We start from the raw sequence: 103,137 nt of genomic DNA on the forward strand, positions 1-103,137 counted from the left end.
ATCCAAGCCTTTGAGCGAACGTCGCACCCTACGGCTGTTTTCAGCCATCCGACAGGATCAGGCCAATCCCCGATTCGGTGCGCGAAGTCGCGTCATACCCGGGCACATCGGCGCTCTCTCCGGGTGTGGGGCGCGAACCCGGCCCTGCGACACGAACCGGAGATCCCGAAGTGAGGCCGCCATGCACCACCCCGTCATCGAGCGCGAGCTGGAACTCAAGCTGGTCCTGTCCCCCGAGCGCAGCGTCGCCGTCCCCGCCCGGCTGGTCTACCTGACGGACGACCCGTACGCCGTGCACGTCACCTTCCACACCGGCTCCAGCACCCCGGTCAACTGGACCTTCGCCCGCGAGCTGCTGGTCGAGGGGGTGTTCCGTCCGTGCGGCCACGGAGACGTCCGGATCTGGCCCACGAAGGTCGACAACAGGGCCGTCCTCTGCATGGCCCTGACCTCCCCCGACGGCGACGCACTGCTGGAGGCCCCGGCCGGCTCGGTGTCGGCCTGGCTGGAGCGCACGCTGCGCGTGGTCCCGCCCGGCACCGAGGCCGAGCGGCTGGGCCTGGACGATGCGCTGGCGGAGCTGCTCACGCCGACCCCGGCCGACGACCTGTGGATGCGGGACCCGTGGCCGTCGGACGAGTCGGCGGACGGCGACCTGTGATGCGGATCCGCCATCTCAGCCTCGTACGTTCCATACCCGGCGTACGGTCAGAAGAGCTTGCCGGGGTTGAGCAGGCCGAGTGGATCGAAGGCGTGCTTGACCGCGCGCTGCATTTCCAGCCCCACCGGCCCCAGTTCCCTCGCGAGCCACTCCTTCTTCAGGACCCCGACCCCGTGCTCGCCGGTGATGGTCCCGCCGAGCGCCAGTCCCAGCGCCATGATCTCGTCGAAGGACTCGCGGGCCCGGCGCGTCTCGTCCTCGTCGGCCGGGTCGAAGCAGACCACCGGGTGGGTGTTGCCGTCGCCGGCGTGCGCGCAGACCCCGATGAGCAGGTCGTACGTGCGGGCGATGACGGCCGTGCCGTCCAGCATCTCGGCGAGCCGCGAGCGCGGTACGCAGACGTCGTCGATCATCGTCGCCGGCCGCAGGGTGTCCAGGGCGGTCAGCGACATCCGGCGGGCCTGGAGCAGCAGTTCGGACTCCGCCTCGTCCTCGGCGGGGACGACGGCGGTCGCTCCGGCGGCCGTGCACAGCTTCCCCACGGCCGCGAGGTCGTCGGGCGCGTGCGGGGTGTCGAAGGCGGCGAGGAGCAGGGCCTCGGTGGTGTCCGGCAGGCCCATGTTGCCGAGTGCGTTGACGGCGCGGACGGTCGTACGGTCCATCAGTTCCAGCAGCGAGGGTGTGAGTCCGGCCTCCATGACGGCGCAGACGGCCGCGCAGGCGGCCGCGGCCGAGGGGAACTCGGCGGCCAGCGCGAGCTGCCGGGGCGGTGCGGGGCGCAGGGCGAGGACGGCCCGGACGACGACGCCGAGGCTGCCCTCGGAGCCGACGAAGAGCCGGGTGAGGTCGTATCCGGCGACGCCCTTGGCGGTACGCCGGCCCGTACGCAGCAGCCGCCCGTCGGCGAGGACCACGTCGAGGCCGAGCACGTACTCGGCGGTGACGCCGTACTTGACGCAGCACAGGCCGCCGGACGCGGTGCCGATGTTGCCGCCGATCGTGCACTGCTCCCAGCTGGAGGGGTCGGGCGGGTAGTACAGGCCCTGTGCGGCGACGGCCCGTGAGAGCACCGCGTTCACGACGCCGGGTTCGACGACGGCGATGCGGTCGACGGTGTTGATCTCGAGGATCCGGTCCATCTTGACGAGGGAGAGAAGGATGCAGCCGTCGGAGGCGTTGGCGGCGCCCGACAGACCCGTGCGGGCGCCCTGCGGGACGACGGGGACCCGTAGGGCGGTGGCGGTGCGCAGCACGTGCTGCACCTGTTCGACGGTGCGGGGCAGGACCACGGCCGCCGGGGTGCCGGCGGCGCAGAAGTTGGCCATGTCGGTGGCGTAGGAGGCGGTCACCTCGGGGTCGGTGAGGAGGGCCTCGGCGGGGAGCCCCTCCAGGAGGCTCGCGCGCAGACGTACGGAGAGATCGTCGTCCATGACATCCATGAGCCCAGCGTGACACCGGGGGCCATCGGTGTGAACACGGCCGCGACGGGCTTCGGACACCTCGGCGAACTCATCATATTGACGCACAGTGACCCCATGGACCGTATCGACCGAATCGCCCGAATCGACGAGGAAGCGCAGCAGCCCGCGCCACCCGTGACCTTCACCGGCCGCAAGACGCTCGTGGCGGCCGCGGTCGCGGTGGTCCTGATCGCCGGGGCCCTGCTGGTCCGGCCGGCCCGCCAGGGCGACGACGCGCGCCCGCCGGGGCCCACCGAGCGGGCCGCCTCGGCGGTCGGCATGGGCGCACCGGCGGCGGCCGTGGACCTGACGGCGCTGGTCGCGGACCGGGAGAAGTGGGTCGCGGGGCACGAGAAGGACGACGCGTCCTGGGCGGTGCTCGGGGCGGCGTACCTGGAGCAGGCGCGCCGGACGGCGGAGCCCGGCTGGTATCCGAAGGCCGAGAAGGCGCTGAAGCGGTCGCTGGAGATCCGCCCGGCCGAGAAGGGCAACTTCGACGCGATGACGGGCATGGGCACGCTGGCCAACGCCCGGGGCGACTTCGGGACCGGGAGGCAGTGGGGCGAGCTCGTACGGGCGCAGGCGCCGAAGCGGTGGACGGCGTACCCGGTGCTGGTGGACGCGTACACGGGCCTCGGCGACTACAAGGCCGCCGAGCGGTCGATGGAGCGGCTGGTGGACCTGCGGCCGGGGCTGGCGGCGTTCATCCGGGCCTCGCAGGTGTACCGGGACCGCGGCTGGCGCGAGGACGCGACGATGGCGATGGAGCACGCCGGAGGTGCGGCGAAGTCGCCGGCGGAGAAGGCGTACGTGCTGTTCCGGCTCGGGGAACTGGCCTGGGAGCGGGGGGACGCGAAGGAGGCGCTGCGCCAGTACGAGGGCGCGCTGCGGGCGGACCCGGCGCAGGCGGAGGCGCTGGGCGGCCGGGCCAGGGCGCTGGCCGGGCTGGGCCGGGGCGGGGAGGCCGTCCGGGACTACCGGCTGGCGCTGGGCCGGGCGCAGGAGCCGCGGCTGGCGCTGGAGCTGGGCGAGCTGCTGGATGCGCTGGGGCGGCGCGACGAGGCGAAGGCCCCGTACGAGATGCTGCGCGCGGCGGCTGCGCGGGGCGCGGCGGACGGGGTGAACGAGGCGGTGGTCCTCGGCCTGTTCGAGGCGGACCACGGGGATCCGGGGGTGGCCGTGCGGCGGCTGACGCAGGAGTGGTCGCGGCACAAGAACATGCAGGTGGCGGATGCGCTGGCGTGGGCGCTGCACAAGACGGGCGACGACGCGGGAGCACTGGAGTACGCGAAGAAGTCGACGGAGCGGGGAGCGCGGATCGCGGACTTCGCGTACCACCGGGCGATGATCGAGCGGAATCTGGGCGACGACGCGGGGGCCCGGCGCCACCTGCAGGAGGCGCTGCGCACGAACCCGCGGTTCTCCCCCGCCCGGGTCCCGCTGGCGAAGGAGGCCCTCGCCTCGATCGGCCAGCCGCCGCCGGGCGGCCCGGAGAACATGCAGCCGACCAGACCGTGGGTGGCCCCGGACCTCCCCAAGGCGGCCAAACCCAAGCCCCCGGCCGCGGCGGTGAAACCGAAGCCGAAGCCGAGCCCGTCGTCCCCGTCCCCCAAACCCGGCCCGGCCAAGGCCTGAGGCACCCGGCTCCGCCGGCGGCAAACGGCAGGGCCCCCGGCGCCGACGGACGGCGCCAGGGGCCCGGAACCCGCAACGCAACCTAGAGGTTGCCCCGCTTCTCCTGCTCCCGCTCGATCGCCTCGAACAGCGCCTTGAAGTTGCCCTTGCCGAAGCCCATCGAGCCGTGCCGCTCGATGATCTCGAAGAACACCGTCGGGCGGTCCTGCACCGGCTTGGTGAAGATCTGCAGCAGGTAGCCGTCCTCGTCCCGGTCGGCCAGGATCTTCAGCTCGCGCAGCTCGTCGATCGGCACCCGCGTGTCACCGACCCACTCGCCGAGCGTGTCGTAGTACGAGTCCGGGACCGACAGGAACTGCACGCCCGCCGCGCGCATCGTGCGCACGGTCGCCACGATGTCGTTCGAGGCCAGCGCGATGTGCTGGACGCCGGGGCCGCCGTAGAACTCCAGGTACTCGTCGATCTGCGACTTCTTCTTCGCGATCGCCGGCTCGTTGATCGGGAACTTGACCTTCTTCGTCCCGTCCGCGACCACCTTCGACATCAGCGCCGAGTACTCGGTCGCGATGTCGTCGCCCACGAACTCCTTCATGTTCGTGAAGCCCATGACCTTGTTGTAGAACGCGACCCACTCGTTCATCCGGCCGAGCTCGACGTTGCCCACGCAGTGGTCGATCGCCTGGAAGGTCCGCTTGGCGGGCGCCGCCACCATCGGCTCGACGGCGACGTAGCCCGGCAGGTACGGCCCGGTGTAGTCGACGCGCTCGACCAGCGTGTGGCGGGTCTGCCCGTACGTCGCGATGGCGGCCAGCACGACCGTGCCGTGCTCGTCCTTCATCTCGTACGGCTCGTCCAGCCCGCGCGCGCCCTGCTCGACGGCGTACGCGTACGCCGCGCGTGCGTCCGGAACCTCGATCGCGAGGTCGATGACGCCGTCGCCGTGCTCGGTGACGTGCTCGGCGAGGAAACGGCCGTGGTCCGTCGTCGGCTTGATCACCGAGGTCAGGACGAAGCGCGCGGAGCCGTTGGTCAGGACGTAGCTGGCCGTCTCGCGGGCGCCGTTCTCCGGTCCGGAGTAGGCGACGAGCTTCATGCCGAAGGCGGTGGAGTAGTAGTGCGCGGCCTGCTTGGCGTTGCCCACGGCGAAGACGACCGCGTCCATGCCCTTCACCGGGAAGGGGTCTGCCTCACGCGCGGTGTGCGGGGTGGTGTCGAGGGTCTCAGTCATGAGCGCAGAGTCCCGCCGATCCACAAGCTGCGCAATAGTTTCCTATTTGGCTGTACAGACTGACCAGCAGGGCCGGAGGATTGTTGAATGATCTGTGCAGTATGACCACCCATCGCACCCACCCCGGAGGAATCATGGGCATCGACGAACTCGACGGGCGGCTCATCGTCCTGCTCGCCCGCGAGCCCCGGATCGGGGTCCTGGAGGCATCGCGCCGGCTGGGCGTGGCCCGCGGCACGGTGCAGGCGCGCCTGGACCGGCTCCAGGCCAACGGGGTGATCCGCGGGTTCGGCCCCCAGGTGGACCCGGCGGCGCTCGGGTATCCGGTCACCGCGTTCGCCACGCTGGAGATCAAGCAGGGCCAGGGGTCGGACGTGCGGGCGCACCTGGACGGCGTACCGGAGGTGCTGGAGCTGCACACCACGACCGGGCACGGGGACATGCTGTGCCGGCTCGTGGCCCGGTCCAACGCCGATCTGCAGCGGGTGATCGACCGGGTCGTCGGGTTCGAGGGGATCGTGCGGGCCTCGACGGCGATCGTCATGGAGAACCCGGTACCACTGCGGGTCATCCCCCTGGTGGAGCAGGCGGCACACGAGGGCTGAGCCCTTCGGGTGGTTCCCCGAGGTTCCAAAGAAGACGTTGCAAAGAAACCCTTGCATAGGACTCTTTGCAACTCTACTGTTGAGCCATGCCCGAAGAGCCGGAAGCCCCGGAAACCCCGGAACCCCAGGTCCGCACGCTCGACGCCCGCTCCCTGCGCGGCCTCGCCCACCCGCTGCGCATCCGCATGCTGGCCACACTGCGCCACGACGGCCCGGCCACCGCGTCCCAGCTGGCGGAACGGCTCGGGGAGTCCAGCGGGTCCACCAGCTACCACCTGCGCCAGCTCGCCGCCCACGGCTTCGTCGAGGACGCGCCCGAGCACGGCAAGGGCCGCGAGCGCTGGTGGAAGGCCGCACACCAGGGCACGCAGTTCGACGAGTCGCTGCTGTACCACGAGGACCCGGAAACGCGCGGCGCCGCGGACCTGTTCCTGCACGAGATCGCGACGATCCACACGCAGGAGATGAGCACCTGGCTCGGCAATGCCCACAGCTGGTCCCAGGACTGGCGCCGGGCCTCGGACATCAGCGACTTCACGCTGCGCCTGACCGCCGAGCAGAGCCTCGAGCTCGTCCGCAAGGTGCACGACCTGATCGACGGCTACCGCGATCTGCCGCCCGCGGAGGGAATGGAAACCGTCCGCTTCCACACGCACGCCTTTCCGCGCGCCGGCGGGTAGCCACCCGGCGCCCCGCGCCCTTGCTCCCTTCGCCTTCTCGTTCCCCTGATTCCCCGCATAACCGCAGTCCCGCAGTCCCGCAGTCCCGCATTCTCTGCATTTTCTGCAGAAGGAGTCCTGCCATGCACGCCTTCACGCCCGCCGAGATCCACGCCGAGACGCACGCCGCCCGTACCGCCGAACTCGCCGCCGAGGCCGCCGCCTGGCACCTCGCCCGCGAAGCCGCTCCGGCGGCCGCCCCCGCCCTGCGCAACCTGCTCGGCGAGGCCCTGGTCGGCGCCGGGATCCGGCTGATGCAGCCGGCGCACGTCCACGCCCGGATCGCGCGCGCCGCGCACGCCCCGCACGCCGCATGAGCCGGCGCCCCTTCGCGGCCGTTCTGGCCGCCAACACCATCTCCATAGCCGGGAGTTCGCTCACCCTGATCGGCGTCCCGTGGTTCGTGCTGCAGACCACGGGCAGCGCCGGCCGGGCCGGGGTCGTCGCCTTCTGCGCCACCCTGCCCGTCGTCGTCGCCGCGCTCGTGGGCGGCCCCGTCATCGACCGGATCGGCCGCCGCCGGGTCTCGGCGGCCTCAGACCTCATCTGCGCCGTCTCGGTCGGCGCGATCCCGCTGCTGCACTACGCGGGCGCGCTGGAGTTCTGGATGCTGTGCGCGCTGATGGCCGTCGGGGGCCTCGTGCACACACCCGGCCTGACCGCCCGCGGCGTCCTGCTGCCGGACCTCGCCGAGCACGCCGGCACCACCGTGGCCCGGGCGGCGAGCCTGTACGACGCGGTCTCCCGCGGAGCCCGGATGATCGGGGCCGCGCTGGCCGGCGTACTGATCTCGGTCTTCGGGGCCGAGTCCGCCCTCCTGCTGGACGCGGCCACCTTCACCGTGTCGGCGCTGCTGGTCACCGCGTTCCTGCGCGGGGTACCGGCCGCCGAGCCGCAGCGGGCCCCCGGGAAGATCTCCTTCGCCGGCTACCGGGCCGAACTGGCCGAGGGCTGGACCTTCCTCACCCGCTCGCGGCTGCTGGCCGGCATCACCGTGATGGTGATGATGACCAACGGCCTGGACCAGGGCTGGTCCGCGGTCCTGCTGCCCGTGCACGGCCGCGAGGCGCTCGGCGGCGCCACCGCGGTCGGCCTGCTCGTCTCCCTCTTCGGCGGCTTCGCGCTGCTGGGCGCCCTGCTCTACGGGGTGTGGGGCGAGCGGTTCTCCCGCAGGGCCGTGTACACAACGGCCTTCCTGCTGTGCGGTGCACCCCGGTACGCGGTGGCAGCCTTCACCGACACCCCGCTGCCGCTCGCGGTGACGATGGCGCTGTCCGGGCTCGGCGCGGGCATGCTCAACCCGATCCTGACCACCGTGCTCTACGAGAGGGTCCCGGACGAGCTGCGCAGCCGCGTCTCGGGCGTGACCACCGCGGGCTGCGAGCTGACCATGCCGCTGGGCGGGCTCGCCGCGGGCCTGTTCGTCGACGGGCTCGGGGCGACGCCGGCACTGCTGCTGTTCGGCGGCGGGTACCTGCTGACCACGCTCGCGCCGCTGGTCTTCCCCGCCTGGCGCACGATGGAGCGCACACCGGAGCCGGCCGGCCCCGCCGAGATCAGCAGGACGGAACCGGCTCTCCCCGGGTCAGCGCACGCAGCGACTGCACCGCGTCCGTCAGCGAACTGACGGGGACCAGCCGGAGCCCCTCGGGGAGTTCGGACTGCGCGTCGGCGCACTCGGCCTCCGGTACGAGGAACACGCTCGCCCCGTCGCGCTGCGCGGCCTGGGTCTTCAGGGCCACGCCGCCGACCGCGCCGACCTTGCCGTCCGCACTGATGGTGCCCGTACCGGCGATGGTGCGGCCGCCGGTGAGATCTCCGCCGCTGCCGTCGCCGTCGAGCTTGTCGACGATGCCGAGGGAGAAGAGCAGGCCGGCGCTCGGGCCGCCCACATCGGCGAGGTTGAGCTGGACCTTCACGTCCTTCGGGTCCTTGTGGAGGTAGCCGAGGGCGGCCTGGGTGGCCGTCGACTGCGACGTGGCCATTTCCTCCAGGTTGTGCGCCTCGATCTCCTTGTCGCTTCCGCCCGAGGGGTAGACCGCCTCCTTGGGCATGACCGCCCGGCTGCTGTCGAACCAGTCGTCGACGAGCTCGGGCAGGGTCACGGTGGTGGAGGGACCGGTGGCCTGGATCGTGGTCATCCGGAGCTGGCCCGTGGTCTGCCGGGTCGGGGCGCCCGTCACCGTGATCACGGGCTTGCCGTCGCGGGCGCCGAGCACGTCGGCCGTGAGCCCCGGCTGGGCGATCACGAAGGGCAGCGGCGCGAAGGCCGCGGCGGCGAACAGCCCGAGCACGGGCAGGGCGCAAACGGCCAGGGCGGCGGGACGCGGCAGACGTGTGAGGCGAGAGAGCACCCGTCCAATCTATCGGGCGCCCCCCGATGCGCCCACGCCCCGCCATCCCCGCCACCCCCAGGGGGTCACCGACGCGCCTGCGCGCACGGCTTCGGCGCGCCACGGCTCAGGGGCGTCGGCGCAGGGCGTCAGCGCAGGGCGTCAGCGACCTCGCGGGCTGCGTCCACGACGCGCGGGCCGACCCGCTCGGGCACGGCGTCGGACAGCATCACGACGCCCACGCTGCCCTCCAGTCCCGTGATGCCCACGAGGGGCGCTGCAGCGCCGCTGGCGCCCGCTTCGAGCTCCCCGTGAGTCAGCGTGTAGCCGGGCTCGGTGAGCGTGCCCTGACGGGCCGCCAGAATCGCCCGCCCGGCCGCCCCGCGGTCCAGCGGGTGGCGGAAGCCGGGCCGGTAGGCCACGTGGTAGTCGGTCCAGGTCGGCTCGACGACGGCCACGGCGAGTGCCTCGGTGCCGTCGACGAGGGTCAGGTGCGCCGTGGCGCCTATGTCCTCGGCGAGGGACCGCAGCGCCGGCAGGGCCGCCTCACGCACGAGCGGGTGCACCTGCCGCCCGAGCCGCAGCACCCCGAGCCCGACGCGGGCCCGCCCGCCGAGGTCGCGGCGGACCAGGGCGTGCTGCTCGAGGGTGGCCAGCAGGCGGTAGACCACGGTGCGGTTGACACCGAGGCGGTTGGAGAGCTCGGTGACGGTCAGACCGTGGTCGGTGTCGGCGAGCAGTTTGAGGACTCTGAGCCCTCGGTCCAGAGTCTGGGAGGTTTCCGCGGTCACGACGCCTCTCCCTCTCTCGGTGAGCGGCGGTGACTCTCGGGGTGGAACGACGCCGGTCCCACGGCGACGCACGGAGAGGCCGCCGGTAGCGGCCATGGCACCGGCTGCGCTCCCGCGGCGGCGCTGCCACGGGGCGTTCGATGCGGGGACAGTAGCGAGCGGGTCCGCTCAGCGGAAGGCCTCGTCCAGAATCCGGGCGCCAACTACCCCTTTGTGCCGGTTCAGGAGCGCCCGCGGAGCGGATTCGTGACCTCGGCCCGCCGGCGGTGCCTGTGCGATCCCCCGACGCCGGTCCCGAGTCCGCGACCCCCGCAGCGCCGTACTCGGACCCGCGGACGGACACGGAACGTGACCGGGGCCCGTACGAATCTCCGCACGAACCCCGGGACACAGTCCGTAGGAACGGAAGGACGGAAGGACGGGACGACCGGAGAACGGGACCACCGGCGACGGGCTCACCGCATCCGCGTGGCCCACTCCTGCACCTTCTTGATCCGCTCCCGCAGCTGCCCCGCCGTCGCCTCCGCGCTCGGCGGCCCGCCGCACACGCGCCGCAGCTCGGTGTGGATCACCCCGTGCGGCTTGCCGCTCTGGTGGACGTACGCCCCCACCATCGTGTTCAGCGACTTCCGCAGCTCCAGCAGCTCCTTGTGCGAGACCACCGGCCGCCGGTCGGCCGGCAGCTCCAGCAGGTCCGCCTCCGTGTCCGGCTTGCGCCGGCTGTGCGCGATCTGCCGCGACTGCCGCTTCTGCAGCAGCATCTGCACCTGGTCCGGCTCCAGCAGTCCCGGGATGCCGAGGTAGTCCTGCTCCTCCTCGCTGCCCGGGTGCGCCTGCATGCCGAACTCGGCGCCGTCGTACAGCACCCGGTCGAAGACGGCGTCGGACTCCAGCGCCTCGAAGGACATCTGCTCGTCCTCGCCGGTGTCCTCGTCCTCCTGCCGGTTCGCCTCGTCCATCTCCTTCTCGGACTCGGCGTACGGGTCGTCCTCACCCTTCTTCTTCGGCTTGTCGAGGACGTGGTCGCGTTCGACCTCCATCTCGTTCGCGAAGCCCAGAAGATAAGGAATGGTCGGCAGGAACACGGAAGCCGTCTCGCCGCGCCGCCTCGAGCGCACGAAACGCCCGACGGCCTGCGCGAAGAACAGCGGCGTCGAGATCGTCGTGGCGTACACCCCGACCGCGAGGCGCGGTACGTCGACGCCCTCGGACACCATCCGGACCGCGACCATCCAGCGGTCGTCGTTCCCGCTGAAGGTGTCGATGTTCTTCGAGGCGCCGGTGTCGTCGGAGAGCACCAGGGTGGCCTTCGTCCCGGTGATCTCGCGGATCAGCTTGGCGTACGCGCGCGCCGAGTCCTGGTCGGAGGCGATGACCAGCCCGCCCGCGTCCGGGATGCCCTTGCGGACCTCGGTCAGCCGCTGGTCGGCGGCGCGCAGCACGTTCGGCATCCAGTCGCCGCGCGGATCCAGCGCGGTGCGCCAGGCCTGCGAGATGGCGTCCTTGGTCATCGGCTCGCCGAGGCGGGCGGCGATCTCGTCGCCCGCCTTGGTGCGCCAGCGCATGTTGCCGCTGTAGGAAAGGAAGATCACGGGCCGGACGACGCCGTCACCCAGGGCATTCCCGTACCCGTAGGTGTAGTCGGCGGACGACCGCCGAATCCCGTCGTTCCCCTCTTCGTAGGTGACGAAGGGAATGGGGTTGGTGTCGGACCGGAAGGGCGTACCGGTCAGCGCGAGGCGCCGGGTCGCCGGGTCGAAGGCCTCCAGGCAGGCCTCGCCCCAGGACTTCGAGTCACCGGCGTGGTGGATCTCGTCGAGGATGACGAGGGTCTTGCGCTGCTCGCAGCGGTTGCGGTGCAGCATCGGCCGCACGCCGACACCCGCGTACGTGACGGCGACCCCGTGGTAGTCCTTGCTCAGCGGCCCGGCGGAGTACTCCGGGTCCAGCCGGATGCCTATCCGGGCGGCGGCCTCGGCCCACTGCTTCTTCAGGTGCTCGGTCGGCGCGACGACGGTCACCTGCTGCACGACATGGTGGTGCAGCAGCCAGGACGCGAGCGTCAGGGCGAAGGTCGTCTTGCCTGCGCCGGGCGTCGCGACCGCGAGGAAGTCGCGGGGCTGGGTCTGGACGTACCGGTCCAGCGCACCCTGCTGCCAGGCGCGCAGCTTGCTGGCGGTACCCCAGGGGGCACGGCCGGGGAAGGCGGGTGAGAGGTGGTGGGAGGCGGTAGTAGTCACGGTCTCCGGTTCGGGCTCTCGGCGGCGGTGGCGGCGGTCGTACGTAGGACAACCGGGCCACCTTACCGGGGCCGGCCGGCCCCTCGCGGAGGGACAGGCCCGTGACCTCGGCGGGTGCGGTGAGCGTCACATCCGGCGCAACCGGTCGGCGATACGGGCCACATCGGCCTCGCCGCCGGCCGCGACATCGATGACCAGGGCGTACGCGGCGTCCTGGCGGCGTCGGCCAGGTCCATGCCGTTCACGGCGAGGAAGGCCGCGGCGGCGAGCCGGACGGCGCGCTCGACCGCGACCCCGTGCAGCAGCGCGGCCGCCTGCTCGTACGGGTCCTCGCAGGCCGGCGCACCGAACATCCGGGCCCGCGGCCGGTGCACGGCGGACTCCGGCAGCCCGGGCGCGGGCAGCTCGACGCCCTGCTCGTCGGCGAGACAGGCGACGCGGGCCACGTCCAGCACCTCGGCAAGGGTCAGATGCCGCACGCCGATCCCGATCCCGGCCCCGGTCCCGGTCACTGGCTGAGCCTGTTCAGCAGCACTTGATGCCGCTGCGCCAACCGCGCGGCCTCGCTCCCGGCCCGCGCCCGTTCCTGCTGCAGGTACTGGCGGACGGCTTCTTGCGCCACTTCCCCGGGCGAATCCAGCCCCGCCGGCGTTTGAGGCGCGGGGGCCTGAGGGGCAGAGCCCCCAGCGGCACGCGGCCCGCGGCGCAACCCGCCTACGCCTGCGCAGCCACCGGCCCCGGCCGGGGCCCATCGGCGTGCAGCCGGGTCGCGACCCAGGCCCCCACCAACGCCACGCAGGCCATCGGCAGGAACACGACCAGGAACGCCGCGGGGTGCGAGCCCGCCCCCTCGGCGGCCACGGCATGCGCCGCGCCCACCGCTCCCCCGCCCAGAGCGGCGAACGCCGCGCCCCCCGCCGCCAGCAGCACCACGTTGGCCAGCGCGTCCGAGATCTGCAGCGCAGCGGAATTGGCCCCCGCCTCCTCCGGCGCCGAAAGCTCCAGCAGCAGCACACTCGTGGAGCCGATCACCAGCCCCATCCCCAGGCACCCCACCGCCCACGCAGCGGCCAGCGTCCACACCGGAACGGACTCGATCAGCACGGCCGGGGCCGTGGCGATGGCCAAGGCCACGAGCACCATCCCGGCGACCATCAACCGCCCCCGGTACGGGGCCATCCGCCCCTTCGACTGCAGCCACGAGCCGCCCGCCCAGGTCACCCCGCCCGCCGCCAGCGAGAACCCGGCCAGCGTCGGGCTCAGCCCCCGCTGCGTGACCAGCATCAGCGGCACGAAGCTCTCCGCCGCGATGAACGACCCCGCGGCCACCCCGCGCAGCAGCACCACCGACGGCAGCCCCCGCCGCGCCAGGTAGGTCCCGCGCGGCAGCAGCCCCCGTACGGCGGGCACCAGCAGCGCCGTACCGGCCGCGGCCGGAAGCAGCGACAGCCACCGGAGGTCCTGCGCGGCGTACTGCAGGAGCCCCGCCCCGACGGAGATCCCGAGCGCCAGCCGGATCCGCCGCCGGTCGAGGGCGGCGGGCGGCGCGTCCGGATCCACCGGCCCGGACGCGGTCCGCCGTATCGCCGGCAGGGCCACCACCAGCGGGACGACGACCAGCGCCGGTATGCCGAGGAACACCCAGCGCCAGCCGAGGTGCTCGGTCACGGTCCCCGCGGCCAGGGGCCCGACGATCGACGGCACCACCCAGCTCGCGGCGAAGGCGGCCATGATCGCGGGCCGCAGCCGCTCCTCGTACGCCCGGCTCACCACGACGTAGAGGGCGACGATGACGAGCCCGCCACCGAACCCCTGCACGGCCCGCCCGAGGACGAACACCCACATGTCCCCGGCGGTCCCCGCGAGCACCAGCCCGGCGGCGAAGGCTCCGATACCGACGGTCAGCGGCCGCAGCGGCCCCTGCCGGTCGGCCCACTGCCCGGACAGCACCATCCCGAAGAGGCTGGTGGTGAAGTAGGCGGAGAACGCGAAGGCGTACAACCCGATCCCCTCCAGCTCCCGGGCGGCAACGGGCATGGCCGTCCCCACGGCGGTCGCCTCGAAGGCGATCAAAAAAATGACGGAGATGATCCCGATACTGAGCGTCCGGTACGCGGACCCCAGAATCCCGCCCTGGGGCTGGGGCGGGACCGGCACACTGCGCTGTGGCACGCGGGGTTCGAGGGCACTCATCGCCCCAGAGTAAGGCGCGTGCCCAGGTTGCGCCCCTGTCAATTCGGCGGATTCCGCGTTAGGCCGCGGGACCTAGGACCACGCAGACCGTGAACGCAGCATGGCAGTCGCATTGCAGCCCCCGCGCCCCCCTTCCCGCCCCTCGGGACCCCCCGTACGGTCGTACCCGTAACCACCCCACAGCCGTGTGCCCGAGTGGTTGAGGGACTCGCCTGCAAAGCGAGTTACGCCGGTTCGATTCCGGTCACGGCTTCTCCGAAGGCCGCTCAGGAGTGTTCTGAGCGGCCTTCTCTCTTCCGTCCCGCGGTGTCGGCTAGCGCGCGCACTGGGTCTGCTGCTTGCCCGCCTCGACGAACTTCGTCATGAGCCGGGTGAACAACGGGCGGGATCCGCCCTTCTCGACTTGGTCGGTAGATCCGCTGATCGACAGCTCGACCTGAAAGGGCTCGTCGCTCCCCTTGCAGACGAGGAGTACCCGAGCCCCCGTGTTGTACACGATGCCCTTGTCACCCAACGGCAGCGGATCCGCTGCCGGCTTGATCAGCTCGGTGTTCCAGAAGAAGCTCTGCTCCAGCGGCTGGCGCGTTGCCGAGGCCAGGAACCGGTCTTTGCCGTCCACGTCAACACTGCACGTGGCGCCCCGGCGCACCGCGGTCAGCTGCATGTCGACCGGTCCCGACTCCTTCACCTGCTCGCCGTTGCCCACCAAGGGCCCCAAGTCGGATCGGGAGAACACTCCGAAGCAGGTGCGCTCGGGCAGCTTCGAGGCAGCCGTTTCGGTCCCCTCGGAGCAGCCGGTCAGTACGGCCAGGGCTACGGGGGCGGCAGCCGCCAGCGCAAGGGCGGACCGATGGACAGGCATCAGGAACCTCCGTTAGACGTCGCGACCTGGCCTCGGCCGACGGCATGGGCGTTCGCCGTCTCGGTCGACGCGACTCCGGCGAGGGCGTCGATGGTCCGCTGGGTCATGCCGGTTCCCTCGGCGGCCTTCCGGACCGACTGCGCTGCCGACAACCCGGCCTCCGTCTGGGCGTCCGTGTAGTCGATCACCGCCTTGTGGTCGATCTCGCCGATCTTCTCGGCCTTGTCCTTCGTCGCCCGCTCGACCACGCCTTCCGTGATGTCCTCCTGGAGCCACTCCACGACGTCCCCGGCCAGGGGGACCATCTCCAGGTACTTGCCGCCTGCCGCACTGATGGCGCGGTTGACCCACTTGGCGTTGTCCTCGACGCCCTTTACGTACTCTTCCTTCGTGTGGGCGTTCTCGCCGAACGTGCCCTCGGCCCTGGCCTCGGACAGGATGCCCGCGATCTGACCGCCCGGGTGTACGGCACTCTTGATCGCCGCGTCGACATCTTCGTATTCACTGCGATGCGCGATGACGTCGTTGATGAGCGTGGTCGTGAAGGCCCGCTGGGAGGCAGTCATGGCGCCGTACGCGTCCGGGTCCCGGCCCACCGCTCCGATGAACGCCGCCATGTCGGCCTTGTGGAAGTCGGCCATCTCACCGTTGGCCTTGATCATCCCGCTGCCGTTCTCCGCCGAGGCCTGGATGTCGGGCATGTACTCGGCGGCCATCTGGCCGAAGTGGCCCGACAGCCCCTTCAACGGGTCGCTGCCGTCCTCGCCGGGCTTCCCGGTGACCAGTTCGGGCTTGTCCCCGATCTTCTCGACGACCCGTTCCATGACGGCCGCCATCTCCTTGGTGTGCGGCACGGGCTTCGCGTCCTCGTCGCCGGTCACACGGCCCGAGACAGCCGCTTCGAGGGCACTGCCGAGCGCTTCTTGAGCCGGGTGGAGGCTGCTGGTCCCCGACATGTCGAAGCCGTCCACGTACGGCTTCTTGTCGAGCATGTAGTCGACCACGCCCTGCGCCTTGCCGTGCTGCCCGCCGACCGCCTTGTCGTCCTTGGTGACGATGCCGTCGCCGTTGCTGTCCTCACGTACCGGCTCGTTGAAGAAGGCGGTCGCGGCCTCCGGGTTGTGGTTCAACGCCTCCATGAGACCTGTCAGCGGATAGAAGCCCCTGCCGCCCTCCGCCCCATGGTTGAGGGTCAGCTTCGGGTCGAACGGCGCGCCGTGCTCCCACGCCTTCGGATTCTGCCGATCCATGGCGATCATGTCGCGGCCGACCGACGTCAGGAACTCCTTGTCGTACGTCCCCTCGCGCAGCAGCGCCCCCAGCGCCTGATAGCCGTAGACGTTCGTCATCAGGCCGACGTCCATCTCCTTGCGGCCCGCCTTCATCAGCTGGGTCGTCCACGCGGCGTCAAGGTGGTTCGGGACGTCCTTGTGGGTCGCCAGACCCAGCATTGCACCGAGGTCGCTCTGGATGTTGCCGACCATGAGCGCGCGGTCCAGGCCGGCCGGGCCGAGGCCGGTCGCGTCCAGCGACATCTTCGAGTAGGCCTGGAGGGTGCCCTCGGGTCCCACCTGGCGGTAGAAGCCGGTCGCGAACTCGGGGTCGTTGCGGTTGTCGTCGAGCAGGTCCTCCAGCTCGCGCAGCGCCTCGGGGTTGCGGGCCGTGCCGCCTTCGCCGGTGACCTTCTTCATCAGATCGGCGGCGCGGTCGACCTGCTCGGCGTCGAGGGTGGTGTACTTCGGCGCGCTGAAGTCGTGGTCGTCCGAGACGTTGGCGCGCAGTGCGCGGGCCAGGGAATCGTCCGCGTCCGCGCAGTCCTCGACGAGCCGGTCCACCCTCGCCTGCCAGGCCTTGCGGTTCTCCTCCTGCTTGCGTTTGAACTCGGGGTAGTCCGGGTCGTGCCGAGCCGCGTACTCGGTCTTCGGGTCCATCGGAATCGCCGAGACCTTGCCGGCCGCGTCCACTCGGAACCCGGCGGCCGGGGCCTCCTCGTCGACGGCCTTCTTCAGCGCATCCCGGGCGGCCTTGATGGTGGTGTGGCTGTCGCTGAGGAGCTGGTGAACGCCCTTGGCCTCCTTGGCCGCGTCCTCGAACTCCTTGGCCGTCTTGTCGACGAACGCCCGCCCGACGCCCGCGGTGACCCCGCTCCACTCGGCCTTGTCGGACTTGGCCTTCATGCCGTTGCGAGCGGCCTCGGCCATCTCGTCCAGCTTGTCGGCCATGGCCTTCCAGTCCGTGACGGCAGTCTGGAGCTTGTCCAGGGGCGCATTCATCACGTTCTCGTACGTCAGCATGGGGCGCCGCCTACTTGAGGTACTTGTCGATCGCGGGCGTGGTGAGGTCGGCGTACAACTGCTGCTCGTCCTTGGCGTGGGACTTGAGCGAGTAGTTCAGGCCGTTCGAGATGTTCGCGCAGGCGGCCACGAGGGTCTTCACCTGGCTCTCCCACATGGTGCTGACCTTCAGCAGCGCCGCCCCGCTGACGAAGGCCTCCTTCGTCAGCGCCCCGGCGGCCTCGCTGGTGGCGGTTGCGGCGTGCTTGCCGTCCGTCTGGAGCCGCGAGTGCAGCTTGTACGCCTCGGTGCCGATGGCGCCGATGTGGTCCTGGTTGACGTCCAGGTCGCCGCCGCCACCGCCACCGGGCTCGACAGGTACGTGGTTGAGCCGCATGGAGACGTTGGCAGCGGCCGTGGCGCGCGCGGCGGACCATTCCTCGTCGAACGACATCGCGTGCTGTCTCCATCCTGTTCCGGCTCGTGAGCGCGCCTTCGGCCCGGGGTGCGGGGCGAGCGGACGACACCGTAGCCGACGTGTTCCGGCCACTCGACCCCCGCGCCGTGGCCGACACTCCGTCACACGGCCTCACGGCCTGGACTTGGCGACCGTGAGTGCACCGGCGGCTCCGCCGTGTGCGGCTATCCGTTCATCGGCGGCAGCGCATCGGCCCGGTCGGGGAGGGCGCCGTTGTCTGCACAGCCGAGCTCCTTGGCCATCGAGAGGGCGGCCGTGTGTATGAGCAGGAAGTAGTCCTTGTCCAGCACCGCTTCGTCGCCGTTGCCCTTGTCGAACTTGTTGAAGAAGGTGGCGGTGATGCGTAGCGGTACCTCGGCAGTGGAGCCGACGCGCGGGCTGACACAGTCGAATGCGACGCTCCGCTGACGGACGCGGCCTCCCACCTTGACGCCGCTGTCGGTGGCGCCGGGAACGTAGTCCGGGATTCCGGCGTTCTTGCTGAACGCCTTGAACCTCACCTGAGCCGACGGGTAGTGGCCGAACCCGTCGATCTCCTTGGGCTTTCCGGAGACATCGCAGTCTGGCATGGGCATGTTTCGAACCTTCTTCCCCGACCGGTAGGCCTCTTCCAGTTTTCTGGCCATGGCCGCTGTACTCAGGTCCACCTTGTCCTCGCGGATGACGAATTCCGTGGACTGCAGGACCCGCTCCAGGGCTTTGCCCGCCTCGGGTGTGAACAGCGTTCCCCCGCAGACCTGCGTCGCGGACACCGCTTTCGGCTCCTGCAACTGCGGATCGTCCGGCTCGGACGCAGTGCACCCTGCCGCCAGGACACCCAGACTCACCAGGCCGACGACCGCTGCCGACAACGGCCGCACCCCACCCTCCCTGTGCATCTACTTGTCCGGTTCCGAGGCATGCCCCTGCTGAACGGCACGGGAGTTCCCGACCTGGTATCCGTCGCGCATCGACTCGATGAAGTCATTGCCGAAGTTGCTCCGCGGATCGATGTGATGGCGTTCCATGAACTCCTTCATCGGTGCCTCGGCGCTGTGCTCACCTGCCTGGAACATCTGCTTGGTGGTGGCATGCGTCTGCTCTTCGGCCTTGTCCTTGTGCTTCTCCACGGCGTTGTCCGACCACTCTCCGACCACCTGCGAAGCCGCTTGTTCCACCACGCCACTGCCCAGGTCCACAGCCAGCGGAACGACGACCGCCGCTACGCCGGCCGCGACGGCGGTGGCCGGGAGGAAGGCGACACCGGCCGCCACGGCCGCGGTGGTGCCGAATTCGACCCACGCAGCCCGCTTCTCATGGGCCTTCTCGTACTCCTCGTGCTTCTTCTCCCCCTCTGCCTTGACCTGATCGGCTCGGGACTCGTCGAGCATGCCCTGGACCTCGGCGGTGGTCCGGATCGTCGACCGGGCGCGGCCTTCGTCGACCTGCCCGTCGTGCACGCCTTGAGTCTCCAGCACGCTTGCCGAGTAGACGCGTTCGGCCGTGGAGATGGTCGCGTAGGCATCAGGATGCTGCCCCAGCGCGCTGAGCAGGTCGCGCGCGCCCTCGCGGTCGAACCTCGCGTGTGCCTGCTTGTCTCCGGCCCCAGGGGCGAAGACGCTCTTGCCGCCGTTCTCCGCCATGTCGGTCTCGTCGTCGAGAGCGTGGTTGACGTCGTCGATGTATCCGGCGGTCATGTTGCCGAGGCTGTCCGCGAGCGACTCCTGCGCCTTGAGCAGGCCCGCGTCGCCTCCGTACTTCGCGACGGCCGCGTCCATGACCCGCGCCCCCGCTTCGGTCCGGTCGAGAGTGGGCCTCGGGTCGTCCCAGGCGTGGCCCAGGGTTGCCGCCTCCAGGGCGTGGCCGAGGGCGTCCGGCATGTACTGCTGGACTTTCTTCAGGTCGTCCGGGTTCGTGCCCTCCATGTCGATGGTGAAGTCGTACTTCGCGTTGCCGAAGAAGTCGAGGTGGTTCTTGATCGCCTTCTTGTCCGCGTCCTTGCCCAGGTCGGCGGGGCCGGACTTCTCCGTGCCGTCCTGGTTGTACGCGTGCGGGGGCCGATCGGGGTCGAAGAACTGGGCCGAAGCCTCCGGGCTGTGCCCCAGCGCCTCCAGGAAGCTGACCACCGGGTCGTAGCCGGCGCCGTTGACCCCGGAGGGGTTGAAGAGGTTCTTGCCGTAGCCGTTCAGCTGCCGGGCCCGGTTGAAGAAATCCGGATCCTTGGCATGGATCTGCGTGGCGTGTTCGGCGATCGGGACCAGGAACTTGGGGTCGTAGTTCCCGTACCGCATGATGCCGCCCAGCAGTTGGTACCCGTACGGCGGGTGCTGGTCGTACTGGGCAAGCGGGATGTGCTGGGAGCCCAGCTTGCGCAGGTCCTGCGCGAAGCTGTCGGGCAGGTGGGGCTCGCTCTTGGAGTTGGTGGCCGTGGCGAGGTTCAGTCCCAGGTTCCTCTGGAGCTCCTGGACGTCCTTGAGGCGCTGCTCGTCGAGCTTCGAGTAATCGTACGTGTCCGTGGACATGTACCCGAAGAACTGGAGCGCGCCCTTGGGGCCGAGTGCCTCGTAGAAGTCCTTGGAGAACTCCGGGACCTTGACGTTGTCCGCCAGCAGTTCGTTGAGCTCGACGAGCTCGGCGTGCGTCAGGGCCCGACCCTTCTTCGCCAGGTCTGCGGCATGGCCGGCCTGCTCGGCGTCGAGGCTGCCGTACTTGGGTCCGCTGAAGTCGTGGCCGTCGGTGACGTTGGCGGCGAGCAGGCGGGCCAGCGACCGGTCGACGTCGTCACAGTTGTCGATGAGGTCGTCGATCTTCTTCTGCCACAGCCCGCGGTTCTCCCGGATGGACTGCTGGTAGTCGGGATCGTGGCGCGCCGCGTTCCGCTCCCCCTCGGTGGCGAGCGGGGTGGGCGAGACCTTGCCGTCAGCGCTCACCTGGAAGCCGGCCGCGGGCGCCTCCTCGGTCGCGATCTTCGTTAACTGCTCCCTGGACGATGTGAAGACCCCGAGGCCCTCGGTCAGGGCGTTGTGGATGCCCCTGGCCTCCTTGACCGCGTCCTCGAACTCCTTGGCCGTCTTGTCGACGAACCCTCGCGCCACGCCGGCGGTGACACCGCTCCACTGGGCCTTGTCCGACTTGGCCTTCATCCCGTTGCGGGCCGACTCGGCCATTTCGTCGAGCTTGTCGGCCATCGCCTTCCAATCGGTGACGGCCGTCTGGAGCTTGTCGACGGGTGCGTTGAGCACGTTCTCGTACGTCAGCATCGCGGGCCTACTTGAGGTACTCGTCGATGGCGGAGGCGGTGAAGTCGGCTTGGAGCTGCTGCTCGTCCTTGGCGTGGGAGGAGAGCGAGTAGTTCAGTCCGTTGGAGACGTTCGCGCAGGCGGCCACCAGGGTCTTCACCTGGCTCTCCCATGCGGTGTTGGCCCTGGCCAGAGCGGCACCGCTGGCGAAGCCCTCCTTGGACAGCGCACCGGCCGCCTCGGCCGAGGATGCTGCGGCGTGCTTGCCGTCGGTCAGGAGCCGGGAGTGCAGCTTGTGGGCCTCGGTCCCGATGGCGCCGATGTGGTCCTGGTTGATCTCGAGATCACCGCTGCCGGCCCCGCCACCGCCGGGATCGGTGGGGACGTGGTTGAGCCGCATCGAGACGTTGGCCGCGGCGGTGGCGCGCGCGGTGGACCATTCCTCGTCGAACGACATCGCGTGCTTTTCTCCATGTGTCACATCAGCGTCTAACACGTTGAACTGTGCCTGTGGTTACGGCTCCGGCAATGAGCAGGCAGGCTCCCATCCCGAAGGCGGCCCGGGGAAGGACGCTGCGGGTGTCTGTCTGGTTCTGTACGCGGGGTGCGGATGCGGGGGCCGGTTCGCACCGGCCCGAGGACGGTGCGGCGGATGACGCGGCTGTCGCCCCGGCCGCTGCGGGTTCGGGCAGCGGGAACGTGTCCGGGGGACTGGGGTCGCCGGGGGGAGCGGACAGCTCGATGGGCGGGGCGTACGACTCCGCAGCCGACGTGGTCACTTGGTGGCTGGGGTCGGCGGGGTGCGCGGACCGCCGCAGGGCGGCGGGCGGGGCCCCCAGTCGCCGACCGAGGGGGAGATGAGCTCGCCCTTGTGTCCGGCGTTCCGGACGACGGCGTCGGGTTTCTCGCTCTGACCCGGCCCGTCTTTGGAGTCCGCCGCGAAGCGGATCGCCTCGGTGATCCGCTGATGGATGCGCCGGGTTCGCCGCCCCCTTCGGGGAGGCGGAAGGGCGGGTTTGGCCCCTGGGGCCCGGCCGCTAGCCGGTGCCCGCGCTCAGGGCGGCGATACCGGTGTCGTGGTCGTTGGGGAGTCGGCGCGCCCGTCGCCGTCGACCCGTGTGAGACGTCCCTGCCCAGGACCACCTGGCCCTCGAGTTCGGGGATCCGGCCGAGGTCGGTGTGCATGACGCCCTTGCCGGTGCCGGTCTTCCGGGCGTCGTCGGCCTTCACGGCAACGAGATGCCGCTGCTGGGGCCGGACCGTCTCCCGCCGGCAGGGGCCGACCCCGGCCTGCGGGAGACCCACCGAGGCCGAGGTCGTCCCGGCCTCCGCAGCGGGCGTCGTCAGGCGTTCCTGCGCCGGACCACGACCGCCGTGACGGCTCCGCCGATGAGGACACAGGCCCCCAGGCCGAGCCCGATCCAGAGAAGGCTGCTGCCGCCGTCCTTCTTGGCCTCTGCCTGGGGCGCACTGGACTCGGGCTTCTTGCCGTCGGCCGACGGGGCCGGCGAATTCTTCCCGTCCGCCCCAGCCAGGTCGGGGAGCGGGTAGACATCCGCCGGACCGGGGTCACCGGGCGTGGGGACGGCAATCCGGGGCCGGACGATGCCGTAGCCGATGTAGTCGTTGCGCGGAGCGCCGTCGGTCGGCTTGCCGGCGGTGTTCAGGAGGACGCGAAGGACCTGGTTGTTGGTCCAGTTCGGGTGCGCGGACCAGAGGAGGGCGGCGGAGGCGGAGGCGAGGCCCGACGCGTCACTGGTGCCGTGGGTCTTGCACAGCCCTGTCTTTCCGGTGCAAGCCATCACGATGTCTACGCCCGGGGCAGAGAGGTCTACTTGCGAGCCGTGCTGTGATTCCTTGGTCGGTTCACCCTTGGCATCCACTGCACCGACGCCCACCACTCCGGGCGTCGCAGCCGGGTATTCGACCCTGTTGAGGGTATCTCCGGAGTTGCCGACAGCGGCGAAGATCAGCTTGCCCTTCGAGAGCGCGTACTTCACCGCGTCCGCTCGCCCCCGATCACCCTCCGGCGTGCTGGTCCTGCCCAGGGAGATATTGATGACCTTGGCGTCCGAGTCCGCCGCGTATCGAATAGCCGCGACCAAAGACGGGGTGTTGTCGTCTTCCAGCAAATCGGGTACACGGATCGGGAGGATCTTGACGCCGGGTGCAAGTCCATAGGCGCCATCGCCACTCGGGTGCTTTCCGGTTCCGGCGATGACTGCAGCCATGCCAGTGCCGTGCCCGCTGTAATCGTTGTCTTTGTCTCCCTCGGCATCACCAACGGGAAAGACTGCGCCGGGAAGGACCTGCCCCTCAAGCTCCGGGATGCGATTCACTCCGGTGTCGATCACCGCGACGGTGATCCCCTTCCCGGTGCTGGTCTTCCAGATGTCGTCGGCCTTCATGCTGTCGAGATGCCATTGCTGCGAGCGAATGGTCTCCGCATGGGCCGGGGTCGCGGCGACCCCGGCCAGCAGCAGGCCTACCAGGGCCGCGGTCGCCTTGCGCATGTGCATCTCGTGCAACGTCCGTTCTGCTCAGTCGATCACCGGCGGTGCAACACGACGGTTGCCCTGCCAGGTCTCTTCGTCCTCGACCAGGTAATCGGGGCGTTCGCCGCCCTGGTCCTCACGCCGCCTGCCCGGAGCATGCGTACCCGCACCCGCGTGGCCCATGGCACCGCCGCTGTTGCGTACGAGACCCGAGCCGCCCTGGGTGAACGGCTGACCGCCGGTGGCCATGCGTCCGCCTGCCACAGCCTGGCGGCCGCCCACGATGCCACCCGGCTCCGAGGCCAGCCGGCGTGCCGCAGGGGAACCGCTCACGCCGCCGGCGTGGCCACCGCCGCCACCGTGCGGACCACCCATCATGCCGCGGCCGGTCTGCGTACCTTCGGTACCGATGACCGTGCCGCGCGGGATACCCGGGTTGGGGCCGCTGGTCGGCACCTGGCGGCCGCCCATGATGCCGGAATCCCGCGGGGGCAGCCCAGCGATCGGGTTGACCTTACTGAGGCCGTTACCGCCGGGACCGACGGTCGGCAGCGGTCCGGGACCGAGTCCGGGAATCGTCTTCCCGGTGATCGGCGGGAGCCCCACGGGCGGGAGGGGAGCGACGGGGCCCGGTCCGGGGCCCACCGGGAGGTTGGGGACCGGCGTGCCCGTCGTCGGGGGCAGGGTCGTCGTGGGCGGCGGCAGGGTCGCAACGTGGTCGAGGTCCACGTCCACGTTACGATCCGGGAGCCCGGGCAGCGGCGTGGGCACTGTCGTCTGGGGTGGGGTGGCGTCCGCCTTCGGCTGATGGCCCGGCACCCACCCCGGTTCGTTCTCAGAGCGGCTGCCACCAGGGTCAGACGGCCCGTATGTCGCGTGGGTCCCCGATCCCGAACTGCTCCCCGGACGAGCCATCTCCTCACCGCCAAAGCGGTCCTTTGGCACGAACGCCTCCGGCGGCGGCGGGAACGTAGGGATCTCCGCCTTGTTCATCTCGCCGTACGACAGCTCGTACGACTGCGCCAGGTTGTTCATCAACCTGATCGACTCGCGGTGGTCCGCGTCGAGCTTGCTCCGCTCCTGGCTGGCGATCTGCTGCGCGTCCGGGTCGTTGTGGGCCTTGCGGGCCGCTTCCAGGTTGTCGGCGGCCTTCGTGTCGTAGGCGGGCATGTCCCGCGCCTCGATCATCTTCTGGACGGTGTCGCCCATCCACTTCGCGCCCGTCGCGCTGTACTCGCTCAGCCGCAGCGTCGCGTTGCCCGCCCGGCCCACCCATTCCTGGAACTTCGTTGCCGCTTCGCCCTCCCAGCCGGTGACCCGGTGGTTCTTGAGCTTCTCCGCGATCTTCGCGATGTCCTCGGACGCCTTCTGCAGGCGGTCGGCGCGGTCCTTGACCGCCGTCGGGTCCAGCGAGGCCCGCATCTCACGCAGCTTCTGGTGCGAGTAGCCCTCGAAATTCGTTGCCATCAGTAGTTGCCCCCCGTCGCGTTGGTGTCAGGGTGCTTCGAAGCCGCCAGCTTGCGCTGCTCCTCGGGCCACGGGTCGCGCTCCGGCACGTACTCTGCCTCTGCTTGCTTGGCGATAGAGGCCATTCGACGCCTGGTGTCCTCGTCCACCCCGGCAAAGCCGTTACCCGCCGTCAAGATCGCGATCCCCAAAGCCTCGATCTGCCCCGCCAAGCCCTTCGAGAGCTTCTCCAGCTCCGAGACGACCGTCGTGTACGACTTGAAGAGGGCGTCGGCCTCCGGGAAGCCCGAGCCGAGCTTGGCTGCCGGCAGGGTGTTGGTCGCCAGCTTCTTGTGGTCCGCGGCCGAGCCCGTGAGGTCGTCCAGGAGGTCATCGACCATCTTCTGGTACTGCGACAGCGTGTCGTGCTCGATCTTCAGGTCGGCCGCGGCCTGCTGTGACGCCGCCTGCTTCCTGATCGCGTCCGCCAGGCCCGAACCGAGGCCGGTCAGCCCCGCCAGACCGTCCGGTGTCTTCTCCTCTGCCACGATGGCCTCCCCGACTCCCCGAAATCCCCGGGGTCGCGGCGTTTCCGCCGCGGCCCCTCCCCGTTCGCACCCGTTCAATCGCGCGCGTACTACGTCTTACCGATCACTCTAGCGACCGGTTCCGACAGTCCCAAGCTCGGGGTTGCACGTGCAATGGGGGTCACACGGTCATGAGTTGGGCGCCGCGACCGCCGCTGAGGGGCGGATCGGGAGCCTGTTGACCGGGCGGCCCGTGGCCGACCGTACCGCCGAGGCTACCGCCGCCGGGGCCGTCACCACAGGGATCGCGCTGGCCGCTTTCGCCCCGAACGGGGCCACCACGTCCCGCTCTTCGACCAGTTTGACGATGCGGACCACCGGGGCGTCCAGTGACGTCGGCAGCGCATAGCCCGTCAGGTCGGGGTGGCGGATCAGGCCCGAGGCCGAGCGGAGGTTCTCCGTCAGGGCCGCGCCCACGCCCTGCGTGACGCCCGCTTCGATACGGGCCTCCAGCTGGCGGGGGTTGAGGATGCGGCCCACGTCCTGGGCCACCGCCAGCTCCACCACCCGTACCGAGCCCAGCTCGATGTCCACGTCCACCACCGCGCGGATCGCGCAGAAGGCCAGGCCCACGAAGGCGTCGCCCTGGCCGTCGCCGTCCAGGGGTTCCGTCGGGTGGGGGCGGCACTGGGCCGTCGCCCAGAGTTCCTTGCCCGCCATGGCTTCCGAGACCGTCGTGGAGAAGGCTCCGTCGTACGAGGTGATCCGGCCGTCCTGGATCTGGAGGAGTTCCGTCGACATGCCCAGCTTGTGGGCCATCGGCTGGAGGAGCTGGGTGCGGACCATCTTGGCCGCCCGCTCGACCGCGCCTCCGCTCACCCAGGTGTGGCGGCCGTGCGCCGCCGGGCCTGCCGGCGGCTGGTCGGTGTCGACCGGGGCCGTCACCACCTCGTCCACGCCCAGCGTCTCCTGGACGATCTGGCGGGCGAGGGTGGAGAAGCCCTGGCCGGTGTCCACCGCCGCGCAAATGACCGTCGCCGACCCGTTGACGACCTTGACCGTCGCCGTCGAGACCTCGTCCGTGCCCTCCGCGCCGAGCATGTGGACCATGCCCACGCCGTACCCGACGCCGCGCCGCACCGCGCCCGGCTCGCCCGCGCCCTCCGGGCCGCCCGGCAGCAGCCACTCGTCCTCCGGGGTGTCCTTCGGGAGGGAGGGGAGCGGGAAGTCGCGTACCGCGCGCAGGAGTTCGGCCACGGGGGCCGGGCAGGTGACCGTCTGGCCCGTCGGGAGCAGGTCGCCCGTCGCCAGGACGTTGCGCAGGCGCAGTTCCGCGCCGTCGATGCCGAGCGCCGCGGCCAGTTTGTCCATCTGGCCCTCGTACGCGGCGCAGACCTGCATGGCGCCTTCGCCCCGTACGTGGCCCGACGGCGGGTTGTTCGTACGGACCGCCCAGCCCTCGACGAAGGCGTGCGGGACGACGTACGGGCCGCAGGCGAACGCCACCGCCGCGGCCAGCGACTCGGAGGACGAGTCCGCGTACGCGCCCGCGTCCATCAGGATCTGGGCCTCGACCTTGACCAGGCGGCCGTCCGCGTCCGCGTGGTGGCGGTAGCGCAGCAGCGTCGGGTGGCGGTGGGTGTGGCCGAGGAAGGACTCCTCGCGGGTGGCGGCCAGCTTCACCGGGTGGCCGGTACGCAGGGCGAGCAGGCCCAGCGGCAGCTGGAAGGCCGCGTCCTCACGGTCGGCGGTCGCGCCGGGGACGCCGGTCACCACGACCCGCACCCGGTCGGGTTCGAGGCCGAAGCACGCCGCCGCCAGGTCGCGGTCCAGGTGCGGGTCGGTGGAGGCGGTGTAGATCTCCACGCCGCCGTCGGGCCGCGGCACGGCCAGCCCGGCCTCGGCGCCGATGGGCGCGGGGTCCTGGCGGCCGATCAGGTACAGGCCCTCGACGACGACCTCGCCGGTGGCCTCCGGGTCGCCGTAGCGGAGCGGGATGTGCCGGATCAGGTTGCCGTCGGGGTGCAGGGCGGGGGCGCCGAAGGACTGCTCGGGGTCCGTCACCGCGTCGAGCAGCTCGTACTCGACGGCGATCGCGGCGGCGGCGAGGCGGGCGGTGTCCGGGTGGTCGGCGGCGACGGCGGCGATGGGCTCGCCGTGGTGGCGGACGACGTCGTGGGCGAAGACCGGCCGGTCGGCGATGCGGCGGCCGTGCGTGGTGGCGCCGGGGACGTCGGCGTGGGTGACGACGGCGCGCACGCCGGGCATGGCGGCGGCCGCGGAGGTGTCGACGGAGAGGATGCGGGCGTGGGCGTGCGGGGAGCGCAGCACGGCGGCCCAGAGCAGGCCCTCGGCCCACAGGTCGGCGGCGTACGGGAAGGTGCCCTCGCTCTTGGCGCGCGTGTCGGCGGCCGGTACGGAGGCTCCGATTCCGCGCGGTACCTCCTGCTCACCCGCCTCGGGCGGCGCGGCGGCCGAAGCGCTCGTGGAGACCGTTACCGTCGCCGTTGCCGTGGCCGCGTCGTGCCCGCTCACGCCATGCCTCCGTGGTGGTGGATCCCGCCCTCGCCGGGCGGCGCCTGGTGCGGGATGCGCGCCTCCGGGCCGTTCCCGGCGCCGTTCCCGAGCCCGGCCCCGTTCACGGCCCCGTTCCCGGGCGCAGCCGCCGGGGCGTCGGCCGCGGCCGTCGCCCCGCGCTCCGCGACGACCTCGCGGACGGCCTCGATGACGCCCTTGTAGCCGGAGCAGCGGCAGAGGTTCCCGCACAGGGCCTGCCTGGTCTCCAGCTCGCTGGGGGCGTGGTTGCCCTCCAGCAGATCGTGGATGGTCATGGCCATGCCCGGCACGCAGAACCCGCACTGCACCGCACCCGACCTGCACAACGCCTGCTGCACGTCGGAAAGTTCCCCGCCGCTGGCGAGCCCCTCCACCGTGCGGACCTCGCTGCTGGCCGCCGTCGCCGCCGGGACCAGGCAGGAGGCCACGAGCCGGCCGTCGACCTGCACCGCGCACGCACCGCACTCGCCCTGCGAGCAGCCGTCCTTGGCGCCGGCGAGGCCGAGGCGCTCGCGCAGCACGTAGAGCAGGGACTCACCGATCCACGCACCGGTGACGGGCCGGTCGGCGCCGTTGACGCGCAGGACGTAGGAAGCCAGCGGGTGCTCGTGATGGGCGACGGCCTCGGCAGTCGCTTCTTCTTCGTACGCCGGCCCCTCGATCGGGAAACCTCCGGCCGTTCCCGCATCCGGCGTCGCCACAGCGCTGTCGGCGGTGTCCGCACCCGGCGCGGCCGCAGCCCCGGCTTCGCCCGAGCCCGGGCCCGAGCCCGGACCCCCGGCCGCCCCGGCCTCCGGAACCACCCCGGCGGCTTCGCCGGGTCCGGGCCCGAAGCCGCGCCCGTCCGTGCCGGCAGGCTCCGCCGTGAACCCGTGCTCACCGGCCGGCCCGGGCTCGGCCCCGGCGGCGCCGTGGCCGGATGCCGTGAAACCGTGCCCGTTCGTGTCCCCGGGCTCCGCGAAGCCTCCGGTACCGCCGACGCCGCTGATGCCGCTGATGCCGTCGGCGCCCGGACCACCCGCGAGGGCGTACTCCGCCGCCGCGACGGCGCTCACCTCGCGCTCGCGCTCCCGCTCCGCGTCCGGCTCCGCAGCGCCGGCCACGTCTGCAGCCCCGGCCACCTCTGCAGCCCGAGCCACGCCCACGGCCACCGCCGCGTCGGCCGCAGCCACCGCCGGCGGCTCGGGGGCCTCTGCCCCCGGATGCGGCCGCTCCGCCGTGACCGGCGTCGCCGCCGGGCCGTGGGCGGCCTCGATGTCATGCGGGGCCGGATGCCCCGGCTCCCCCTCCGGGAGCGTGCCCACGCCGGGCCCGCCCAGCACCCTCGGGCCGCGCCCGGGGCCGCCGACGCCGGGGCCGCCGAGCCGCCGCAGGCCCGCGCCCGGGGTGCCCGCGTCATCCGCGTCCGGCCGCGCCTCGGGCAGCACGCCCGAGCTCATCACGGCCCCCGGAACGGCACCGGGAACGTCATCCGGAACGGCACCCGGACGCGCGGCTGCCAGGGCCTCGAAGTCGGGGTGGGTCGCCCAGGGGGCCGCAGCGCCGCCCGGCAGCGTCGCCGGAGCCTGGCTCCAGTCGGCCTCCAGCCCGCTCCGCCGGAACTCGCCGGTCTCCTCGGGGAGTTCCGGGAGGGTCCACTGGCCGGTGGTCACGGGCTCGGAGTCCTGCACGGCCTCCGGGAACCGCCACTCGGCGGTCGCACCGGGATCGTGCCCGGCCTCGGCCGAAGCCGGACCGTGCCCCGCCGCCCGGCCCTGGGCGTGGCCGTGAGCCCGGCCCTGACCGAGCTCCTGGCCGATGCCCGAAGCCTGCCCCTGGTCCGCGAACGCCGCCGCCACCGACGCCGGAATCGGGATCGAGGCCGGGATCGGCCCGCCGACCGGCGCGGGCGCGGCCGCGCCCACAGCACCGGCACCGGCACCGCCGGCCCCCGTACCGGCCTGAGGCGTCGTCCCCGCCTCCGGCCACTGCACCGGAATCGACCACGTCCCCGTCGCCGCCGGGTCCGCGCTGGCGGAGCCCAGCGGCACGATCATCGGCGGCGGCACGTAGCCGTGTCCGGGCGCCGCGAGCGGCTCACCGGTGCCGAGCGCGTCCAGCATGTCCTGCGGCAGCTTCACGAAGGCCGTCGCGTCGGAGTCGTACTCGCCGCCCTGCGGCACCGGCTCCCAGCCCCAGCCGGCGCCGGTCCGGCCCGCAGGCCCTGCGGGACCCGTCTCCCCCGTCGTTCCGCTCACGTTCTCGTTCTCACTCATGAGGTCAGCGCCCTCCCCAGGGCCCTCCGTGCCAGCACGGCCACCGTCCGCCGCAGATGCAGTACACCGGGAGCCACCGGTTCCCCCTGGTCGGGCACGCAGGCGGCCGCAACGTACTCGCCGAAGGCCTCCAGCGCCTCGGGGGCCAGGGTCCGCTCCCCGTCCCAGTCGATCAGCGAGGCCACCCACTGCTCGGCCTCCAGCGGCCGCAGCGGCATCGGGGCGACCGCGCCGATCGCGCAGCGCACACCGCGACGCGCGGGGTCCAGCACGAGCCCCACGGACGCCACGGCGCGCCCCGGCCCCGTACGCCCCGTGGCCTTCAGGAAGACCTGCGGCGCGTGCAGCAGCGGCACCCGTACGAAGCCGATCAGCTCGCCGGGCCGCAGCATCTCGCGGCCGGCCAGCAGGTGCGAGACCGGGATCTCCCGGCGCGAGCCGCCCGGGCCGTGGATGACGAGGATCGCCTCCAGCGCGGCCAGTACGGGCAGTGCGTCGCCCGTCGGCGCGGCGGTGGCGATGTTGCCGCCGAGGGTGCCGGCGTTGCGGATCTGCGGGGGCCCGGCGGCGCGTGCGGCCGCGGCCAGCGCGGGGATCAGAGCGGCGAAATCCGGCCGTCCCATCCGCGCGTGGGTGAGCCCGGCGCCGAGCAGGGCGTGCCCGTCCTGGTACTGCCAGCCGCGGATCTCGTTGATCCGGCCCAGGCCCACCAGCGCGGCGGGCCTCAGCAGCCCGGCGTTGACGGCGGCCATGAGGTCGGTGCCGCCGGCGACGGGCACGGCAGCGGGCATGGCGGCGAGCGCCGCCACGGCCTCGTCGAGCGAGGCCGGCAGCGTCACGGACTGCGCCGCCTGCGGCCCCTGAGATGAATGCAGTGCATGCGGTGCGTGCGTGGTCAACCCAGCTGCCCCTTCCCGATGTCCCGGTCCCGGCGCTCACGCCTGTCCGCCGTACGGTACGTGCTCACCGCCGGGACGTGGCAACTCTGGCACATCTTCCCCACCGCCCGGCGCGAGGGTCCGGCGGGCGCCCCCTGAAGCTCCCGGCCGTCCGGTTTCCCCCGTATCCACCGAATCGACCGAATCGGAAGTATTCGCCGAATACACCGAAATCGAGCAAGAGTTCCCGACAACCCCCAAGAACGAAGGACGTCCCGGAAGCCTCCGGAGTTCCGCAGAAGTCCGAAGGATTCCGAACAGTGCCGAACCGTCCGGAAGGCCGTACGGGCCCGCACGAGGCCGCGCGTCCACCGCCCGCAGCCGCTCGGGCACGGCACGACCACCCCGCGAGGCCGCGCGAGACGCCACGAGGCCCCCGCGAACGCCGCGCAAGGGGCGTGCGAGGGCACGGGAGGTGCGCGGAAGGGCACGCAAGGGCGCGGACGGGTTCCGGCCACCGGCCGCCGCCCACCCCCCACCCACGTCACACGTTCGGGGGCTCCCCTTCGATCGGACGCCCGAGCACCCCGGGCCGCCGCTGCCACGGCAACGGCCCGCCCGGCGGCCGGTAGTCCACGCCCAGCGCGTCCAGCCGCCGGTAGTGGCCGCCCATCCGGGCCTCGAAGCCCGCGTAGTCCCGCTCCCCCGGCTCCGGCAGCCGTGACCACACCACCTCCGCGAAGGCCGCCAGCCGCGGGAACACCTGGTAGTCGACCCGGCCCTGGTTCTCCATCACCTCGGTCCACACGTTGGCCTGCGCGCCCAGCACGTGGGACGCGGCCTCCGGCGACAGCTTCGGCGGCACCGGCTCGAAGCGGTACACGTCCTCCAGCGAGCGCACGTACCCGATCGGCATCGGCTCGTCGGGGCCGCCCGCCTGACGGTGGTCCAGGTACACCTGCTGCTCCGGGCACATCACCACGTCGTGCCCGGCCTCGGCTGCGGCGATCCCGCCCGCGTACCCGCGCCACGAGGACACCGCGGCCCCCGGTGCGAGCCCGCCCTCCAGGATCTCGTCCCACCCGATCAGCCGCCGCCCGCGCTGCGCGAGCCAGCCGTCGAAGTGCCGGATGAACCAGGACTGCAGCCCGTCCTCCCCGTCCACCCCCAGCTCCCGGATCCGCTCCTGCGCGGCCGCAGAGGCGCGCCACTGCCCCTTGGGGCACTCGTCGCCGCCCACGTGCACGAACGGCGAGACGTCCGCCGGGAACAGCTCCAGCAGCTCCTCGAACACGCCCTCGTAGAAGCGCAGTACGGCCTCGGTCGGTGCGAGCACGTTCTCGTTGATCCCCCAGTCGTCCCACACCTGCAGCGCGGCGGTGTCCACGACGTCGGTGTTCCCCAGCTCCGGGTACGCGGCGATCGCGGCCTGCGAATGCCCGGGCACGTCGATCTCCGGTACCACCCGGACGTGCCGCTCGGCGGCGTACGCGACGATCTCGCGGATGTCGTCCTGCGTGTAGAAGCCGCCGTGCGGGGTCTCGTTCCACAGCGGCGAGGCCCGGTGCCCCCAGCGGCTGCGCGGCCGCCACGCGCCGACCTCGGTGAGCCGCGGGTGGCGCTTGATCTCGACCCGCCAGCCCTGGTCGTCCGTCAGGTGCAGGTGCAGCACGTTGAGCTTGTGCGCGGCGAGCAGGTCGATGTACCGCAGCACCCCGTCCTTCGGCATGAAGTGCCGGGCCACGTCGAGCATCATCCCGCGCCAGCCGAACCGGGGCCCGTCCTGGACGCCTCCCACCGGCAGCCGCCAGTCGCGGCCCGGCGCGGTGGGCGCGCGCCGGTGGGCCTGCGGCCCGAGCAGCTGACGCAGCGTCTGCGCGGCGTAGAAGAGGCCCGCCGGGTCGGCGCCCTCGAGCAGCACCCACCGCTGCGTGACGTGCAGCTCGTACGACTCCGCGCCGACGCTGCCCGCGAGCTCGGGGCGGAGCACCAGCCGGATCACCGCGCGCTCGCCGTACGTCTCCCCCGCCGTCGGCGCGGGCAGCTCCCAGCCGGTTGCGGCGCCGAGCTCGCGGCGCAGCCAGCGGGCCGTGCCCTCGGCGCCGGGGCCGACGTCGAGCAGCGGATCGTCCAGCACGCACGTGCCGGCGTCGCGGGCGAATCGCGCGTACCGCGGCTCCGGAATCAACTCGGGCATGGCCTCGGCCCCTCCACCGTCCGGGCGTTGCAAGATGCGCAACGCGCGTTTCGCATGGCGCGCCTGGCGCCCGCGCTGCGGCAGACCCTAGCCCTCCCCCCGGACACGGCAAAGGCCCCCGGACGCGCACCAGCGCATCCGGGGGCCTTGGTCCCGGCGGAGTCCTGCCGGGAACGGACCGGAGGTCCGGCCGAACGGTCCGGACTACTTGCCGTCCTTGCCGCCCTTGTCCTTGTCCCCGCCGGGGCCCATCGACTCGTAGATCTCCTTGCACATGGGGCAGACCGGGTACTTCTTCGGGTCCCGGCCCGGCACCCAGACCTTGCCGCAGAGCGCGACGACGGGGGTCCCGTCGAGGGCGCTCGCCATGATCTTGTCCTTCTGGACGTAGTGGGCGAAGCGCTCGTGGTCGCCGTCGCCGTGGGACACCTGCGGCGTCGGCTCTACGAGGGTCCCCGTACCAGTCCCGCGCTCGGGCTCAAGAGTGCTCATAAAAGCCAGGGTACCGACCCCCGAGCGGGTCAGTTGAGCGACGGGTCGTCCGGATAGGTGGCGACCATCGCGAGGTCGCTGCGCTGGCGGCGCAGCACCGCGCGCCACAGCCTTTCCGGGTCCGGGAAGGACACGTCCCCGGGCTCCGACTCGACGACGTACCAGGCGCCGTCGCCGAGCTCGACCTCCAGCTGGCCCGGGCCCCAGCCCGAGTAGCCGGCGAAGATCCGCAGCGAGCCCAGGGCCGCGGCCAGCAGCTCCGGCGGGGCCTCCAGGTCGACGAGGCCGATCGCCCCGTACACGCGGCGCCATCCGAGTGGCCCCTCCTCGCCCGGGATGACCGCCACTCCGAGGGCCGAGTCCAGGCCCACCGGGCCGCCCTGGAAGACGACCCCCGGATCGCCGGCCAGCGTCGCCCAGGGCAGCAGGATGTCGCCGACGCCCACGGGGGTGGGCCGGTTGAGGACCACGCCGAGCGAGCCCTGCTCGTCGTGGTCGAGCAGGAGAACCACCGCGCGGTCGAAGTTCGGATCCGCGAGGGCGGGGGTGGCCACGAGCAGCCGCCCTGTGAGGGAGGACACCTCGGTCATGCCGACATGATCTCGCACATTCGCCCTTCAGGGGGAGCGGGCGGAGGGATCGGATCGCACGCAGCTCAGGGCGCACGGCAGCAGGAAGGAGCGCGCGGGGCCGGTACGGGCGGAATGCAACACTCCGCCATGGGGTGGGCACTGAGGGTGTTGTGGCTAATTCATGACAGTCCTACGGCCGCGTCGACCTTACGAACAAGGGGGTCGTGCCCCTTACCCTTTTCCCTGGCCCCCTGCCCACCCTCCTCTGGCTTCGCCGGGGGAGCCCCTCTCCGGAACGCGAGATTCATGACCGGCACAGACAGAGACGACGTACTACTTGTCCATGGCGGTACCCCGCTCGAGGGCGAGATCCGTGTCCGCGGTGCGAAGAACCTCGTGCCCAAGGCCATGGTCGCCGCTCTGCTCGGCAGCGAACCCAGCCGGCTCCGCAACGTTCCCGACATCCGCGACGTCCGGGTCGTGCGCGGGCTGCTCCAGCTGCACGGTGTGACCGTGCGCCCCGGCGAGGAGCCGGGCGAGCTGGTGCTCGACCCGACGCACGTCGAGAGCGCGAACGTTGCGGACATCGACGCGCACGCGGGCTCGTCGCGCATCCCGATCCTGTTCTGCGGCCCGCTGCTGCACCGCCTCGGCCACGCGTTCATCCCGGGCCTCGGCGGCTGCGACATCGGCGGCCGGCCGATCGACTTCCACTTCGACGTGCTCCGCCAGTTCGGCGCGACCATCGAGAAGCGCGAGGGCGGCCAGTACCTGGAGGCCCCGCAGCGCCTTCGCGGCTGCAAGATCCGCCTGCCCTACCCCTCGGTCGGCTCGACCGAACAGGTGCTGCTGACGGCCGTCCTGGCCGAGGGCGTCACCGAGCTCAGCAACGCCGCGGTGGAACCGGAGATCGAGGACCTCATCTGCGTACTGCAGAAGATGGGCGCCATCATCTCCATGGACACCGACCGGACCATCCGGATCACCGGTGTGGACCGTCTCGGCGGCTACAACCACAAGGCGCTCCCGGACCGTCTGGAGGCCGCGTCCTGGGCTTCCGCGGCGCTCGCGACCGGCGGCAACATCTACGTGCGCGGCGCGCAGCAGCGCTCGATGATGACCTTCCTGAACACGTACCGCCGTGTCGGCGGCGCGTTCGAGATCGACGACGAGGGCATCCGCTTCTGGCACCCGGGCGGCCCGCTCAACGCGATCGCGCTCGAGACGGACGTGCACCCCGGCTTCCAGACCGACTGGCAGCAGCCGCTGGTGGTGGCCCTGACCCAGGCCGCGGGCCTCTCGATCGTCCACGAGACGGTCTACGAGTCCCGGCTGGGATTCACCTCGGCCCTCAACCAGATGGGTGCACACATCCAGCTGTACCGGGAGTGCCTGGGCGGCAGCGCCTGCCGCTTCGGCCAGCGCAACTTCCTGCACTCGGCGGTCGTCTCCGGCCCGACGAAGCTGCAGGGCGCCGACCTTGTCATCCCCGACCTGCGCGGCGGGTTCTCGTACCTGATCGCGGCGCTCGCGGCCGAGGGCACCTCGCGGGTCCACGGCATCGACCTCATCAACCGCGGCTACGAGAACTTCATGGAGAAGCTCGTGGAGCTGGGAGCCAAGGTCGAGCTCCCGGGCGGCGACCTCGTCTGAGGCGCTTTCCGAGGCGTGTTCGAGGCGGGCGCCCCCGAGGGAGGCGCCCGCACCTCGCGCCGCCGGCCCGCCAAGGGCCCGCCAAGGCCCTGCAAGGGCCCCTGGACAGGCCGAAGGGCGGCCACCCACCCGGGTGGCCGCCCTTCGGCGTTCTCTGCGTACTGCTGCCGTCCCGGGGGCCTGTGCGGCCCTCGGCACAAGGGCGGACTACTTGCCCTTGGCGGCTTCCTTGAGCTTGGAGCCCGCGGAGACCTTCACGCTGAAGCCGGCCGGGATCTGGATGGGGTCGCCGGTCTGCGGGTTGCGCGCGGTGCGAGCGGCACGGTGGGTGCGCTCGAAGGTCAGGAAGCCGGGGATGGTGACCTTCTCGTCGCCCTTGGCGACAATCTCGCCGACGGTCTCGGCGAGCGCGGCCAGAACGGCGTCGGCGTCCTTGCGGGTCACCTCGGCGCGCTCGGACAGAGCGGCCACCAGCTCACTGCGGTTCATGTTGTACTCCCGTGTTCAACTTGCCTTAGAGGCGTGAGATCGAAGCCGATGCTGCCAGGGCCCTCGGACAGTCCCCGGACCCGGGTCTGAACGTCAGACCCTCTCGCCCGGTTACGCATCCTGCCCCCACCAGCGGCGGGAAAGCCAATCCGGCACCCGCCAGGGTCACACGAAAAGCGCCACAGTCACGCCGCGGTGACGCTCCGTCCGCACTTGGTGGATGCGGACCGCGGACCTCGCGGGCATCCCCGCAACCCTAGAGGCGGCCCGGCGGGCCCGCATCTCGCGACGCGCCGGGACCGGCAAGCCGTGAGGGCCGTCACAGCGGCCCTCACGCCCCTTGCCGGACCCCGTCGGGGCCCTGTCGGACGCCGCGTCGACCGGACCCCGCGTCAGGTCGCCGAGGCGGCCTTGCGGACGGCTCCGGCGACCGCGCCGGCCACCTTGTCGTTGAAGACCGACGGGATGATGTAGTTCGCGTTCAGCTCGTCCTCGCCGACGACGTCCGCCAGCGCGCTCGCCGCGGCCAGCATCATGTCCGTGTTCACCGTGCGGGACTGAGCGTCCAGCAGACCGCGGAAGACACCCGGGAAGACCAGCACGTTGTTGATCTGGTTCGGGAAGTCGGAGCGGCCGGTGGCCACGACGGCGGCGGTCTGGCGGGCGACGGCCGGGTCCACCTCGGGGTCCGGGTTCGCGAGCGCGAACACGATCGCGCCCTCCGCCATGGCGGCCACGTCCTCGCCGGACAGCACGTTGGGGGCCGAGACGCCGACGAACACGTCCGCGCCGACCACGGCCTCCTTCAGAGTGCCCGTGTAGCCCTCGGGGTTGGTGTTGTCGGCGATCCAGCGCAGCGGGGAGTCGGCGTCCGCGTCGACCAGGTCGGGGCGGTCCGCGTGCACGACACCGTGGATGTCGGCGCTGACGACGTTCTTGACTCCGGCCGCGAGGAGCAGCTTGAGGATGGCCGTACCGGCCGCTCCGGCGCCCGACATGACGACCTTGACGTCGCCAACTGCCTTGCCCACCACGCGAAGTGCGTTGGTGAGGGCGGCGAGGACGACGATGGCGGTGCCGTGCTGGTCGTCGTGGAAGACGGGGATGTCGAGGGCCTCGCGCAGGCGGGCCTCGATCTCGAAGCAGCGCGGCGCGGAGATGTCCTCGAGGTTGATGCCGGCGAAGCCCGGGGCGATCGCCTTGACGATGGCGACGATCTCGTCGGTGTCCTGGGTGTCCAGGCAGATCGGCCACGCGTCGATGCCGGCGAAGCGCTTGAAGAGGGCCGCCTTGCCCTCCATGACGGGCAGAGCGGCCATGGGGCCGATGTTGCCGAGGCCCAGGACGGCGGAGCCGTCCGTCACGACTGCGACGGAGTTGCGCTTGATGGTGAGGCGGCGCGCGTCCTCGGGGTTCTCGGCGATGGCCATGCACACGCGGGCGACGCCCGGGGTGTAGATCATCGAGAGGTCGTCGCGGTTGCGGATGGGGTGCTTGGACGCCATCTCGATCTTGCCGCCGAGGTGCATCAGGAAGGTTCGGTCGGAGACCTTGCCGAGGCTGACGCCCTCGATCCCCCGGAGCTTGCCGACGATCTCGTCGGCGTGCGCGGTGGAGGTCGCGGCGATGGTGACGTCGATACGGAGCTTCTCGTGACCGGAGGCGGTCACGTCGAGGCCGGTGACCGACCCACCGGAAGACTCCACGGCGGTGGTGAGCTGGGAGACCGCGGTTCCGCTCGCGGGCACTTCCAGGCGGACCGTCATCGAGTACGAGACGCTGGGCGCCGTTGCCATGGCCGTGTTCCTCTGTTCTGTCCCTGGTTCTTCTGTACACACAGGGTCCCGCTGCACACCAGGTGCGGCAGGACCTGTTGTCCGATCGTCCCACCTACCAGCCAGTACAAGGTAACCAGCTACAAATTTCGGAAAGACACTTCCACCATACGAGATAGACGGGGTGCGGGGAAGCGTAGCCGCGTACGAAAAAGGTCCGCGCCCCTCGGTGACCGAGGGGCGCGGACCTGTATGAACGTCTATGACACCGACCCGCCATGCTCGCCTCGCGGCAAGTGGTCGCTCTAAGCGACGAAGGTTGGGCCCGGGGGCTTGGATCGAGTCGGTGCCGTACCCAGGCTAACAAAGGATCGCCGGAAGCGATCCCCCTCCAGGGGCTTGACCTCGCCCCACCACGCCGTTGGCTGCGAGCCATCCGGTCGTACGGGGCGAGTTCGCCAGGACCAGGGGGTGTCCGGCGGATCAGGGCCGGGCCCGGCCCTGATCCGCCGGACACCCGCTACGGCCTCAGCAGCGCGGGTACGCCCGCCGCGTCGGGCTCGTCGCGGCCGGTCGAGACCACCGTCAGCTGCTGCGTCGCGCGGGTCAGGGCCACGTACAGGACGCGCAGGCCCGCCGGGGACTCGTCCCCGATCTCCGCCGGGGAGACGACCACCGTGGCGTCGTACTCCAGGCCCTTCGCCTCGAGGCTGCCGAGCGCCACCGCCCGCTCCCCCAGGTCCGCCAGCCAGCCCGCGGCCTCCGCGCGCCGGTCCATGGCCACGACCACGCCGACCGTGCCGTCCACCTGTTCCAGCAGCCGCCGGGTCTCCTCCCGGACCGCCGCGCCCAGATCGGCCCCGGCAGCCGTGAAGCGGGGCTCCAGGCCCGTGGAGCGGACCGCCGTCGGCGGCTCCATGCCCGGCATCGCCAGCCGCAGCACCCGCGCCGCGACCTCCGCGACCTCCGCCGGGTTGCGGTAGTTCACGGTCAGGGTGAACCGCCGGCGCGGCCGGGACCCCAGGGCCTCGTCACGGGCGGCGGCCGCCTCGTCCGGGTCCGTCCACGAGGACTGCGCCGGGTCGCCGACCACCGTCCACGTGCCGTGCCGGCCGCGGCGGCCCACCATCCGCCACTGCATCGGCGTCAGGTCCTGCGCCTCGTCCACGATCACGTGCGCGTACTCGGTGCGCTCAGCCGCGATCCGCTCCGCCCGCTCCCACTGGGTCTCCTCACGGGTCGGCATCAGCTCCTCCAGCCCGCTGAGCTGGTCCAGCGGGTCGAGCTGCCGCTTGCGCTTGGGCCGCGCGGGCGCGCCGAGCAGCAGCTGGAGCTCGTCCAGCAGCGCCACGTCGTGCACCGACAGCGGCCCCTTGCCGTCCGGGCCCACCCGGCGCAGCGAGCGCGCCAGCTGGCGGGTCTCGCGCGGGTTCAGGACCCGCCGCGACCAGCGCCCGAGCCGGCGCTCGTCGGCCATCGAGGCCAGCACCCCGCGCGGGGTCAGCTCGGGCCACCACGCGTTCAGGAAGTCGATGAACGCGTCCTCGGTGGAGATGTCCTCGTCGAACGCGGAGCGCAGCTCGGCGGCGAGCTCCGGATCGCTGTGCCGGCCGGCCCCGCCGGACCGCGCGTACAGGGCGTCGAGGAGGAGCTTGCGGGCGCGCGGGCGCAGCAGGTTCACCGGCGCGGTGCCGCTGAGCACGTTCTGCCGGATCCGGTTCAGCTCGTCGGCCTCCAGCTCCTGGCGCCGCCCGAAGGCCACGACCCGCAGCCGCTCCGGGGCGTTGCCGAGCTCCAGTGCGCCCCGTACGGCCTTGTGGAGCACCTTGCGCATCCGGGACGAGCCCTTGATCCGGGCCACGGCCGGTTCGTCGTACGTCGTCGCCTCCGCGCCGTCGACCAGCGAGCCGAGCGCCCGGATGGCGACCTGGCCCTCCTCGCCGAGGGAGGGCAGCACGCCCTCGGTGTACGCGACGAGCAGCGGGGTCGGCGAGACGATCAGGATGCCGCCGGAGTAGCGGCGCCGGTCCTGGTAGAGCAGGTAGGCGGCGCGGTGCAGGGCGACGGCGGTCTTGCCGGTGCCCGGCCCGCCCGCGACCTCGGCGACCGAGGCGGCGGGGGCCCGGATCACCATGTCCTGCTCGGCCTGGATGGAGGAGACGATGTCCCGCATCGAGTGCGTACGGGCCCGCCCGAGCGCGGCCATCAGGGCGCCGTCGCCGATGGCGGGCAGCTCCCGGCCGTCGAGGGACGCGGTGATTTCGGGGCGCATCAGGTCGTCCTCGACGCCGAGCACCTTGCGGCCCTTGGAGCGGATGACGCGGCGCCGCACGACCCGGCCGGGGTCCTTGGGCGTGGACCGGTAGAACGGCGCGGCGGCCGGCGCGCGCCAGTCGATGACCAGCGGCGCGTAGTCGGCGTCGAGCACCCCGATGCGCCCGATGTGGAGCGTCTCGGCGATGTCGGCGGTGAGGTCCTCGCGGATCGCGTCGTCGGCCGGCTGGACGGAGGTGTACGCGCCGTCCGGGCCGCGCTCCCCGTCCTTGCCGAGGACCAGGTCGATCCGGCCGAAGAGGAAGTCCTCGAACTCGTTGTTCAGCCGGTTCAGGTGGATGCCTGCCCGGAAGACCTGTGCGTCGCGCTCGGCGAGCGCGCCGGGCGTGCCGACCTGACCGCGCTTGGCCGCGTCGTTCATCAGGAACTCGGCCTCGTCGATCTTCTCCTCGAGGCGGCGGTACACCTGGTCCAGATGCGTCTGCTCGACCGCGATCTCCCGATCGCGGACGGAATCCGCCGTGCTGTCGACAGCGGCATTCTGCGCGGCCACCAAGGCCCCCTTCTGACGTGCATGGGCGACCGTCAACCGTACGCGAATCCGCACCCTGTCCGCACGCCCGTTCCGGTGACCGGGCGAAGATCACTTCCCGGCCGCTACCCGGGGCGTGCCGCGAGGACCCTGCGGCGGTGCCGGGCGACCCGCTCGCGGTTGCCGCACAGCTCGCTGGAGCACCAGCGCCGCCGGTGCCCGCGCGAAGTGTCCAGGTAGACCCGGGTGCAGCCGTCCCCCTCGCAGGACCGCAGCAGGGCCCGCTCGCCGGGGTCGGTGAGCAGTTCCACCGCGTCCCGGGCGACGGCCGCGAGCAGTGCACCGCACTCCACACCGCCGCACAACTCCCGTACGAGGTGTCCCTCTTGGTCCTGTACGGCACACAGTCCCGGGGGTGGACCGGCCGCCAGCGCGTTGACCCGGGCCAGCGCGCCCTCGTCGGGACCGGCCCCGGCGAGCTCGGCCCGTACGAGGCTCCCCACGTCGCAGCGCAGGGCCCGGAAGGCCTCCACCCAGTCGGGGCCCACCCTGGCGATCGGCGTCCGGTCGGGCACGAGCCCGGCTCCGGCGAGCCACAGCCGGAGCTCGTCGCCGTCCTGGATCTCCTCGGCGCCCGCGGGGGCGGCGAAGGTGGCCACCAGGTCCAGGCAGACCCGCCCGGAGTCGAACCACATGCCCGTCACCGCCTCTTGCGCCGGACACCCCGTGGGGGCGTGCCTCTCAGAGTGCCGCGCGCCGCTTCGATGCGGAACCCCCCGTACGGGGGCCAGGAAGTCCTCTAGAGGGGCGGGTCGTCGTGCAGGAGGCGCTGGAAGAGGCGGTGGTCGCGCCAGGCGCCGTCGATGTGCAGGTAGCGGGGTGCGAGCCCGTACTGCTCGAACCCCGCCTTGGCCAGGACGCGCTGCGAGGCCACGTTGTCGACCAGGGTCCCGGCCTCGACGCGGTGCAGCCCGAGCTCGTCGCGGGCGATCCGGCACACCTCCTCCAGGGCGGCGGTGGCCAGCCCCTTGCCGGCCCAGGCCTGGTCGACCCAGTAGCCGACGCCGCCGCTGCGGAAGGGCCCGAGGGAGATGCTGCCGAGGTTGATCATCCCGACGGGCGCGCCGGTGCCGGCCTCGACGAGCACGTACGGCGCCAGGCGCCCGCCGTCGCGCTCGGCGAGCAGCGCCTCGATACGGGCGGCCTGGCCCTCCTTGGTGAAGAACACCTCGGACCGCCACGGCTCGAAGGGCGCCATGTACGCCCGGTTCCGCGTCAGCACGTCGGCCAGCCCCCCGGCGTCCCCGACCTCGACGCCCCGCATCTCCACCCCGTCAATGATCACCAGGGCACGCTAACCAACCCCGCCCGCGACATCCAGCCCCGCGGCCGGCCCAGCCCCGCCGGCGTTCGGGGCGCCGGGTCCGACCCGAGCCCGCCCGCGTTCGCGGCGCGGGCCCGCATCCAGCCCCGTCGGCGTTCGAGGCGTGGGGTCCTCCCCCCGGGCGGAGTCCGGGGGGAGGACCCGGGGCGGAGTCCGGGGGGAGGAGGGTCCGGGGCGGAGCCCCGGCAGCGGCGGCGCGCCGGCGGCCCCGTTCAGCCGGCGGAGTCCGTGTGGCACTCCCCCGCGTCCAGCGCCAGCCGGTACCCCCTCTTCACCACCGTCTGGATGAGATTCGGCACGCCCAGCGCCCCCCGCAGCCGCGCCATCGCCGTCTCCACGGCGTGCTCGTCCCGCCCCGCCCCCGGCAGCACCCGCAGCAGCTCCGGCCGGGCGACCACCCACCCCGGCCGGCGCGCCAGCGCCCGCAGCAGGGCCATCCCCGCCGGCGGCACCGGCCGCAGCTCCGCGTCCACGAGCACCGCGTGCCCCCGGATCTCCACCCGGTGTCCCGCCACCGGCAGCACCCGGGCCCGCCCCGGCAGCTCCTGGCACAGCAGCTGCACGAGCGGGCCCAGCCGGAACCGCTCCGGCTGCACGGTGTCCACCCCCCGCGCCTGCAGCGGCAGCGCCGTCACCGGCCCCACGCACGCCGACAGCACGTCCCCCCGCAGCCCTGCGAGCACCGCCTCCGCCATCCCCCGCTGCTCCGCCCGGGACAGCATTGAGGCGGCCGCCGGAGCCGAGGTGAAGCTCACCGCGTCGACCCCGCCGCAGGCCACCACGTCCAGCAGCCGGTCCAGCGGCCCGAGGTCCTCCGGGGCCATCCACCGGTACACCGGGACCACGACCACGTCGGCCCCGCCGGCCCGCAGCGCCTCGACGAACCCGGGCAGCGGTTCCCCGTGCAGCTGGAGCGCGATGCGCCGCCCGGCGACCCCGGCGGTGAGCATCCGGTCGAGCACCTCGGCGAGGGACTCCGACTCCGGGGACCAGGCCTCCACCAGCCCGGCGGCCCGGACGGCGCCCTTCACCTTCGGTCCGCGCGCCAGCAGTTCGGCGGCCCGCAGCCGCGCGAGCAGCTCCTCTCCGATGCCCCACCCGTCGGCGGCCTCGATCCACCCGCGGAATCCGATCGCGGTGGTGGCGACCACCGTGTCCGGCGCGCAGTGGATCAGCTCCTTCGTGGCGGCGAGCAGTTCGCTGTCGTCGGCCAGCGGCACGATCCGCAGGGCCGGGGCGTGCAGGACGGTGGCGCCCCGCCGGCGCAGCAGGGCGATGAGCTCGTCCGCCCGCCGGGCTGCGGTGACTCCCACGGTGAATCCCGCCAGCGGGCCCGCCGTCGGGGCGGTGCCGGTGTGCGTGTCGTCCATGGTGACCTGCCTTGCCCAGTGGGTCGTTATCACATCGCGCGATCACGTGTCACGTGAACGGGACCGAGCCTGTCAAGTCGGCGTGTCAGGCTCGGTTCCGTCGTATTTCGTATCCGTAAACCGCCGTTACACCGAGGTGAGCTGCGGCTTCGCCGCGGCCCCGGCCGCCGGGAGCGCCGCGGGGGCGGGCCGGCGAAGGTATACCGCCCACGTCACCGCGCAGCACGCCGCGTAGAAGCCGAGGAAGGTGACGAAGGCGGCCGTCCCGGAACCGGAGGTCGAGAACGCCTCCCGGAACACCAGGTTGATGCCCAGTCCGCCGAGTGCGCCCACCGCGCCGATGAGCCCCATGGAGGCCCCCGACAGCCGGCGCCCGTACGCGGCCGCGGCCTCGGCGTCCATGCCCCGCGCCAGCCCCTTGGCCTGGAAGATGCCGGGGATCATCTTGTACGTGGAACCGTTCCCCAGCCCGCTCAGCACGAACAGGGCCACGAAGCCGACGAGGAAGACGGGCAGCGACTTCTGGCCGGAGGCGTAGACGACGACCCCGGTCGCGGCGGCCATCGCCACGAAGGTCGCGAGGGTGATCCGCGCCCCGCCGAACCGGTCCGCGAGGGCGCCGCCGACGGGGCGGATCAGCGAGCCGAGCAGCGGCCCGATGAAGGTGAGCGAGGCGGCCTGCAGCGGGGTGCGGCCGAACTGCGTCTGGAGCACGAGCCCGAAGGCGAAGCTGTACCCGATGAAGGACCCGAAGGTGCCGATGTAGAGGAAGGCCATGATCCAGGTGTGGGCGTCCCGGGCCGCCTCGCGGACGGCGCCCGCGTCATTGCGTACGGGAGCCAGGTTGTCCATGCGCAGCAGGGCCAGCGCGGCCGCGGCCACGATCAGCGGCAGGTAGACGCCGAGCAGCAGCCTCGGGTGTCCGGCCCCGGCGGTGCCGATGACCAGCAGGGCGATGAGCTGCACGACGGGCACGCCGATGTTGCCGCCGCCCGCGTTCAGGCCCAGCGCCCAGCCCTTCTTGCGCAGCGGGAAGAAGGCGTTGATGTTGGTCATGGAGGAGGCGAAGTTCCCGCCACCCACGCCCGTCAGTGCCGCCACCGCCAGGAAGGTCCCGTACGAGGTCCCGGGCTCCATGACGACCAGCGCGGCCACCGTCGGCGCGAGCAGCAGGAGGGCGCTGACGACGGTCCAGTTCCGGCCACCGAACCGGGCGACGGCGAAGGTGTACGGCACCCGGACGAGGGCGCCCACGAAGGTCGCCGTCGCGATGAGGAAGAACTTCCCGGCCGGGTCGATCCCGTACGCGGGGCCCATGAAGAGGACCATCACCGACCACAGGGACCAGATGGAGAACCCGATGTGCTCGGAGAGCACGGAGTAGAGCAGGTTCCGGCGGGCGATGCGTTCCCCGGACTCCTTCCAGAACGTCTCGTCCTCGGGTTCCCACCGCTCGATCCAGCGGCCCCCCTTGCGCGGTGCGGTCGTACTGGTCATCACACGCCTCCACAGCTGTCGCGTCCGTGGTGACGACCGTAGGAACGGCGCGTTTCGGCCCCGGTCCCCGCCGGATGACCGGTGGGAAACCTTGCACTCACCCGCCGCCGCGGGCGCCTGTGAGCGCGGCGGGTCGCCAGCCCTCCGGGGGCACGTCCAGCCAGCCGCGCTCGGCGGCGATCCCGGCCGCTGCCTGATGCAGCGCGTCGAGCCCGGGGTGGCTGAAGCCCTTGCGCCAGACCATCGACAGCGGGGACAGCGGCAGCGGCTCGACCAGCGGCCGTTTCACGCACCCGGGCAGGTCGAGGAAGTCCACGGTGACCAGCACCGGATTGCGGGTCTTGGCCATGACCCGGCGGAACTCCTCCTTCCCCATCGCCACGGGTGCGGGCGGTGCCATGGCGATGCCGCGCCCGGCGAACAGTTCGCGGGCGAGCCCGGTCCACTCCAGGGTCCGCGGATTGCCGGCCCCCGCGTACACGGTCTCCCCGGCCAGCGCATCGAGCGGTACCTCGGCCCGCGCGGCCAGCGGATGCCCGTCGGGCAGCAGCACCGCGAGCGGCTCGTACCGTACGGGCCGGTGCGCGAGGCGGGCCCGCAGCGCCGGGTCCAGCCCGTGGGCGTACCCGAAGGACACGTCGAGGCGCCCGGCGGCGACCTCGGCGGCGGCGTACGTGAGCCCGCTCTCGAAGCGGGCCATCAGCTCGCAGTCCGGGGCGAGTTCCCGGGCCCGCTCGAGCACCGTACGGGCGGTGCTCGGCCCGTCGGTGTTCAGATCCACGAGCAGCGGCCGGGGGCCCGCGGAGGCGAAGGCGGCGGCGAGCGCCTCGTGCGCGGCCAGCACGCGCCGGGCCGGCGGCAGCAGCCGCTCGCCGTCGGCGGTCAGCTCGACGGCGCGGGTCGTCCGTACGAACAGCACTGCGCCCAGGGCCGCTTCGAGGCGCCGCACGTCCCGGCTGAGCGCCTGCTGGGCGACGTACAGGCGGGCGGCGGCGCGGGTGAAGTGCAACTCCTCGGCCACGGCGACGAACCCGCGCAGCAGCCGGGGTTCCACATCACGGGGATTCACCCGAGGAGACTAACAACGGAAACGGGTCAATGGCCCCGGAACAGGTGTTGGACGTCCGGGCCCCCTGCGCCGGAGCCTTGGATCATGCCGCAGACCACCTCCGCCCCGCTGATGACCGTGACCGGCTCGACCCTCGTGATCGCCCCCGCCCCGCGCCGGCGGGCGGCCCGCGCTCCGGGCCCGTACGGCAGGCTCTTCACCCTCCCCGGGGCCCGCGCCTTCACCGCCGGGAACCTCATCGCCCGCCTCCCCATGGGCATGTTCGGCATCAGCGCGGTCATGATGATCGCCGGCCAGCGCGGCTCGTACGCCCTCGCCGGCGCGGTCACCGCCACCGGGCTGGCCGCCACCGCGCTGGTCGCGCCGTGGACCGCCCGCCTGGTCGACCGGTACGGCCAGGCCCGGATCGCCGTCCCGGCGACGCTGATCGCGGTGCTGGGCTCGGTGGGACTGATCCTCTGCGTCCGCGCGCAGGCCCCCGCCTGGACCCTCTTCGCCTCCTACGCCGCCACCGCGACCACCCCCAACATCGGCGGCATGTCCCGGGCCCGCTGGACCCACCTGCTGCGCGACTCCCCCGCCGCGCACCACACGGCGATGTCCTTCGAGCAGGCCGCGGACGAGCTGTGCTTCATGTTCGGCCCGGTGGTGGCGGCGTTCCTCTGCTCGGCCGTCTTCCCGGAGGCGGGCACCCTCACGGCGGCCGCCCTCCTGCTCGCCGGCATGCTGCTGTTCACGTCCCAACGGGCCACGGAGCCCCCGGTGTCGGCGCCCCGGCACGGCACCTCCCCGCTGCGCGCGGTGCTGCCCCTCCTGGCGCTCTTCCTCCCGCTGGGCCTGCTCTTCGGCTCGATGGAGGTCACGTCGATCGCCCACCTCGACGCCCGCGGCCTGGGCGCCGCCACCGGCCTGGTCCTTGCCCTCCAGGCGGCGGGCTCCTGCGCGGCCGGCCTGCTCTACGGAGCCTTCCGCCCGCGCAGCCTGCGGACCTGCCTGATCGCCCTGGCCCTCGCGATGACCCTCCCCTGGGCGGCAGCGGCCACCGGCTCCCTCCCCCTCCTGGCCGCCGCCCTCCTCCTGGCGGGCATGGCCACGGCCCCGACGATGGTCACGGCGATGTCCAAGATCCACGCCATTGCCCCCGAGGGCCGCCTCAACGAGTCGATGACCCTGGCGGTGACGGCCATCCTGACGGGCATAGCCCTGGGCTCGGCCACGGCGGGCACCCTGGTGGACCACCTGGGCCCCACCACCCCGTACGCCCTCCCGGCCGCCGCGGCCGTCCTCACCTTGCTGGTCCTCCCGGCCCTCCCGACGGTACGACTTTCCGGTACGACTCAGGTACCGTGAACTCGTACCACAACCGGAGGAGCGGACCATGTCCATAAGCGCCAGCGAAGCCAGGGCGACCCTGTTCCCCTTGATCGAACGCGTCAACACCGACCACGCCCCGGTGCGGATCACCTCCAAGAACGGTGACGCCGTTCTCATGTCCGCCGACGACTACGACTCGTGGCAGGAGACCGTCTACCTGCTGCGCTCCCCCGCCAACGCCCAGCGGCTGATGGAAGCCGTCGCGCGCGACCGCGAGGGCGCCTCATCGGTCGCCAAGAGCATGGACGAGCTGAGGCAGTTGGCCGGAGGGGAGGAGTGAGGAGCGTTCACTTCGACCCGGCCGCGTGGGAGGACTTCCTGTTCTGGCTCTCCTCCGACCTGAAGATGGCCCGCCGGATCACCCGCCTGATCGGCGAGATCCAGCGCGACCCGTTCACCGGCATCGGCAAGCCCGAACCGCTGAAAGGCGAACTGTCCGGCTACTGGTCCCGCCGCATCGACGACGAACACCGCCTCGTGTACCGGGCGGACGAGAAGGAAATGAAGGTGCTCAAGGCCCGGTACCACTACTGATGCCGGGACCCCGGGCATGACGAAGGCCCCGCAGCCTGACGGCTGCGGGGCCTTCGCCCACATGGGATGAGTGGAGATGGCGGGAATCGAACCCGCGTCCAACGGTGCAGAAGCAGGGCTTCTCCGAGCGCAGTCCGCTGCGCTTTTCTCGGCCCCGGAGATCACACGGACAAGTCTCCGACGGGCTCAGTCACTGTTTGGTTTCCCTCCAACCCCCGTGACCGGGGCTAGAGGTTTAGATCCCTAATTGACGCCAGGATCCGGACCGGGACCACTTCCGGGCTGACGCTCCTCACAGAGGCTTCAGCTCACTGTTATTAGGCAGCGAGGGTGAAGCGGGAGTTATCGCTCTTGGAGTTGGCGATTATTTTTTGCGACATGTGGTTAGCGAGATCATTGCCGCTTCCTCGGCTCGCTTCCCCTGCATCGACATCCGCTGTCGAAACCGATCATCCCCATGTTTTTTTAACAAGCTGCTCCACCCCGGGGGGCGGTGCTGACGCCATGGTACGCGAAGTGGACCACGGGATGCCAGGAGATTACAGCTGACCGCGCTCCTTGCGCTTCACGGCCGAGATCACCCGGTTCGTCTCGCGCGTGTCCTGCTTCTCACGCAGGGCCTGGCGCTTGTCGTACTCCTTCTTGCCCTTCGCCAGCGCGATCTCGACCTTCGCCCGGCCGTCCTTGAAGTACAGCGAGAGCGGCACGATCGTGTTGCCCGTCTCGCCGGTCTTCGAGTCCAGCTTGTCGATCTCCTCGCGGTGCAGGAGGAGCTTGCGCTTGCGGCGGGCGCTGTGGTTGGTCCAGGTGCCCTGGCTGTACTCCGGCACGTGCACGTTGTAGAGCCAGGCCTCGCCGCTCTCCACCGACACGAAGCCGTCCACCAGCGAGGCCCGGCCCTGGCGCAGGGACTTGACCTCGGTACCCGTGAGGACGAGGCCGCACTCGTAGGTGTCGATGATCGTGTAGTCGTGCCGCGCCTTCTTGTTCTGGGCGATCAGCTTGCGCCCTTTTTCCTTAGCCATAGTGCGGTCATTTTCGCACTACGGACCCACCCCCAGGCCACCCAATACTGTGCGCGCCCGTTCCTCGGCGCCGTCGGCCGCCGCGAGGTCCGGGGTGATGCCGTTGCCGTCGAGGCTGCGGCCCGCCGGGGTGCGGTACGTACCGACCGTCAGCTCCGCCACCGAGCCGTCCGGGAGCTGCGTCGGCATCTGCACCGAGCCCTTGCCGAAGGTCCTCGTGCCCACCGCCACCGCGCGGCCGCGGTCCTGGAGGGCGCCCGTCACCAGCTCCGCCGCGCTCATCGTGCCACCGTCGACCAGGGCCACCAGGGGTCTCGCGGTGTCCCCGCCCGGGCTCGCGTACAGGGCGCGCTGGGCTCCCCGTACGTCGTACGTGGCCACCAGCCCGCCGTCCAGGAAGGCGGAGGCGGCCGTCACTGCCTCGGTGACCAGGCCGCCGGGGTTTCCGCGCAGGTCGAGCATGAAGCCTGCGCCGGCCGGGGCCGCGCGGACGGCGGCCCGGACCTGTTCGCCCGATCCGCGGGTGAAGGAGGCGACCTTGATGACCGTGATCCCGCCCGGGAGCTCCCGTACGGTCACGGGCTCGGCGTGCAGCTGCTCGCGGCGCAGGGTCTCGGTGCGGTCGGCGCCGTCCCGGGTGAGGTGCAGGACGACGGGGGTGCCGGCCTCGCCGCGCAGCAGGGCGACCACGTCGCAGACGCGCAGGCCGGTGACGGCGTTGCCGTCGATGCTCAGCAGCCGGTCCCCGGCGCGGAGCCCGGCCCGGGCGGCGGGGCTGCCGGGCTGGACCTTGTCGACGTCGATGCGGCCGTCCTGGCGGCGCTCGGTCCAGAGCCCGACGCCGGTCCAGCGGCCGTCGAGGTCGTCGGTGAAGGCGGCGTACTCGCCCTGGTCGTAGACCATGCCCCAGCGGTCGCCGCTGCGGCTGACCACCTCCTGGGCGGCCTTCTTGCCGGACTTGCCCTCGGCGACGGCTTCGGCGGCGGCGCGGGCCACGGCCTCGCGGTCGGCGGTGCCGCCCTCCCGGGGCGCCTCGGACCCGGCCGCGGGGGTCTGCGTACCGGCGGCCGTTAACCCGCCGCCGGCGGCCCCCAGGGCGTCCGCGCGGTCCCAGCAGCCGGTGCCCGCCGCGGCACCGACGGCCGCGATGAAGGCCAACGTCAAAACGGCCCCGCGACGCAGGTCGCGGGGCCGGAGACAGAAGGGGGGAATACTCGGCAAGCCCAGCATGGCGCCGAGTCTAGGACAAGCCCCGTGGAGGCACGGCGGGTTGGGCGGACCTCACACGGGGCGCTTGTCACACCTTCAGGTACTTGCGCAATGCGATGAAGGCGGCCAGCGAGGGCATCAGCACCCCGATGACCAGCACCAACGGCAGCTTGGTCAGGACGGAGTCCCAGCCGATGAAGTTGATCAGCTCCATCTTGGTGCGCAGCGAGGCGCCGTGGTCGATGACGAAGTACTGGCCGGCGCCGAGCATGGCGCAGGCGAACACGCCGCCGATGAGACCCGCGAAAGCGGCCTCCATGATGAACGGCACCTGGATGTAGAAGCTGGAGGCGCCGACGAGCCGCATGATCCCGGTCTCCCGCCTCCGGCTGAAGGCGGAGACGCGCACGGTGTTGACGATCAGCAGCAGGGCCACGATCAGCATGATCAGCATGATGCCGAGGGCGGCCAGGTTGAGGTAGCCGAGCATCGTGAAGAGGTTGTCGAGCTCCTGGTGCTGGTCCTCCACCGACTGCACGCCGTCGCGGCCCGCGAAGGCGGTGGTGATGACCTTGTACTTCTCGGGCTGCTCCAGCTTCACCCGGAAGGATTCGGGCATCTGGTCCGGGGTGATCACCGAGGCGAGCGCGGTGTGCCCGAAGCGCTCCTTGTAGTGCTTGAAGGCCTCGTCCGAGGACTCGTAGTGGACCGTCTCGACGAGGTCCATCTTCTTCAGGTCGGCCTCGATCTGCTGCTTCTGCTCGGGCGTGACCGCGCCCTTGGCGCAGGCCTTGCTCCCGCTCTCGCTGTTGTCCTCCGCGTCACTCTTGTTGCAGAGGTAGATCGAGACGTTGACCTTGTCGTACCAGTAGCCCTTCATCTGGCTCACCTGGTCGCGCATGAGCAGGGAGCCACCGAACAGGGCCAGCGACAGGGCCACGGAGATGATGACCGCGAAGGTCATGGTGAGATTGCGACGGAGACCGACGCCGATCTCCGACATGACGAACTGGGCGCGCATGACGTCTCAAAGCCCTTCAGTGCTGGTAGCCGTAGACGCCGCGCGACTGGTCGCGTACGAGTCGGCCCTGTTCGAGTTCGATGACGCGCTTGCGCATCTGGTCCACGATCTGCTGGTCGTGCGTGGCCATGATCACGGTGGTGCCGGTCCGGTTGATCCGGTCCAGCAGCTTCATGATGCCGACCGAGGTCTGCGGGTCGAGGTTGCCGGTGGGCTCGTCCGCGATGAGGAGGGCGGGCCGGTTGACGAAGGCGCGGGCGATGGCCACGCGCTGCTGCTCACCGCCGGAGAGCTCGCCGGGCATCCGGTCCTCCTTGCCGCCGAGGCCCACGAGCTCCAGGACCTGCGGGACGGCCTTGCGGATCTCGCCTCTCGGCTTGCCGATGACCTCCTGGGCGAAGGCGACGTTCTCGGCCACGGTCTTGTTGGGGAGGAGGCGGAAGTCCTGGAAGACGGTCCCCAGCTGGCGCCGCATCTGCGGGACCTTCCAGTTGGAGAGCTTGGCGAGGTCCTTGCCGAGCACGTGGACCTGGCCGTGGCTCGCCCGCTCCTCGCGCAGGACCAGCCGCAGGAAGGTGGACTTGCCGGAGCCGGAGGAGCCGACCAGGAAGACGAACTCGCCCTTCGCGATGTCCAGGGAGACATCTCTGAGTGCAGGACGGTTCTGCTTCGGGTAGGACTTGGAGACGTTGTCGAATCGGATCACGGGTGCACCACGGTCGCCGGGAGTAGGTGTGCGGAGTCGGTGTGCGTGACCATACGCGAACGGGCGGGGGGTGGGGACCCGGCGTCCGGAGTTGCCCGATATATCCCCTGGTCCGGGAGGGTCGGTCCGTGATTGCCCGGACGGGCCGCGCCGAATGTCGCCAGAGCTGGCACAGTGGTAGGGGAACGGACTCGTTCCGTCAGGCGTTGTTCAAGGGGACGAGAGGAGGAGAGCGCATGACATATGACCGGCTCGTGTGCGCGAACTGCGCCGCGCCCGTCAGTCAGGGCCGCTGCCCGGTGTGCCGGGCGAACCGGGAGCGCCTCCAGCAGGAGGGCCCCTTCGCCGGCCTGAACCCCATGACGCTCATCGTGCTCCTGGTGGTCCTTGTGGCGGCTCTGGCCTGGGTGGCACAGCAGGCGGCGTAGCCTCCCCGCGTTCCGATCATGACATTCCGGCATGGGAAGGGCCCGGACACCTCGGGTGTCCGGGCCCTTCCCATGCCGTTCGCCGCCTTACGCGGTCTGCTCCTGCTGCTTGCGCCAGCGGATGCCGGCCTCGAGGAAGCCGTCGATCTCGCCGTCGAGCACCGCCTGCGGGTTGCCGACCTCGAACTCCGTCCGCAGGTCCTTGACCATCTGGTACGGGTGCAGGACGTAGGACCGCATCTGGTTGCCCCAGGAGCTGCCGCCGTCCTTGAGGGCGTCCATCTTGGCCTGCTCCTCCTGGCGGCGCCGCTCGAGCAGCTTGGCCTGGAGGACGTTCATGGCGCTGGCCTTGTTCTGGATCTGCGAGCGCTCGTTCTGGCAGGAGACGACGATGCCGGTCGGGAGGTGCGTGATGCGCACGGCCGAGTCGGTCGTGTTGACGCCCTGGCCACCGGGGCCGGAGGCGCGGTACACGTCGATGCGCAGCTCGGTCTCGTCGATCTCGACGTGGTCGCTGGTCTCGACGACCGGCAGCACCTCGACGCCCGCGAAGGAGGTCTGGCGGCGGCCCTGGTTGTCGAAGGGCGAGATCCGCACCAGGCGGTGCGTGCCCTGCTCGACCGAGAGGGTGCCGTAGGCGTACGGGGCCTTGACCACGAAGGTGGTCGACTTGATGCCGGCCTCTTCCGCGTACGAGGTCTCGTAGATCTCCGTGGGGTAGCCGTGGCGCTCGGCCCAGCGCAGGTACATGCGCTGCAGGCGCTCGGCGAAGTCGGAGGCGTCGACGCCGCCGGCCTCGGCGCGGATGTTGACCAGCGCCTCGCGCTCGGCGTACTCGCCGGAGAGCAGGGTGCGGACCTCCATCTCGTCCAGCGCCTTGCGGACGGAGGTCAGCTCGGCCTCGGCCTCGGCGAGGGTGTCCGCGTCGTCCATCTCCTGGGCGAGCTCGAACAGAACCGCGAGGTCGTCGATGCGGCCGCGCAGGGTCTCGGTCTTGCGGACCTCGGCCTGGAGGTGCGAAAGCTTGCTCGTGATCTTCTGGGCGGCCTCCGGGTCGTCCCACAGGGACGGCGCGGCGGCCTGCTCCTCGAGCACGGCGATTTCTGCCCTCAGCTTGTCGAGGTCCAGGACGGCCTCGATCGACCCCATGGTCGAGGAGAGGGACTTCAGCTCTTCGGAAACATCGACGACTGCCACGGGTCCAGCGTAGCCGGTCCGCGGACGGCCCTGTCCGGGCAGGCCGGATCTCCCGTTCTGGTGAGCGAGGGAACGGGCGTACGCTCACGGTATGACTCTCCTCCTCGTCAAGCGCCGCCATGTGGATCACATGCGTGTCACGACGACGAGCTGTCTGCCGCCGGACCATCCCCAAGCCTGATCCACCCCGATCCGACTTGGTCCTGTACGCGGCCCAAGCGGCTCCGGCGCCATCCCTGCCGGCGGCCCTCCCCATCCGCTGCCCCGACACCCTTTGGGGAACAGGACCCCGTGACATCCGAAACGGAGCCGTCATGCCGTCCGCGCACACCTCTCTTCCCGTCATCGATCTCTCCCAGGCCGACGACCCGACCCAGCGGGCCGACTTCCTGAAGGAGCTGCACGCGGCAGCCCGGGACACCGGCTTCCTGCACCTGACCGGGCACGGCATCACCGATGCGGAGACCGCCCGCATCCTCGAGGTGACCAGGGCGTTCTTCGCACTGCCCGAGGCCGACCGGCTCGCCGTGAGCAACCTGAACTCGCCGCACTTCCGTGGCTACACCCGCATCGGCCACGAGCTGACCGGCGGGGCCTCCGACTGGCGCGACCAGCTGGACGTCGGCGCCGAGCGGCCGGCGCCGGTGGTGGGCCCCGACGACCCGCCGTACCTGTGGCTGGAGGGCCCGAACCAGTGGCCGCAGGCCCTGCCGGAGCTGCGCACGGTCGTACTGGAGTGGCAGTCCCGGCTGGCCGCGGTGGCCCACCGCCTGCTGCAGGAACTGCTGACCTCGATCGGCGCCCCCTCCGACTTCTTCGACGAGGCCTTCGCGGACCGGCCGCACCTGCACACGAAGCTGATCCGCTACCCCGGCTCCTCCCCGACCGGCACCGACCAGGGGGTCGGGGCCCACAAGGACTACGGCTTCCTGACGCTGCTGCTCCAGGACTCGGTGGGCGGCCTGCAGGTACGCCAGGGCGACGGGTTCCTGGACGTACCGCCGATGCCGGGGGCGTTCGTGGTCAACCTGGGCGAGCTGCTGGAGATCGCGACGGAGGGGTACCTGGTGGCCACGGACCACCGGGTGGTCAGCCCGCCGGGGGCGGTGGAGCGGTACTCGGTGCCGTTCTTCTACAACCCGCGCCTGGATGCGGTGGTGGAGACGGTTCCGGGCGAGTACCTGCGGTCGGCGCCGGGGGTGGCGCACGACGCGACGAATCCGCTGCACGCCGAGTACGGGCGCAACGAGCTGAAGGGCTGGACCCGGGCCCACCCGGCGGTGGCCCGCCGCTGGCACCCCGAACTGGTCCAGGCGTAGCCCCGGACCGGGTCCGGTCCGGGGTGGCTACGGCTTCGACGGGGCCGAGTGCTTGCTGTCCTGCGGGGGTGGCGGCTCGTCGCCGGAGGCGGCCAGCCAGGTGCCCACGCCCAGCGCGGTGGCCAGGGCGACGGCCCCGGCCGTCAGGGCCAGGCGGCGCTTGCGGGCCGTCTCCGCGCGGTGGCGGGCCGAGCCCGGCCGGTGGCCGCCCGCGGGGCGGGGGACCCTGGCGGTGCCCAGCGCACCCCCGGCCAGCTCGTCCGGCCCCGGCACCCGCATCGAGGTGTGCGTGTCCCGGTTCGAGTCCGTCGCGGAGCCCGGGACCAGCGGCACCACGCCCCGGCGGCGGACCGGGCCGTCGGCTTCCACCGGCTCGGCCGACTCCGGCTCCGGGTCCGGCTCGTCCGGCTCGTCCACGTCCAGCGGCGGCATCCCGGCCAGGAGGGGGAGCAGGTCCCGCAGCCGGACCGACAGCTCCGACGCGCGCAGGCGCGAGGCCGGCGCCTTCGCAAGGCACTGCACGATCAGCTGCCACAGCTCGTCGGGGATGCCGGGCAGGGGGACGACCGTCTCCGTCACGTGCCGGCGCAGCACCGCCCCCGGGTGGCCCCCGCCGAACGGCGTGAAACCCGCCAGCAGCTCGTACAGCACGGTGGCCAGGGCGTATATGTCCACGGCCGCCCGCGGCGGCAGGCCCTCCACGATCTCCGGCGCCAGGTAGTCCGGCGTGCCGATGATCCGGGTCGTCGGGGCCGAGGCCCGCACGCCCGCCGCCCCGGCGGCCCGGCGCGGCGAGTCGATCAGCTTGGCCACGCCGAAGTCGGTCAGCAGCGCCGGATGCGATCCGCCCGGCCCCAGCGGCCCCTGCATGTCCAGCAGCACGTTCTCGGGCTTCACGTCCCGGTGCACGACCCCGGCCGCATGCGCTGCCGCCAGCGCGTCCGCGACGTCGGCGACGATCGCCACGGCCGCCTCGGGGGCGAGCCGGCGCTCCCGGTCGAGGCGCGTGCGCAGGTCCGTACCGCGTACGAGGTCCATGACCAGGGCCAGGTCGCTGCCGTCGACGACGAGGTCGCGGACGGAGACGATGTGGGGGTGGTCCAGGCCGAGCAGCGCGCTGCGCTCCTGGACGAAGCGTCCGACCAGCTCCTGGTCGGACGCGAGGTCCTCGCGCAGCAGTTTGACGGCGACGGGCCCGTCCGGCCCCTCGCCCAGCCACACCGTGCCCGCGCTGCCGCGCCCCAGGATCTGGTGCGCGGTGTACCGGCTGCCGATCTTCCGTGCCACGACTGCTCCCTCAGCGGCTGGCGTACGCACCAAAGCTACGCGGCCGGGTGGGGGTTGGACGCCCCGGAACACTGCGACCTTCACTTCTGGGGGCGAAATCACGTCCCAGAAGTCGACAAATCTACGAAGTCGGCGCTACGAGAGCCCGGTTCAGGGCGTGCCGCCGCCCGTGGAGTCGCCGATCGCACCGACCCAGTCGACGATGTCGGAGCCCCAGGTCCACAGCTGGTCCCACCAGCCCTTGCCGGTGCCGAGCCACTCCTGGAGCGGGGTGAGCTCCCAGACCAGCCAGCCCGCCACGACGAACAGCAGGATCAGGACCAGGCAGCCCTTGAGGCAGCCCAGGCCCGGGATCTTGACCGGGTTGGCGCTGCGGCGGCGCGGCTCGCGCGGCTCCCGGGGGGCGCGCTGCTGCGGCGGCGGGCCCTGCGGGGGCTGCTGCTGCGGGGGCGCCTGGCGCTGGGGCTGCCGCGGGGGCTGCTGCTGGTACGGGGGCTGCTGCGGCTGCTGGTACTGCTGGGGCGGCGGCTGCGGCTGGTAGTACGGCTGCTGCTGCGGAGGCTGCTGGTACTGCGGCGGCTGGGGACGCTGCTGCTGGTACGGCTGCGGCGGCGGGCCCTGCCGGTACTGCGGCCGTTGCTGCGGCGGCGGGGGCGCCTGGCGCTGCGGGCGCCGGCGCAGCGGGTCCTCGCTCGGGTCGAGGTAGTGCATCTGCGTCTGCTCGTTGCGGTCGCGCGCGGCCTGCATCTGCGACTGCCACGGGTGCGGCTGGTCCGGCTGCTGCACCGGGGGCATGACGGAGGTCGGGTCCGCGCCGGGGCCGCCGGGGCCACCCGTGCTGGGCAGCACCGAGGTGGCGTCCGCGGCGCCGACCGGCGGGAGCACGCTGGTCATGCCGTTCGGGTCGTACGCGCCCATCGGCGACGCGGCGCGGCCGGGCAGCACCTGGGTCGGGTCGGCGGCTGCGCCGCCCGCGGTCTCGGGGACCGGCGCGGGCGAGGGGTCGGGCGCGAGCAGCGCGCCGACGCCGAGGGCGGCCTCCACCTCGGCGGGGGCGCTGTGCACGCCGATGCCGGAGGCGACCACGCGCAGTCCACGGGCCAGGTTCTCGGCGCTGGGGCGCTCGTTCGGCTCCTTGCGCAGGCAGCGCTCGATGACGATCCAGAGCGGCTCGGGCACGTTCGGCGGGCGCTGCGGGTCCTCGCTGAGGTGGCGGTGGAGCACCTCGAGGGCGGTGCCGCCGGCGAACGGCGGGCGTCCGGTGACCAGTTCGTAGAGCAGGATGCCCGCGCCGTAGATGTCGACGGCGGAGGTCTGCGGGCGGCCCTCGGCGGACTCGGGGGCGACGTAGGCGGGGGTGCCGACGAACTCGTGCGTGCGGGTCAGGCCCGGGGAGTCGGCCAGGCGGGCGATGCCGAAGTCGGTGAGCATCGGCTTCATCTGGCCGCCGCGCTCGTCGAGCAGGACGTTGGCGGGCTTCAGGTCGCGGTGGACCACGCCGTCGGCGTGGCTGGCGGCGAGCGCGTCCGCGATCTGAGCGGTCAGCAGGCTCGCGGCGACCGGCGTGAAGGGGCCGTTCTGCCGGATGTACTTGTGCAGGTCCGGGCCGTCGATCAGGTCCATGACGAGGGCGAGGAGGTCGCCCTCGACGACGAGGTCGCGGGTGCGCACGATGTTGGGGTGCGTCAGGCGCAGCAGGACGGAGCGCTCGCGCAGGAAGCGCATGACGATGTCCGCGTCCTGGGCCAGCTCCTCCTTGAGGACCTTGATGGCCACGGTCTCGCCGGGCTGCCCGGCGACGGCCGCCTCCGCGCCCGCGGCCTCCCGCTGGCGGGCACGCCAGACGGTGCCCGTGGCGCCGCGTCCGAGCGGCTCCTCGAGCAGGTACTTGCTGCCGACTGGCCGCACGTCTCGCGCTCCCTGCTGTCGTCCTGCTGTGGTTCGTTTTTCCGGCCCACTCTAGGGGGTGTCGCCCGGGAAGACGCGGGGTGCCGGAGGTTGGTTGCCGCACATATATACGAAGAGTGATGTTTGGCGGGGTATGCCGGGGGCGATTTTCCCCCGGGCCGCCCGGCCCTCCCCGGCTTTCGTCGGCTTGTATGTCCGGATGTGCGCCCGGACGGATTCCTCGCGCGGATGAAGGGGTGCGATCATTCAAGATCATTTATTGGCCGGCGCCGGGCGTGTTGTCCGTGACAGGTGCGAGGATGCACCCGTACGGAACGGCAGGGACGGGAGCCCCGCCTTCCGGGCAGACCTGACCGGACGACGCGCCGTGCCGGGTGGGGGGTTGACCGGGCAGGCATGCCCGTCGTACCCCTGCCGGGCGCACGCACCGCGCACCGCGCAGAAGGGACCGCTGACGGCGATGCAGATCCGGCTGACCGTCCTTGGGTCGCGCAGCGGCCACCAGACCGCGCCCGCCGGCTGTGACGTGCTCGTCACCGCGCCCGTGGGCACCGCACTCGCCGCCGTGGCCTCCGGCCTGGCGGCGACCGTCGGCGGGCCCGACACCGGCGGCACGGTGGTGCTGTACGCCGGTACGGAGCGGCTCGACCTCCAGCGTCGGGTGCTCGGGGAGCCGCCGCTCGTGGACGGGGCGGTGCTGGGGCTGCACGCGCCGGTGCCGGACGTCCTGCCGGACGGGACGGACGGCGCGCAGCTGCACGTGGTGGCGGGCCCGGACGCGGGCGGGGTGCACCTGCTGCACCCCGGAGCGATCCGGATCGGGCGCTCGGCCGACGCCGATGTCCCGCTGGACGACCCGGACGTGTCGCGGCTGCACTGCGCGGTGACGGTGATGCCGGACGGGCGGGTGGCGGTGGCCGACCTGGACTCGACGAACGGCACGACGGTGGACGGCGCGGCGGTGGGGGCTCAGCCGGTGGCGCTGCCGCCGGGAGCGCTGCTCCGCATCGGCGAATCGACCCTCCGCCTGGCTCCCGACTCGGCGGCCCCGCTCCCGGTCGTCCCGGACCTGGAGGGCCACCTCTCCCTGGCGGGCACGCCCCGGGACACCCCCGCAGAGCCCGGTCCCGGCACGGGACGGTCCGGCGCGGCCGACTCGGGCACGCACCCCGGCGCCCCCGGCACGGGACGGTCCGGCGAGGCCGGTCCCGGCACCGGGCACCCCGGAGAACCCGGCTCGGGCCGAGAACCCGGCGCGGGCCGGACCGGCGGGCAGGGCGCGCCGGCCGACGGGGGCCGGGCGCCCTCCCGGCCGGGGGCGGCCGGCTCCGCCGCCGCCGGGCAGGGATCCCTCCCACACCCCGCCCCTTCCCGGAACGGGGGCTCCGCCCCCGACCCCTCGGAGCTCCGCCCCGGTCCGGCCGCGGGCCGGTCCGGCGCAGCCGGGGCACCGTACGGCGGCTCCGGCGCCGACCGGGCCCCCGGCGGCCCCTCCGGGGCCGCTTCCGGCACGGGCCTGCACGCCGGCTCACCCGGCGCGGGTGGGGAGTCCGGCGCCGGTGGGCAGAAGGCGGGGCGCAAGCGGGGGATCGGGGCCTGGGCCCGGAAGTGGGTGCGGGGCGAAGAGGGCCCCGCGTACGGGAGTACTGCCGCCGGGCCGGCCGTGGCCGCCGTGCCCGATGCCGATGATCCCGCCGCGCTGCTGCTGGCCGCGCTCGGGCCGACCCGGCGGTTGTGGTCCCGTACCCGGGGGCAGCTCGACGCCGGCCTCGGGGCCGGGAGCCGGATCGCGTTCCAGGACGTCGGCTCGCTCGGCATCGCCGGGCCCCGCGGACGGCTGACCGGGGTCGCCCGGTCCGTCGTCGCCCAGCTCGCCGGGCTGCACGCGCCCGGGGAGCTGGAGATCGTGCTCCTCGCCGCCGACCGGGCGCGCGGCGTCGCCGAGCGGCGCGGCGACTGGGGGTGGCTCGGCTGGCTGCCGCACGTGCGCGCCGCGCACGGCCAGGACTGCCGGCTGCTCCTCGCGTACGACCGCGACCAGGCTGCCGCCCGCACCGGTGAGCTGACCCGGCGCCTCGACGACAGTCCCCTCGGCACCCACTGGGCCGCCGCCGACCCCCACAGCGTCCGCGAAGCCGCGTACGCCCACCAGGGCCCGTACACGCTGCTCGTCGTCGACGGCGATCCCGGCTCCGGGGCGCTGCGCGACATCACCGGCCGGCTCGCCTCGCACGGGCCGGCCGCCGGGATCCACGTCCTCGTGCTCTCCGAGACACCGGCCGCCACGCCCGCCTCCCCGCTCACCGAGACGTACGAGGCCGCCTGCGCGAGCAGCCCCGCCTTCCGGGACTGCGGCGCGGTCGCCCTGCTCAGCGGTGATGTGGCCACGACCGTACGTACGTTCACGGTGACCGGCGGCAAGCCGGCAACGCCCGGCACCACCGCCACCGCCGACGCCGTCTCCGCCGCCTGGGCCGAGCGGTTCGCCCGGGCCCTGGCCCCGCTGCGCGCCGAGCCCTCCCCCGCCGCGCCCCGGCGGGCCTTCGCCGCCGCGCTGCCGAACACCGCCCGGCTGCTGGACGAGCTGGGGCTGGCCCGGGCCACCCCGGCCTCCCTGATGGCCCGTTGGGCCGCCGCCACCGACCAGGGGCAGGAGGTGGGCGGCCGCGCCGAGCTCGTGCTGGGCAGCGGGCGGCGCGGGCCGGTCGGGGCCGAGCTGGTCCAGGACGGGCCGCACCTCCTCGTCGAGGGGCCCGCGGGCAGCGGCCGTACGGAGCTCCTGCGGTCGGTGGCCGCCTCCCTCTCCGCAGCGGCCCGGCCCGACCGGCTGGGCCTCGTCCTGCTGGACGGGGCGGGCGGCGAGCGCGGCGACGGGCTGCAGCCCTGCACCGAACTCCCGCACGTCGCCGCCCACCTCGTCGCCTCCGACCCCGTCCGGATGCGGGAGTTCGCGCAGGCCCTCGGCGCCGAGCTGAAGCGCCGGGCCGAGCTCCTGGACGGGGTCCCGTTCGCCGAGTGGCACGCCCGGCACGAGGTGTCCGACCGGATGGTCTCGCCGCGCCGGCCCAGCCCCGGCGAACTGCTCGGCGACCTCGACCCCCAGCGCACGGGCACGCTCCGGCTGCGCACCGCCGCCCCGCGCACCGACCCGGCCGGGCCGAGCCCGCTGCCCCGTCTGGTGGTGCTGGTGGACGACTTCGACGCGCTGGTCGCGCCGGGGCTCGGCAGTACGGGCCGCCCCGCCGCCGGCTCCGTCGTACGGGCGCTGGACGCGGTGGCCCGCGACGGCGCCCGGCTCGGCGTGCACCTGGTGGCCGCCAGCGCCCGGCCGGACCGTACGGCCGACAGCGAGCTGTCCCGTGCGAACCCGCTCCGCATCGATCTGGACGCCCCCGACCAGCCGGGCCCCGGCCGCGGCCTGCTGCGGTACGCCGACGGGCGGACGGTCCCGTTCCAGGCGGGCCGGGTGACCGGCCGGATCCCGCGGACGGCGACGCAGCGGCCGACCGTGGTGCCGGTGGAGTGGGAGCGGATGGGCGATCCTCCGGCCCGCCGCCCCGTGCGCGAGCTGGGCAACGGCCCGACCGACCTGGCGCTGCTGGCGAGCGCCCTGGACCGGGCTTCGCACCTGGTCTCGGCCATACCCGTGCTGTTCCCGCCGGCGCCTCCGGCCGCCCCGGCGCCGTGAGCCCCGGGCCCAGGACCCTGAGCCCGCGACACGCGGCGACACGGCTGAGGCGGTATTGCGGGGGTGCGCGGCTCGGCGTAGACCTTGTGGGACGAGTCACACCACGGGCATCGGGGGCAGAGCCATGCGCAGGCAGGGAACGAGCCGTACGACGAACCGTAGAAGCAGCCGCGCCGCCGCCTGGACGGCACTCGCGGCCGCGGGCGCGCTCGCGCTGAGCGGGTGCGGGGACGGCGGGGAGAAGAAGGACGGCCCGCCGCAGGGCGGGGCGGCGCCCACGGCCGGGCAGCGGGTGGAATTACCGAAGCTGAACGGCGAGAAGCTGGAGGTCGCGGCGGTCTGGACGGGGCCGGAGCAGGCGAACTTCACGAAGGTCCTGAAGGAGTTCGAGAAGCGGACGGGTGCCACGGTCACCTTCGTCCCGGCCCAGGACCCGATCGTCACCTTCCTCGGCACGAAGATCGCGGGCGGCCAGCCGCCGGACGTGGCGCTGCTGCCGCAGGTCGGGGCCCTGGTGTCGGCGGTGCAGAACAAGTGGGTGCAGCCGGTCGGCCCGGAGGCCAAGGCGCAGCTCGACAAGAACTACTCGGACGGCTGGAAGAAGCTGGGCGCGGTCGACGGCACCCAGTACGGGGTGTACTACAAGGCCGCCAACAAGTCGCTGGTCTGGTACAACGCGAAGGCCTTCGAGGCGGCGGGCGTGCAGCCCCCGAAGACCTGGAAGGAGCTGCTGACCGCGGCCGACACTCTGTCCGCGTCCGGTACCCCGGCCGTCTCGGTGGCCGGTGCGGACGGCTGGACCCTGACGGACTGGTTCGAGAACGTCTACCTCTCGCAGGCGGGCCCGCAGAAGTACGACCAGCTCTCCAAGCACCAGATCAAGTGGACGGACGACAGCGTCAAGCAGGCGCTGACCACCCTCGGGGAGCTGTTCGGGCGCAAGGACTTCCTGGCGGGCGGCCCGAGCGGTGCGCTGGCCACGGAGTTCCCGAAGTCGGTGACGCAGACCTTCACCGGGGGCGACCGGCCGGCGGCCGCGATGGTCTACGAGGGCGACTTCGTGGCGGTGAACATCGGGCAGACCGAGGCGAAGGTGGGCAAGGACGCCCTCGTCTTCCCGTTCCCGGCGGTCGGCGACAAGGCGCCGGTGGTCTCGGGCGGCGACGTCGCGGTCGCGCTGAAGCCGTCGGCCGGGGCGCAGGCGCTGCTGACGTTCCTGGCCTCCCCGGACGCGGCGGAGATCCAGGCCCGTGAGGGCGGCTTCGTCTCCCCGAACAAGTCGGTCGACCTGAAGGCCTATCCGAACGACATCCAGCGGAACATCGCCAAGGCCCTGATCGCGGCGGGCGACGACTTCCGCTTCGACATGTCGGACCAGGCCCCGGCGGCGTTCGGCGGGACCCCGGGCGCGGGCGAGTGGAAGGCACTGCAGGACTTCCTGGCGAACCCGTCGGACGTGGCGGGCATCCAGGCCAGACTGGAGGCGGACGCGGCCAAGGCCTACGGGAACTGATCCCGTGCCGGCCACGGGATCGGCGGCCGCCACGGCCGGCTCTCGTTCACGGTCCGCGGAGGCCCGGCGCCGCCGCCTCGTCGCGGCGGCGTTCCTCCTGCCCGCCCTGGTGCTGCTCGGCGCGCTCGTCGTGCACCCGATCGGCTACTCGCTCTACCGCAGCTTCTTCGACCGTTCGGGCGACACGTTCGTGGGCGGCGGCAACTACCGGGAGATCCTGCACGACGACACGATCCGCACGGCCCTGAAGAACACGGCCCTGTGGGTGGTGCTGGCGCCGACCACGGCCACCGCCCTCGGCCTGATCTTCGCGGTGCTCACCGAACGGGTGCGCTGGGGCACGGCGTTCAAGCTGCTCGTCTTCATGCCGATGGCGATCTCGATGCTGGCGGCGGGCATCATCTTCCGGCTCGTGTACGACCACGACCCCGACCGGGGCGTCGCGAACGCGGTCTGGGTCGGGGTGCACGACACGTTCGCGGAGTCCTCGGCCTTCCCGAAGGCCCGCCCAGGCCGCGACTCCCCGCTGGTCCCGGCCACGGGGCCCGCCGCGGGCGGCTTCACGACCCGGGATCCCGTACGGGCGGGCGTACCGGTGCTGCTCCCGCTGGTCGGCGTGGCCCCGGAGGACCTGCCCGAGGGGACCCGTACGGCCCGGGCCGCGCCCGCCGAGCCCGGCAAGGTCACCGGGACGGCCTGGCAGGACTTCACCCGGGGCGGCGGCGGCCGGACGAACGCGGTCGACCCGGCCGAGTCCGGGTTCGCGGGGATACGGGTCGAGGCGGTCAAGGACGGCAAGGTGGTCGACTCGGCGACGGCCCGCGCCGACGGCACCTTCACCCTGTCCGCGAAGGCCGACGGGGCGCTGCTGCGGCTGCCCGCGTCGAACTTCCAGGAGGCGTACGCGGGGGTGGAGTGGCTCGGCCCGACGCTGGTGACCCCGGCGGTGATCGGGGCGTACGTCTGGATGTGGGCCGGTTTCGCGATGGTGCTGATCGCGGCCGGGCTGGCCGCCGTACCGCGGGAGCTGCTGGAGGCGGCACGGGTGGACGGGGCGAACGAGTGGCAGGTGTTCCGCCGGGTCACGGTGCCGCTGCTGGCGCCCGTGCTGGCGGTCGTCCTCGTCACCCTCGTCATCAACGTGATGAAGATCTTCGACCTGGTCTTCGTGATCGCTCCGGGCTCGGTGCAGGACGACGCGAACGTCCTGGCCCTCCAGCTGTACCGCACCTCCTTCGGCACCGACGCCGATCCGGGGCTGGGCAGCGCCATCGCCGTACTGCTGCTGGCGCTGGTGGTCCCGGTCATGCTCTACAACATCCGCAGGCTGCGGAAGGAGGGTTCCCGATGAGCGCCTCCGCCCAGGCCGGCCCGGGAGCACGTGCCGGTGCCCGCCCCGTTCCCCGCGCCGGTGCGCGGGCCGGCCGGCTCGCGGCCGGCGCGGCGGCGGGGGCCGTCCGCGTGTTCCTGGTGCTGGCCGCGCTGTTCTGGCTGGTGCCCACCCTCGGGCTGCTGGTCTCCTCCCTCCTCTCCCCCACCGACCTGAACAAGGGCGGCTGGTGGCAGGCGCTGACCGCGCCGACGCGGCTGACGGCCGACAACTACGCGCACCTGCTGGCCAACGACACCATCACGAGTGCCCTGCTCAGCACGGTGGCCATCGCCGTCCCGGCGACGCTGCTCGTGCTCGCGCTGGGCTCGTTCGCCGGATACGCCTTCGCCTGGCTGGAGTTCCCGGGCCGGGACTGGCTGTTCCTGATCGTGGTGGGGCTGCTGGTCGTCCCCGTACAGGTGGCGCTGATCCCGGTCTCGGAACTCTTCGGCGCGATCGGGCTGTTCGAGACCACGGCCGGGGTGGTCCTGTTCCACACCGCGTTCGGGCTGCCGTTCGCGATCTTCCTGCTGCGCAACTTCTTCGCGCAGATCCCGCGCGAGCTGCTGGAGGCGGCCCGCCTCGACGGCGCGGGCGAACTGCGGCTGTTCGCCCGGGTGGTGCTGCCGCTGGGCGGGCCCGCGATCGCCTCGCTCGGCATCTTCCAGTTCCTGTGGGTGTGGAACGACATGCTGGTCGCGCTGGTCTTCGCGGACTCGGCCAATCCTCCGATCACGGTCGCCCTCCAGCAGCAGGTCCGGCAGTTCGGCAACAACATCGACGTGCTGGCGCCCGGCGCGTTCCTGTCGATGGTGGTGCCGCTCGTGGTGTTCTTCGCCTTCCAGCGGCAGTTCGTCTCGGGGGTGATGGCGGGAGCGGTCAAGTAACTCCCACAGCCTCGTTGACGTGCGGCGTTGACGCTCGGTAACCCGAATGCCACACGCCGCGTAACCCGATCGCCACGCCGGGGGTTCCCCGGGGGCACTCCCCCAGCCTCCGGCCGGGGGGACCCCCACCCAGCAGTGGCTGGGGGGCAACATGCCCGCGCCGACCCCTGGATGTGCCGTGCCCCGGTTCAGCGTCATCGTGCCCGCGTACAAGGTTCAGGCGTACCTCCAGGAGAGCCTGGACTCGGTCCTGTCCCAGTCGTACCCGGATCTGGAACTGATCGCGGTGGACGACGCCTCCCCGGACGCCTGCGGCTCGATCATCGACGAGTACGCGGCGCGGGACCCCCGGGTGACCGCCGTGCACCTGGCGCACAACCTGGGCCTGGGCCCGGCCCGCAACGCGGGCCTGGCCCGGGCGACCGGCGACTACCTGCTCTTCCTCGACGGGGACGACACCCTCGCCCCGGGCGCCCTGCAGGCCATCACCGACCGGCTCAAGGACACCGGCTCCCCGGACGTCCTCGTGTACGACTACGCGCGCACCTTCTGGACCGGGGAGCTGGTCCGCAACCGTCTCGCGGCCCGGCTGTCCGAGGAGGGCCCGGCCAGCTTCCGGCTCGCGGACCGCCCGGCCCTGCTCGGCATGCTGATGGTCGTCTGGAACAAGGCCTACCGCCGCGAGTACGTGGAGCGCGAGGGCCTGGAGTTCCCGCCCGGGTTCTACGAGGACGCCCCCTGGACCTACCCGGCGCTGCTGGCCGCCGAGTCCCTCGCCGTCCTGGACCAGGTGTGCGTGCACTACCGCCAGCGGCGCACCGGCTCGATCCTGACCACCAGCAGCCACCGCCACCTGGAGATCTTCGACCAGTACGACCGGGTCTTCGGGTTCCTCGCCGGCCGCCCCGAGCTGGAGCGCTGGCGTCCCACCGTGCACCGGCGGATGGCCGAGCACTTCTGCGCCCTGTACGCCGACCCGCGCCGCCTCCCGCGTACGAGCCGCGCCGAGTTCTTCCACCGGGCCTCCGGGCTGCTGCGCCGCTACCGGGCCGCCGGCTCGCCGCCGCCGTCCCTGTCGCGCACCGACCGGATCCGGCACACCCTGATGCGGTTCGGGGTGCGCCGGACGTACCGCGTGCTGTCGCTGCTCCGCTCGGCCGCGCTGGCGGCGGGGCGTGCGGGGGTGTCGCTGTGGCGGGGCCTGCGCGAGAGCGCGCTGCGCCTGCACTACCGCGTCCAGCGGCTGCTGCCGCTGCGCCCCGAGCTGGCGGTCTTCTCCGCGTACTGGCACGGCGGCTACGCCTGCAACCCGGCGGCCGTCGAGGCCAAGCTGCGCGAGCTCGCGCCCCGGATGCGGACGGCGTGGATCTGCGACCCGCAGCACGCGGCGACGCTCCCGCCGCAGACGGCGATGCTCCGCCCGGGCTCCGCGGCGTACTGGACGGCGCTCGCCAGGGCCACGTACCTCACCACGAACGTCAACTTCGACCGCGCCCTGGTCAAACGGCCGGGCCAGGTGCTGCTGCAGACCCAGCACGGCACCCCGCTCAAGCGGGTCGGCCTGGACCTCCAGGACCGGCCGGCGGCCACCCCCACCACGGATTTCGCGGGTCTGCTGCGCGGCGCGGACCAGTGGGACTACCTGCTCTCCGCGAACCGGCACTCCACCCTGGTGTGGGAGAAGGCGATCCCCTCCTCGTACGCCACGCTCGAGTACGGCTACCCGCGCAACGACGCCTTCCACCGGGCCACCCTGGACGACGTCCTGGCGCTGCGTGAACGCCTCGGCATCCCGGCGGGCTCGACGGCGGTCCTGTACGCGCCGACCCACCGCGACTACCGGCGCAGCCGGCCCGAACACCTCGACTTCGAGCGGGTGCTGCGCGATCTGGGCCCGCGCTTCACGATCCTGACCCGTACGCACCTGACGTACGCGGACGCACCCGGCCGGCCGGTGCGCCACCCGCGCCTGGTCGACGTCTCCGCGCACCCGTCGGTGGAGGAGCTCTGCCTGGCCTCGGACGCGCTGGTGACGGACTACTCGTCCCTGATGTTCGACTACGCGGCGCTGGACCGGCCGATCGTGATCCACGCGGACGACTGGGAGGCGTACGAGGCCGCCCGCGGCACCTACTTCGACCTGCGGTCGTGCCCGCCGGGAGCGATCGCCCGGACCGAGGACGAGCTGGTGGACATCTTCGCCACCGGCCACTGGCAAGGCTCGCGTTCGGCGCAGCTGCGGGCGGCGTTCCGCTCGCGGTTCTGCTCGTACGACGACGGCCACGCGGCCGAGCGCGTCGTCCGCCGCGTCTTCCTGGGCCAGCCGGCCGCGGTCCCGCCGGTCGTTCCGCTCGCGGAGCGCCGCCCCGCTCCGACGGCCCCGTCCTGCGCCCCGTCAGCCACCCCGGAACCCACACTGGCACCGCTGACAACTCCCGGTCTCCGGCCGTAGCCGTCCCGTTCTTCCGTTCCGATTAATCCGCCCGCGAACCGGCTTCTTCTGGGCCACTATGGGAGCGCCTTGCTTGTGTGTTGACCGTCGGGCGTCCCAACACGGAAGAGGTATCACCATGGCGTTGACCGGACCGTGGAACGCGGAGTTAGCCAGCCAACTCGTGGAATCGAACTTCGTTCAATGGCAGTACGGTGCACGTTTCCTGCCCACCGCGTCCGTCCCGCTGCACCCGGTGGTCGAGGAGGCGAGCCGGCTGGTCCCCGGGAGCGGGGTCGAGCGGCATCCGTTCTTCGCCCTGGCCGGGGCGTCGCGGCCGGCCCTGGAGTTCTGGGTCGCGCAGGAGCTGTTCGTCACCGGGGTGTTCGCGCAGCTGCTCGGCCTCACGTCGAGCGCGCTGGTCAACGTTCACCAACGGGCCCGTTTCAACCTGGTGTTGCAGGGGGAGCACGGAGGCGTGAAGGACGGGGTCGCACGGGCGTCGCACCCGTGGCTGCTGCACAAGCTGGCGCACAGCATGGGCATCGCGCCCGACTCCGTCACACCGGCCGAACCGACCTACGAGTTCCTGCGGGACCTGGCGTCCTCCATGAGCTCCCCGATCAGCGCGCTGGGCGCGCTCGGAGTGGGAAACGAGCAGATGCTGGTCCCCGAATACGGGGCCGTCAAAAGCGCTTTCGAAAGCGCGGCGCCGGACGTGGACCACGGCAATTTCCTGAACGCCAACATCTATGAGGATACGGAACACTCGGCGCTCATCGCGCATATAGCATCCGAGCTGATCGCGCACGATCCGTCACTGGCCGAGGACTACTTGGCGGCCGCCCGCAGCTCTGTCACCGCGCGGATGCGGTATTACGACAGGTTGGCCGATCTCTTCACATGACCATCAGTCACTATCCGACGTTTGGGGTATCGCGTGGCCGATCTGGGAAAGATCCTCGTAACGGGCAGCAGCGTGGCGCAGAAGCACCTCGACCACCTGTCCGAGTCCGGCTTCCGGGTGCACTCGGTCCCGGGCCTGCTCAGCGAGGACGAGCTGGGCACGGAGCTGGAATCGTGCACCGCCTATCTGCTGGGCGGGGATGAGTTCGCCTCCCGCGCGGCGCTCACCCGCGCCAAGTCGCTGAAGGTCGTCGGCTTCCTCGGGGTGGGCTACCAGTCCTTCGTCGACGCCGACGCCGCCGCCGAGCTCGGCATCGCCGTCACGAACACCCCCGGGACGCTCACCAACAGCGTCGCCGAGTTCACGGTGGGCCTGCTCCTCGCCCAGCGCCGGCAGATCCCCTCGTACGCCGACGACTTCCGCTCCGGGCGCTCCGGAGGCGAGGAGAAGCAGCACGACCTCGCCGGACACCGGCTCGGCATCATCGGGCTGGGCGCGATCGGCACCCGCATCGCCGAGATCGGCGCGCTGGGCCTGGCGACGGAGACGGCGTACTACTCCCGGACCCGCAAGCCCGAGGTCGAGGAGCGCCTGGGCATCGCGTACAAGGACCTGCCGAGCCTGCTGTCCTGGGCCGAGAACGTGGTCGTCATGGTGCCGGACACGCCGGAGACGCGCGGCATGATCGGCGTGGACGAGGTCGCCCTGCTGCCGGCCGGCGGGATCACCCTCGTCAACACGGCGCGGCCGTCCGTGGTCAGCCCGGCGGCGCTGCTCCAGGGCCTGAAGAGCGGGCGCATCCACACGGCGGCGTTCGACGGCTTCTACGACTCGGACGTCCCCGAGACGGCGGAGCTGCTGGCGCTGCCCGCATCGAAGCTGCTGGTCACCGGGCACATCGGGTCGCTGACCCATGACGCCCGCGATGCGATGGCCGTCAAGTGCATCCAGTCCATCGTCAACGTGGTGACGGGAGAACAGGACTCCTACGTCGTCAACCGGAGCAGCTGAGCATGGGCTCCACACTCGTCGTCGTCGGAGCGGGCGTCATAGGCTGCGCGGTCGCCGCCGCGGCGAGCGACCTCTTCGACAAGGTCGTGCTCCTGGACGCCCGGCCGGACACCGGGCTGGCGGCGAGCTGGGCGGCCATCGGCGGCATCACACCGCAGAGCGACGACTTCTGCCGCGGCCCGCTGCGGCAGTTCGCCGAAGCGAGCCGGCGGATGTACCCGCAGTGGCTCGCCGGACTGGAGGCCGGATCCGGGATCAAGGTGCCGTTCCTGGACTCCGGGCTCCTCCAGGTGGCCCTGGACCCCGCGGAGCAGCAGCGGGTCCACGAGCAGCTGGTCCCCCAGTGGGTGGAGCAGGGCTTCCGGGTCGAGCAGCTCGATGCACGGACCACGGCGCACGCCGAGCCGCTGCTGTCGCCGGCCGTGCTGTCGGCCGTACGGCTGCCCGGCGAGGGGGCCCTGGAGCCGCGGGTGCTGATGTCCGCCCTGCGCGAGGTACTGCGCAGGGACCCGCGGATCGAGGTCGTGGCCCGGGCCCGGGTGCAAGCCGTCACGCCGGGCGCGCAGGGGGTCGAGGTGCTGCTGGAGGGCGGTGACGTCGTCCGGGGGGACCGGTGCGTGGTGGCCGCGGGGGCGTGGAGCTCCGAGCTCGTGCCCACCCGGCCCGGCGGGCAGTTCCCCGTACGGGGCCAGGCCGCCGAGCTGGTGGTGCCGGGCGGCGGGGGCTACCCGCTGCGCCACCACGTGTACTGCAAGGTCGCCGTGGACGACACCACGGTCTCGTCGTACGTGGTCCCGCGCCACGACGGCCGGGTGGTGGTCGGCGTGACGTACGACCAGGGCCGCTGGGACGAGGAGCCGGAGGACCATGCGACCGAGCGGCTGCTGGCCGCGCTGCAGCTGGTGGTGCCGGCCTCGCGGGACTGGAGGCTGACCGGTTCCTGGGCCGGGATCCGGCCCGGGACGGCCGACGGCTACCCGCTGGTGGGGAACGCCGACTCCGACGGCAGGGTCGTCATGGCGACCGGGCACTTCGGCGTCGGGATCACTCTCGCCCCGATCACGGCGGCTCTGGTACGGAGCATCCTGTCCGGGGCCACGCTGACGGCAGGCCAGGCGGATGCCCTGCGTGTGATGGACCCGCGGCGATTCCTGTGAGGTGCGTACCGAGTGGCGGCAGCAGACCTGAAGGTCATATGGCGTAGCGGGGCGATGCGCTGGGGGCTCCTGGCCGCGGTGGTCCTGCTCCTGTCCCTTCCGCTGTGGGGGCTCCGGCCGTACGGCGAGCAGTTCGACCACGATGCGGCGGGGACTTGGGGGGACTGGGTCAGCGGGGTGGGCCAGGTCGGTGCGGTCACGGCCGCGGTCGGCACCGTCCTGCGCTCCGAGAACCGGGATCGCAGGAGGCAGCGCACCGCCGCGGCCGCGTGGATGACGGTGCTGTCGGACGGCGGTCAGCCGTACTGGGCGGTGCAGGTGGAGAACTCCACCTCCCTGCCGGTGTTCCGGTGGCGGGCGGACAGCCCGGACGGATCGGTGCACCTGTGCCACGAGGACCTCGGGCCGCTGGTCCCCGGCCGGTCGGACTACGAGGTCCCGCTGGCCGTGCAGCCGGACCAGAGCCGGGCGCTCCCGCTGAAGTTCGTATTCGTAGACAGTGATGGACGGTTCTGGAGCCGGTCGGAGCTGGGGGGCATCACCGCCGTCCCCGAGCCCGCGTCATGGCATCCGGCCGGCCCGTGATGGGTGAGGTGATATGACCCCTGAAGAAGGCTCCGGCCCGCAGGGCGCACGCCCGGCGATCCGTCGGATCAACCCGCAGGCGCCCCGCGGGACGGGAGAGCGCGTCCCGGACCAGCCGGGGCCGGCCGGTCCGGGGCCGACCGGTCCGGCTGCACCGGACCCGGCTCCGGCGCCGGCTCCTGCCCCGGCCCCGGAGCCGCGGGAGCTTCCCGTGGAACTGGTCCACTACCTGGGCGCGCTGCGCGCCCTGTCGGCGACCGGCCAGGAGGGCGGGGACGCCGTCGCCTTCCCCGACCGTCCGCTGGACGCGGTCTGGATCCCCCGGGAGGTGCGGGAGATCGACGCCCTGGCCCGGACCGCCCCGCCGGGCGACGAGGACACACCGGGCCTGCCCCTCGACGGCATCGTCCTGCACGGCGCGGGCCGCTCCGTGGTGCTCATCGGGCCGCCGTGCTCCGGGCGCACCTCGATCTGCACGCGCTACGCCTCGCTGCTCGCGGAACGGGCGCTGGACGGCGACGCGGAGGCGCCCGTACCGCTGCTCGTCAACGCCCTCGACGTGCCCGCGCAGGGCGACTTCGCGGCGACCGCCGAGGCCATCACGGACGCCGCCGTGACCCGTTCGGGCATCGGGGTCTACGGCGGCACCGCACGCACCCTGCTGCGGGGCTCGCTCGACCGGGCGTTCCTCTTCGTGGACGGCGTGGAGGACGTGCCCCTGCACGGCCACGAGAGCTCCGACAACTGGTCGCCGCGCACCGTCCTGCAGACCCTGGCGCAGCTCCACGTGCACTACCGGAATCTGCGCGTCCTGGTGACCATCTCGGATTCGAGCTGGTTCTCCGCCGAGTGCGGGAGGGCGCGCGACGTCAGCGCCTACTTCCTTCGGCCGCCCAAGCAGCGCGACCTCGAGAACTACATCACCGGATGGTTCACCGCCTGATGACCCCTCACGAAGGAAAGCTCTCGGAGCGGCTCATCGCCGCGATCCGGGGCGACAGCGCTCTCGCCTCGGCCGCGCGCGTCCCGTACCTGCTACACCTCCTGGTCGTCTCCACGGAGCGCAACCACGAGGTCCCCACGTCCGTCGGGCACTTCTGCCGGCTGGCCTCGGAGGAGTTCCTGCACAAGCGTCCCCGCAGGCGCGCCGCGGCCGCTGCGGAGCCGTGCCTCCTGCGGCCCGGCTACGACACGGAGATCCAGCGGATCATCGAGGAAGTCGGCTTCTCCATCACCTCGTTGAGATCCGCGCAGCCCGGGGCGAACTCCATCTCCGCGGCGGCCGTCCACGAGCCGATCCTGCGGGCGCTGGGCGAGGAGCGCGAGTTCCTCGACGCGTATCCGGCCGTGGTCGACTACGTGCAGTTCCTCAGGAAGGGCCACGGCATACTCGCGGTCGACACGGCCACCCAGCTCTCCTTCAGGGAGAACCTCTTCCGCGACTACTTCGCCGGCTGCGCGCTGGCACGCCGGGACTCGGAGACCATCGTCGGCCTGTGCCGCCATCCCATCTGGCACGCCCCGCTGCGCTACTGGGCCAGCGCCCAGACCACGGCCGAGGGGCACCGCCTGGTCACCGGCACGGCGGCCGAGCTGGCGGGCTCCGCGGAGGAGGCCGGGGACGAGGGGCTGCCGCTGTGGCTGCTCGCCGGCGAGCTGCTCGTGATCCTCGCGGCGGCCCGGCCGAACGCGGAGCCGTCCGGGCTCGTACGGCAGCTGCGGCGCTCGGTCTCGGACTCCGTCGCCGCCGCCCGCGGGGACCGGGGGCAGGATCTGGAGACCCGGGCGCGCGCGGCCACCGTGCAGGCGCAGCTCAATCCGTCCACGTGGGAGGAGAGATCGCGCTCGTTCCTCGCCCGCAGTTGCGTCATACCGGCGGGCGAGTACCCCATCGGCTCCACGACCCCGCTCAACTCGCAGGACGACAAGTACCGGCACATCGACTGGTTCCCGCAGCGCACCGAGACCATCGGCTCCTTCCGGATCTCCACGCTGCCCGTCACCAACCGGGACTACGCGCAGTTCGTCGCCTCGGGCGGGTACCGGGACCTCGACTGCTGGCCGGACGGACCGGCGCGGCTGTGGGTCAGACACGACCCGTCGTTCATCGACGCGCCGGACGGACCGCGCGCCGGGTCGACGGACACCCAGCGGATCCATCTGAGCAAGGAGATGCGGGAGGGCATCGTCGACGAGGAGTCCCTCCAGGAGTACGTGGACCAGCTGCTGCTGCGCCAGGTGCCGCTCTACTGGTGGGACCCCCGCTACAACCAGCCCACCCAGCCGGTCGTCGGGGTCAACTGGTGGGAGGCACTGGCGTACTGCCGCTGGCTGACGAAGCGGCTGCGCGAGCGGAACGTGCTGGACGAGCACAGCTACGCGGACATCCCCACCGAGGCCGAATGGGAGTGCTCCGGCCCGGGCCGGCCGGCGTCCGACCCCTATCCGTGGGGGACCGAGTGGCAGGAGGGCATGGCCCACGTCCGCACGGGGCAGGGCTGGACCCAGCGCTCCGTGCCCGTGGGCATCTTCCCCTGGGCGGCCCGGGAGGGCGGACCCCAGGACATGATCGGCAACGTGTGGGAGTGGACGCGGTCCCTGGCCTGGTCGTACGACGACACCCGGCCCGGCCGTGAGGACCTGCGGGCCCCGGGCGACCGCATCGTCCGCGGGGGCTCCTGGTTCTCCCGCGAACAGCGCGCCCGCATGATCCAGTTCCGCTCGTACGACCCGCCCCAGAACGCCTACGTGGACCTGGGCTTCCGCGTGGCGTTCTACACCCGCTGAGCGAGGCCGCTCAACCCGGCCTCGGCGGCCCCTGTCGTCCGCGTCAGGACGCGGACGACGTGGCCGTCAGGCCCGCCACCACGGATCGGGCCAGGTCGTCCAGGTACTCCGCCGGCACGGCGTCGCGTACGACCACCTGCCGCCAGTAGAGCGGGCCGATCGCCAGGTCCAGCGCCCGGCCCGGGTCCGTTCCCGCCGCGAGTTCGCCCCGGGCCACCGCCTCCGACACGATCCCCTCGGCCATCCGGCGCTCCCCCTCCAGCAGGGCGCCGCGCACCGCGTCCGCGATCTCCGGGTTGCGGGCCGCCTCGACCAGCAGGTCCGGGATCACCGCCGAGGCGACCGGGTGCCGCAGCACGTGCGACATCACCTCGAGCAGGGCCCGTACGTCCCCGTACAGCGATCCCGTCGCCGGCACCGGCAGGCCGTCCACCGCGAAGGCGCCCACCAGGTCCAGCACCAGGTGCAGCTTCGACTTCCAGCGCCGGTAGACGGCCGTCTTGCCGACGCCCGCGCGCCGGGCGATCCCCTCGATGGACATCCGCGAGAACCCGACCGCGGCCAGTTCGTCCAGTACCGCGGCCCGGATCGCCTCGGTCACGTCCTCGCGCAGGACGGCGGCCCCGGCGGGGGCGCGGCGGGCGGGAGCAGGGGCGGGGGCGGCGCCGGCGGCGGGGTCGGTGGTCATGCACAGAGCATAGCCGGGTACGCCGGGACCAGCCCGTCACGACGATACGGTTGCGTTCCGACGCAACGGCCCCTAACCTCGCCGTAGCGACGATACGGAACCGTCCCATCGGCAGCCGACGCCCCGACCCCGTCGAAAGCGACCCTCGTGACCCCCGTGACCGAGACCACCCCGCCCGCCGCGCCCGCTGCGGCTGCGGCCGCCACGCCCGCCTCGCTCGCAGAACTGGCGGCGGCCCACGGCCTGACCCTCAGCGGCGCCCGCCCCCCGCTCCCGAGCTACGTGCGCCAGCTCTGGGGCCGCCGCCACTTCGTGACCGCGTACGCCACCGCCCGGATGCACGCCACGTACAGCACGGCCAGACTCGGCCAGGTCTGGCACCTGGTGACCCCGCTGCTCAACGCGGCCGTCTACTACTTCATCTTCGGCATCGTCATGAACGCCAGCCACGGCGTGCCGGACTACATCCCGTTCCTGATCACCGGCGTCTTCGTCTGGGACTTCATCGGCAGCTCCATCAACGCCTCGACCCGCGCCGTGCACAGCAACCTCGGCCTGGTCCGCGCCCTGCACTTCCCGCGCGCCAGCCTGCCGCTGTCCACCGTCGTCCAGCTCTTCCAGCAGCTGCTCGTCACCATGGGCGCCCTCGTCCTGCTCCTGCTCGCCTGCGGCCAGACACCGACCCCCAGGTGGCTGCTGGCCGCGCCCACCCTGCTCCTGATGGCCGTCTTCTGCGCCGGCGTCGCCATGGTCATGGCCCGCATCGGCAGCAAGAGCCCGGACGTCAGCCAGCTGATGCCGTTCGTCCTGCGCACGTGGATGTACTCCTCCGGGGTCATGTGGTCGATCGACCAGATGCTCCGGAAGGACCACTTCGCGCACTGGGTCACCGTCGTGCTCAAGACCAACCCGGCGGCCGTCTACATCGACCTGATGCGCTACGCGCTGATCGACAGCTTCGACCCGCACGCGCTCCCGCACCACGTATGGGCGATCGCCGTCGGCTGGGCCCTGCTCGCGGGCGTCGGCGGATTCATCTACTTCTGGAAGGCTGAGGAGGAGTACGGCCGTGGCTGACACCGCAACCGCACCCGCACACCGCGCACCGTCCGTGGCGGCGCCCGACACCCGCGTGCCCACCGTCATCGCCGACGAGGTCCACGTCGTCTACAAGGTGCACGGGGCCGGCGCCCGCAAGGGCGGCGCCACCGCCGCCCTCAGCCGGATCTTCTCCCGCAAGCCCGCCCCGGGCATCCGCGAGGTGCACGCCGTCAAGGGCGTCAGCTTCGTCGCGTACAAGGGCGAGGCCATCGGCCTGATCGGCTCCAACGGCTCGGGCAAGTCCACGCTGCTGTCCGCGATCGCCGGCCTCCAGCCCGTGGCGCGCGGCAGGATCTACTCCCACGGCCAGCCCTCGCTCCTCGGCGTGAACGCCGCCCTGATGAACGACCTCACCGGCGAGCGCAACGTGGTCCTCGGCGGCCTCGCGATGGGCATGTCCAGGCAGCAGGTCCGCGAGCGCTACCAGGGCATCGTCGACTTCTCCGGCATCAACGAGAAGGGCGACTTCATCTCCCTGCCCATGCGCACCTACTCCTCCGGGATGGGCGCCCGGCTGCGCTTCTCCATCGCCGCCGCCAAGGACCACGACGTCCTGATGATCGACGAGGCCCTCGCCACCGGCGACGCCGCCTTCCAGCGCCGCAGCCAGGCCCGCATCGAGGAGCTCCGCGAGCACGCCGGCACCGTCTTCCTCGTCAGCCACGGCATCGGCACGGTCCGCGAGACCTGCGACCGGGCGATCTGGCTGGAGGCCGGCGTCCTGCGCATGGACGGCCCCTCCGCCGAGGTCTGCGACGCGTACGAGGAGTTCACCTCGGGCCGCTGAAGCCCGGACCGTCCTACGGGAAACGGGCGGCCCCGGGACCATCAGGTCCCGGGGCCGCCCGTTCGGCCGCCCAGGCGGAGCGCAGCGACTAGGCGTGGGTGCGCAGCAGCGAGCGCATCGTCCGCATCGCCACGGACAGGTTCGCCAGGTCGAAGTCGTCCGATCCCCGGATCTCGTCCAGGGTCGTCCGGGCCCGGCTGATGATCGCCGCGTTCTTCTCCTCCCACGCCTTGAAGCGCTCCTCGGGAGTCGAGTCGCCGTTGCCCACCGCCAGCACGTCGGCGGTCAGCGCGGCGTGCGCCGCGAACAGGTCCTCGCGGATGGAGGCGCGGGCCATGGACTGCCAGCGGTCGGCCCGCGGCAGCTCGATGATCCGGTCCATCAGCTGCGTGATGTCCAGGCGGTCGGCGAGGTCGTAGTACACCTCGGCGACACCCAGCGGGTCGACGCCGGTGCGGTCCGAGATCGCGACGATGTCCAGCGTCGGGAAGGCCGAGGAGAACCCGGCGACCTTGGCCGCCAGCTCCTCCGGCACGCCCTCGCCGATCAGCTCGTCCATGATCGACTGGTACCACTCGAGGTCGGCGCCGCGCACCAGCTTGGGCAGCTCGGCCCAGACCTGGCTCACCCGGTCACCGAAGAGCTCGATGGTCTCGGTGATCTGGAGCGGCTGCGGCCGGTTGTTCAGCAGCCAGCGGGTACCGCGCTCGACCAGGCGCCGCGAGTGCAGCCGCACCCGGGTCAGGACGTCGGCCGCGACCTTGTTGTCCAGCGCCTCGACCGCGTCCCAGACATCGGCCAGGCCGAAGATCTCGCGGGCCGAGAGCTGCGCCCGGACGATCTCCTCCGTGGAGGCCCCGGTCTCCTCGCGCAGCCGGTGCAGGAAGGTCGAACCGCCGGTGTTGACGGTGTCGTTGACCAGCAGCGTCGTGATGATCTCGCGGCGCAGGGCGTGCGTGTCGATCTGCTCGGGGAACTTCCCGCGCAGGGCGGCCGGGAAGTACGCGTGCAGCAGGCGGCGCAGGTACGGGTCGTCCGGCAGCTCGGTGGCGATGAGCTCGTCCGCCACCGTGATCTTGGTGTAGGCGAACAGGACGGCCAGCTCCGGCTGGGTCAGGCCCTTGCCGTTGTTCAGGAGCTCGCGGATCTGCCGTTCGGTGGGCAGGAACTCCAGGCTCCGGTCCAGCCGTCCGGCCGACTCCAGGCGGCGCATGAAGCGCTGCTGGGCGTGCAGCAGGCTGGGGGCCTGGGCGATGCCGTTGGCGAGGGCCACGTTCTGCGCGTAGTTGTTGCGCAGCACCAGGTGGCCGACCTCGTCGGTCATCTCCGCCAGCAGCTTGTTGCGCTGCTTGACGGTCATGTCCCCGTCCGTGACCACCGCGTTGAGCAGGATCTTGATGTTCACCTCGTGGTCGGAGGTGTCCACGCCCGCGCTGTTGTCGATGGCGTCGGTGTTGACCTTGCCGCCCTCGCCGCCGGCGCCGATCCGGGCGAACTCGATCCGGCCGAGCTGGGTCAGGCCCAGGTTGCCGCCCTCGCCGATGACCTTGGCCCGGACGTCCCCGCCGTTGACGCGGATGGCGTCGTTGGCCTTGTCGCCGACGTCCATGTGCGTCTCGGTCGACGCCTTGACGTACGTACCGATGCCGCCGTTCCACAGCAGGTCCACGGGGGACTGCAGGATCGCCTGCATCAGGTCGGCCGGGGTCATCTTGGTGACGCCGGCCTCGATCCCGAGGGCCTCGCGGACGTGCGCGTTGACCGGGATGGACTTCGCCGAGCGCGGGTGGATGCCGCCGCCCGCGGAGAGCAGCTCCGTCTTGTAGTCGGCCCACGAGGAGCGCGGCAGCTCGAACAGGCGCCGGCGCTCGGCGTACGAGGTCGCCGCGTCCGGGGTCGGGTCGAGGAAGATGTGCCGGTGGTCGAAGGCGGCGACCAGGCGGATGTGCTCGGAGAGCAGCATGCCGTTGCCGAACACGTCGCCGGACATGTCGCCGACGCCGACGACCGTGAAGTCCTCGGTCTGGGTGTCGTGGCCCAGCTCGCGGAAGTGCCGCTTGACGGACTCCCAGGCGCCGCGGGCGGTGATGCCCATGCCCTTGTGGTCGTAGCCGGCCGAGCCGCCCGAAGCGAACGCGTCGCCCAGCCAGAAGCCGTACGCATCGGCGACGCCGTTGGCGATGTCGGAGAAGGTCGCGGTGCCCTTGTCGGCGGCGACGACGAGGTAGGTGTCGTCCTCGTCGTGGCGGACCACGCCGTTCGGCGGCACGACCACGCCGCCGACCATGTTGTCGGTGATGTCGAGCAGCGCCGAGATGAAGATCTTGTACGAGGCGATGCCCTCGGCGAGCCACGCGTCACGGTCCACCGACGGGTCCGGCAGGTTCTTGGCGACGAAGCCGCCCTTGGCGCCGACCGGCACGATGACGGTGTTCTTGACCATCTGCGCCTTGACCAGGCCGAGGATCTCCGTACGGAAGTCCTCGCGGCGGTCGGACCAGCGCAGGCCGCCTCGGGCGACCTTGCCGAAGCGCAGGTGGACGCCCTCGACGCGCGGGGAGTACACCCAGATCTCGTAGGCCGGGCGCGGAGCGGGGAGCTCCGGGATGGCCTGCGGGTCGAACTTCATCGACACGTACGCGTGCTGCTCGCCCGCGTCGTTGAGCTGGAAGAAGTTGGTGCGCAGGGTCGCGTTGATCAGCGTGAGGAACGACCGCAGGATCCGGTCCTCGTCCAGCGAGGCGACCTGGTCCAGGGCCCCGGCCAGTTCCTCCAGCATGGCGTCGATGAGCTCGGTGCCGGCGGACTGGCGGCCGGGCGAAAGCCGGGCCTCGAAGAGCGAGACCAGCAGCCGGGTCGTGTGGACGTTGTTGCGGAGGGTGTCCTCCATGTAGTCCTGGCTGAAGTTCACGCCGGCCTGGCGCAGGTACTTGGCGTACGCGCGCAGCACCACGGCCTGGCGCCAGGTGAGCCCGGCGCTCAGCACCAGGGTGTTGAAGTTGTCGTTCTCGGCGTCGCCCTGCCAGACCGCGGAGAAGGCGTCCTGGAAGCGCTCGCGGGCGTCGTCGCCGAGGTACGTGTCGCCGTTGCCGGCGGGCAGCGGCATCCGCAGGCCGAAGTCGTAGATCCACGCGTTGGTGCGGTCGCTGCAGCGCAGCTCGTACGGGCGCTCGTCGGTGACCTCGACGCCCAGGCGCTGGAGCACGGGCAGGACCGCGGACAGCGAGACCTGCTCACCGGTGCGGTAGATCTTGAACCGGCGCTCGCCGGGGGCCGCGCCGACCGGCTCGTACAGCGAGAGGGCGAACTCCCGGTCGCTGGCGGAGAGCCGCTCGAGGTGGCAGAGGTCGGCCACGGCCGCGCGCGGCTTGTGGTCGGCCTTGTAGCCCTCGGGGAAGGAGGTGCCGTACTTGCGCAGCAGCTCGGCGGCGCGCTCCTCGCCAACCTCGGCGACCAGGGCCTCGCCGAAGCCGTCGGCCCAGGAGCGGGCGGCCTCGACCAGGCGGGTCTCCAGGCGCTCGACGTCGGCGTCGGTCAGCGCGGGCAGCTCGGTGCCCTGCGGGACGCGGACGACGAAGTGGATGCGGGAGAGGATCGACTCGGTGTTCCAGGCGGTGAAGTCGACGTTGGTGCCGCCGAGCTCCTCCTTCAGGATGTCCATGAGGCGCAGCCGGACGCCGGTGGTGAACCGGTCGCGCGGCAGGTAGACGAGCGCCGAGTAGTAGCGTCCGTACTCGTCCTGGCGCAGGTACAGCCGCAGCCGGCGGCGCTCCTGGAGGTACAGGACGGAGGTGGCGATCTCGCGGAGCTTGTCGACCGGGGTCTGGAACAGCTCGTCGCGCGGGTAGGTCTCCAGGATCTGCAGCAGGTCGCGGCCGTCGTGGCTGCTCGGCGAGAAGCCGGCGCCTTCGAGGACCTCGGCGACCTTGCGGCGGATGACCGGGACGCGTCGCACGGACTCGGTGTACGCGGCGGAGGAGAACAGGCCGAGGAAGCGGCGCTCGCCCACGACGTTGCCCTCGGCGTCGAACCTCTTCACGCCGACGTAGTCGAGGTACGAGGGGCGGTGCACGGTGGAGCGGCTGTTGGCCTTGGTCAGCACCAGCAGGCGGTGCTCGCGGGCCTTGGCGCGGGCGTCGGCCGGCAGCCGGTTGAAGGACGGCGAGACCGGGTGGCCGTCGTCCTTGCCGCTGTGGTGCGGGTCGGAGCGCAGGATGCCGAGGCCGGTGCCGGGGACGGCGGCCAGCGAGTCGCCGTCGACCAGGTTGTACTCGCGGTAGCCGAGGAAGGTGAAGTGGTCGTCGGAGAGCCAGCGCAGCAGCTCACGGGCCTCTTCGAGCTCGTACTCGCGCAGGTCCGGGGCGACCGGCTCGTCGGGCAGGCCGTCGGCGATGCGCAGCGCGGCGTCGCGCATCTTCTCCCAGTCCTCGACGGCCTCGCGCACGTCGGACAGGACACGCTTGAGGTCGTCGTTGATCTGCTTGAGGTCGGCGCGGTCGGTCTCGCGGTCGATCTCGACGTGGATCCAGGACTCGACGAGGGAGTCGTGGGGGCGCGCGGTCTTGGGGCCGTGCGCGTCGCAGTCGGAACCGAGGATCTCGATCAGCTTGCCGGTGACGTCACGGCGGACGACGACCTGGGGGTGGATCACGACGTGGATGCCGCGGCTCTGCCGGGACAGCTCGTTCGTCACGGAGTCCACGAGGAACGGCATGTCGTCGGTGACGACCTCGACGACCGAGTGGCTGGACGTCCAGCCGTTCTCCTCGACCGTGGGGGTGTGCACGCGCACGTTCGCGGTGCCCTGCGGCCGGTTCTCGGCGAGACGGTAGTGCGAGAGCGCCGCTCCGAACACGTCGACCGGGTCCCGGTCGAGGAGGTCCTCCGGGGCGGTGTGCAGGTAGTAGCGCTGGAGGTAGGAGAGAGTGGTGTCCCGGTCGGGGCGCTCTCTCTGCTCGGACCCAGTCGGAAGTAGCCCCCCGGCCGGGCTGTGCTCAGCTACCCGGGCCGCCCGCGCGAGCAGCTCGGCCTTTGCTTCGTCCAGCTTGGTCTGCATGTCCTCTGGCTCCTGTCGCGCGCCATTGCGTGACGTAGGTGAAGGAAGGAATGGCATGGCGCCGCGACGCGGGGTGACCGCTGGGGATCGGCGCTCTGCCGTGATGAGAGGCGACCGGGAAGGAACTGGCCATGATCGGCTGCGGTTCCCGGCAGCAGGGATCAGCGAAGGCCCGGGCACGGTCGTGCGCCGGGCGCTGGCCGGAGGCGTCAATGCCCCCGATGACTATCGCGCTGATCACGGGTACCAGGCTATCTCGCCGGACCCCCTGTCCGTCACGCACTGGATCTGTACAAAAGCAGGTCCCGAACTTTGACGTTGTGCGCAGTGACGGGGGCATATTCTGGGCGTACTTATTCAGCCAGTCGGCGAGCAGCGGATACGGCTTCGGCCAGCGTGTCGACGACGGCGACACCCGCCGATTCCAGACTGCGCCGGCTGTGCGAACCGCCCGTGTAGAGGACGGCTCTCGCACCCACGTGCGCAGCGGCCATGGCATCGTCCACTGCGTCCCCGATGAGGACCGTACGGCCGGCGGTCACGCCCGTCTCCTCCAGGGCCGCCAAATGGCGTACGAGATGTCCTGCCTTGCTGGTGTGCGAGGGGCCGGTCCGGCCGTCGACGCGCAGGAAGTGCCGGTCGATGCCGTGCGCCTGCACGAGCGGTACGAGCTTCTCGTGGGGCGCGAGGGAGAGCAGGGATTGCGTGAGCCCTTCGGCCTGCCAGTCCTGCAGGAGCTCGCGGGCCCCCTCGGTGAGCCCGGCGGCGTCCGCGGCGGCCCAGTAGTGCCGGTGGAAGGTGGCGTCCATGACCTCCCACTCGGCGTCGGTGGGCAGCCGCCCCATCAGCCGCTCGTAGAACTTCGGCACGGGTACGACGTACAGCTCGCGGTAGCGCTCCAGCGTGATCGGCGCGAAGCCGAACTCGGCGAAGGAGGCGTTGGTGGCGGCGATCACGGCGTCGATGTCGTGCAGCAGCGTGCCGTTCCAGTCCCAGACTATGTGGACCGGGGCGGCGGGGGTGGTGGCGGGGGCGGTCATTTCAGCAGCCCCGGGATCTCCTGGACGCCGAACCACAGCAGCTCGTGGTCCTCGGCGCCGTCCACGGTGAACTGCGCGGCGTCGTCCCCGCCGTCGGCGGCCTCCAGGGCAGCGGCGGCGGCCGTCACGTCGCCCAGTGCGTCATCGGCGTCCACGTGCACGGCGGCGGCCACGGAGAGGCGTACGGCCGCGGCGAGGGTCACCCGCCCGAGGGCGGCCTCGTCGGCCCCGGGGGCCGCGGTGGCGGCCTTGTCGTCCACGTCGACGGCGACGACGACCCGCTTGCGCGGGGCGCTCGCGTCCTCGGCGAGCATCCGCAGCGAGGCCGCGGCGGCCCGGCCGAGGGCGGCGTACTCCAGCTCCTCCAGGTCGTCCGACACGTACCACTCCCGCAGGCCGGGCGTGACGGCGTACGCACGCAGCGGGGCGGGGCCCAGCTCACCCGCCTTGTGCGCCTCGGCGAGCCCGGGGAGGGTCAGGGGGACGTACAAGCGCATGGCCGGCTGCTTTCGGTAGTCGGAAACGCCCTCAGGATACGACTTGGCCGAACTCCGCCGGGTGACGGCGCCGGTCCCCCTTCGGACTCCCGTCCGCCGCCCGGATTCCGTCCACCGCGCGCCGCCCGGAGGCGCGGGGACCGGCCGGGGACCGCGCGGCGCCCACCCGGATAGGTGAACGGGTCCCGGCCCGTGCGGCCGGCGCGGACGCCGTTGCGGAGCGTGGTCACGGACCGTAGAAGTCCCATAACAAGTTACCGCCCGGTACCGCTCCGGGCCCGGACTTCTCGGGGACGACCGCCATGACCAGGACCAGGAACACCACCCGGCCCCCCGGCCGCCAGGACCAGCGCCGCCCCCGCAGCCCGCGGGGCCCGCACGACTGGTTCGCCGAGCGGCTGCTGGCGGTGGTCAGCGGCCAGCGGCCGGTCCACTCGCTGTTGGGCCACACGGTCGGCCCGGCCTACGACCAGCTGGTCACGCTGGCCCCCACGGCCGCTTCCCCCCGCACGTCGGGCTGGGGAGACCCCACGCGGGACCGGCTCCGCCCGGTCCTGCGCCACTGCGGCCGCTTCCACCCGGGCCCGGGCGTGATCGAGGCCTTCGCCCGCATCGCGACGGGCGACCGCGTCTCGGCCATGGCGTTCCGCCTGGAACAGGGCCCGGACCTCCGCTGGCGCTGCGCAGCCATCGAAATGGGCCCCCTCCCGTGACCGGGAAAAGCCGGCGGGGCCGGACACCCTGTGGTGTCCGGCCCCGCCGGGGGTGCCCGTACGGGCAGGGGTTACTTCTTGCGGCGGCGGCCGCCCGCGGCCTTCTGGGCCTTGCGGCGCTCGGCCCGGGTCATCCCGTCGCCCGCCTCGTCGGCGTCGAAGTCGCCCTCGACGACCCCGCCCTCACCGTCCACCGTCGGCGCCGAGAAGTGCAGCCGGTCCGGCCGCTGCGGGGCGTCGAGCCCCTTGGCCCGGATCTCCGGCTTCGTCAGCGACGGCGCCGCGTCCTGCACCGGAAGCTCCTCGACCTGCTGCTCGACCTGGACCTCCAGGTTGAACAGGTAGCCGACGGACTCCTCCTTGATGCCCTCCATCATGGCGTTGAACATGTCGAAGCCCTCGCGCTGGTACTCGACCAGCGGGTCCTTCTGGGCCATCGCCCGCAGGCCGATGCCCTCCTGCAGGTAGTCCATCTCGTACAGGTGCTCACGCCACTTGCGGTCCAGCACCGACAGGACCACGCGCCGCTCCAGCTCGCGCATGATGTCCGAGCCCAGCGCCTTCTCGCGCGCCTCGTACTGCTCGTGGATGTCGTCCTTGACGGACTCCGCGATGAACTCGGCGGTGATGCCCGCGCGGTCGCCCGCCGCGTCCTCGAGCTCGGTGACCGTGACCTTGATCGGGTAGAGCTGCTTGAAGGCGCCCCACAGCCGGTCCAGGTCCCACTCCTCGGCGAAGCCCTCGACCGTCTCGGCCGCGATGTACGCGTCGATCGTGTCGTCCATGAAGAAGCGCACCTGCTCGTGCAGGTCCTCGCCCTCCAGGACGCGGCGGCGCTCGCCGTAGATGACCTCGCGCTGGCTGTTGAGGACCTCGTCGTACTTCAGGACGTTCTTGCGCGTCTCGAAGTTCTGGGTCTCGACCTGCGACTGGGCCGACGCGATCGCGCGCGTCACCATCTTGTTCTCGATCGGCACGTCGTCCGGCACGTTCGCCATCGACATGACCCGCTCGACCATCTGCGCCTTGAACAGGCGCATCAGGTCGTCGCCCAGCGACAGGTAGAAGCGGGACTCGCCCGGGTCGCCCTGACGGCCGGAGCGGCCGCGCAGCTGGTTGTCGATACGGCGCGACTCGTGCCGCTCGGTGCCCAGCACGTACAGCCCGCCGAGCGACTTGACCTCTTCGAACTCGGCCTTCACGGCCGCTTCGGCGCGCTTGAGCGCGGAGGGCAGGGCGTGCGCCCACTCCTCGATGTGCTCTTCCGGGTCCAGGCCCTGCTGGCGCAGCTCCGCCTCGGCCAGGTCGTCCGGGTTGCCGCCGAGCTTGATGTCGGTACCGCGGCCGGCCATGTTCGTGGCGACCGTCACGGCGCCGCGGCGGCCGGCCTGGGCGACGATCGAGGCCTCGCGCTCGTGCTGCTTCGCGTTGAGCACCTCGTGCGGGATGCCCCGCTTGGAGAGCTGCTGCGAGAGGTACTCGGACTTCTCGACCGAGGTGGTGCCGACCAGGATCGGCTGGCCCTTCTCGTGCTTCTCCGCGATGTCGTCGACGACGGCGGCGAACTTCGCGACCTCGGTCCGGTAGATCAGGTCCGGCTGGTCCTTGCGGACCATGTCGCGGTTGGTCGGGATCGGGACGACACCGAGCTTGTAGATCTGGTGGAACTCGGCGGCCTCGGTCATGGCCGTACCGGTCATGCCCGACAGCTTGCTGTACAGGCGGAAGAAGTTCTGCAGGGTGATCGTGGCGAGGGTCTGGTTCTCGTCCTTGATGTCCACCCCTTCCTTCGCCTCGATCGCCTGGTGCATGCCCTCGTTGTAGCGGCGGCCGGCGAGGATACGGCCGGTGTGCTCGTCGACGATCATGACTTCGCCGTCGATGACGACGTAGTCCTTGTCCTTCTTGAACAGTTCCTTCGCCTTGATGGCGTTGTTCAGGTAGCCGACGAGCGGGGTGTTCACCGACTCGTAGAGGTTCTCGATGCCGAGCCAGTCCTCGACCTTGGCGACACCGGCCTCGTGGATGCCGACGGTGCGCTTCTTCTCGTCGACCTCGTAGTCGCCGGTCTCCTCGATGCCCTTGAGCGGCTGGCCGGCCTCGCCCTTGGTGAGGCGGGTGACCAGCTTCGCGAAGTCGGCGTACCACTTCGTGGCCTGGTCGGCCGGGCCGGAGATGATCAGCGGGGTGCGGGCCTCGTCGACCAGGATCGAGTCGACCTCGTCGACCACGGCGAAGTTGTGGCCGCGCTGCACCAGCTCGTCCGCCGACCACGCCATGTTGTCGCGCAGGTAGTCGAAGCCGAACTCGTTGTTCGTTCCGTACGTGATGTCGTTGTTGTACTGCTCCCGGCGCTGGGCCGGCGACATGTTCGCCAGGATGCAGCCGACCTCGAGGCCGAGGAACTTGTGCACCCGGCCCATCATCTCGGAGTCGCGCTCGGCGAGGTAGTCGTTCACCGTGATCAGGTGGACGCCCTTGCCGGACAGCGCGTTCAGGTACGCGGGGAGCGTGCCGACGAGGGTCTTGCCCTCACCGGTCTTCATCTCGGCGACGTAGCCGAGGTGAAGCGCGGCACCGCCCATGATCTGGACGTCGTAGTGCCGCTGGCCGAGGACGCGCTTGGCGGCCTCGCGGACGGTCGCGAAGGCCTCGGGCAGCAGGTCGTCCAGGCTCTCGCCGTCCTGGTAGCGCTGCTTGTACTCGTCCGTGAGCGCACGCAACTCGGCGTCGGAGAGGTTGACGAAGTCCTCTTCGATGGAGTTGACCTGGTCCGCGATGCGGTGCAGTTTGCGCAGGATCTTGCCTTCGCCTGCACGCATGAGCTTGTTGAAGACGGACACCGAGGTTTGTCTCCTTGCCGGTCGGGCCTGGGCACTGTACGTACCACGGGCACGGCAGGTGGGACCCACCGCAACGGCCATCGTAAGCGAGGACGTGCCCGCGTCGGGAGGTCCGCCGTTCCCGTGAGGGCACGGGTGCCCGGATTGAGAACGTCCGGGGTACACGGAAGGTGCCGCATCCCTCGGGGGATTCCCGGAAAGTGTTCGCTCCGGCCACCCCGGCGGCAGCAGAATCCGTCCATGGAGCCCATCACACTCACCACGGACCGGCTGGTATTGCGGCCTTTCGTCCCGGCCGACGAGGACGAGGTCTACACGGCGGCGCAGGACCCGGACATCCAGCGCTGGACCCTGGTCCCCTCCCCCTACGAGCGCGCGCACGCGCACGCCTTCGTGAACGAGCTCGTGCCGAACGGCTGGCGCGAGGACACGGGCTACCCCTTCGCCGTCCGCCTCGGGGCCGGGGGCCCGCTGGTCGCGGCCGTCGGCGTGCATGTGCACGGCGCCGAGTCGTACGAGATCGGCTACTGGGCGGTGAAGGAACACCGCGGCCAGGGCTACATGACCGAGGCCGTGAGGGCCGTCGCCCGCTGGGCCTTCACCGCGCTCGGCGTCACACGGCTGGAATGGCGCGCCGAGCTGGGCAACGCCGGCTCGAAGGCCGTGGCCGAGAAGGCCGGCTTCCAGGTCGAGGGGATTCTGCGGGCCGGCATCGAGCAGCGGGGCACCTCCCGCGACTGCTGGGTCGGCGCCCTGCTCCCCTCCGACCTCGGCCTGCCCTCCCGGCTGCCCTACCTGCCCGCTGTCAGTGGCACGGCCTAGGCTCGCGGCATGACCGAGACCGTGCTCGCCCTGTCCGCCGACGACGCGCGTCGGATCGCCCTGCGCGCGCAGGGGTTCCTCGGGGCGCCCGACCGCCGGGGTGGGGTGCGGGGGGTGCTGCGCCACCTGGGCGCCGTCCAGCTGGACACGATCTCCGTACTGGCCCGCTCGCACGAGCTGATCCCGTACGCACGGCTGGGCGCGGTGGGCCGGGACACCGTGGAGAAGGCGTACTGGTCGGACCGCCACGCCTTCGAGTACTGGTCGCACGCGGCCTGCATCCTGCCGATCGAGGAGTGGCCGCACTTCGCGTTCCGGCGCCGGGCCCGCCGGGCCCGCGGCCACCGCTGGCACGTCCTCCAGGACAAGGAGCGCTCGACGCAGGCGGTCCTGGACCGGCTCAAGGCCGACGGGCCGCTGACCTCGACCGAGCTGGGCGGCGCCAAGAACGGCGGCGAGTGGTTCGAGTGGTCCGAGACCAAGATCGCGGTGGAGTGGCTGCTGGACACCGGTGAGGTGGTCTGCTCCGAGCGCCGCGGCTGGAAGCGGGTCTACGACCTGCCCGAGCGGGCGGTCCCGGACGCGCTGCTCCACGACGACATGGACGACGCCGAGTGCCTGCGCCGGCTCGTCGCCCTGGCCGGGCGCTCCCTCGGCGTCGGCACCCGCGCCGACATCGCGGACTACCACCGCCTCAAGGGCGAGCAGGTCGACGCGGTGATCGCCGACTCGGGCCTGGTCCCGGTCGAGGTCGAGGGCTGGGGCAGGCCGGCCTGGGCCGACCCCGCCGCGCTGGCGACGGCTCCCCGGGGGCGCCACCGCACCACCCTGCTGTCCCCGTTCGACTCGCTCGTCTGGGACCGGCCCCGCACCGAGCGGATCTTCGGCTTCACGCACCGGCTGGAGGCGTACGTCCCCAAGCCGAAGCGGATACACGGCTACTTCGCGATGCCGCTGCTGGCCGGCGGACGGCTCCAGGGCCGCGTCGACCCGGCCCGCGAGGGCGGCACACTGGTGGCCCGGCAGCTCTCCCTGACCACCCTCAAGGCGGCCCGCCCCATGGCGGAGGCGCTGCGCGAGGCGGCCGGCTGGGTCGGCTGCGACGCCGTACGCATCGAGCGCGCGGGCTCTGCCGAGGAGGCGGCCGCCGTCACCGCGGAGCTGGCCGCCCTCTGAACCAGGAGCGGATCCCTGCAGAGCCCGGGCGGGTCCCTGCAGAGCCCGGCAGGTCCCTGCAGAGCCCGGCGGATGTCAGCGGATCTCAGCGGATCTCAGCGGATCTCGAGGATCTTCTCCCGCATCGCGTAGACCACGGCCTCCATCCTGGAGTGCAGCTGGAGCTTCTCCAGGATGTTGCGGACGTGGTTCTTGACGGTGTTCTCGGAGATGAACAACTGCTTCGCGATGTCGCGGTTGTTCATTCCGGTCGCCACCAGCTTCAGCACCTCCAGCTCGCGGTCCGTCAGCCTCGGCGCTGGCACCAGCCGCCGCTCGTCCGTCCGCTGGATCATCGACTTGAACTCCGTCAGGAGCTTCGAGGCCATCGACGGGCTGATCTGCGACTGCCCGTCGGCCACCGCGCGGATCGCCGTAGCCACCTCGTCGGTCGAGATCTCCTTCAGGAGGTACCCGGTGGCGCCCGCCTTGATCGCGTCGTAGAGGTCCGCCTCCTCGTCGCTGATCGTCAGCATGATGATCTTCGCGGAGGGAGCCACCTCCTTGATCGAGGTGCACGCCTCGATACCGCCGCGCCGGGGCATCCGCACGTCCATCAGCACGATGTCCGGCAGCAGGTCCGCCGCCTTGTCCACCGCCTCCGCGCCGTCCCCCGCCTCACCGACGACCTGGATGTCCTCCTCCTGCGCGAGGACGATCTCCAGCCCGCGCCGGAACAGGGCGTGGTCGTCGACGACGAGCACCCGGATCGGCTCGCCGCCCTCATCACCGCGCACCGGCCCGAAGCTGTCCGCCATCGTTCCTCCCCCTGCATGTACCGAGCTGCCGAGTCAACCGGACGGCAATGCGCGCCGGTTGACTGCCCGCCATGATTCCATGCCCGCGCCACTCGGCGGGGAGCCTGCGACGGCCACCTGGCGCATACGAGTCATACAGAGGCCCCCGGAGACGCTGCTGCATCCCCGGGGGCACTTCACCGGAATTCAGGCCGCGGCGTCAGCCGCCGAGCGCCCCGCCCGCGCCGGAGCCGGGCTCACCCGAGCTGGAGGCCTGGTCGGAGTTGAGGTGGATCACGCCGTAGTCATAGCCGTGACGCCGGTAGACGACGCTGGGCATCTTGGTGTCGGAGTCGACGAACAGATAGAAGTCGTGGCCGACCAGTTCCATTTCGTACAGAGCCTGGTCGAGCGGCATGGGTGCGGCCGAGTGCGTCTTCTCGCGGACGATGAGCGGGCCTTCGCCCTGTACTTCCAGCGATCCGATCCGGGTGGTCGGGATCGCGTCCGCCGCCTCCTCCGTGACCGGCTGGCCGCTCCCGTTCAGCCGGGCGACGCCGGGAACCACGTCGGCGACCTCGGCCGCCGAGAGCCGGCCGTTGCCACGGCGGGTGTAGCGCTTGTCGTGCTGCTTGCGCAGCCGGGCCTCCAGCTTGTCCTGTGCCAGGTCGAGCGCCGCATACGGGTCTGCTGCAGCCGCCTCGGCACGGATCACCGGGCCTCGCGAATGCAGGGTGATCTCCACGCGGTCGGAACGGTCGGCCTGGCGCGGGTTGTGCTCCTTGGACACCTCGACGTCCAAGCTGATCACCTTGGCGTCGAGCTTCTGGATCCGCTCCGGATTCAGCTTCTCGGCCACGTGCTTGCGGAACCGCTCGGGCACCTCGGTCTTGCGGCCCTTGACGACGATGTCCACGCAGAACTCCGTTCCCGGATAGCTCCGCCTCATGGGGCGAAGCGTCTCCCTTTCGCACCAGGCCCCGGTGAACACCGGAGCCTCGGACTTGGCGACTTTCACCTCCTCCTCCCCCATCGGCAAGATCTACACCCCACCGACTTCGGAGTCGAGAGACAGCCTCTGACACGAAGATTCAGAAACGACGAAACGTGCGATCCGATGCGTGGAGCCAGGACTCGCCAGTTCCTTACAACCGAACATATCTCTCCATGCCGGTTGTCGGCACCCGCTACCGGAACGTACCTCCGTTCAGGTGGCTACTCCCTCTTACTGCCTGCAACGATGCGCCTTCCCCGAGAGTTCCAAATCTATTCACAAGAACGTTGGTCTGTACGGGTTGTCGACCGGATTCGTACGAAGGATTCCGCCGGAGCCGCCACCACGGCCGCCCCCGCCACCGCTCCGGCCGGCGCTCCGGGCGACGCCGCCCGCACCGCCCGGGCCGCCTCCGCGAGCGTGGCTCCAGTGGTGATCACGTCGTCCACCAGCACGATCCGCGCACCGGCCGGCAGCCGCACCGCTCCCCCGCGGCACACCCCGAGGGCCCCCGCGAGGTTCTCCCGCCGCTCCCGGGCCCCCAGGCCCGCCTGATCGGCCACCGGCCGGACATGGCGCAGTAGCGGCGCCACCCGCGCGGGAACACCGGCCCGCCGCAGCCGTGCCGAGGCCGCCAGGGCGATCCTGCGCGCCGGATCGTGCCCGCGCGCCCGCACCTGCCGCCGCGCCGACGGCACCGGGACGAGCACCAGCTCCTCCCCCGCCGCCCACGCCCCGCCCCCGCGGGCGCGCACACCGAGGCACCCGCGGACGGCCGCCGCCAGGGCAGCGCCGAGCGGCCCGGCCAGCGGCAGCACCCCGCGCTCCTTGTGCGCCAGTACGGCCTCCCGTACGGCGTCCTCGTACGCGGCGGCCGCATACACCACGGGCAGGCCCGCAGGTCCCGGAGACGGCCGTACACACCCCGCCGCGGCCCCGCTCAGCGACTGCGCGCAGCCCGCGCACAGCAGCGCGCGGGCAGCCCCGCAGCCGGTGCAGTCGACCGGCAGGACCAGCCCGGCGAGCTCCTGCCACCACCCCCGCATACCCACCACTGTGCCGGGCCGGCCGGGCACCCCGCCACCCCTGTGGACAACCGGGGCCGGAGCACGAAAGCGCTGGTCGGACGACAGATCAGCCGGGGTAGACCGGAGCCCGGCCGCCCGCCGCCACCGTGCGCCACTGCGCCCCCGGCGGCAGCCACACGATCCCGTCCTCCCCCGAGTACGCGACCACCGGCTTCTTCTCGTCCTCCGTCGCCGCGACCGCGTCCAGCCCGGTCGCCCCGGGCAGGCTCGCCGCGACCATCGAACCGTCGGCCAGCATGTACCGGGCCTGCACGACCCCGCCGCTCTCCCGGCCCACCACCAGCAGCCGGCCGCGCGGCGCCCAGCTCAGCGCCGTCACGCTCGCCATCTGCGGGGCCGCGGGACGCAGCTCGCGCACCGACACCGGCCCCGCGTCGCCCTTGCCCTCGGGCCGCTCTATCCGCCCGATGTACAGGTTCTTGCGGCCGTCCTTCTCCACCAGCAGCGCGATCCGCACCCCGTCCGGCGACGCCTTCAGCGCCCTGATCCGCCCGCCGTCGAGCCCGGCCACGTCGATCTTCTGCGGGGCGCCGGTACCGCCCGGCACCCGGTACAGCCCCGCATTCTGCGGATCCTGGTCCGCGATCCACAGGTCGCCCGCCGTGTCCCAGCTCGGCGCGCCCAGCCCGTTCGGCTTTACGCCCTTGCTGGTCAGCACCGGCTGCGGCATGGGCCCGGCCGTCGTCAGGTTCACCAGGTGCAGCCCGTGCTCGTCCTCGGACACCACCGCAGCGCGCTTTTCGTCGTACGAGACGGCCGCGGAGCCGACCTTGAACCCGGGGCTCGTGGCGGTCGGGGACAGCGGCCCCGGCACCGCCTCGGGCCGGTACTGCTGGTCCTCGCTGGCGATGTCGAGCTTCATCCGCACGAGCCGGGAGTCACTGTCCACGTAGTACTGGTACTCGGGACTCGGCGCCCGGTGGGCGATCGCCCCCGCCGACGCTTCGGTCACCGAGCACAGCGAGGACCGGTCCGAGCGCAGCAGCTCGACCCGCGCCAGCCGGGAGGCCGTCAGATCCTGCACGGTGTACAAGAGTTGCGCGGCCATCTTCTGGCACTGCGGCTGCGCCACGTTGTCGGCCTTGTCGTTGAGCGGCACCTTCAGCGCGTTCTGGCCGTCGTACGCAAGGGACTTGGTTCCCTCGCGCAGTTCCGTGCCGGTGGGGAAGCTCGAAGTCACCACGGGCCCCAGCCACTTGGACGGCCCGGCCAGCAGCGACTGCACGGTCTGCGTGGTCGGGTCCATCCGCGAATCGGGGTCGCTGCGCTGGCGCACGTACACCGGATCGGCGACGAGGCTGCCGCCCGCGAAGTAGTACTTGTTGACCGGCATGTAGATGCGCTGAAAATCGGACTCGCTGAGCACGAGGCTGCTCGGCGGCGTCGCGATCCGCCACTGCTTGTTCTCCTGGACCAGCTGGAGGAACTCCTCGTAGCGCGCCCCGGTGGTCTCCGGCTGGTACGCGCTGCGCTCGTCCACCGTCGCGAGCTTCGTGCCGGTCATCTTCCAGCGGGGGCCCGAGGGGTCCTTCTCGCCCTGCACGGAGAACCGGTCGATGCCCGCGGAGAGCACGGTGACGGCGGCGCCGGGCCTCCAGGTCTTCGCCGCGTCCTCGGTGAGGTACTTGCGGGCGGTCTGCAACTGCGGGTCGTCGCTGGTCATGGCCTCCAGGAAGCCGTCGACGATGTCGGCCGCACTGGCCTTGTCGGCCGGCGGCACGCCGAACACCCGCACCTGCGAGTCGACGCCCTGCGAGGCCCGCACCTCGCGGATCTCGCCGTGGTCGGGCATGGAGGCGCAGCCGGCCAGCAGCAGCCCGGCCGCGCCGAAGGCGTACGCCCGCACCGTCCGCCACCGGCGGCGGCGGCCGTCCCTGCGTACCCGTGCGGGCTCAGCGTCCACCTGCTCCATCCTCCTGTGCTGCTGACTGGTCGGCCGCGCCGGCCCGGTCCGCCGACGCCTGGTCGGCCGGACGGGCCACGACGCGGGCCCCGTTGCCCGGCAGGGCCGTCGGGTCCGCGGGCACCGGCAGCGCCCCGCCGACCGCCGACCGGGGCGGTATCGGCGAGCGGTCGGGCCGCCCCGGGGCCGGCGGCGCCTGCGGGGGCGTGCGGGAGCCCGCCGCCTCGGCCGCGGCCCTGGCCCGGTTGGCCCGGGAATCCTCCGGCTCCAGCGGGATCGGGGACCCGCGCAGCGGCTCGTCGGCGGTCCGCGGCAGGGTCAGCCGGAACTGCGAACCGCCGCCCGGCTCACCCCAGGCCTGGAGCCAGCCGCCGTGCAGGCGCGCGTCCTCGACGGCGATCGACAGGCCGAGGCCCGTCCCGCCGGTGGTGCGGGCGCGGGCCGGATCGGCCCGCCAGAAGCGGTTGAAGACACGGGTGGCCTCGCCGGGCTTGAGCCCGACGCCGTAGTCCCGTACGGCCACCGCGACGGCCCCGCCCGCCGATGCGAGCCGGACCACCACGTCGCGGCCCTCGCCGTGCTCCACGGCGTTGACGACGAGGTTGCGCAGCACCCGCTCCACGCGCCGGGAGTCGGCCTCGGCTATGACGGGCTGGGTGTCGCCCAGCACCCGGATCCGGGTGCCCTTGTGCTCGGCGAGCGGCTCGGCGCCGTCGATGACCCGGCGCACGACCTCCCGCAGGTCGATCGGCTCCGCCTCCAGAGCCGCGGCACCCGCGTCGAACCGGCTGATCTCCAGCAGGTCCGCGAGCAGCGACTCGAAGCGGTCGAGCTGCCCGGCGAGCAGCTCGGCGGAGCGGGCGGTGATGGGGTCGAAGTCGACCCGGGCGTCGTGGATGACATCGGCTGCCATCCGTACCGTCGTCAGCGGCGTCCGCAGCTCGTGCGAGACGTCGGAGACGAACCGGCGCTGCATCCGCGACAGGTCCTCCAGCTGCTGGATCTTGAGCTGGAGGTTCTGGGCCATCTTGTTGAAGGCCTCGCCCAGACGGGCGATGTCGTCCTCGCCGGTGACCTTCATCCGCTCCTGGAGCCGCCCGGCAGAGAGCCGCTCGGCGATCCCGGCGGCCATCCGCACGGGCGTCACGACCTGGCGTACGACGAGCCACGCGATCGCGCCGAGCAGCACGACCACGAACACCCCGGCGGTGGCGATGGTGACCTTGATCAGGTTGAGGGACTCCTCCTCCTGCGTGAGCGGGAAGAGGTAGTACAGGTCGTACGGGTCTCCGTTGATGTCGGTGAGCCGCTTGCCCACGACCAGCGCGGGCTCGGGCGCCTTGTCCCCGGCCCCGGCGGTGTACCGGATCTGGGAGAAGGTCTTGAAGGTCCCGGTGGCGTGGTTGACCTCCCGCCGCAGCTGCGGGGGAACGCTCGCCGTCGGGTCCACGTTCCCGGACGCGCGGGCGCCCTTGACGCCCGAGACGGTGGGCCCGCCCGGCTGCCCGTCGGGCTGCGCGCCGGGACCGGCGCCGAGCGCGACCACCTCGAAGGCCGTCTGGCCGCCACTGGCGAGCTGCTTGACCAGCGAGTTCATCCAGGTACTGGCGTCCCGTCCGACCTTGTTGTCGGTGACATCGGGCCCGTCCACGGTGGAGGGCGTGTTGGCCTTCTCCTGTGCGACCGCGAACCCGCCCGCCGCCTGGCTCTGCGCGGCCTCCTCCTTGGCGTCGAGGAGCCCCTTGCTGACCTGCGCGATCACCACGAAGCCGAGCGAGAGGACCACGGCCAGCGACATCAGCAGCGTGGCCGCGACCACCCGGAGCTGGATGTTGCGCCGCCACAGCCGGACAGCCGGAAGCAGCGGCCGTCGTACGAGGCGTACGAACAACCGCAGCACAGGGCCGCCGGGCGCTCCGTCCTGGAGCAGCCGGCCGCCCCGCAGGGCCCCCCAGCGGGACCCGCGCCGGGGCCTGCCGGGCTGCACGTCAGCTCGGTCCGGCCTTGTAGCCGACACCGCGCACCGTCACGACGATCTCGGGGCGCTCCGGGTCCTTCTCGACCTTGGAGCGCAGACGCTGCACATGCACGTTGACCAGGCGGGTGTCCGCCGCGTGCCGGTAGCCCCAGACCTGCTCCAGCAGCACCTCGCGGGTGAACACCTGCCAGGGCTTGCGCGCGAGCGCGACCAGCAGGTCGAACTCGAGCGGGGTCAGGGCGATCGAGGCACCGTCCCGCTTGACCGAGTGCCCGGCCACGTCGATGACCAGGTCACCGATGGCCAGCTGCTCGGGCGCGGGCTCCTCCGAGCGGCGCAGGCGGGCCCGGATGCGGGCCACCAGCTCCTTCGGCTTGAACGGCTTGACGATGTAGTCGTCGGCCCCGGACTCCAGGCCCACGACGACGTCCACCGTGTCGCTCTTCGCGGTGAGCATGACGATCGGTACGCCGGACTCGGCCCTGATCAGCCTGCAGACCTCTATGCCGTCCCGTCCGGGCAGCATCAGGTCGAGCAGCACGAGATCCGGCTTCGCCTCGCGGAAGGCCGCCAGCGCCTTGTCGCCGTCCGCTACGAACGACGGCTCAAAACCTTCTCCACGCAGCACAATGCCGAGCATCTCGGCCAGCGCGGTGTCGTCGTCGACGACAAGGACTCGTCCCTTCATGCTTGACATCATCCCATTAGCTAATCGTTACCAGTCGGTGAGCTGTCCCACAGCCAAAAGGGCTGGAAATCGCCCCTCGGACCTGCGTGGAGATCAGACCGACCAGTCTGCCCCGGATCCGGGCGACAATTGAAGGTGCGGGCCGCCGGAGTTCCGGGGGGACGGCCGGTCCGCTCAACGTTCCCACGTGGCACGATGGCAGCCGACCAGCGCCCCCCGCCCCGCAGTGCACGTGAAGGAGCGACGATGAACGACTCTCCGGGCTGGGCCGTGCCCGGACCCTCCCCGTCCGACGGCGAGCGGCCGGGCGCACCCGACGGCCGGGACGGCACGGAAGGCGGCACACCGCCGCCCGCCGGCGGACCGAAGTGGTCCGCCGAGCAGCCGCCCCCCGGCGAGTGGTCGAGCCCCGGCACCCCCCAGGCCCCGAAGGCCCCGCAGCAGCCGCAGCCGCAGCCGGGCGCGGGCTGGGGATCGTACGGCGGCCCCCAGGGCCCGCAGGGCGGCCAGTACGGCTACCCGGGCGGCCCCGGCCAGTGGGGCAAGCCCCCGGCCGCCAAGCCCGGCGTCATCCCGCTGCGCCCCCTCGACCTGGGCGAGATCCTCGACGGCGCGGTCGCCACCATGCGCACCCACTGGCGGACGGTCCTGCCGATCACGCTGATCGTGGCCACCGTCGTCCAGGTCATCAGCGTGCTCGTGCAGAAGTACACGTACGCCGACCTCACCGTCGCCTCCGACCCCGGCTCCCACGACAGCCTGAAGGACGCCGTCGACGCCCTCGGCGACAGCATGGTGGCCCTGCTTGCGAACGGCTTCGTCCAGCTCATCGGGACGATCGTGGCCACCGCGATGCTCACGATGATCTTCAGCCGTGCCGTGCTCGGCCACGGCTCCTCGATCGGCGAAGCCTGGCGCGAGGCCCGCCCCCAGCTGCTCCGCCTGCTCGGGCTGACCCTCCTGCTGGCCCTCGGCGGCATCGTCATCGTCCTCGTGCTGCTCCTGCCCGGCATCCTCCTGGGCAGCGTCGGCATCGCCATCGTCGGCGGCGTCGCCGCCCTCCCGCTGCTGATCTGGCTCGCGCTCAAGTTCAGCCTGGCCTCGCCCGCGCTGATGCTGGAGAAGAGCAGCGTCATCACCTCGCTCCGCCGCTCCTCGAGGCTCGTCGAGGGCTCGTGGTGGCGCATCTTCGGCATCACCGCCCTGACCGGCCTCATCACCGCGTTCGTCTCGGCGATCATCGTCTGGCCGCTGACCGCCGTCGGGCTCGCCATCGGCCTCGCCGACGGCGGCCTCGAAGGCCTGGAGAACGGCACCGCCGCCACCGGCTGGGCCCCGCTGATCCTCTCCGCGGTCGGCGCGGTCATCGCCCAGACCATCACCATGCCGATCCAGTCGGGCGTCACCGTCCTCCTGTACGTCGACCAGCGCATCCGGCGCGAGGCCCTCGACCTGGAGCTCGCCCGGGCCGCAGGCCTGGACAACTACGGCCTGGACGCCACCGCACCGCCGACCGGAGGCTGATGCACGGATGATGAGTACGGGGGGCCTCATCACACGCTCCGCGGCGCTCCTGCCGGCCGCGGAGAAACCACCGGTGACGACACCGCGCGACCCCGCCCGCGAGGCGGCCGAACGCGAACTGTCCAAGCCGCTGTACCACCAGGACGACCCGGGCCTGTTCCAGCGCGCCCTGGACCGGTTCTGGGAATGGGTCGGAAACCTCTTCGACCACGCCGCGGGCGCCACCCCCGGCGGCACCCTGGGCCTGGTCGCGATCGCCGTCCTGGTCGCCCTGGCCCTCGCCGCCCTGTGGTGGCGGCTCGGCTCCCCCCGCCGGACCGCCACCGCGCCGGCGGGGGTCTTCGACGACGCCTTGCGCAGCGCCGCCGACCACCGCACCGCCGCCGCCGCGCACGCCGCCGCGGGCCGCTGGACCGAAGCCGTCCAGGAGCGCATGCGCGCCGTCGTCCGCTCCCTCGAGGAACGCACCCTGCTCGACCCGCGCCCGGGCCGCACCGCCGACGAGGCGGCCGCCGAAGCCGCGCTCAGCCTCCCGGACCACGCCGAGGCCCTCCGCACGGCGGCCCGCACCTTCGACGACGTCACGTACGGCGGCCGCCCCGGCGACGAGGGCATGTACGCCCGCCTCCACACCCTCGACACCACCCTGGCCCGCACGAAGCCGCTCCTGACGGGACCCCCGGCATGACCGCCCCCGCCCCCGGCCCCCGCACCCCCGGCGCAGCGACGGACCCGCCGCCCGGCAACCTCGCCCCGCCGCCCGGCGCAGCCCTTGGCACGCCGTACGCGGGCAGCACCCCGGCGGCCGCCGGGGCACCCGGCGCAGCCACCGGCACGGCCGTCGGCGGGATCACGCCCGGCGTCGTGTGGCGGCGCTCGCGCGGTGTGCTCGTCTGCCTCGGGATCCTGCTCGTCGGCGCCGTCGTCCTCGCCGCCCTCGGCTCCGGGAGCCGGCACGGGCGGCTCGATCCCCGCTCCGCCGACCCCGACGGCAGCCGGGCCGTCGCCGAGCTGCTCCAGGCCCGCGGGGTCACCACCCGCGTCGTCACCAGCGCCCGCGAGGCCGCCGCCGCGGCCGGCCCCGGCACCACCCTGCTGGTCACCGACCCCGACCGGCTCGGCGAAACCCAGCGCCGCGCCATCCGCTCCGCGATCGACCTCTCCGGCGGCCGTACCGTCCTGCTCGCCCCCGGCGGCGTCAGCCTCCCCGACCTGGCCCCGGCCGCCCGCCCCAAGGGCGACGCCCTCGACGAGAACCTCGACCCGGGCTGCGCCCTGCCCGCCGCCGTCACCGCCGGCCGCGCCTCCACCGGCGGCGGCCACCGCTACACCGGCGGAGCAGCCGCCGCGGCGTGCTACCCCAGCGGCGGCCACCCCACCCTCCTCGTCCTCCCCTCGGGCACCACGGGCGGCGACACCGTCCTCCTCGGCTCCGAGACGCTCCTCCTCAACAAGAAGCTCGCCTCCGAGGGCAACGCCTCCCTCGCCCTCCAACTCCTCGGCTCCCGCCCCGACCTCGTCTGGTACCTGCCCTCGCTCACGGAGGTCCAGGACGAAGACCCCGCCCAGGAGAAGGGCTTCCTCGAGCTCGTCCCCCGCGGCTGGGGCTGGGCCCTGCTCCAGCTCTTCGTCGCCGCCGCCCTCGCCGCCCTCTGGCGCGCCCGCCGGCTCGGCCCCCTCGTCACCGAGAAGCTGCCCGTCGCCATCCGCGCCTCCGAGACCACCGAGGGCCGCGCCCGCCTCTACCGCAAGGCCGGCGCCCGCGACCGCGCCGCCACCGTGCTGCGCGCCGCCGCCCGCGAACGCCTGGCCGCCCTGGTCGGCGTACCGCCCACCCGGGCCCACGAACCCGCGGCCCTGGTCCCCGCCGTGTCCACCCGCCTGACGGACGGACAGACGGCCGATGGGCATACGAACGGGCACCGGGACCTGACCGCCCTCCTCTTCGGCACCACACCCGCCGACGACGCGGCACTCGTCGCGCTCGCCGACCACCTCGACGCCCTCGAAAGAGAGGTCCGCACCTCATGACGGCCACCACGGACAGCGCCCGCTCCTCCCTGGAAGCGATCCGCACCGAGATCGGAAAGGCCGTCGTCGGCCAGGACTCGGCCGTCACCGGTCTCGTCGTCGCCCTCCTGTGCCGCGGCCACGTCCTCCTCGAAGGCGTACCCGGCGTCGCCAAGACCCTCCTCGTACGGGCCCTGGCCGCCTCCCTCGCCCTCGACACCAAGCGCGTCCAGTTCACCCCGGACCTGATGCCCAGTGATGTCACCGGCTCCCTCGTCTACGACGCCCGCACCGCGGAGTTCTCCTTCCAGAACGGCCCGGTCTTCACCAACCTCCTCCTCGCGGACGAGATCAACCGGACCCCGCCCAAGACCCAGTCCTCCCTCCTCGAGGCCATGGAGGAGCGCCAGGTCACCGTCGACGGCACCCCGCGCAAGCTGCCCGAGCCGTTCCTCGTCGCCGCCACCATGAACCCGGTCGAGTACGAGGGCACGTACCCGCTCCCCGAAGCCCAGCTGGACCGCTTCCTCCTCAAGCTCACCGTGCCCCTGCCCTCCCGCGCGGACGAGATCGGCGTACTGACCCGGCACGCCGCCGGCTTCGACCCGCGCGACCTGCAGGCCGCGGGCCTGCGCCCGGTCGCCGGCGCGGCCGAACTCGAAGCCGCCCGCGACGCCGTCGCCAAGGTGTCCGTCTCCCCGGAGATCGCCGGGTACGTCGTCGACATCTGCCGCGCCACCCGCGAATCGCCCTCCCTCACCCTCGGCGTCTCCCCGCGCGGCGCGACCGCCCTGCTGGCCACCGCCCGCGCCTGGGCCTGGCTCACCGGCCGCGACTACGTCACCCCCGACGACGTCAAGGCCCTTGCCCTGCCCACCCTGCGCCACCGCGTCCAACTCCGCCCGGAGGCCGAGATGGAGGGGGTCACGGCCGACGCGGTCATCACCGCGATCCTGTCCCACGTCCCCGTCCCGCGCTGATGGCCCTCACCGGACGCGCCGCCCTGCTGGCGGCCCTCGGCAGCCTGCCCGTCGGCATCCTCGAACCGAGCTGGACGGGGATGCTCGCGGTCAACGGCACCCTGGCCCTGGCCTGCGCCGTCGACTACGCCCTCGCCGCACCGGTCCGGAGGCTCAACCTCACCCGCACGGGGGACACCTCCGTCCGCCTCGGCGGACCGGCGCAGGTCCACCTCACCCTCACCAATCCGGGCACGCGCACGCTACGGGCCCGCGTCCGCGACGCCTGGCCCCCCAGCAGCTGGCTGCCCGGCACCGAGGCCGAAGCCTCCCGGCACACCCTGACGATCCCGGCCGGCGAACGCCGCCGGATCACCACCCGGCTGCTCCCCACCCGCCGCGGGGACCGCCGCGCCGACCGCGTGACGATCCGCTCGTACGGACCGCTCGGCCTGCTCGCCCGCCAGGGCACCCACACCGTCCCCTGGACGGTCCGGGTCCTGCCGCCCTTCACCAGCCGCAAGCACCTCCCCTCGCGCCTGGCCCGGCTGCGCGAACTGGACGGCCGCACAAGCGTCCTGACCCGCGGTGAGGGCACCGAGTTCGACAGCCTCCGCGACTACGTCCCCGGGGACGACACCCGCTCGATCGACTGGCGGGCCACCGCCCGTCAGGACAAGGTCGCCGTCCGCACCTGGCGTCCGGAACGCGACCGGCACATCCTGATCTGCCTGGACACCGGCCGCACGTCGGCGGGCCGCGTCGGCGACGCCCCCCGCCTGGACTCCGCGATGGACGCGGCCCTGCTGCTGGCCGCGCTGGCCTCCCGCGCCGGCGACCGCGTCGACCTGCTGGCCCACGACCGCCGCACCCGCGCCCAGGTCCAGGGCCGCTCGGCCGGCGACATCCTCCCTGCCTTCGTGAACGCCATGGCCACCCTGGAACCGGAGCTCGTCGAGACCGACGCCCGCACCCTGGTCTCCACCGTCCTGCGAAACGCCCCGCGCCGGTCCCTGGTGGTCCTTCTGACGAGCCTGGACGCGGCACCGACAGAGGAAGGCCTGCTCCCCCTCCTCCCCCGCCTCACGCAGCGCCACACGGTCCTGCTGGCGTCGGTGGCCGACCCCCACATAGAGGAGATGACGAAGTCCCGCGGCACGCTCGACGCGGTCTACGAGGCCGCGGCGGGCACCCAGTCCCAGGCCGCCCGCCGTCGCACGGCGGAGCAGCTGACCCGCCACGGAGTCCACGTGGTCGACGCCACCCCGGACACCCTGGCCCCGGCCCTCGCCGACGCCTACCTGGCCCTGAAGTCCGCGGGCCGCCTCTAGGCGGGTGTCCGACTGGATACGCTGGTCGGGCACCCACCAGGAGGATCGCCATGGCCGACCTCACCCCCGAGCAGATGCGCCGCATGCACGACTTCGCGGAGCAGCTCGCGGAGCTGGCCGAGCACCAGGAAGACCAGTGGGAGGCGCAGACCACCGACGGTCAGATCTTCCTCACGATGATGAGCCCCACGGCTCCCCACGGACTGAACGTGGTGCGGCTGCGCCGCCAGATCGAGGCCCAGACACGCACGAACTCCCTCACCGGCATCCCTGACAAGCTGCACGACTACCCGCGGATGGGAGTGCCCTTGTACGTCGTCGTGGACCCCCGTATGGACAAGAAGACCGTCACGGTGCACAGCGACCCCTCAGAGGGACCCGACGGCACCCGCTACCGCAAGAAGGTCCCCCATGCCTTCGGGGGCACCGTCACCGCCGGCCGCTGGACGCTCGACACCAGCAGCCTCAAGAGCTACCCGGCCGACTGGTAAGGAATGCGGAGCGGGACTCCATCCACGCCAGACGGGCCGTAAACGCAGAAAAGCCCCGTACCGGATACCCGGTACGGGGCTTTCTACAATGATTGTTCGGCGGCGTCCTACTCTCCCACAGGGTCCCCCCTGCAGTACCATCGGCGCTGAAAGGCTTAGCTTCCGGGTT

General features: G+C 72.2%; 82 protein-coding genes, 1 tRNA gene, 1 rRNA gene and 1 other RNA gene. 35 read left to right on the forward strand and 50 right to left on the reverse strand.

Translation table 11 applies throughout. The features are described 5' to 3' along the window. The first annotated feature begins 181 nt into the window (after positions 1-181). The gene (locus tag ACZ5WG_RS13665; protein ID WP_468722936.1) at positions 182-661 is read left to right on the forward strand and encodes an SsgA family sporulation/cell division regulator; all 480 of its coding nucleotides are present in this window, start codon (positions 182-184) and stop codon (positions 659-661) included. A gap of 47 nt (positions 662-708) precedes the next feature. On the opposite strand, the gene ACZ5WG_RS13670 is transcribed toward ACZ5WG_RS13665, so the two are convergent. After that, a complete protein-coding gene (locus ACZ5WG_RS13670; RefSeq protein WP_468723060.1) occupies positions 709-2,091 on the reverse strand; it encodes an FAD-binding oxidoreductase in 1,383 nt (460 codons plus the stop codon). A 105-nt stretch (positions 2,092-2,196) separates the two neighbouring features. Between ACZ5WG_RS13670 and ACZ5WG_RS13675 the strand changes: the two genes are divergently transcribed. After that, positions 2,197-3,756 carry a tetratricopeptide repeat protein gene (locus ACZ5WG_RS13675; RefSeq protein ID WP_468722937.1) on the forward strand — a complete coding sequence of 520 codons (1,560 nt, stop codon included), beginning with the start codon at positions 2,197-2,199 and terminating at the stop codon, positions 3,754-3,756. A gap of 82 nt (positions 3,757-3,838) precedes the next feature. Here the strand turns inward: ACZ5WG_RS13675 and hppD are convergent, their stop codons facing one another. Further along, complete coding sequence (gene hppD, locus ACZ5WG_RS13680) at positions 3,839-4,984, reverse strand: 4-hydroxyphenylpyruvate dioxygenase (protein WP_468722939.1); 1,146 nt, start codon at positions 4,982-4,984, stop codon at positions 3,839-3,841. Between the two features lie 134 nt (positions 4,985-5,118). Here hppD and ACZ5WG_RS13685 point away from each other — a divergent pair, with 134 nt between their 5' ends. The 4 genes from ACZ5WG_RS13685 (at position 5,119) to ACZ5WG_RS13700 (ending at position 7,935) form a co-directional block, all read left to right on the forward strand. Continuing rightward, entirely contained in the window at positions 5,119-5,589 is a 471-nt protein-coding gene (locus tag ACZ5WG_RS13685) for an Lrp/AsnC family transcriptional regulator (protein ID WP_468723061.1), read from the forward strand. A gap of 86 nt (positions 5,590-5,675) precedes the next feature. Continuing rightward, positions 5,676-6,269, forward strand: a complete 594-nt coding sequence (locus ACZ5WG_RS13690) for an ArsR/SmtB family transcription factor (protein WP_468722941.1) — start codon at positions 5,676-5,678, stop codon at positions 6,267-6,269. 122 nt (positions 6,270-6,391) lie between these two features. Then, positions 6,392-6,625, forward strand: coding sequence for a hypothetical protein (locus ACZ5WG_RS13695; protein WP_468722943.1), 234 nt, complete (start codon positions 6,392-6,394; stop codon positions 6,623-6,625). Then, the gene (locus ACZ5WG_RS13700; protein ID WP_468722944.1) at positions 6,622-7,935 is read left to right on the forward strand and encodes an MFS transporter; all 1,314 of its coding nucleotides are present in this window, start codon (positions 6,622-6,624) and stop codon (positions 7,933-7,935) included. Before ACZ5WG_RS13695 ends, ACZ5WG_RS13700 begins: the two co-directional genes overlap by 4 nt. Here ACZ5WG_RS13700 and ACZ5WG_RS13705 read toward each other — a convergent pair. From ACZ5WG_RS13705 to ACZ5WG_RS13725, 5 genes are all read right to left on the reverse strand, one after another. Then, on the reverse strand, positions 7,865-8,662 hold the full coding sequence (locus ACZ5WG_RS13705) for a S16 family serine protease (RefSeq protein WP_468722945.1): 798 nt from the start codon (positions 8,660-8,662) through the stop codon (positions 7,865-7,867). The two genes, ACZ5WG_RS13700 and ACZ5WG_RS13705, sit on opposite strands and share 71 nt — an antisense overlap. Positions 8,663-8,790: 128 nt before the next feature. Further along, the gene (locus ACZ5WG_RS13710) at positions 8,791-9,432 is read right to left on the reverse strand and encodes an IclR family transcriptional regulator (RefSeq protein WP_053784856.1); all 642 of its coding nucleotides are present in this window, start codon (positions 9,430-9,432) and stop codon (positions 8,791-8,793) included. Positions 9,433-9,887: 455 nt separating this feature from the next. Continuing rightward, positions 9,888-11,672 carry a DEAD/DEAH box helicase gene (locus ACZ5WG_RS13715; RefSeq protein WP_468722947.1) on the reverse strand — a complete coding sequence of 595 codons (1,785 nt, stop codon included), beginning with the start codon at positions 11,670-11,672 and terminating at the stop codon, positions 9,888-9,890. 62 nt (positions 11,673-11,734) lie between these two features. Beyond that, positions 11,735-12,184: a hypothetical protein gene (locus ACZ5WG_RS13720; protein WP_468722949.1), complete on the reverse strand. Its 450-nt coding sequence runs from the start codon at positions 12,182-12,184 to the stop codon at positions 11,735-11,737. 202 nt (positions 12,185-12,386) lie between these two features. Continuing rightward, a complete protein-coding gene (locus tag ACZ5WG_RS13725) occupies positions 12,387-13,865 on the reverse strand; it encodes an MFS transporter (RefSeq protein WP_468722950.1) in 1,479 nt (492 codons plus the stop codon). 181 nt (positions 13,866-14,046) lie between these two features. Between ACZ5WG_RS13725 and ACZ5WG_RS13730 the strand changes: the two genes are divergently transcribed. After that, positions 14,047-14,118, forward strand: a tRNA-Cys gene (locus tag ACZ5WG_RS13730). A gap of 60 nt (positions 14,119-14,178) precedes the next feature. On the opposite strand, the gene ACZ5WG_RS13735 is transcribed toward ACZ5WG_RS13730, so the two are convergent. The 15 genes from ACZ5WG_RS13735 to ACZ5WG_RS13805 form a co-directional block, all read right to left on the reverse strand. After that, a complete protein-coding gene (locus ACZ5WG_RS13735; RefSeq protein WP_468722951.1) occupies positions 14,179-14,727 on the reverse strand; it encodes a hypothetical protein in 549 nt (182 codons plus the stop codon). Next, the gene (locus ACZ5WG_RS13740; RefSeq protein WP_468722952.1) at positions 14,727-17,021 is read right to left on the reverse strand and encodes a hypothetical protein; all 2,295 of its coding nucleotides are present in this window, start codon (positions 17,019-17,021) and stop codon (positions 14,727-14,729) included. Before ACZ5WG_RS13740 ends, ACZ5WG_RS13735 begins: the two co-directional genes overlap by 1 nt. 10 nt (positions 17,022-17,031) lie before the next feature. After that, a complete protein-coding gene (locus tag ACZ5WG_RS13745) occupies positions 17,032-17,454 on the reverse strand; it encodes a hypothetical protein (RefSeq protein WP_468722954.1) in 423 nt (140 codons plus the stop codon). A gap of 188 nt (positions 17,455-17,642) precedes the next feature. Beyond that, positions 17,643-18,230, reverse strand: coding sequence for a hypothetical protein (locus ACZ5WG_RS13750; protein WP_468722956.1), 588 nt, complete (start codon positions 18,228-18,230; stop codon positions 17,643-17,645). Positions 18,231-18,356: 126 nt separating this feature from the next. After that, positions 18,357-20,717: a hypothetical protein gene (locus ACZ5WG_RS13755; RefSeq protein ID WP_468722958.1), complete on the reverse strand. Its 2,361-nt coding sequence runs from the start codon at positions 20,715-20,717 to the stop codon at positions 18,357-18,359. 7 nt (positions 20,718-20,724) lie between these two features. Next, the gene (locus ACZ5WG_RS13760; protein ID WP_468722959.1) at positions 20,725-21,153 is read right to left on the reverse strand and encodes a hypothetical protein; all 429 of its coding nucleotides are present in this window, start codon (positions 21,151-21,153) and stop codon (positions 20,725-20,727) included. Between the two features lie 886 nt (positions 21,154-22,039). Further along, positions 22,040-23,215, reverse strand: coding sequence for a type VII secretion-associated serine protease mycosin (gene mycP, locus ACZ5WG_RS13765; RefSeq protein ID WP_468722960.1), 1,176 nt, complete (start codon positions 23,213-23,215; stop codon positions 22,040-22,042). Between the two features lie 21 nt (positions 23,216-23,236). Then, on the reverse strand, positions 23,237-24,658 hold the full coding sequence (locus ACZ5WG_RS13770; protein ID WP_468722962.1) for a WXG100 family type VII secretion target: 1,422 nt from the start codon (positions 24,656-24,658) through the stop codon (positions 23,237-23,239). Next, on the reverse strand, positions 24,658-25,185 hold the full coding sequence (locus ACZ5WG_RS13775) for a hypothetical protein (RefSeq protein WP_468722963.1): 528 nt from the start codon (positions 25,183-25,185) through the stop codon (positions 24,658-24,660). Before ACZ5WG_RS13775 ends, ACZ5WG_RS13770 begins: the two co-directional genes overlap by 1 nt. A gap of 168 nt (positions 25,186-25,353) precedes the next feature. Continuing rightward, on the reverse strand, positions 25,354-27,699 hold the full coding sequence (locus ACZ5WG_RS13780; RefSeq protein ID WP_468722965.1) for a xanthine dehydrogenase family protein molybdopterin-binding subunit: 2,346 nt from the start codon (positions 27,697-27,699) through the stop codon (positions 25,354-25,356). Then, on the reverse strand, positions 27,696-29,975 hold the full coding sequence (locus tag ACZ5WG_RS13785) for a (2Fe-2S)-binding protein (protein WP_468722967.1): 2,280 nt from the start codon (positions 29,973-29,975) through the stop codon (positions 27,696-27,698). The genes ACZ5WG_RS13780 and ACZ5WG_RS13785 overlap by 4 nt, the downstream gene beginning before the upstream one ends. After that, positions 29,972-30,874 carry an FAD binding domain-containing protein gene (locus tag ACZ5WG_RS13790; RefSeq protein WP_107093410.1) on the reverse strand — a complete coding sequence of 301 codons (903 nt, stop codon included), beginning with the start codon at positions 30,872-30,874 and terminating at the stop codon, positions 29,972-29,974. Before ACZ5WG_RS13790 ends, ACZ5WG_RS13785 begins: the two co-directional genes overlap by 4 nt. Positions 30,875-31,397: 523 nt before the next feature. After that, a complete protein-coding gene (locus ACZ5WG_RS13795; RefSeq protein WP_468722968.1) occupies positions 31,398-33,050 on the reverse strand; it encodes a beta-N-acetylhexosaminidase in 1,653 nt (550 codons plus the stop codon). 204 nt (positions 33,051-33,254) lie between these two features. After that, on the reverse strand, positions 33,255-33,542 hold the full coding sequence (locus tag ACZ5WG_RS13800; RefSeq protein ID WP_266666594.1) for a DUF3039 domain-containing protein: 288 nt from the start codon (positions 33,540-33,542) through the stop codon (positions 33,255-33,257). A 29-nt stretch (positions 33,543-33,571) separates the two neighbouring features. Then, the gene (locus tag ACZ5WG_RS13805) at positions 33,572-34,132 is read right to left on the reverse strand and encodes a YqgE/AlgH family protein (protein WP_399252038.1); all 561 of its coding nucleotides are present in this window, start codon (positions 34,130-34,132) and stop codon (positions 33,572-33,574) included. A 288-nt stretch (positions 34,133-34,420) separates the two neighbouring features. Between ACZ5WG_RS13805 and murA the strand changes: the two genes are divergently transcribed. After that, positions 34,421-35,767: a UDP-N-acetylglucosamine 1-carboxyvinyltransferase gene (gene murA, locus ACZ5WG_RS13810; protein WP_383519604.1), complete on the forward strand. Its 1,347-nt coding sequence runs from the start codon at positions 34,421-34,423 to the stop codon at positions 35,765-35,767. Positions 35,768-35,974: 207 nt separating this feature from the next. Here murA and ACZ5WG_RS13815 read toward each other — a convergent pair whose 3' ends face one another. The 8 genes from ACZ5WG_RS13815 to ACZ5WG_RS13850 all read right to left on the reverse strand — a co-directional run bounded on the left by ACZ5WG_RS13815 (position 35,975) and on the right by ACZ5WG_RS13850 (position 46,157). Next, positions 35,975-36,256, reverse strand: a complete 282-nt coding sequence (locus ACZ5WG_RS13815) for an HU family DNA-binding protein (RefSeq protein ID WP_030161324.1) — start codon at positions 36,254-36,256, stop codon at positions 35,975-35,977. Between the two features lie 392 nt (positions 36,257-36,648). Beyond that, positions 36,649-38,052, reverse strand: coding sequence for an NAD-dependent malic enzyme (locus ACZ5WG_RS13820; protein WP_468722969.1), 1,404 nt, complete (start codon positions 38,050-38,052; stop codon positions 36,649-36,651). 499 nt (positions 38,053-38,551) lie between these two features. Next, positions 38,552-40,858: a HelD family protein gene (locus ACZ5WG_RS13825; RefSeq protein WP_468722970.1), complete on the reverse strand. Its 2,307-nt coding sequence runs from the start codon at positions 40,856-40,858 to the stop codon at positions 38,552-38,554. 104 nt (positions 40,859-40,962) lie between these two features. Beyond that, entirely contained in the window at positions 40,963-41,532 is a 570-nt protein-coding gene (locus ACZ5WG_RS13830; RefSeq protein ID WP_030299976.1) for a CGNR zinc finger domain-containing protein, read from the reverse strand. Positions 41,533-41,636: 104 nt separating this feature from the next. After that, entirely contained in the window at positions 41,637-42,161 is a 525-nt protein-coding gene (locus ACZ5WG_RS13835) for a GNAT family N-acetyltransferase (RefSeq protein WP_468723063.1), read from the reverse strand. Positions 42,162-42,433: 272 nt separating this feature from the next. Beyond that, a complete protein-coding gene (locus ACZ5WG_RS13840; protein ID WP_468722971.1) occupies positions 42,434-43,591 on the reverse strand; it encodes a uroporphyrinogen-III synthase in 1,158 nt (385 codons plus the stop codon). A gap of 126 nt (positions 43,592-43,717) precedes the next feature. Beyond that, complete coding sequence (locus tag ACZ5WG_RS13845; protein WP_468722973.1) at positions 43,718-45,088, reverse strand: nitrate/nitrite transporter; 1,371 nt, start codon at positions 45,086-45,088, stop codon at positions 43,718-43,720. Positions 45,089-45,185: 97 nt separating this feature from the next. Continuing rightward, positions 45,186-46,157 carry a LysR family transcriptional regulator gene (locus ACZ5WG_RS13850; protein WP_468722974.1) on the reverse strand — a complete coding sequence of 324 codons (972 nt, stop codon included), beginning with the start codon at positions 46,155-46,157 and terminating at the stop codon, positions 45,186-45,188. 84 nt (positions 46,158-46,241) lie between these two features. Between ACZ5WG_RS13850 and ACZ5WG_RS13855 the strand changes: the two genes are divergently transcribed. From ACZ5WG_RS13855 to ACZ5WG_RS13865, 3 genes are read left to right on the forward strand one after another with little or no spacing between them, the layout of a single operon-like run. Then, the gene (locus ACZ5WG_RS13855) at positions 46,242-47,507 is read left to right on the forward strand and encodes an MFS transporter (RefSeq protein ID WP_468722975.1); all 1,266 of its coding nucleotides are present in this window, start codon (positions 46,242-46,244) and stop codon (positions 47,505-47,507) included. Positions 47,508-47,535: 28 nt separating this feature from the next. Continuing rightward, positions 47,536-47,811, forward strand: coding sequence for a type II toxin-antitoxin system Phd/YefM family antitoxin (locus tag ACZ5WG_RS13860; RefSeq protein ID WP_134075676.1), 276 nt, complete (start codon positions 47,536-47,538; stop codon positions 47,809-47,811). After that, positions 47,808-48,065 carry a Txe/YoeB family addiction module toxin gene (locus ACZ5WG_RS13865; RefSeq protein WP_468722977.1) on the forward strand — a complete coding sequence of 86 codons (258 nt, stop codon included), beginning with the start codon at positions 47,808-47,810 and terminating at the stop codon, positions 48,063-48,065. The genes ACZ5WG_RS13860 and ACZ5WG_RS13865 overlap by 4 nt, the downstream gene beginning before the upstream one ends. A 68-nt stretch (positions 48,066-48,133) precedes the next feature. Here ACZ5WG_RS13865 and ssrA read toward each other — a convergent pair. The 5 genes from ssrA to ftsE form a co-directional block, all read right to left on the reverse strand. After that, positions 48,134-48,522, reverse strand: a transfer-messenger RNA (tmRNA) gene (gene ssrA / locus ACZ5WG_RS13870). Positions 48,523-48,604: 82 nt separating this feature from the next. Further along, on the reverse strand, positions 48,605-49,090 hold the full coding sequence (smpB, locus tag ACZ5WG_RS13875) for an SsrA-binding protein SmpB (RefSeq protein ID WP_030161337.1): 486 nt from the start codon (positions 49,088-49,090) through the stop codon (positions 48,605-48,607). An 18-nt stretch (positions 49,091-49,108) separates the two neighbouring features. Then, the gene (locus tag ACZ5WG_RS13880; protein ID WP_468722980.1) at positions 49,109-50,320 is read right to left on the reverse strand and encodes a S41 family peptidase; all 1,212 of its coding nucleotides are present in this window, start codon (positions 50,318-50,320) and stop codon (positions 49,109-49,111) included. A gap of 67 nt (positions 50,321-50,387) precedes the next feature. Further along, complete coding sequence (gene ftsX / locus ACZ5WG_RS13885) at positions 50,388-51,320, reverse strand: permease-like cell division protein FtsX (protein WP_468722982.1); 933 nt, start codon at positions 51,318-51,320, stop codon at positions 50,388-50,390. 16 nt (positions 51,321-51,336) lie between these two features. Continuing rightward, the gene (gene ftsE, locus ACZ5WG_RS13890) at positions 51,337-52,026 is read right to left on the reverse strand and encodes a cell division ATP-binding protein FtsE (RefSeq protein WP_030161344.1); all 690 of its coding nucleotides are present in this window, start codon (positions 52,024-52,026) and stop codon (positions 51,337-51,339) included. A gap of 236 nt (positions 52,027-52,262) precedes the next feature. Here ftsE and ACZ5WG_RS13895 point away from each other — a divergent pair, with 236 nt between their 5' ends. Next, positions 52,263-52,454, forward strand: a complete 192-nt coding sequence (locus ACZ5WG_RS13895; protein ID WP_468722984.1) for a hypothetical protein — start codon at positions 52,263-52,265, stop codon at positions 52,452-52,454. A gap of 87 nt (positions 52,455-52,541) precedes the next feature. Here the strand turns inward: ACZ5WG_RS13895 and prfB are convergent, their stop codons facing one another. Beyond that, positions 52,542-53,651: a peptide chain release factor 2 gene (gene prfB, locus ACZ5WG_RS13900; RefSeq protein WP_468722986.1), complete on the reverse strand. Its 1,110-nt coding sequence runs from the start codon at positions 53,649-53,651 to the stop codon at positions 52,542-52,544. Between the two features lie 314 nt (positions 53,652-53,965). Between prfB and ACZ5WG_RS13905 the strand changes: the two genes are divergently transcribed. Further along, positions 53,966-54,970, forward strand: coding sequence for an isopenicillin N synthase family dioxygenase (locus tag ACZ5WG_RS13905; protein ID WP_468722988.1), 1,005 nt, complete (start codon positions 53,966-53,968; stop codon positions 54,968-54,970). A 27-nt stretch (positions 54,971-54,997) separates the two neighbouring features. Here ACZ5WG_RS13905 and ACZ5WG_RS13910 read toward each other — a convergent pair whose 3' ends face one another. After that, positions 54,998-56,257, reverse strand: a complete 1,260-nt coding sequence (locus ACZ5WG_RS13910; RefSeq protein WP_468722989.1) for a serine/threonine-protein kinase — start codon at positions 56,255-56,257, stop codon at positions 54,998-55,000. A gap of 150 nt (positions 56,258-56,407) precedes the next feature. Continuing rightward, complete coding sequence (locus tag ACZ5WG_RS13915; protein ID WP_468722991.1) at positions 56,408-58,165, reverse strand: serine/threonine-protein kinase; 1,758 nt, start codon at positions 58,163-58,165, stop codon at positions 56,408-56,410. Between the two features lie 460 nt (positions 58,166-58,625). Here ACZ5WG_RS13915 and ACZ5WG_RS13920 point away from each other — a divergent pair, with 460 nt between their 5' ends. The 11 genes from ACZ5WG_RS13920 to ACZ5WG_RS13970 all read left to right on the forward strand — a co-directional run bounded on the left by ACZ5WG_RS13920 (position 58,626) and on the right by ACZ5WG_RS13970 (position 74,503). Further along, positions 58,626-61,853 carry an FHA domain-containing protein gene (locus tag ACZ5WG_RS13920; RefSeq protein WP_468723064.1) on the forward strand — a complete coding sequence of 1,076 codons (3,228 nt, stop codon included), beginning with the start codon at positions 58,626-58,628 and terminating at the stop codon, positions 61,851-61,853. Positions 61,854-61,977: 124 nt separating this feature from the next. Further along, positions 61,978-63,366, forward strand: a complete 1,389-nt coding sequence (locus tag ACZ5WG_RS13925) for an ABC transporter substrate-binding protein (RefSeq protein ID WP_468722993.1) — start codon at positions 61,978-61,980, stop codon at positions 63,364-63,366. 97 nt (positions 63,367-63,463) lie between these two features. Beyond that, positions 63,464-64,717, forward strand: a complete 1,254-nt coding sequence (locus ACZ5WG_RS13930) for a carbohydrate ABC transporter permease (protein WP_468723065.1) — start codon at positions 63,464-63,466, stop codon at positions 64,715-64,717. Then, positions 64,714-65,625 (forward strand): carbohydrate ABC transporter permease, encoded by a 912-nt coding sequence (locus ACZ5WG_RS13935; RefSeq protein ID WP_468722994.1) that lies wholly within the window; start codon positions 64,714-64,716, stop codon positions 65,623-65,625. Before ACZ5WG_RS13930 ends, ACZ5WG_RS13935 begins: the two co-directional genes overlap by 4 nt. Positions 65,626-65,803: 178 nt before the next feature. Continuing rightward, entirely contained in the window at positions 65,804-68,077 is a 2,274-nt protein-coding gene (locus ACZ5WG_RS13940; protein WP_468722995.1) for a bifunctional glycosyltransferase/CDP-glycerol:glycerophosphate glycerophosphotransferase, read from the forward strand. A gap of 118 nt (positions 68,078-68,195) precedes the next feature. Further along, the gene (locus tag ACZ5WG_RS13945; protein ID WP_468722996.1) at positions 68,196-68,963 is read left to right on the forward strand and encodes an iron-containing redox enzyme family protein; all 768 of its coding nucleotides are present in this window, start codon (positions 68,196-68,198) and stop codon (positions 68,961-68,963) included. Positions 68,964-68,996: 33 nt separating this feature from the next. After that, complete coding sequence (locus ACZ5WG_RS13950; protein WP_468722998.1) at positions 68,997-69,974, forward strand: 2-hydroxyacid dehydrogenase; 978 nt, start codon at positions 68,997-68,999, stop codon at positions 69,972-69,974. A 2-nt stretch (positions 69,975-69,976) separates the two neighbouring features. Beyond that, positions 69,977-71,131, forward strand: coding sequence for an NAD(P)/FAD-dependent oxidoreductase (locus tag ACZ5WG_RS13955; protein WP_468723000.1), 1,155 nt, complete (start codon positions 69,977-69,979; stop codon positions 71,129-71,131). Between the two features lie 12 nt (positions 71,132-71,143). Then, the gene (locus tag ACZ5WG_RS13960; protein WP_468723001.1) at positions 71,144-71,716 is read left to right on the forward strand and encodes a hypothetical protein; all 573 of its coding nucleotides are present in this window, start codon (positions 71,144-71,146) and stop codon (positions 71,714-71,716) included. 211 nt (positions 71,717-71,927) lie between these two features. Then, a complete protein-coding gene (locus ACZ5WG_RS13965) occupies positions 71,928-72,659 on the forward strand; it encodes a hypothetical protein (protein ID WP_468723002.1) in 732 nt (243 codons plus the stop codon). Continuing rightward, positions 72,659-74,503, forward strand: a complete 1,845-nt coding sequence (locus ACZ5WG_RS13970; protein WP_468723003.1) for an SUMF1/EgtB/PvdO family nonheme iron enzyme — start codon at positions 72,659-72,661, stop codon at positions 74,501-74,503. The genes ACZ5WG_RS13965 and ACZ5WG_RS13970 overlap by 1 nt, the downstream gene beginning before the upstream one ends. A gap of 43 nt (positions 74,504-74,546) precedes the next feature. Here the strand turns inward: ACZ5WG_RS13970 and ACZ5WG_RS13975 are convergent, their stop codons facing one another. Then, positions 74,547-75,191, reverse strand: a complete 645-nt coding sequence (locus ACZ5WG_RS13975; RefSeq protein WP_468723005.1) for a TetR/AcrR family transcriptional regulator — start codon at positions 75,189-75,191, stop codon at positions 74,547-74,549. Positions 75,192-75,338: 147 nt separating this feature from the next. Here ACZ5WG_RS13975 and ACZ5WG_RS13980 point away from each other — a divergent pair, with 147 nt between their 5' ends. Further along, the gene (locus tag ACZ5WG_RS13980; protein WP_468723006.1) at positions 75,339-76,268 is read left to right on the forward strand and encodes an ABC transporter permease; all 930 of its coding nucleotides are present in this window, start codon (positions 75,339-75,341) and stop codon (positions 76,266-76,268) included. After that, positions 76,261-77,079, forward strand: coding sequence for an ABC transporter ATP-binding protein (locus ACZ5WG_RS13985; RefSeq protein WP_468723007.1), 819 nt, complete (start codon positions 76,261-76,263; stop codon positions 77,077-77,079). The genes ACZ5WG_RS13980 and ACZ5WG_RS13985 overlap by 8 nt, the downstream gene beginning before the upstream one ends. Before the next feature lie 88 nt (positions 77,080-77,167). Here the strand turns inward: ACZ5WG_RS13985 and ACZ5WG_RS13990 are convergent, their stop codons facing one another. The 3 genes from ACZ5WG_RS13990 to ACZ5WG_RS14000 form a co-directional block, all read right to left on the reverse strand. Further along, positions 77,168-82,135: an NAD-glutamate dehydrogenase gene (locus ACZ5WG_RS13990; RefSeq protein WP_468723008.1), complete on the reverse strand. Its 4,968-nt coding sequence runs from the start codon at positions 82,133-82,135 to the stop codon at positions 77,168-77,170. 353 nt (positions 82,136-82,488) lie between these two features. Further along, entirely contained in the window at positions 82,489-83,175 is a 687-nt protein-coding gene (locus ACZ5WG_RS13995) for an HAD family hydrolase (protein WP_468723009.1), read from the reverse strand. Further along, positions 83,172-83,672, reverse strand: a complete 501-nt coding sequence (locus tag ACZ5WG_RS14000; protein WP_468723010.1) for a DUF6912 family protein — start codon at positions 83,670-83,672, stop codon at positions 83,172-83,174. Before ACZ5WG_RS14000 ends, ACZ5WG_RS13995 begins: the two co-directional genes overlap by 4 nt. 302 nt (positions 83,673-83,974) lie before the next feature. Between ACZ5WG_RS14000 and ACZ5WG_RS14005 the strand changes: the two genes are divergently transcribed. Then, positions 83,975-84,385, forward strand: coding sequence for an Rv3235 family protein (locus tag ACZ5WG_RS14005; RefSeq protein ID WP_468723012.1), 411 nt, complete (start codon positions 83,975-83,977; stop codon positions 84,383-84,385). Positions 84,386-84,456: 71 nt separating this feature from the next. Here ACZ5WG_RS14005 and secA read toward each other — a convergent pair whose 3' ends face one another. Further along, complete coding sequence (gene secA / locus ACZ5WG_RS14010) at positions 84,457-87,228, reverse strand: preprotein translocase subunit SecA (protein ID WP_468723013.1); 2,772 nt, start codon at positions 87,226-87,228, stop codon at positions 84,457-84,459. A 240-nt stretch (positions 87,229-87,468) separates the two neighbouring features. On the opposite strand from secA, the gene ACZ5WG_RS14015 reads away from it, so the two are divergent. Next, entirely contained in the window at positions 87,469-88,050 is a 582-nt protein-coding gene (locus tag ACZ5WG_RS14015; protein WP_468723014.1) for a GNAT family N-acetyltransferase, read from the forward strand. A 9-nt stretch (positions 88,051-88,059) separates the two neighbouring features. Beyond that, on the forward strand, positions 88,060-89,226 hold the full coding sequence (locus ACZ5WG_RS14020; protein ID WP_468723016.1) for a winged helix-turn-helix domain-containing protein: 1,167 nt from the start codon (positions 88,060-88,062) through the stop codon (positions 89,224-89,226). A gap of 95 nt (positions 89,227-89,321) precedes the next feature. On the opposite strand, the gene ACZ5WG_RS14025 is transcribed toward ACZ5WG_RS14020, so the two are convergent. From ACZ5WG_RS14025 to mtrA, 6 genes are all read right to left on the reverse strand, one after another. Next, entirely contained in the window at positions 89,322-90,023 is a 702-nt protein-coding gene (locus ACZ5WG_RS14025; protein ID WP_468723017.1) for a response regulator, read from the reverse strand. 199 nt (positions 90,024-90,222) lie between these two features. Continuing rightward, positions 90,223-90,918 (reverse strand): ribosome hibernation-promoting factor, HPF/YfiA family, encoded by a 696-nt coding sequence (gene hpf / locus ACZ5WG_RS14030; protein WP_468723067.1) that lies wholly within the window; start codon positions 90,916-90,918, stop codon positions 90,223-90,225. Positions 90,919-91,268: 350 nt separating this feature from the next. Next, a complete protein-coding gene (locus ACZ5WG_RS14035; protein WP_468723018.1) occupies positions 91,269-92,042 on the reverse strand; it encodes a ComF family protein in 774 nt (257 codons plus the stop codon). 88 nt (positions 92,043-92,130) lie between these two features. Then, a complete protein-coding gene (locus ACZ5WG_RS14040) occupies positions 92,131-93,987 on the reverse strand; it encodes an LpqB family beta-propeller domain-containing protein (RefSeq protein WP_468723019.1) in 1,857 nt (618 codons plus the stop codon). Further along, positions 93,977-95,974 carry an MtrAB system histidine kinase MtrB gene (gene mtrB, locus ACZ5WG_RS14045; protein ID WP_468723021.1) on the reverse strand — a complete coding sequence of 666 codons (1,998 nt, stop codon included), beginning with the start codon at positions 95,972-95,974 and terminating at the stop codon, positions 93,977-93,979. The genes ACZ5WG_RS14040 and mtrB overlap by 11 nt, the downstream gene beginning before the upstream one ends. Before the next feature lies 1 nt (position 95,975). Next, complete coding sequence (gene mtrA / locus ACZ5WG_RS14050) at positions 95,976-96,665, reverse strand: two-component system response regulator MtrA (protein WP_189973359.1); 690 nt, start codon at positions 96,663-96,665, stop codon at positions 95,976-95,978. 234 nt (positions 96,666-96,899) lie between these two features. Here mtrA and ACZ5WG_RS14055 point away from each other — a divergent pair, with 234 nt between their 5' ends. From ACZ5WG_RS14055 to ACZ5WG_RS14080, 6 genes are read left to right on the forward strand one after another with little or no spacing between them, the layout of a single operon-like run. Beyond that, positions 96,900-98,177, forward strand: a complete 1,278-nt coding sequence (locus ACZ5WG_RS14055) for a DUF7847 domain-containing protein (RefSeq protein WP_468723023.1) — start codon at positions 96,900-96,902, stop codon at positions 98,175-98,177. 7 nt (positions 98,178-98,184) lie between these two features. After that, positions 98,185-98,865: a DUF4129 domain-containing protein gene (locus ACZ5WG_RS14060; protein ID WP_468723024.1), complete on the forward strand. Its 681-nt coding sequence runs from the start codon at positions 98,185-98,187 to the stop codon at positions 98,863-98,865. Next, complete coding sequence (locus tag ACZ5WG_RS14065) at positions 98,862-100,208, forward strand: DUF4350 domain-containing protein (RefSeq protein ID WP_468723025.1); 1,347 nt, start codon at positions 98,862-98,864, stop codon at positions 100,206-100,208. Before ACZ5WG_RS14060 ends, ACZ5WG_RS14065 begins: the two co-directional genes overlap by 4 nt. Continuing rightward, complete coding sequence (locus tag ACZ5WG_RS14070; RefSeq protein ID WP_266628773.1) at positions 100,205-101,167, forward strand: AAA family ATPase; 963 nt, start codon at positions 100,205-100,207, stop codon at positions 101,165-101,167. The genes ACZ5WG_RS14065 and ACZ5WG_RS14070 overlap by 4 nt, the downstream gene beginning before the upstream one ends. Beyond that, a complete protein-coding gene (locus tag ACZ5WG_RS14075; RefSeq protein WP_468723027.1) occupies positions 101,167-102,477 on the forward strand; it encodes a DUF58 domain-containing protein in 1,311 nt (436 codons plus the stop codon). The genes ACZ5WG_RS14070 and ACZ5WG_RS14075 overlap by 1 nt, the downstream gene beginning before the upstream one ends. 50 nt (positions 102,478-102,527) lie before the next feature. After that, positions 102,528-102,968 (forward strand): hypothetical protein, encoded by a 441-nt coding sequence (locus ACZ5WG_RS14080; protein ID WP_468723028.1) that lies wholly within the window; start codon positions 102,528-102,530, stop codon positions 102,966-102,968. A 94-nt stretch (positions 102,969-103,062) separates the two neighbouring features. Here the strand turns inward: ACZ5WG_RS14080 and rrf are convergent. After that, positions 103,063-103,137 (reverse strand): 5S ribosomal RNA (rrf, locus tag ACZ5WG_RS14085); the annotation flags it as partial.

The sequence above is a fragment of the Streptomyces sp. NPDC032745 genome, assembly GCF_055579465.1.

Coding starts and splice junctions, on each gene's coding strand:
- ACZ5WG_RS13665 (WP_468722936.1), top strand. CDS start 182: ATGCACCACCCCGTCATCGAGCGCGAGCTGGAACTCAAGCTGGTCCTG.
- ACZ5WG_RS13670 (WP_468723060.1), bottom strand. CDS start 2,091: ATGGACGACGATCTCTCCGTACGTCTGCGCGCGAGCCTCCTGGAGGGG.
- ACZ5WG_RS13675 (WP_468722937.1), top strand. CDS start 2,197: ATGGACCGTATCGACCGAATCGCCCGAATCGACGAGGAAGCGCAGCAG.
- hppD (WP_468722939.1), bottom strand. CDS start 4,984: ATGACTGAGACCCTCGACACCACCCCGCACACCGCGCGTGAGGCAGAC.
- ACZ5WG_RS13685 (WP_468723061.1), top strand. CDS start 5,119: ATGGGCATCGACGAACTCGACGGGCGGCTCATCGTCCTGCTCGCCCGC.
- ACZ5WG_RS13690 (WP_468722941.1), top strand. CDS start 5,676: ATGCCCGAAGAGCCGGAAGCCCCGGAAACCCCGGAACCCCAGGTCCGC.
- ACZ5WG_RS13695 (WP_468722943.1), top strand. CDS start 6,392: ATGCACGCCTTCACGCCCGCCGAGATCCACGCCGAGACGCACGCCGCC.
- ACZ5WG_RS13700 (WP_468722944.1), top strand. CDS start 6,622: ATGAGCCGGCGCCCCTTCGCGGCCGTTCTGGCCGCCAACACCATCTCC.
- ACZ5WG_RS13725 (WP_468722950.1), bottom strand. CDS start 13,865: ATGAGTGCCCTCGAACCCCGCGTGCCACAGCGCAGTGTGCCGGTCCCG.
- ACZ5WG_RS13735 (WP_468722951.1), bottom strand. CDS start 14,727: ATGCCTGTCCATCGGTCCGCCCTTGCGCTGGCGGCTGCCGCCCCCGTA.
- ACZ5WG_RS13740 (WP_468722952.1), bottom strand. CDS start 17,021: ATGCTGACGTACGAGAACGTGATGAATGCGCCCCTGGACAAGCTCCAG.
- ACZ5WG_RS13745 (WP_468722954.1), bottom strand. CDS start 17,454: ATGTCGTTCGACGAGGAATGGTCCGCCGCGCGCGCCACGGCCGCTGCC.
- ACZ5WG_RS13755 (WP_468722958.1), bottom strand. CDS start 20,717: ATGCTGACGTACGAGAACGTGCTCAACGCACCCGTCGACAAGCTCCAG.
- ACZ5WG_RS13760 (WP_468722959.1), bottom strand. CDS start 21,153: ATGTCGTTCGACGAGGAATGGTCCACCGCGCGCGCCACCGCCGCGGCC.
- mycP (WP_468722960.1), bottom strand. CDS start 23,215: ATGCACATGCGCAAGGCGACCGCGGCCCTGGTAGGCCTGCTGCTGGCC.
- ACZ5WG_RS13770 (WP_468722962.1), bottom strand. CDS start 24,658: ATGGCAACGAATTTCGAGGGCTACTCGCACCAGAAGCTGCGTGAGATG.
- ACZ5WG_RS13785 (WP_468722967.1), bottom strand. CDS start 29,975: ATGAGTGAGAACGAGAACGTGAGCGGAACGACGGGGGAGACGGGTCCC.
- ACZ5WG_RS13795 (WP_468722968.1), bottom strand. CDS start 33,050: ATGCCCGAGTTGATTCCGGAGCCGCGGTACGCGCGATTCGCCCGCGAC.
- ACZ5WG_RS13800 (WP_266666594.1), bottom strand. CDS start 33,542: ATGAGCACTCTTGAGCCCGAGCGCGGGACTGGTACGGGGACCCTCGTA.
- ACZ5WG_RS13805 (WP_399252038.1), bottom strand. CDS start 34,132: ATGACCGAGGTGTCCTCCCTCACAGGGCGGCTGCTCGTGGCCACCCCC.
- murA (WP_383519604.1), top strand. CDS start 34,421: ATGACCGGCACAGACAGAGACGACGTACTACTTGTCCATGGCGGTACC.
- ACZ5WG_RS13815 (WP_030161324.1), bottom strand. CDS start 36,256: ATGAACCGCAGTGAGCTGGTGGCCGCTCTGTCCGAGCGCGCCGAGGTG.
- ACZ5WG_RS13820 (WP_468722969.1), bottom strand. CDS start 38,052: ATGGCAACGGCGCCCAGCGTCTCGTACTCGATGACGGTCCGCCTGGAA.
- ACZ5WG_RS13830 (WP_030299976.1), bottom strand. CDS start 41,532: ATGTGGTTCGACTCCGGGCGGGTCTGCCTGGACCTGGTGGCCACCTTC.
- ACZ5WG_RS13835 (WP_468723063.1), bottom strand. CDS start 42,161: ATGCGGGGCGTCGAGGTCGGGGACGCCGGGGGGCTGGCCGACGTGCTG.
- ACZ5WG_RS13840 (WP_468722971.1), bottom strand. CDS start 43,591: ATGGACGACACGCACACCGGCACCGCCCCGACGGCGGGCCCGCTGGCG.
- ACZ5WG_RS13845 (WP_468722973.1), bottom strand. CDS start 45,088: ATGACCAGTACGACCGCACCGCGCAAGGGGGGCCGCTGGATCGAGCGG.
- ACZ5WG_RS13855 (WP_468722975.1), top strand. CDS start 46,242: ATGCCGCAGACCACCTCCGCCCCGCTGATGACCGTGACCGGCTCGACC.
- ACZ5WG_RS13860 (WP_134075676.1), top strand. CDS start 47,536: ATGTCCATAAGCGCCAGCGAAGCCAGGGCGACCCTGTTCCCCTTGATC.
- smpB (WP_030161337.1), bottom strand. CDS start 49,090: ATGGCTAAGGAAAAAGGGCGCAAGCTGATCGCCCAGAACAAGAAGGCG.
- ACZ5WG_RS13880 (WP_468722980.1), bottom strand. CDS start 50,320: ATGCTGGGCTTGCCGAGTATTCCCCCCTTCTGTCTCCGGCCCCGCGAC.
- ftsX (WP_468722982.1), bottom strand. CDS start 51,320: ATGCGCGCCCAGTTCGTCATGTCGGAGATCGGCGTCGGTCTCCGTCGC.
- ACZ5WG_RS13895 (WP_468722984.1), top strand. CDS start 52,263: ATGACATATGACCGGCTCGTGTGCGCGAACTGCGCCGCGCCCGTCAGT.
- ACZ5WG_RS13905 (WP_468722988.1), top strand. CDS start 53,966: ATGCCGTCCGCGCACACCTCTCTTCCCGTCATCGATCTCTCCCAGGCC.
- ACZ5WG_RS13920 (WP_468723064.1), top strand. CDS start 58,626: ATGCAGATCCGGCTGACCGTCCTTGGGTCGCGCAGCGGCCACCAGACC.
- ACZ5WG_RS13925 (WP_468722993.1), top strand. CDS start 61,978: ATGCGCAGGCAGGGAACGAGCCGTACGACGAACCGTAGAAGCAGCCGC.
- ACZ5WG_RS13935 (WP_468722994.1), top strand. CDS start 64,714: ATGAGCGCCTCCGCCCAGGCCGGCCCGGGAGCACGTGCCGGTGCCCGC.
- ACZ5WG_RS13945 (WP_468722996.1), top strand. CDS start 68,196: ATGGCGTTGACCGGACCGTGGAACGCGGAGTTAGCCAGCCAACTCGTG.
- ACZ5WG_RS13955 (WP_468723000.1), top strand. CDS start 69,977: ATGGGCTCCACACTCGTCGTCGTCGGAGCGGGCGTCATAGGCTGCGCG.
- ACZ5WG_RS13970 (WP_468723003.1), top strand. CDS start 72,659: ATGACCCCTCACGAAGGAAAGCTCTCGGAGCGGCTCATCGCCGCGATC.
- ACZ5WG_RS13975 (WP_468723005.1), bottom strand. CDS start 75,191: ATGACCACCGACCCCGCCGCCGGCGCCGCCCCCGCCCCTGCTCCCGCC.
- ACZ5WG_RS13990 (WP_468723008.1), bottom strand. CDS start 82,135: ATGCAGACCAAGCTGGACGAAGCAAAGGCCGAGCTGCTCGCGCGGGCG.
- ACZ5WG_RS13995 (WP_468723009.1), bottom strand. CDS start 83,175: ATGACCGCCCCCGCCACCACCCCCGCCGCCCCGGTCCACATAGTCTGG.
- ACZ5WG_RS14000 (WP_468723010.1), bottom strand. CDS start 83,672: ATGCGCTTGTACGTCCCCCTGACCCTCCCCGGGCTCGCCGAGGCGCAC.
- ACZ5WG_RS14005 (WP_468723012.1), top strand. CDS start 83,975: ATGACCAGGACCAGGAACACCACCCGGCCCCCCGGCCGCCAGGACCAG.
- ACZ5WG_RS14015 (WP_468723014.1), top strand. CDS start 87,469: ATGGAGCCCATCACACTCACCACGGACCGGCTGGTATTGCGGCCTTTC.
- ACZ5WG_RS14020 (WP_468723016.1), top strand. CDS start 88,060: ATGACCGAGACCGTGCTCGCCCTGTCCGCCGACGACGCGCGTCGGATC.
- ACZ5WG_RS14025 (WP_468723017.1), bottom strand. CDS start 90,023: ATGGCGGACAGCTTCGGGCCGGTGCGCGGTGATGAGGGCGGCGAGCCG.
- ACZ5WG_RS14035 (WP_468723018.1), bottom strand. CDS start 92,042: ATGCGGGGGTGGTGGCAGGAGCTCGCCGGGCTGGTCCTGCCGGTCGAC.
- mtrA (WP_189973359.1), bottom strand. CDS start 96,665: ATGATGTCAAGCATGAAGGGACGAGTCCTTGTCGTCGACGACGACACC.
- ACZ5WG_RS14055 (WP_468723023.1), top strand. CDS start 96,900: ATGAACGACTCTCCGGGCTGGGCCGTGCCCGGACCCTCCCCGTCCGAC.
- ACZ5WG_RS14060 (WP_468723024.1), top strand. CDS start 98,185: ATGATGAGTACGGGGGGCCTCATCACACGCTCCGCGGCGCTCCTGCCG.
- ACZ5WG_RS14065 (WP_468723025.1), top strand. CDS start 98,862: ATGACCGCCCCCGCCCCCGGCCCCCGCACCCCCGGCGCAGCGACGGAC.
- ACZ5WG_RS14070 (WP_266628773.1), top strand. CDS start 100,205: ATGACGGCCACCACGGACAGCGCCCGCTCCTCCCTGGAAGCGATCCGC.
- ACZ5WG_RS14075 (WP_468723027.1), top strand. CDS start 101,167: ATGGCCCTCACCGGACGCGCCGCCCTGCTGGCGGCCCTCGGCAGCCTG.
- ACZ5WG_RS14080 (WP_468723028.1), top strand. CDS start 102,528: ATGGCCGACCTCACCCCCGAGCAGATGCGCCGCATGCACGACTTCGCG.